Source organism: Paenibacillus sp. J14 (assembly GCF_000518465.1).
GTDB lineage: Bacteria > Bacillota > Bacilli > Paenibacillales > Paenibacillaceae > Fontibacillus > Fontibacillus barengoltzii.
Map to the genome: position 1 here is coordinate 1 of NZ_JADQ01000017.1, position 89,704 is coordinate 89,704.

General features: G+C 53.2%; 84 protein-coding genes, 1 pseudogene and 4 riboswitches. Of the genes and pseudogenes, 40 read left to right on the forward strand and 45 right to left on the reverse strand.

Features of this window, described 5'->3' with window-relative positions; genetic code table 11:
- Positions 1–349 precede the first annotated feature (349 nt).
- On the reverse strand, positions 350–1,591 hold the full coding sequence (locus tag M891_RS0108430) for a glycosyltransferase family 2 protein (protein WP_016312993.1): 1,242 nt from the start codon (positions 1,589–1,591) through the stop codon (positions 350–352).
- Between the two features lie 619 nt (positions 1,592–2,210).
- Between M891_RS0108430 and M891_RS0108435 the strand changes: the two genes are divergently transcribed.
- The 3 genes from M891_RS0108435 (at position 2,211) to M891_RS0108445 (ending at position 4,482) form a co-directional block, all read left to right on the forward strand.
- A complete protein-coding gene (locus M891_RS0108435) occupies positions 2,211–2,738 on the forward strand; it encodes a phosphatase PAP2 family protein (protein ID WP_028538508.1) in 528 nt (175 codons plus the stop codon).
- 50 nt (positions 2,739–2,788) lie between these two features.
- Complete coding sequence (locus M891_RS0108440; RefSeq protein WP_009226116.1) at positions 2,789–3,928, forward strand: MGDG synthase family glycosyltransferase; 1,140 nt, start codon at positions 2,789–2,791, stop codon at positions 3,926–3,928.
- A gap of 131 nt (positions 3,929–4,059) precedes the next feature.
- On the forward strand, positions 4,060–4,482 hold the full coding sequence (locus tag M891_RS0108445; protein ID WP_157268782.1) for a hypothetical protein: 423 nt from the start codon (positions 4,060–4,062) through the stop codon (positions 4,480–4,482).
- Between the two features lie 76 nt (positions 4,483–4,558).
- On the opposite strand, the gene trmB is transcribed toward M891_RS0108445, so the two are convergent.
- Entirely contained in the window at positions 4,559–5,269 is a 711-nt protein-coding gene (trmB, locus tag M891_RS0108450) for a tRNA (guanosine(46)-N7)-methyltransferase TrmB (RefSeq protein ID WP_028538510.1), read from the reverse strand.
- A gap of 334 nt (positions 5,270–5,603) precedes the next feature.
- Here trmB and M891_RS0108455 point away from each other — a divergent pair, with 334 nt between their 5' ends.
- From M891_RS0108455 to M891_RS0108470, 4 genes are read left to right on the forward strand one after another with little or no spacing between them, the layout of a single operon-like run.
- Positions 5,604–6,557: a TIGR01212 family radical SAM protein gene (locus tag M891_RS0108455; protein WP_028538511.1), complete on the forward strand. Its 954-nt coding sequence runs from the start codon at positions 5,604–5,606 to the stop codon at positions 6,555–6,557.
- 6 nt (positions 6,558–6,563) lie between these two features.
- On the forward strand, positions 6,564–7,160 hold the full coding sequence (locus M891_RS0108460; RefSeq protein WP_028538512.1) for a tRNA (mnm(5)s(2)U34)-methyltransferase: 597 nt from the start codon (positions 6,564–6,566) through the stop codon (positions 7,158–7,160).
- Between the two features lie 16 nt (positions 7,161–7,176).
- Positions 7,177–7,575 (forward strand): VOC family protein, encoded by a 399-nt coding sequence (locus M891_RS0108465; protein WP_009226111.1) that lies wholly within the window; start codon positions 7,177–7,179, stop codon positions 7,573–7,575.
- A 36-nt stretch (positions 7,576–7,611) separates the two neighbouring features.
- Complete coding sequence (locus M891_RS0108470; RefSeq protein WP_028538513.1) at positions 7,612–8,559, forward strand: alpha/beta hydrolase; 948 nt, start codon at positions 7,612–7,614, stop codon at positions 8,557–8,559.
- 269 nt (positions 8,560–8,828) lie between these two features.
- Here M891_RS0108470 and M891_RS0108475 read toward each other — a convergent pair whose 3' ends face one another.
- Together M891_RS0108475 and recQ are read right to left on the reverse strand one after the other, a co-directional pair.
- Positions 8,829–10,640, reverse strand: a complete 1,812-nt coding sequence (locus M891_RS0108475) for a B12-binding domain-containing radical SAM protein (protein WP_028538514.1) — start codon at positions 10,638–10,640, stop codon at positions 8,829–8,831.
- A 12-nt stretch (positions 10,641–10,652) separates the two neighbouring features.
- Positions 10,653–12,485 carry a DNA helicase RecQ gene (recQ, locus tag M891_RS0108480; protein WP_028538515.1) on the reverse strand — a complete coding sequence of 611 codons (1,833 nt, stop codon included), beginning with the start codon at positions 12,483–12,485 and terminating at the stop codon, positions 10,653–10,655.
- 185 nt (positions 12,486–12,670) lie between these two features.
- Here recQ and M891_RS23585 point away from each other — a divergent pair, with 185 nt between their 5' ends.
- The 12 genes from M891_RS23585 to M891_RS0108535 all read left to right on the forward strand — a co-directional run bounded on the left by M891_RS23585 (position 12,671) and on the right by M891_RS0108535 (position 24,464).
- On the forward strand, positions 12,671–14,353 hold the full coding sequence (locus M891_RS23585) for a spore germination protein (RefSeq protein WP_232228316.1): 1,683 nt from the start codon (positions 12,671–12,673) through the stop codon (positions 14,351–14,353).
- On the forward strand, positions 14,301–14,531 hold the full coding sequence (locus M891_RS25285; RefSeq protein WP_016313009.1) for a GerAB/ArcD/ProY family transporter: 231 nt from the start codon (positions 14,301–14,303) through the stop codon (positions 14,529–14,531). The genes M891_RS23585 and M891_RS25285 overlap by 53 nt, the downstream gene beginning before the upstream one ends.
- A 32-nt stretch (positions 14,532–14,563) precedes the next feature.
- Complete coding sequence (locus M891_RS0108490) at positions 14,564–15,397, forward strand: GerAB/ArcD/ProY family transporter (protein ID WP_028538516.1); 834 nt, start codon at positions 14,564–14,566, stop codon at positions 15,395–15,397.
- Positions 15,390–16,616, forward strand: coding sequence for a Ger(x)C family spore germination protein (locus M891_RS0108495; RefSeq protein WP_028538517.1), 1,227 nt, complete (start codon positions 15,390–15,392; stop codon positions 16,614–16,616). Before M891_RS0108490 ends, M891_RS0108495 begins: the two co-directional genes overlap by 8 nt.
- A 12-nt stretch (positions 16,617–16,628) precedes the next feature.
- Entirely contained in the window at positions 16,629–16,838 is a 210-nt protein-coding gene (locus M891_RS0108500) for a CLC_0170 family protein (protein ID WP_028538518.1), read from the forward strand.
- An 89-nt stretch (positions 16,839–16,927) separates the two neighbouring features.
- The gene (gene rlmD, locus M891_RS0108505; protein WP_028538519.1) at positions 16,928–18,379 is read left to right on the forward strand and encodes a 23S rRNA (uracil(1939)-C(5))-methyltransferase RlmD; all 1,452 of its coding nucleotides are present in this window, start codon (positions 16,928–16,930) and stop codon (positions 18,377–18,379) included.
- Positions 18,380–18,617: 238 nt separating this feature from the next.
- Positions 18,618–19,502 (forward strand): fructosamine kinase family protein, encoded by an 885-nt coding sequence (locus M891_RS0108510; RefSeq protein WP_028538520.1) that lies wholly within the window; start codon positions 18,618–18,620, stop codon positions 19,500–19,502.
- Positions 19,503–19,744: 242 nt separating this feature from the next.
- On the forward strand, positions 19,745–20,524 hold the full coding sequence (locus tag M891_RS0108515; protein ID WP_016313015.1) for an arginase family protein: 780 nt from the start codon (positions 19,745–19,747) through the stop codon (positions 20,522–20,524).
- Between the two features lie 225 nt (positions 20,525–20,749).
- Positions 20,750–21,370 (forward strand): DUF6273 domain-containing protein, encoded by a 621-nt coding sequence (locus M891_RS0108520; RefSeq protein ID WP_028538521.1) that lies wholly within the window; start codon positions 20,750–20,752, stop codon positions 21,368–21,370.
- Between the two features lie 452 nt (positions 21,371–21,822).
- A complete protein-coding gene (locus M891_RS0108525) occupies positions 21,823–22,992 on the forward strand; it encodes a DUF4317 domain-containing protein (RefSeq protein ID WP_016313017.1) in 1,170 nt (389 codons plus the stop codon).
- A gap of 36 nt (positions 22,993–23,028) precedes the next feature.
- Positions 23,029–23,595, forward strand: a complete 567-nt coding sequence (locus M891_RS0108530; RefSeq protein ID WP_028538522.1) for a DUF4256 domain-containing protein — start codon at positions 23,029–23,031, stop codon at positions 23,593–23,595.
- Positions 23,596–23,597: 2 nt separating this feature from the next.
- Positions 23,598–24,464, forward strand: a complete 867-nt coding sequence (locus tag M891_RS0108535) for a hypothetical protein (RefSeq protein ID WP_028538523.1) — start codon at positions 23,598–23,600, stop codon at positions 24,462–24,464.
- A gap of 67 nt (positions 24,465–24,531) precedes the next feature.
- Here M891_RS0108535 and M891_RS0108540 read toward each other — a convergent pair whose 3' ends face one another.
- Entirely contained in the window at positions 24,532–25,032 is a 501-nt protein-coding gene (locus M891_RS0108540) for a CarD family transcriptional regulator (protein WP_028538524.1), read from the reverse strand.
- Between the two features lie 151 nt (positions 25,033–25,183).
- On the opposite strand from M891_RS0108540, the gene M891_RS0108545 reads away from it, so the two are divergent.
- Positions 25,184–25,654, forward strand: a complete 471-nt coding sequence (locus M891_RS0108545; RefSeq protein ID WP_016313021.1) for a MarR family winged helix-turn-helix transcriptional regulator — start codon at positions 25,184–25,186, stop codon at positions 25,652–25,654.
- A 122-nt stretch (positions 25,655–25,776) separates the two neighbouring features.
- Here M891_RS0108545 and M891_RS0108550 read toward each other — a convergent pair whose 3' ends face one another.
- A complete protein-coding gene (locus tag M891_RS0108550; protein ID WP_016313022.1) occupies positions 25,777–26,658 on the reverse strand; it encodes a LysR family transcriptional regulator in 882 nt (293 codons plus the stop codon).
- 190 nt (positions 26,659–26,848) lie between these two features.
- Here M891_RS0108550 and zwf point away from each other — a divergent pair, with 190 nt between their 5' ends.
- The 4 genes from zwf to M891_RS0108570 all read left to right on the forward strand — a co-directional run bounded on the left by zwf (position 26,849) and on the right by M891_RS0108570 (position 31,424).
- The gene (gene zwf / locus M891_RS0108555) at positions 26,849–28,381 is read left to right on the forward strand and encodes a glucose-6-phosphate dehydrogenase (RefSeq protein ID WP_028538525.1); all 1,533 of its coding nucleotides are present in this window, start codon (positions 26,849–26,851) and stop codon (positions 28,379–28,381) included.
- A 67-nt stretch (positions 28,382–28,448) separates the two neighbouring features.
- On the forward strand, positions 28,449–29,114 hold the full coding sequence (gene fsa, locus M891_RS0108560) for a fructose-6-phosphate aldolase (protein ID WP_028538526.1): 666 nt from the start codon (positions 28,449–28,451) through the stop codon (positions 29,112–29,114).
- 48 nt (positions 29,115–29,162) lie between these two features.
- Entirely contained in the window at positions 29,163–30,575 is a 1,413-nt protein-coding gene (gene gndA / locus M891_RS0108565; protein ID WP_028538527.1) for an NADP-dependent phosphogluconate dehydrogenase, read from the forward strand.
- Positions 30,576–30,749: 174 nt separating this feature from the next.
- The gene (locus M891_RS0108570; protein WP_016313026.1) at positions 30,750–31,424 is read left to right on the forward strand and encodes a uracil-DNA glycosylase; all 675 of its coding nucleotides are present in this window, start codon (positions 30,750–30,752) and stop codon (positions 31,422–31,424) included.
- A gap of 6 nt (positions 31,425–31,430) precedes the next feature.
- On the opposite strand, the pseudogene M891_RS25290 reads toward M891_RS0108570, so the two are convergent.
- Positions 31,431–31,520, reverse strand: a pseudogene (locus M891_RS25290) (SDR family NAD(P)-dependent oxidoreductase); the annotation flags it as partial.
- A 96-nt stretch (positions 31,521–31,616) separates the two neighbouring features.
- On the opposite strand from M891_RS25290, the gene M891_RS0108575 reads away from it, so the two are divergent.
- The gene (locus M891_RS0108575; RefSeq protein WP_028538528.1) at positions 31,617–32,294 is read left to right on the forward strand and encodes a LysM peptidoglycan-binding domain-containing protein; all 678 of its coding nucleotides are present in this window, start codon (positions 31,617–31,619) and stop codon (positions 32,292–32,294) included.
- A 79-nt stretch (positions 32,295–32,373) separates the two neighbouring features.
- Here the strand turns inward: M891_RS0108575 and M891_RS0108580 are convergent, their stop codons facing one another.
- The 3 genes from M891_RS0108580 to M891_RS0108590 all read right to left on the reverse strand — a co-directional run bounded on the left by M891_RS0108580 (position 32,374) and on the right by M891_RS0108590 (position 34,741).
- Complete coding sequence (locus M891_RS0108580; RefSeq protein WP_009226089.1) at positions 32,374–33,117, reverse strand: amino acid ABC transporter ATP-binding protein; 744 nt, start codon at positions 33,115–33,117, stop codon at positions 32,374–32,376.
- Positions 33,118–33,135: 18 nt separating this feature from the next.
- Complete coding sequence (locus M891_RS0108585) at positions 33,136–33,849, reverse strand: amino acid ABC transporter permease (protein ID WP_028538529.1); 714 nt, start codon at positions 33,847–33,849, stop codon at positions 33,136–33,138.
- Between the two features lie 70 nt (positions 33,850–33,919).
- Positions 33,920–34,741: a transporter substrate-binding domain-containing protein gene (locus tag M891_RS0108590; RefSeq protein WP_028538530.1), complete on the reverse strand. Its 822-nt coding sequence runs from the start codon at positions 34,739–34,741 to the stop codon at positions 33,920–33,922.
- Positions 34,742–34,860: 119 nt separating this feature from the next.
- Positions 34,861–35,044: riboswitch (Lysine riboswitch) on the reverse strand.
- Between the two features lie 238 nt (positions 35,045–35,282).
- On the opposite strand from M891_RS0108590, the gene speD reads away from it, so the two are divergent.
- Positions 35,283–36,089 carry an adenosylmethionine decarboxylase gene (gene speD / locus M891_RS0108595; RefSeq protein ID WP_016313030.1) on the forward strand — a complete coding sequence of 269 codons (807 nt, stop codon included), beginning with the start codon at positions 35,283–35,285 and terminating at the stop codon, positions 36,087–36,089.
- Positions 36,090–36,158: 69 nt separating this feature from the next.
- Here the strand turns inward: speD and M891_RS0108600 are convergent, their stop codons facing one another.
- The 5 genes from M891_RS0108600 to M891_RS0108615 all read right to left on the reverse strand — a co-directional run bounded on the left by M891_RS0108600 (position 36,159) and on the right by M891_RS0108615 (position 40,339).
- On the reverse strand, positions 36,159–37,289 hold the full coding sequence (locus tag M891_RS0108600) for a metal ABC transporter substrate-binding protein (RefSeq protein WP_028538531.1): 1,131 nt from the start codon (positions 37,287–37,289) through the stop codon (positions 36,159–36,161).
- A gap of 13 nt (positions 37,290–37,302) precedes the next feature.
- A complete protein-coding gene (locus tag M891_RS0108605; RefSeq protein ID WP_028538532.1) occupies positions 37,303–38,205 on the reverse strand; it encodes a metal ABC transporter permease in 903 nt (300 codons plus the stop codon).
- Positions 38,151–38,858, reverse strand: coding sequence for a metal ABC transporter ATP-binding protein (locus M891_RS0108610; RefSeq protein WP_028538533.1), 708 nt, complete (start codon positions 38,856–38,858; stop codon positions 38,151–38,153). The genes M891_RS0108605 and M891_RS0108610 overlap by 55 nt, the downstream gene beginning before the upstream one ends.
- 85 nt (positions 38,859–38,943) lie before the next feature.
- On the reverse strand, positions 38,944–39,093 hold the full coding sequence (rpmG, locus tag M891_RS24900; protein WP_009226082.1) for a 50S ribosomal protein L33: 150 nt from the start codon (positions 39,091–39,093) through the stop codon (positions 38,944–38,946).
- A 25-nt stretch (positions 39,094–39,118) separates the two neighbouring features.
- Positions 39,119–40,339, reverse strand: coding sequence for a GTP-binding protein (locus M891_RS0108615; RefSeq protein ID WP_028538534.1), 1,221 nt, complete (start codon positions 40,337–40,339; stop codon positions 39,119–39,121).
- 216 nt (positions 40,340–40,555) lie between these two features.
- Here M891_RS0108615 and M891_RS0108620 point away from each other — a divergent pair, with 216 nt between their 5' ends.
- Positions 40,556–40,783, forward strand: coding sequence for a hypothetical protein (locus tag M891_RS0108620; protein WP_009226080.1), 228 nt, complete (start codon positions 40,556–40,558; stop codon positions 40,781–40,783).
- Between the two features lie 176 nt (positions 40,784–40,959).
- On the opposite strand, the gene M891_RS0108625 is transcribed toward M891_RS0108620, so the two are convergent.
- The 3 genes from M891_RS0108625 to M891_RS0108635 form a co-directional block, all read right to left on the reverse strand.
- Entirely contained in the window at positions 40,960–41,367 is a 408-nt protein-coding gene (locus tag M891_RS0108625; protein ID WP_028538535.1) for a NusG domain II-containing protein, read from the reverse strand.
- Between the two features lie 260 nt (positions 41,368–41,627).
- On the reverse strand, positions 41,628–42,656 hold the full coding sequence (locus tag M891_RS0108630; protein WP_028538536.1) for an ABC transporter substrate-binding protein: 1,029 nt from the start codon (positions 42,654–42,656) through the stop codon (positions 41,628–41,630).
- 134 nt (positions 42,657–42,790) lie between these two features.
- Positions 42,791–44,299, reverse strand: coding sequence for a copper amine oxidase N-terminal domain-containing protein (locus tag M891_RS0108635; RefSeq protein ID WP_036699802.1), 1,509 nt, complete (start codon positions 44,297–44,299; stop codon positions 42,791–42,793).
- Between the two features lie 214 nt (positions 44,300–44,513).
- Positions 44,514–44,557: riboswitch (PreQ1 riboswitch) on the forward strand.
- Positions 44,558–44,754: 197 nt separating this feature from the next.
- Here M891_RS0108635 and queC point away from each other — a divergent pair.
- The 5 genes from queC to M891_RS0108660 all read left to right on the forward strand — a co-directional run bounded on the left by queC (position 44,755) and on the right by M891_RS0108660 (position 48,499).
- A complete protein-coding gene (gene queC, locus M891_RS0108640) occupies positions 44,755–45,423 on the forward strand; it encodes a 7-cyano-7-deazaguanine synthase QueC (protein WP_016313037.1) in 669 nt (222 codons plus the stop codon).
- Positions 45,420–45,914 (forward strand): 6-carboxytetrahydropterin synthase QueD, encoded by a 495-nt coding sequence (gene queD / locus M891_RS0108645; protein ID WP_028538538.1) that lies wholly within the window; start codon positions 45,420–45,422, stop codon positions 45,912–45,914. Before queC ends, queD begins: the two co-directional genes overlap by 4 nt.
- Entirely contained in the window at positions 45,907–46,668 is a 762-nt protein-coding gene (gene queE / locus M891_RS0108650) for a 7-carboxy-7-deazaguanine synthase QueE (protein ID WP_016313039.1), read from the forward strand. The genes queD and queE overlap by 8 nt, the downstream gene beginning before the upstream one ends.
- Positions 46,669–46,964: 296 nt before the next feature.
- Positions 46,965–47,462: a preQ(1) synthase gene (gene queF, locus M891_RS0108655; protein ID WP_009226069.1), complete on the forward strand. Its 498-nt coding sequence runs from the start codon at positions 46,965–46,967 to the stop codon at positions 47,460–47,462.
- A gap of 59 nt (positions 47,463–47,521) precedes the next feature.
- Positions 47,522–48,499, forward strand: coding sequence for a 2-hydroxyacid dehydrogenase (locus tag M891_RS0108660; protein WP_028538539.1), 978 nt, complete (start codon positions 47,522–47,524; stop codon positions 48,497–48,499).
- A 58-nt stretch (positions 48,500–48,557) separates the two neighbouring features.
- Here the strand turns inward: M891_RS0108660 and M891_RS0108665 are convergent, their stop codons facing one another.
- Positions 48,558–49,139 (reverse strand): PadR family transcriptional regulator, encoded by a 582-nt coding sequence (locus M891_RS0108665; RefSeq protein WP_028538540.1) that lies wholly within the window; start codon positions 49,137–49,139, stop codon positions 48,558–48,560.
- 6 nt (positions 49,140–49,145) lie between these two features.
- Positions 49,146–50,669, reverse strand: coding sequence for an MDR family MFS transporter (locus M891_RS0108670; RefSeq protein WP_255315383.1), 1,524 nt, complete (start codon positions 50,667–50,669; stop codon positions 49,146–49,148).
- Between the two features lie 201 nt (positions 50,670–50,870).
- Between M891_RS0108670 and M891_RS0108675 the strand changes: the two genes are divergently transcribed.
- Together M891_RS0108675 and M891_RS0108680 are read left to right on the forward strand one after the other, a co-directional pair.
- A complete protein-coding gene (locus M891_RS0108675; protein ID WP_028538542.1) occupies positions 50,871–51,956 on the forward strand; it encodes a M24 family metallopeptidase in 1,086 nt (361 codons plus the stop codon).
- Between the two features lie 259 nt (positions 51,957–52,215).
- Positions 52,216–53,907 (forward strand): methyl-accepting chemotaxis protein, encoded by a 1,692-nt coding sequence (locus M891_RS0108680; RefSeq protein WP_028538543.1) that lies wholly within the window; start codon positions 52,216–52,218, stop codon positions 53,905–53,907.
- Between the two features lie 72 nt (positions 53,908–53,979).
- On the opposite strand, the gene M891_RS0108685 is transcribed toward M891_RS0108680, so the two are convergent.
- The 21 genes from M891_RS0108685 to M891_RS0108790 all read right to left on the reverse strand — a co-directional run bounded on the left by M891_RS0108685 (position 53,980) and on the right by M891_RS0108790 (position 78,980).
- Positions 53,980–55,161: a KamA family radical SAM protein gene (locus tag M891_RS0108685; RefSeq protein ID WP_028538544.1), complete on the reverse strand. Its 1,182-nt coding sequence runs from the start codon at positions 55,159–55,161 to the stop codon at positions 53,980–53,982.
- A gap of 162 nt (positions 55,162–55,323) precedes the next feature.
- A riboswitch (cyclic di-AMP (ydaO/yuaA leader) is annotated at positions 55,324–55,465 on the reverse strand.
- Positions 55,466–55,488: 23 nt separating this feature from the next.
- Entirely contained in the window at positions 55,489–57,147 is a 1,659-nt protein-coding gene (locus M891_RS0108690; RefSeq protein ID WP_028538545.1) for a cobyric acid synthase, read from the reverse strand.
- Positions 57,148–57,854: 707 nt separating this feature from the next.
- Entirely contained in the window at positions 57,855–58,715 is an 861-nt protein-coding gene (cobS, locus tag M891_RS0108695) for an adenosylcobinamide-GDP ribazoletransferase (protein ID WP_051416881.1), read from the reverse strand.
- Positions 58,712–59,302: a bifunctional adenosylcobinamide kinase/adenosylcobinamide-phosphate guanylyltransferase gene (gene cobU, locus M891_RS0108700; protein ID WP_028538547.1), complete on the reverse strand. Its 591-nt coding sequence runs from the start codon at positions 59,300–59,302 to the stop codon at positions 58,712–58,714. Before cobU ends, cobS begins: the two co-directional genes overlap by 4 nt.
- Positions 59,302–60,381, reverse strand: a complete 1,080-nt coding sequence (gene cobT / locus M891_RS0108705) for a nicotinate-nucleotide--dimethylbenzimidazole phosphoribosyltransferase (protein WP_028538548.1) — start codon at positions 60,379–60,381, stop codon at positions 59,302–59,304. Before cobT ends, cobU begins: the two co-directional genes overlap by 1 nt.
- A 38-nt stretch (positions 60,382–60,419) precedes the next feature.
- Complete coding sequence (locus tag M891_RS23590; RefSeq protein WP_036645964.1) at positions 60,420–61,211, reverse strand: ABC transporter ATP-binding protein; 792 nt, start codon at positions 61,209–61,211, stop codon at positions 60,420–60,422.
- The gene (locus M891_RS0108715) at positions 61,208–62,257 is read right to left on the reverse strand and encodes a FecCD family ABC transporter permease (protein WP_028538549.1); all 1,050 of its coding nucleotides are present in this window, start codon (positions 62,255–62,257) and stop codon (positions 61,208–61,210) included. The genes M891_RS23590 and M891_RS0108715 overlap by 4 nt, the downstream gene beginning before the upstream one ends.
- Positions 62,254–63,264: an ABC transporter substrate-binding protein gene (locus M891_RS0108720; protein WP_028538550.1), complete on the reverse strand. Its 1,011-nt coding sequence runs from the start codon at positions 63,262–63,264 to the stop codon at positions 62,254–62,256. Before M891_RS0108720 ends, M891_RS0108715 begins: the two co-directional genes overlap by 4 nt.
- Positions 63,265–63,510: 246 nt before the next feature.
- Positions 63,511–63,721: riboswitch (cobalamin riboswitch) on the reverse strand.
- A gap of 80 nt (positions 63,722–63,801) precedes the next feature.
- Positions 63,802–65,382 carry a methyl-accepting chemotaxis protein gene (locus M891_RS0108730; RefSeq protein WP_028538552.1) on the reverse strand — a complete coding sequence of 527 codons (1,581 nt, stop codon included), beginning with the start codon at positions 65,380–65,382 and terminating at the stop codon, positions 63,802–63,804.
- Between the two features lie 258 nt (positions 65,383–65,640).
- Positions 65,641–66,852 carry a response regulator gene (locus M891_RS0108735; protein ID WP_028538553.1) on the reverse strand — a complete coding sequence of 404 codons (1,212 nt, stop codon included), beginning with the start codon at positions 66,850–66,852 and terminating at the stop codon, positions 65,641–65,643.
- On the reverse strand, positions 66,849–68,621 hold the full coding sequence (locus tag M891_RS0108740; RefSeq protein ID WP_028538554.1) for a cache domain-containing sensor histidine kinase: 1,773 nt from the start codon (positions 68,619–68,621) through the stop codon (positions 66,849–66,851). Before M891_RS0108740 ends, M891_RS0108735 begins: the two co-directional genes overlap by 4 nt.
- Before the next feature lie 77 nt (positions 68,622–68,698).
- The gene (locus M891_RS0108745; RefSeq protein ID WP_016313055.1) at positions 68,699–69,523 is read right to left on the reverse strand and encodes a carbohydrate ABC transporter permease; all 825 of its coding nucleotides are present in this window, start codon (positions 69,521–69,523) and stop codon (positions 68,699–68,701) included.
- 17 nt (positions 69,524–69,540) lie between these two features.
- The gene (locus tag M891_RS0108750; RefSeq protein WP_016313056.1) at positions 69,541–70,431 is read right to left on the reverse strand and encodes a carbohydrate ABC transporter permease; all 891 of its coding nucleotides are present in this window, start codon (positions 70,429–70,431) and stop codon (positions 69,541–69,543) included.
- A 128-nt stretch (positions 70,432–70,559) separates the two neighbouring features.
- Positions 70,560–71,915: an extracellular solute-binding protein gene (locus M891_RS0108755; RefSeq protein ID WP_016313057.1), complete on the reverse strand. Its 1,356-nt coding sequence runs from the start codon at positions 71,913–71,915 to the stop codon at positions 70,560–70,562.
- A gap of 232 nt (positions 71,916–72,147) precedes the next feature.
- Positions 72,148–73,332 (reverse strand): MFS transporter, encoded by a 1,185-nt coding sequence (locus tag M891_RS0108760; RefSeq protein WP_028538556.1) that lies wholly within the window; start codon positions 73,330–73,332, stop codon positions 72,148–72,150.
- Between the two features lie 135 nt (positions 73,333–73,467).
- Positions 73,468–73,770, reverse strand: coding sequence for an ArsR/SmtB family transcription factor (locus tag M891_RS0108765; protein ID WP_028538557.1), 303 nt, complete (start codon positions 73,768–73,770; stop codon positions 73,468–73,470).
- Between the two features lie 585 nt (positions 73,771–74,355).
- The gene (locus tag M891_RS0108770) at positions 74,356–75,303 is read right to left on the reverse strand and encodes an MsnO8 family LLM class oxidoreductase (RefSeq protein ID WP_028538558.1); all 948 of its coding nucleotides are present in this window, start codon (positions 75,301–75,303) and stop codon (positions 74,356–74,358) included.
- Positions 75,293–76,021 (reverse strand): histidine phosphatase family protein, encoded by a 729-nt coding sequence (locus M891_RS0108775; protein WP_028538559.1) that lies wholly within the window; start codon positions 76,019–76,021, stop codon positions 75,293–75,295. The genes M891_RS0108770 and M891_RS0108775 overlap by 11 nt, the downstream gene beginning before the upstream one ends.
- Positions 76,022–76,095: 74 nt before the next feature.
- Entirely contained in the window at positions 76,096–77,064 is a 969-nt protein-coding gene (cbiB, locus tag M891_RS0108780; RefSeq protein ID WP_028538560.1) for an adenosylcobinamide-phosphate synthase CbiB, read from the reverse strand.
- The gene (locus tag M891_RS0108785; RefSeq protein WP_307719284.1) at positions 77,064–77,801 is read right to left on the reverse strand and encodes an adenosylcobinamide amidohydrolase; all 738 of its coding nucleotides are present in this window, start codon (positions 77,799–77,801) and stop codon (positions 77,064–77,066) included. The genes cbiB and M891_RS0108785 overlap by 1 nt, the downstream gene beginning before the upstream one ends.
- 90 nt (positions 77,802–77,891) lie before the next feature.
- Entirely contained in the window at positions 77,892–78,980 is a 1,089-nt protein-coding gene (locus tag M891_RS0108790) for a pyridoxal phosphate-dependent aminotransferase (RefSeq protein ID WP_028538562.1), read from the reverse strand.
- Positions 78,981–79,205: 225 nt separating this feature from the next.
- Here M891_RS0108790 and M891_RS0108795 point away from each other — a divergent pair, with 225 nt between their 5' ends.
- Genes M891_RS0108795 through M891_RS0108805 form a run of 3 tightly spaced genes read left to right on the forward strand, consistent with a single transcriptional unit; the run spans position 79,206 to position 82,002 of the window.
- Entirely contained in the window at positions 79,206–80,210 is a 1,005-nt protein-coding gene (locus M891_RS0108795) for a lipoate--protein ligase (RefSeq protein WP_009226044.1), read from the forward strand.
- A complete protein-coding gene (locus M891_RS0108800) occupies positions 80,200–81,171 on the forward strand; it encodes a DMT family transporter (protein ID WP_084628857.1) in 972 nt (323 codons plus the stop codon). Before M891_RS0108795 ends, M891_RS0108800 begins: the two co-directional genes overlap by 11 nt.
- Before the next feature lie 27 nt (positions 81,172–81,198).
- Positions 81,199–82,002, forward strand: coding sequence for a Cof-type HAD-IIB family hydrolase (locus tag M891_RS0108805; protein WP_009226042.1), 804 nt, complete (start codon positions 81,199–81,201; stop codon positions 82,000–82,002).
- A 410-nt stretch (positions 82,003–82,412) separates the two neighbouring features.
- Here M891_RS0108805 and M891_RS0108810 read toward each other — a convergent pair whose 3' ends face one another.
- The 3 genes from M891_RS0108810 to M891_RS0108820 form a co-directional block, all read right to left on the reverse strand.
- Positions 82,413–83,195 (reverse strand): MBL fold metallo-hydrolase, encoded by a 783-nt coding sequence (locus M891_RS0108810; protein WP_009226041.1) that lies wholly within the window; start codon positions 83,193–83,195, stop codon positions 82,413–82,415.
- 130 nt (positions 83,196–83,325) lie between these two features.
- Entirely contained in the window at positions 83,326–84,330 is a 1,005-nt protein-coding gene (locus M891_RS0108815) for an anti-sigma factor (protein WP_028538564.1), read from the reverse strand.
- On the reverse strand, positions 84,308–84,916 hold the full coding sequence (locus M891_RS0108820) for an RNA polymerase sigma factor (RefSeq protein WP_028538565.1): 609 nt from the start codon (positions 84,914–84,916) through the stop codon (positions 84,308–84,310). The genes M891_RS0108815 and M891_RS0108820 overlap by 23 nt, the downstream gene beginning before the upstream one ends.
- 162 nt (positions 84,917–85,078) lie before the next feature.
- Between M891_RS0108820 and M891_RS0108825 the strand changes: the two genes are divergently transcribed.
- The 3 genes from M891_RS0108825 to M891_RS0108835 are packed head-to-tail and all read left to right on the forward strand — an operon-like array spanning position 85,079 to position 88,347.
- Positions 85,079–86,236, forward strand: coding sequence for a COG1470 family protein (locus tag M891_RS0108825; RefSeq protein WP_016313069.1), 1,158 nt, complete (start codon positions 85,079–85,081; stop codon positions 86,234–86,236).
- Positions 86,237–86,239: 3 nt separating this feature from the next.
- The gene (locus M891_RS0108830) at positions 86,240–87,253 is read left to right on the forward strand and encodes an ABC transporter ATP-binding protein (protein WP_051416882.1); all 1,014 of its coding nucleotides are present in this window, start codon (positions 86,240–86,242) and stop codon (positions 87,251–87,253) included.
- The gene (locus M891_RS0108835) at positions 87,250–88,347 is read left to right on the forward strand and encodes an ABC transporter permease (protein ID WP_084628859.1); all 1,098 of its coding nucleotides are present in this window, start codon (positions 87,250–87,252) and stop codon (positions 88,345–88,347) included. The genes M891_RS0108830 and M891_RS0108835 overlap by 4 nt, the downstream gene beginning before the upstream one ends.
- 277 nt (positions 88,348–88,624) lie before the next feature.
- Here M891_RS0108835 and M891_RS0108840 read toward each other — a convergent pair whose 3' ends face one another.
- Positions 88,625–89,590: a LacI family DNA-binding transcriptional regulator gene (locus M891_RS0108840; protein WP_028538568.1), complete on the reverse strand. Its 966-nt coding sequence runs from the start codon at positions 89,588–89,590 to the stop codon at positions 88,625–88,627.
- Between the last annotated feature and the right edge of the window lie 114 nt (positions 89,591–89,704).

Sequence of the window (89,704 nt, forward strand, 5' to 3'; positions counted from 1 at the left end):
CGGTACTTCAATTGCTGCTTGCCCACTCGCAAGCTGATCGGCAAGGAGCGTCGCGGGGCTCGTGTAAAGAAAACATTCGACACGGCCAAAACACCCGTTGCCCGGTTAATCGAATTGGGCGTGCTACGACCAGAACAAACCCAACGGTTACAGGCGTATCAGACTTCCCAAGATCCGCTTGCATTACACAATCAGTTGGAAGCGCTGCTTTCCCANCCCGTGACGCCTGCCTCCGCTACGCGCCCAGTGGAGGCTATGTAACAGCCTCCACTGGGTAACAAAATTACGTGAGTGAACCATTATCCTTCGGTAACATTTTTATATGAGTTGACACGGATCCGTTCGCAAATTAACTCACCTTGTTGCTTTGGACTTCTTCGAGGCGAACCACCCGTGTATGCTGCGTATGGCTCCATTGCTTGTTGTTCTGGGTGAAGAACGCATAGAACGTGATTGGCCACCAGGAAATCAGGTAAATCGGGAACAGAACCAAGTAAGCGTAGACCTTCTTCGATTTAACCTTCTCCAGGAACATCGCCATCAAGAAAATAAACACGTTCGCGACAATCGCCACATACGACACCCACATCGGCAGGTAGCCATACAACGTTTTAACATGCGGTTCTTGCATTAACGATTGGTCAACCCAAATAAACGCCGTAAGCAGGAACGTCAATAACACGATGTACACGTTGGCCCCGTAAAGCGCCATGTCCAGCTTCACCATGTTCCGCTCCTTGATACTCTTCCACAACAGCGGGAAGAAATAGCGGCGAGCGACAGTGAAGTGACCTTGCATCCAACGCAGACGTTGGCGTGCCGACGCTTTGAACGTCAATGGCTTCTCATCGAACAGCTTCGCGTCGTAGTTAAACACCGGATACACTCCGCGTTCAACGCAACGCATCGTAAATTCAAGGTCTTCTACCAAGCTTGTAGCGCCCCAGCCGATTTCTTTCAACAGCTCGGTTTCAAAGCACATTCCTGTGCCGCCAAGGAAGTTCGCCATCTTCAGGTTCGTCCGGGACAACTGCCACAGGCGGTTACAATACCAGTACGAAATCCCGTAAGAAGCGGTAATCCAGGAATCCTCTGGATTCTTCGTATCGATATAGCCTTGGATGACCCGCGCGCCGGCGCATAGATCGTTGTTCATTTCCCGCAGGAAATCCGGATGCACCAAATTGTCGGCATCGAACATCACAACGGCGTCGTATTGACGCGGCATCTTCCACAGCTGTTTCAGCATCCATTCGATCGCATAACCTTTCCCTCGCAAGTTCGGGTTGGTCCGAACGCAAGCGTTCATCCCGTGGCTGCGAACGATATTTGCGGTATTATCGCTGCAGTTATCACAAATGACAAACACGTCGTACAATTCTTTTGGGTAGTTCATTTGTTTCAAATTTTCCATCAACGCCCCGACCACTTTTTCCTCGTTATGCGCTGCGACCAGCACCGCAAAGGATTTGTTCGGTTCGTATTGCACTTTGTTCTTCTTTCTGTACATGCCAAATAAAGCCAAACCAAATTGATACACCCCAACCACTGCCAGGACGACCTGCAGTGAAATCAAGATGACATCCAACATGATTTCTTGCCCCCTTTTTACCCCGATGTCTTTTTTTATCTTTCGGAGCTTTTGATTGTAATGACCCTTTCTTTCTTGTCTTGCTCTTTCTTTCTAGATCTTTCTTTGAACTTGTCGCCGGCTCTTTTTTCAAACCAAATACGATTTTCCACAACTTGACGTCGTTTGTCAAAGTAACTGTAGCCCCCATGCTGCGCAAAAAACTGGAAGACTGGTGGATTTTGGCATACAGGGGCCCCCGCAACCTGCTTTCAGGTACGGTTACATCCTATTTTCATCACTTTTGGCAATTTTTATTTCTTTTTTTAATTTTTTTATTGCACGGCTGGACAACTTATTGGCGTTACATTTACATAAACGAACTTGCTTGGCAAAAAGTTAACAAATCTGCACCCTTTTTTTAAACAGATCTGTTATGATTTGAATCATTGTAAAGGTGCGAAGAACGAAATGTCAAAAAAGAGCACGGCTACAGCGCAAAAAAACGTCCTTGAAAAGGCCATGGATTAAAAATATGATAAGTCTAACTTCAAAATGCCATGCTATTTGAAAAGAGCAGCCACGGGACAGGCAGTTTCCGAGGGCTAGAACGCGGCCAACCATCATGCGGAGGGATATTATGACTCGTTTATTCCATAAGCTTCAACAACTCGACCGACAGCTCTTTGTAGGAATCAACGGCCGCCTGCACCGCAGTTTTCTGAATTTTTGGCTGTATCATATAACTCATTTAGGGGGAGCTTGGTTCACCATCCTTTCGTCCTTGTTCATCTGGCTTGCGGCTCCGCAGCCATGGAGCAAAATCGGCTTGCAATCCTGCGTCGCGCTCGCGATCAGTCATCTTCCCGTCGCACTCGTCAAAAAAACCTACCCGCGTCTTCGGCCCTACTTAACGCTGCCGGGAACCAATACGTTCCGGAATCCGCTGACGGACCACTCGTTTCCGTCCGGGCATACGACGGCCATTTTTTCCATTACGGTTCCGTTTATGGCCGCGGTTCCAAGCTTGATTCTGGTGCTGCTCCCCATCGCGTTGATCGTGGCAGTTTCGCGTATTTATTTAGGCCTGCATTACCCTTCAGACACTCTTGCCGGAGCGGTCATCGGCTCCTCTGTAGCGCTTGGAACGGTTGCATTATGGGCTTAAAGGGGATATTGTAGACAATAGGAAAACCTTGCAGGAATAAGGTGAAACCAGTGCAAAAACAGAGAGTCTTACTTTTATCCGAGGGGTTTGGAGCCGGTCACACGCAAGCGGCCTACGCGCTCTCCAGCAGTTTACGAAAGATTGCGCCAAACATACAGACGAAAGTCCTAGAGCTGGGCAGTTTTTTGAACCCTAGGGTGGCGCCGATCATCATCACCGCTTACAAGAAAACGGTGTCCTCGCAGCCTCGGCTTGTCCGTATGATGTATCGCAGCAACTACAAGAAATCTTTAAACCGATTGACGACGATGGCTCTTCATCGGATTTTTTATACGCGTACAATTCAAATTATCCGTCAGCTTCATCCCGACGTGATCGTCTGCACCCATCCGATCCCCAGCGCGGTGATTTCCCGCCTGAAACGGCTGGGTATGTTGGACGTGCCGCTCTGTACCGTCATTACCGATTATGATGTGCACGGAGCTTGGGTGAGCCGGGAAGTGAATTGTTATCTCGTGTCCACCGACCAGGTGCAGAAGAAACTGATGGAACGGGGCGTAGACAAAAGCAAAATCCTGATTACCGGCATCCCGATCCATCCGAATTTCTGGGAGCGCCATCGGAAGGAAGATATCCGCCTGCAATTCCATCTGAAGGATATGCCTACCGTACTGGTCATGGGCGGAGGTTGGGGCTTCATGAAGGACGAGGCGGTCAATGCCCTGCTCGCCTCTTACCGGGAGCAAATTCAAGTCATTTTCTGTCTGGGCAGCAACGAGAAGTCGTTGGAGAAAATGCAAAAGGATCCCCGATTCATTCATCCCAACATCCATCTGCTCGGGTTCACGAAGGAAATTGACAAGCTGATGGAAGTGTCCGATTTGCTGATCACCAAGCCGGGCGGCATGACCTGCTCGGAGGGGCTGGCCAAAGGCATCCCGATGCTGTTCCACCAGCCGCTTCCCGGCCAGGAGGAGGAAAATTCGCATTATTTTGCCCAGCAAGGTTGGGGAACCCCGATGAAATCGCTGGACGATATTACCGATTGGATCAAACGGTTGACCGAGCAATACGACGAAGTCGTGCGCAAACGGGAAGAGGTCTTGAACCATATCGCCAAATTCCGGCCGATGCAAAGTGCTCAAGCTATCATTGATTTACTTGGGAATACGAATTTCATCCGAAAATAAACCGAAACCTAGGTGGCTCGACAACAAGATCCCCCTAGGTTTCTTTTTGATTTTTTGTTTTTACTTATTTTTCCTTGTGTGTTAATATTAACTCGTCATCTTGATAAGAGGCTAAAGGGGTGTCCGGCAGGATGTATGGCAAATTCATTTCTTTTTGTATTGCACTATTGACATTGAGTATTGCATTTACTCCCGCTGTTATTGCAAGCTCAACCACTCCTGTACAATCCACGGAAGAAGCAAATCGTGATATTCTTTCCGAAGCACGAATCACTTTTCGTGATGGCCAAGGCACTCACAGTTTTGATTACGAGGAGAAGGATCACTCGAAAATCACCCATGTGTATGTCAAGAACACCGGCACTAAAAATGTATATTATCAACTCATTTCCCCCACCGGATGGGTTTGGATAAAGACTACTATCCCCCCTGGCAGTGCTTTTACTTCTGATCATGCCTTTGGTCCCCAATTAGAAGGGAAATGGTCCCTTAAATTTGATACGGATGACGGGTCACCCGCTTCCTTGGAGATTAGCGTACTGGTCAAGCCGTAAAGAAAACGTCTATCCATCTAAAAAAACAGCCAACTCTCGATTCGAGCTGGCTGTTTTTGAACTTCATAAGCAGCGGTTATTTAAACATATCCATCTTCCGCTCATGATAACGCTGCAAGGCCGCTTCGCCAACCATCACCTCGCAGCGGTAGATCGGCATGCCTTGTCCCACAAATTTGCTTTCGTATTCGGTCATGACATGAGCTTCATTAATTCCGCCTTCATGCAGGCTCAGCGAAATGTCGCTCATCTGCAGGCCAACCGCGGCAAAGGCATTCAGCGAAAATTCAAACAGTACGCGGGAGTCGGTCTTGAAGTGAATCTCGCCATTTTCGTTCAGGAGCTGACGATATTTCTCCAAAAACCGCGGGTGCGTCAAGCGCCGGCGCCAATGCTTCTTCTTCGGCCACGGATCGCTGAAATTCAAATAAATGCGCTCCACTTCCCCCGGTGCAAAAAAGTCCTCGATCATTTCAATGTTACCCAGCGCCAGACGAACGGTTTTCGGCTGCAGTCCACCCTGTTCGTCCCATTTCGCGCGAACCTTCTCGCTCGCCCGGCGAATCAACTCATCATACATGTCCATGCCGATGAAGTTTACGTCCGGATATTTTACACTCATGCCGCTAATAAACTGCCCCTTGCCCATGCCTAGCTCGATGTGGATCGGACGGCCGTTGCCGAACACCTCCGCCCAACGTCCTTTATATTCCCGGGGATTCAGCACAACCAGATCCTGCTGCTGTTCCAAATGCTCCCGTATTCCTTTTCTGCCGCGTAAACGCATGTTATTCCTCCGCTTTCTTGGTATCCATTCCTTGCAATATTGTGCCGAAGTTTGTTGCAAATGTAAAGCATGCAATGAAAAAGGAACCAACCGTTCGCCGGGGAGACGAGACGAGTGATTCCCTTTTCGATATATTTTGGAATTGGGGTCCAACGAAATTGATATTCTCAAAATAACATATTTCACTACTCTGCCGCAAGGAAACAGGCAAGCAGCATTCCCCTTTTCGCGTGAAATTTGATACAATAAATCCAGTGGAAGCGGCGTACGGACGGGGCTTTCGCCGTTGTATAAATATGCAAAAAATTTTTTGTGACAAAATGAAGGAGCCGCAATGAGTACACTGATGACGGACACCCCTGCTTTGTGGGGAGACAAAAGATTTCATACCTGGAATTTCGAGATGCGCCAAGAGTTTGGGGACAAGGTTTTTAAAGTGATGCTGGATGCCGGATTCACTTGCCCCAACCGCGATGGCACGATTGCCAAGGGCGGTTGCACGTTCTGCAGCGCCCGGGGATCGGGCGATTTTGCCGGAAGCCGCCGGGACGATCTGGTGACGCAATTTGCCACGATCCGCGACCGGCAGCATCTGAAGTGGCCGCATGCGAAATATATTGGATATTTTCAGGCTTATACGAATACTTATGCGCCGGTGGAGGTGCTTCGTGAATATTACGAGGCGATCCTGGAGCAGCCGGGCGTCGTCGGGTTATCTATCGCCACGAGACCGGATTGCCTGCCAGACGATGTCGTGGATTATTTGGGTGAGCTCAATGAGCGTACCTACCTCTGGGTTGAAATGGGATTGCAAACGATCCATGAGTCGACGTCCACGCTGATCAACCGGGCGCACGATACGCAATGCTACCTCGATGCGGTAGAGAAGCTGCGCGCACGCGGCATCCGGGTGTGCACGCATATTATTTACGGCCTGCCGCAGGAAACGCATGAAATGATGCTGGAGACCGGCCGCGCTGTAGCCAACATGGATGTGCAGGGCATCAAGATCCACCTGCTCCATCTGATGCGCAAGACGCCGATGGTGAAGCAGTACGAGGCAGGGTTGCTGCGTTTCCTGGAACAGGACGAATACGTCAAACTGATCGTGGACACGCTGGAATTTCTGCCTCCAGAGATGATCGTGCATCGGCTGACCGGCGACGCGCCGCGCGACCTGCTGATCGGACCGATGTGGAGCCTCAAAAAATGGGAAGTGCTTAATGCCATCGACGCGGAGCTGAAGCGCCGCGATTCCTGGCAGGGCAAATACTGGAGAGGACGTTGAGAACGTATGGGCTTCCTCTCTGTATTAAGCTTCGCGCATAAACTCGCCGGTGAACGGCTGAGGCTTGGCGACGCGGCCGTCGATGCCACTGCGGGGACCGGCGCGGACACGCTGTTTCTGGCCAAGGCCTGCGGTCCGAAGGGGCGAGTGTTCGCCTTCGATATCCAGCCGCAGGCGCTGGCGCTCACGCAGGCTCGACTGGACAAGGAGTCAGCGGATACCCTCGCCGACGTTACCCTGCTCCAGGCGAGCCACGCGGACATGGCGGCCGTGCTGCCAACGGACGTGCACGGGCGGCTCGGCGCCGTGATGTTCAACCTCGGCTATTTACCAGCCGAGGGCGCCGACCCGGCGCTGATCACACAGCCGGACAGCACGCTGCCCGCCTTGGCGGCCGCACTAGGCCTGCTGCGGCCTCGCGGGATCTTGACGGCCGTCCTCTACCCCGGCCATCCCGGCGGCGACGCCGAAGCGGCGGCGGTAGAAGCCTGGGCAGCCGCACTGCCCGCCTCTGCCGGGCAAGCGATCCTGTACCGGCAGCCGCAAAGGCCGGCTGCTCCGTATTTGATCGCTATTGAGAAGAAATCAACCAATTCCATTTAAACTGGGGGTCATCGGTATGGGCATTCGCAAAATCGAGCATGTCGGAATTCGCGTCTCGGCGCTGGAGGATTCCATCGAGTTTTATGAACGGGTCATCGGCATGAAGCTGTTATCTACGATCGGTGAGGTGGGAGATCCGCTGCGCCTGGCTTTCCTCACCTTCCCGGGTCAGGAATCCGTTGAGGTCGAGTTGATTAATCTCCCTGAAGGAGAAGAGCTGCCAAATGAGGGCAAAGTACATCATATCGCCTTTACCGCCAGTGATATCGAAGAGGAATATAGCCGGATTTCCAAATTAGGCTTGTCCGGCCTTGATCCGGAAATCCGCAGTCTGCCAAACGGCAGTCGTTTCTTCTTCTTTAACGGACCGGACGGCGAACGGATCGAATTTTTCCAGCCTGCGTTTCTCGCTTGAGGTCTTCCCATAAATTCATGGAAAGAAGGGCTGCGCTTGAAAGAGCATACGTTTACGTTCGACAATGACACAGGTCACGGCGTCTTCGTGTATCGCTGGACCGCCAAAGATACCGCTGCTCCGCCGCGCGGGGTGTTGCAAATCGCCCATGGAATGGCAGAAACGGCCAAGCGCTATGAGCGCCTGGCCCGATTGCTGACTGCCCACGGCTTTGTTGTCTACGCGAACGATCACCGCGGGCACGGGCGCACGGCTGGAAGTCCCGAGGAATTAGGCTGGCCGGGCAAACAGGGGTTTACCGGCATGGCAGAAGATATGATCCAGCTTACGAAGATCATCCGTCAGGAGCATCCCGAACTCCCCTTGTTTCTGCTCGGCCATAGCATGGGCTCCTTTCTAACGCAGAAGGTTATGTACCTAGCCCCGGAGCCTTATTCCGGATTTATTCTCTCAGGAACAAATGGCCCCCGGGGACTGCTGGGCTTGGGACGAAGCCTCGCACGCCTGCAAAGCCTGCTGCAAGGCGAGATGCATCCCAGCCTGCTGATGAACGCCGTGACCTTCGGGAGCTTTAACCGTAACTTCCTCCCGGCGCGGACGCCTTTTGACTGGCTTTCTCGGGACGAGGCCGAGGTGGACAAATACATCGCTGACCCGCACTGCGGCTTCTTGTGCAGTGCCGGCTTCTTTTACGGATTCTTTGGCCTGCTGCAGGAGATTCATCGCCCGGAGAAGATGCGTTCCATCCCGAAGGATAAGCCGGTTTATATCTTCGGCGGCGATCTCGATCCGGTCGGCCTCAACGGCGCTGGTGTCCGACGTCTCGCCGGACTGTACCATCAGCTGGGCCTCGAAGACGTTGAGGTGCGGCTGTATCCCGGCGGCCGTCATGAAATGCTGAACGAAATCAACCGCGACGAAGTAATGTCGCATCTGTTGAATTGGATCGAAAGGCATATGCCGCCCGTATCAGCGGATGCCTAGTAATAAATGAAGCGAGCCTGCGGAATCGGCACCTTCAGAAGAAGGGGCTGGTTAGCAGGCTCGCCTTTTTCGTAATGGACTTAGACCATCACGCGCTTTAACTGTACGACATAACGTGAACGCACAATCGCAAAATAGAGCAGTTGTGCCGCCAAGAAGGCACCAGAGGCGGTCAGCACCGGGACGGTGATGTCTACTAACAGGAGCCTTCCTCCATTTTGGCATCATCCTCGACGATCAGGATCGTAAACATCCTTAAAGTCAGCTCCTCACTTGAGCAGGGTGCGATGCTCCGGGGACCAAGCGCTTAAATTGGCGTAAAAATACACCGGACGCTCGTCCGCTTCTTGCTGGTACACAACAACGAGCAGCGTCCCTTGCGACGCATCGCCTGCGCTTGCTGATGCCGCAGGTGATTCCGCTCCTTCCGCTGGCAACACATCACCCAGCGCAAACGGCAATTCTTCGAGGCAAGCATACTTCTGCAGCTCGCGTTCGTCCAGGCCGTATGCCGCAAATTGCTCCGACAAGGCGGACGGCTGTTCAGCCAGCGCCCGGAAATACGCGCTGCGCCGGTCTTTGTCTACCCGGTCTTCCCACCAGATTTTCCGCGGCTTATATTTGTGTCCAAGCAGATAGTCGAGCTTCATCAACCCCAGCACAACCTCCGGCTCTTTCAACGTACGGCCGCTAAGGAACGCATGAAGCCGAGTGAACAGGTCCTCTAACTGATGGCCGATCCGCTGCCACCCTTGTTCTTCCCAATAGTCGCCAAACTCTTGGAAGAAGTCAAACGGCGAATCGAACTCGTGAGTCACCAGATACTCCACGGTGTGATCCATGCGATGCGCATTCCAATACTTCTCCAGCACGTCCTCCAGCCGCTTCAACCGAATGACGTCCTCAAACGGCAGCACGTTATTGCTCAGGATTTCATAAGGCGCATGATCCATGAACACGTAGTTGTATTTCTCCGCGTCGTTCCGCAGCCCGGTTCCGCGCAGCATCTTCAGGAAGCCAAGCTGCAGCTCCTCGGGGCGCAACGCGAACACGTCATTAAACGTTTTGCGGAACGTGGCATAATCCTCTTCCGGCAGTCCGGCGATCAAATCCAGATGCTGGGCGATTTTGCCGCTTTCCTTGATTTTGGTGACGGTCCGAGTCAGCTTCGTAAAGTTCTGGCGGCGTTTCACCAGTTCATTAGTTGGATCGTTTGTGGACTGCACGCCAATCTCGAAGCGGAAGATTCCTGGCGGCGCGTTCTCCGCTAAATAGTCCAGCACCTCTGGCCGCATGATGTCCGCCGTAATTTCGAACTGGAAGACACAACCTTGATGGTTGTTGATCAGAAATTCGAACATTTCCATCGCGTAATTGCGGTTAATGTTAAACGTACGGTCCAGAAATTTAATGATCTTCGCGCCGTTCTCGATCAGGTACAGAATGTCAGACTTCACCCGTTCGATATCGTAATACCGCACGCCCACCTCAATACTTGAGAGGCAAAACTGGCAGCTGAACGGACAACCGCGGCTGGTCTCGAAATAGACGATCCGTTTGCCGAGATTCGGAATATCCTCGGGAAAACGATGCGGCGACGGCAGCGTGTTCAGATCGGATTTTGGCCGAGGCGGATTTAGCACAACCTCTTCCCCTTTGCGGTAAGCTGCGCCAAACACGAAGTGGAACTTCTGCTCCCCGGACAGCTCCTGCAGCAAATGGTGGAACGTTTCCTCTCCGTCCCCCATGACGATAAAATCCACCTCCGGGACCCGCTCCATCCAGTATTTCGTATCGTAGCTGACCTCGGGGCCGCCCAGTACAATCTTCACTTCCGGCAGCACTTTCTTCAGCAAGGCCACCACTCGAATCGTCTCTTCGATATTCCAGATATAACAAGAGAATCCGATGACATCCGGCTTACGCTTAAACAGATCCGATACGATGTTCATCACCGGGTCCTTGATCGTATATTCGGCCAGATCAATGTCAAACTCGTTGCCGCTGTAAGCTTTGAGCAGCCGGATCGCCAGCGAGGTATGAATAAATTTTGCGTTCAGCGTTGCCAATATGACTTTCACATGCTCACAACCCTACTCCATATTTTGAAAAAACTCCAGAAACGGCTTTCCGTATTTACGGTACTTCACTTCGCCGACGCCCTTGATTCTCAGCATATCCGCTTCGCTGGTCGGACAGACCACACTCATCTCGCGCAGCGTCGCATCGTTGAAAATAATATAGGAAGGAACCCGCTCCTTCTCGGCCAAATCGCGGCGGATCAAGCGCAGTTGCTCAAACACCGTCTCATTGACAGCAGACGGCCCCTCATCATACTTCCGGCGTCGCGAGCTAGACGACGATGAGGCCGCACTCGCAGGCTCCGGCGCACGCAGCATCACCTGATGGCGGCTCTTCAGCACCTCAACCGCCAGCGGTTGCAGCCTTACGACCGGATATTGCCCTTCAGACAAGGCTAAATACCCTTCCGCTATAAACACATTGATCAGTTCAGAAATTTCCTTCTCAGTACGAGTCCGCAGCATACCGTAAGTAGGCAACTGGTCAAAGCCGTATTGCAGCACCTTTTTGTTCTGCGAGCCCTTGAGCACCGAAGCGACGAGCGAGACGCCAAACCGCTCCCGCATCCGATGGATGCAGGAGAAGACGATTTGCGCATCCCGCGTCATGTCGAGGAGCTCCCGTTCGTCTCGGCAGGAGCTGCAAATGCCGCAAGGCGTGCGGTCATGAGCTTCGCCGAAATAATCCAGCATCGCCCAGCGCAAGCAGCTGGTCTGGTAGCAATATTCAACCATCTGCTGCAGCTTGCGGTATTCGTTACGTTTGCGCTCCCCATCCTGCGGGTTTTGCTCGATCAGGAATTTCTGCGTCATAATGTCCTGCGGGCTAAACAGCAGAATGCATTCGCTGGGCTCGCCGTCCCGTCCAGCCCGGCCTGCTTCCTGAACATAAGCCTCCATGTTCTTCGGCATATTGTAGTGGATGACATAACGGACATTCGATTTGTCGATCCCCATCCCAAAGGCATTGGTCGCGACCATCACGCGAATGTCGTCATAGAGAAAAGCCTCCTGGCTCTCCTCCCGCTCCTTGTCGGACAAGCCGGCATGGTAGCGGCCGGCAGGGATGCCGGCACGGCACAGGCGCTCGTACAGGTCGTCGACCTCCTTGCGAGTGGCGGCGTAGACGATGCCGGGCTGATGCGCATGGGTCGTCGCGTAATTCAGGACGAATTCGCGCTTGTTCTCCCCACGCAGCACCGACATCGCCAGGTTGTCCCGGCCCAGGCCGGTGACGAACACCGCCGGATTCGCTAGACGCAGCAAGCGGACCATGTCGTCCATGACCTCCGGCGTTGCTGTGGCGGTAAAGGCTGCCAGGATCGGCCGTTGCGGCAGCGACTCCACAAACGGGGAGACCGCCAGATAGCTCGTCCGGAAGTCGTGTCCCCACTGGGACACGCAGTGTGCTTCGTCGACGGCGACACAGGAGATAGCGAGCTCACTCATTTCCTCGCGGAACCAGTCCAGCTCCAGCCGCTCCGGCGCCACGTAGAGCAACTTCAGTTCACCGCGGCGTGCTGCCCGAATGCGGTCGTTGACTTCCTTGCCCGACAGCGTGCTGTTGATGTAGGCAGCGGAGATGCCCATCGCGGTGAGCGCATCCACCTGGTCCTTCATCAACGAGATCAACGGGGACACCACCAGCGTCAGACCCGGCAGCATTAGAGCCGGAATCTGATAACAGATCGATTTCCCACCGCCTGTCGGCATAATGCCCAGTGTATCCGCACCGGACAATACACTCTCGACGATCCTCCGCTGGCCTTCGCGGAAATCGGGGTATCCGTAATATTTCTGCAGCAGTTGCTGCGCATGTTCCATCGTAAGTGCTTCCGTGCTCATTCGCTTGATTTCACCTAACTTCCCATCAGGCCGTTGCCTTCCCGAGTTCCGGGACAGACCGGCTTTATGCACTTTTTTAGTTTACCGGGGTTTGAACAATTGGGCAACCGCTGCTAATGCTACATAAACTTTACCAAAAAGACCAACACTCTCTAATAACTGAAATTCGTCCGGAGGCGGCAGTTATGATGGAGTGGAAATCCAAATACGAAGCGTATATGAAAAAGATTCATTCATCATCTTCCTCGAACAATTCCTCCCTCGAAGGAAACCAGCCAAGGCAGCTTGAGGCGAGTCTGGAAAATAACTTGAACATGATTCATCAACATATGAATCATTACGCAGATCTGGTTGTTCGCCAGGTGAGGTTGGACAAACGAGACGCGGCTTTGCTCTTCCTCACCTCCATCACGGATCAAAAGTTGATTCAGGAGGGGATCGTAGCCCCGATGCAGTCTCCTTTCCTTTCCCATGAGTTGGATCTGGAGATGGGAAAGGATTCGTCAAAGAACTTGGATCCGTTTGAACAGGTGTACCGGGAGCGAGTGCATGCGAACTTCGGTCAGCGAAGCTCCGATTGGAGCGTCCTGCTGGACCTGATGATGAAGGGACATACTGTGCTGCTCATCGACGGTTACGCCGAAGGGGTGACCTTCAATACACGGAGTATTGAGAAGCGATCCATCGAACAACCTCAGACCGAGCAGGTCATCCGCGGCTCGCGGGACGGGTTTATTGAGCAGTTGGAGACGAACCTGTCGCTGATCCGTTACCGGCTGCAAACGGCCGATTTGGTTGTAGAAACCGCCGATCTAGGTACCCGCTCCAAATCGAAAACCGCGGTCTGCTACATCAGCGGAATCGCCAATCCCGACTTGGTTAGCGAGGTGATGCGGCGGTTGTCCAAAATTGACATCGGCGGCATCATCGACGCCGGGTACATCGAACAGTTCATTGAAGACCAGCCGATCTCACCGTTTCCACAGATTCAGAACACGGAACGGGCAGATAAAACCGCTGCCGCTTTGCTGGAAGGGCGAATAGCGATTCTGGTGGAAGGCTCCTCCTTTGCTTTGATCGTCCCGGCACTGTTTGACCAGTTTTTTCAAACGATTGACGACTATTCCGAACGCTTCCTGATCGCCAGCATGTTGCGATTTGTCCGGCTAATGGCCTTGATATTCTCCGTATTCTTTCCATCGCTATATGTATCTGTCATCTCCTATAACCCGGAGCTGATGCCTACCGATTTTGCGGTGGCGATCGCCGGGGGGCGCGCCGGAGTCCCCTTCCCCGCCATGCTGGAGGTGCTGATTATGGAGGCTTCGATGGAGGTGCTGAGGGAAGCCACGATCCGGTTGCCGCAAATGATTGGCGGGGCGCTGTCGATTGTTGGCGTACTGGTCATCGGACAAGCCGCTGTATCCGCTGGCCTGTCGAGCCCGATTACGGTGGTTATCGTCGCCCTGACAACGATTGGCTCCTTTGCCACTCCGGCTTATAATGCAGCCATTGCGATGCGGATGCTCCGCTTTCCGCTGATCGTGTTAGCCGGCTTATTCGGATTGTACGGGGTGATGATCGGGAGCATTTTTATCGTAAATCACTTATTGTATCTGGAGTCGTTTGGCATTCCGTACCTGCAGTCCATCCTGACCAAGAAACGCGCAGGGATTGTGGACACGATCATTCGGGCTCCCTTGTGGTGGATGGGTAAGCGCCCAAGTTATCTGTACACCATCGATGACACACGGCGCGGTGCCAACACGTTCCAAGCCAATTTCAATAAGATTTTTCGACCGGAGGAGACAGCCGATGCAGAAAATAGAGAAACTCAGCACGATTCAGCTGGCCATTGTGATCAGTAGTACCATTTTTGGGCCTTACGTTTTAAGCTTTCCGCAATTGATCGCTCAGACGGCCGATAATGCCGCGCCGCTGATGACGGTAGTTGGCTCTTGCTGCGCCGCCTTCAGCCTTTTTGTGTTCACCCGCCTTAGCCAGCGATTTAGTGATCAGACATTACTGGTTACAGCCAGACCGTAATTGGAAAACTTCCTGCCCTCTTTGCCAATTGTATGGTGTTCGCCTGCTTCTTCATCACAACAGCGCTATTGTTCCGTCAGTTTGGGGAAGTGTTGTCCACCGTCGTCTTCCGGAAAACTCCGATTGAAATGAGTATCCTGATGATGCTCATCCTTGTCGCCTTATCCTGCCGGAGGAATTCCATTCAATTTGCCTATGTTCATTTGTTTTATTGGCCGTTTGTCATTTTCCCATTCCTGTTTCTCATCTTCATGTCGATGAAATCGGTCCATTTCTTAAATTGGTTGCCCGTGCTCGGGAATGAAGCTCCCGATTGGCCGCTCGCCATTCTATCTACGGCTTCGCTGTACCTGGGCTCCTTCATCATCACGATGCTGCTTCCAATTACAGAGAAGCCGGCTCGTGCCATGAAGTCGGTTATGCTGGGCATCGCGGTCAGCGCCAGTTTGTACCTGTTGCTCGCGCTTTCCACGATTGGGATATACGGAGTTCGGGAAACCCTTCTTCTGATATATCCTACGCTGGAAATGGCGCGCTCGATCGCTGTTGGCGACGATGTCATCGAGCGGATGGATGCGCTTTTCATTATCATGTGGGTGATTAACGTGTACACGACCATGTTTTCCACCTACTACATCACTTCAATCACCTTCAGCAAACTGCTTAAGTTCCAGGACCACCGTCTCGTGACGACGTTACTGATCCCATTCCTGTTTGGGGTCTCTTTGCTTCCTCAAGATCAATTTCAATTGTATCGATTTTCTCGGATTGCCGATGAGTCCGGTTATTTGTTCCTGACAGGCTACGCCTTGCTGCTATGGATCGTTTCGGTGATCCGACGCAAGGGAGGGCACTCTCATGGGTAACGCCCTAGGGAAGCGATGGATACAGATTTTGTTATGCTTCGTACTAACGCTTAATTTGACAGGCTGCTGGGATCAGGTGGAAGTCGAAGAACGCGCCCTCGTGCTCGGCTTGGCTATCGATGAGGCACCTCCAGATGCCTTGGAGAAGGAACCGCAAGTCACCCATATGAAAAACATACCGTTACCTAAAAAGATGATTCGAGTGACGGCCCAAATTGCCGTTCCCGGTCGGGTTCCCCTTGGCCCCGGCACCGGCGGTATGGGAGGTGGCGGCGATGGAGAAAGCCCGGTATGGATCGTTCAAGTGTACGGGCATAGTCTGGACGAAGCTTTAAACAATATGCAGCAGGAAATTGCCGATCCTCGTTATCTCATTCATTTACGGGTGATCGTCATCAGTAAGGAAATTGCCCGAGGAGGTCTGGACGAACTAAACGATTATCTCCGCCGAAATCCAGAGGTTCGCCGGCGAACTTGGCTGCTCGTCTCCGAGACAGAAGCCGCCGAGTTGATGAAGGTGGCCCCTCCGCTCGAACGCGTGCCTACCTTGTATCTTCAGGCCATGGTTGAAAAAGCCATCGGCATGGGGAAATTTCCAGCCAATTACTTAGGCACCTTTTGGATCGAGGAATCGAACTGGGGACAGAACGGGTTTCTCCCTTACATCGCCGTTCAAGGTAAGGAACATATTTTGTTGAAAGGCATGGCTTCCTTCAGCGACGGTCGCCTGGCCGGAGTCACCTCTGCGATGGATATCGGAGTCTATATGGGGATTAAGGGGACGGATCCCGGGGGGTATTCCGCCTTATTAGAAGTTCCCGATCTTGGCTATACCATGATTAAAATAACGGAGCGTCGTGCCAAAACGAATGTCCGCATCGAAGAAGGAAAGCCCCATGTATATCTGAATCTCCACCTCGAAGGAGTTCTTGATGAGCATTTCGATGCTGGCCAGGGTGCTGACTCGGAAGCTGCTCTCGAAAAAATTGAAGACGCTCTAGAGCGGAGTGCAACGAAGCTGATGCATAACTTCTGCCGTCGGACACAACAAGATCACTCAGACATTTTTGGATTTGGCGAATATGTGAGGGCGCATCATCCCGGCTTCTGGAAACAGCACATTCACCAAAAAAGCGATTGGGAACAGATGTATGCGAACATCCCAATCTCCATAAAACTTAGCGTGTCGATCCGTCGAACCGGATTAAAGGCGAAATAGGAGATGTTTGTGATGAATCAGTTACATGTGATGACTAGCGTATTTTCTTATACGGCTTCTCTCTCCCTCTTCTCCGCTCTTGTCTTGCTGCTCGTGGATCAGACGGTTTATAAGGTTCAGCAAAAGCAAAAGGAACAGAAATACGCCAAAATCTTTGGATGGATCAACCTTTCACTGGCAGCTACCGGTTATTTGGTGTTTCTGCTATTGCGGTTGCTGTAGCCCTTCGTTATATCGGGTCATGGTATCCCTCGGATTCCCATGGTATATTGAGTCTAGTACAAACCTAATAGGATGGAGAATCAGGATTCATGAAAGATTGCAACTATGCGGGCAACCGCCCAGGGAACAAAACGCAATCGCGGCCCAAGCCGCCCATCACCAAGCGGGAACAGGCCGATGAGGTACGGACGGGCGACCGGATCGTCGTGACGATCAAGCGGCTGGGGATTAACGGTGAAGGCGTCGGCTATTACCGGCGGAAAGCCGTGTTCGTCGAAGGCGGTATTCCCGGTGAGGTCATTCACGCAGAGGTGACCCGCGTTGAACCTAAATATATCACTGCTTCGATACGAAAGATCGAGAAGCGTTCCCCGCATCGGGTGGATGCGCCGTGCCCGGTGTTTGGCATCTGCGGCGGCTGCCAAATCCAGCATCTGTCCTACGAGGGGCAGTTAGCCGGTAAAGAAGAGATCATTCGCGAAGCGTTTGCGCGTTACACCGGTCTTGAGGATGTACGGATGAAGCCGATGCTGGGCATGGACCACCCTTGGGGCTACCGCAACAAGGCGCAGCTGCAATTAGGCATGTCTCAAGAAGGAATGATCGCCGGCTTATATGCAGCCGACTCCCATAAGCTGATTGATATTACCGGTTGCCCGATCCAACACCCGAAGGTGAACGAGGTGGTGGACAAGACCCGAAACGTGCTGCAGCGTCTAGGCATTCCGGTATATAAGGAAAAAAGCAATCAAGGGCTGGTTCGTACCATTGTCGTCCGCGTTGGGTTTCAATCCGGTCAAATTCAAGTGACTCTAGTGACGGCTAACGACAAACTGCCAAATCGCCGTGAGCTGATCAAAGAACTGCGGCTGGAAATTCCCGAGTTAACCAGCATTGCGATGAACGTAAACCCCAAGAACACCTCGCTGGTGTTTGGGAACCGCACGGAAATCTTGTGGGGAGCGGACGGGATCGAAGAATCCCTCGGTGATCTGGAATTCACCTTGTCCCCCCGCGCCTTCTTCCAGCTGAACCCGCTGCAAACCGTCAAGCTGTATGAATCAGTACGGGCGGCTGCAGGCCTGACGGGCAAAGAAACTGTCGTTGACGCCTACTGCGGCACCGGCACGATTGGCTTGTGGCTAGCGCCTTACGCGAAGGAAGTCCGCGGCATCGAATCGATCCCTGAAGCTGTCGAGGACGCCAAGGCCAATGCGGCCCGCAACGGGCGGGATAACGCTCAGTTTTACGCCGGATACGCCGAGGAGCTGCTCCCTCGCTGGGTCAAGTCCGGGTTCGCCCCGGACGTCATTGTGGCGGACCCGCCGCGCACCGGGCTGGATCCCCGCTTCCTTGAAGCAGTGCTGAAGACGAAACCGAAGCGCTTCGTCTACGTCTCCTGCAATCCGTCCACCCTGGCGAAGGATTGCAAAGCGCTGCTGGACGGCGGTTACAAGCTGGAATGGGTGCAGCCGGTGGATATGTTTCCGCAGACGAGCCATGTGGAGTGTTGCTCACTATTGGTGAGGAAAGATGACTGATTTGAGTCGCACTGTTGAAAATGAAAAAAGAGGGGCAACAACTCCTCTTTTTAGCTCTACCTGTAAGGCCGGGGATTTTCGTCCCCGGCTTTTCGTTTTTACGTGGACATTGTCCACGTTTTGTCCACCTTACTGTAAATAGCCTAACTGTAGTCTTCAATTAATGATATTTTGCCTTCTTAGAGAATGATTTACGTCAAACCAATTCAAAAAATTTAATCGTTGGGATGAGGGATTTATGGAATGGATGAAATCAACGTTGAAACAGATTCTTCCACTGCATCCGCAGGAAGACATTATATCTATTAAGGAAGTACGCGGCGGAGATATCGGCCGTTCGTATTCGGTTGCGACCCAGGAACGCCAATGGTTCATCAAATACCGGACCGATCTGCCCGGCATCGTATTTGAACGTGAAGCTGAAGGGCTGCAACTTCTCAGAGAAACCTGTGCGGTGGCCGTTCCTGAAACGTATTATGCTGGCGAGATCCCCGGAAGGGACGGCGGCATGATCGTATTAGAGTGGATCAAGACCGGCCTTCCCCGCCAAACAACAGAAGAAGCGCTCGGAAGAGGTATTGCAGAGCTGCACCGTACGCAATCCCTTGGCGGACGCTTCGGACTTCATAACGATAATTATATTGGCTTACTTCCGCAGCCGAATAGCTGGTGCGAAACGTGGAGGGCATTTTATGCAGAGCGGCGCCTCTTCCCTATGATCCAGCTGGCAGAGAAACGCGGGCGGTTGTCTACCAAGCGAAAAAAACAACTGATGCGGCTGACGGAATCGCTGGATCGATGGATTCCAGACAAAACCGAACCGTCCTTGCTTCACGGCGATCTCTGGCATGGGAACTGGATGGCAAGCGAGGATGGACAACCCTACCTCATCGATCCGGCCGTCTTCTATGGCGACCGGGAATACGAAATGGCGTTTACGGAATTGTTCGGCGGGTTTTCCTCTTTGTTTTACGCCGCATATAAAGAAGCGCACCCGCTATCCCCCGATTATGCGGATCGGCGACCTTTGTACCAACTTTATTATTTACTCGTCCACTTGATCCTGTTTGGCGAATCGTATGGCTCATCCGTTGACCGGGTGTTGGTTCGTTATGTTGGATAAGCATTAAGCCTATGTGCATCTACTTGCGAAAAACAATCAAAAGTGCCATTCTATTTTTAGGAGCCATTTTGTGAGATTTCTTGCTTTGATGCCCGGCATCACTGTAACAAATTTCGCACAATGGCTTCGTTGTGTAGCAATGAAACGATTCTTAATAAGAGAACATTCTTGCTGAGACTGACAGAATCATTGTGAAGTTCCTGTACATTAAGCCCTGCTTAAAGAATTAGGAGTGTGAAACAATGGATAGCAGAACGAAAACAAGCGGAATTTCCTTGTTAAACTTCGATGGAACTTTGAAACAACAACCATGGCTTCGGGGATACCCCGGCGAGTGGATCGATTTTTCCGATCTACACAGTTGCCAAGGTTACTGCAGCGATGAATCCTTGCGTCAAATTCAATTTCGGTTAAAATCGCGAAAGTATAAAAACATTACTTTGATCGGGGGCGGGAATTATCACTACGTTACCTATTTGTTGCTGTCCGAAATCCAGCATCCGTTCTCGCTGATCCTGTTCGATCACCATACCGACCTTGCATTTAACGACGATGTTCCGCTTATTTCTTGCGGCTCTTGGGTCAGTATGGCACTGCAAACTTTACCACTGCTAAACCGCGTGGTCATCATCGGTGCGAATACGTTAAATCTCTTCCAAGCCTCTGGCATCCCCGATAAGGTCACCGTCATCTCGGAGCAAGAGGTTCGTCGTTTGTCCCCTGTTGATATTGTCAGGGCCATACGCTCCGTATTACCAGACGGACCGGTTTATATCAGTGTAGACAAAGATGTCCTTGATCCGGATAATGCGGTCACCAATTGGGATCAGGGGAGCATGACATTGCGACAATTGCTGGATGTGATCCGAGAGTTGAAACGACTTCGACCGATCGTCGGAGAGGATATTTGCGGAGAATTGCCTCTATCCCCCGTCGATGTTCTGTGCGACGAGCGGGTGCCGCAGCTAAAGAAGAACGAGATCGCGAACAAGGCGATTGTTGATATTTTGCTAGCTGGCTGACATAATTCGAATGCGCGCGTATTACACATGACTTCGATCTCATACAATCATATTTATACATTAAAGGGTTTCCGGAGACGACGAAGTCAGGAATCCCTATTTTTTTGCGCGTTAACCATTAGTAACGAAATATACAGAAAAATCGTCCTTTGAGTTATACAATGGATCTGATAACAAAGAGAGGTAAATGCCAAGATATACTTTCTGCGGACGAGGAGGAAGAAGATGAGTGAGTTTCATATCGGCTCGGTGGTAACCTTCGGCGGCTATCTCTGGCGCATTCTTGATCTACAGCGGGGTGCGGCCTTGATGATTACAGAACATATCATTGAACAACACTCCTATCATAATTGCGCTGGTGATGTGACTTGGGCGGACTGCTCGCTGAGAAAATATCTGAACGGTGAGTTTTACAACAATTTCACTCCAGCCGAGCAATTAAGAATCGTTCCGGTATTGAACAATAACCCCGACAACCCGTGGTACGGTTCAAGAGGTGGAGAAGATACTCAGGATTTTATTTTTCTTCTAAGCATTGAGGAAGCCGTGTGTAAATATTTCGGAGACAGCCGTCAGAACCTGGAAAACCGCAGCGCCAAACAACGATACTGGTTTCAAAAGAAAGATGAAAACAACGACAAGCGAAAATCAACACTCGATGGGCATGGATGGTGGTGGTGGCTTCGCTCGCCCGGGCGTGACAATCGAAGAGCCGTATATATCCATGGCGACGGCAACGTAGGTATTCAGGGAAATGGCACCTTCCGCTATAACAGCATTAACGTTCACCCTTCAACAGGTAATAACAAAGGCGGGGTTCGTCCCGCCCTGTGGCTGAGTTTATAAGCTAGATGAACTGGAGGTGAACGAAGTTGACAAATCAAGAAATTATACGAATTCATCCGCCCCTGCATCACCGGTAACATTCGATACCCAGAGTGTAAATCTTTCTGTTGTACGAAAGTGTCCATAGTGACATTATCACAGAAGAATAACAGAGGTCACTGTTTCGTTGACGTTATTACAAAAGGTAACAGTTCCCACCACGCCTCTTTACAATGCGTACCAAGGTGGGCCTTTTTTTATCTGGGGTGGATCTATGGAATCTAGTTCTGTTCTTCGCGCTTGGGGTCATCTTTCTGATTGTTGGGTTCATGAAATAAAACGTACGCATCTACAACTCCCCCGCTTAGGCCCAAACTTAACGGTTTGGGTCTTTTTCATTTTTTACGTATCATGACAGGTGACGAGCATTATAGTACAATGCAAATATTGAATTTTTGCAAAGGGGAATTATCTTGATCAAGAAGGAAATCGCTTATATCCGCAAGCAATTCAAGCTGGATCATGAAAGACTAAGTATCTACGACATCCTGAACGTCTATATTATGAAGGAAACCAACGAAATCTATCATTTTGAGCGTACGCCATTTGAGCTGTTAGAGAGAGAGAAGCAGGAATTGCACATGGGCAATTTCAAAAGACTGCTGTCCGGTGAATTGGATCAGAAGCTGTTCGAGGTCAAGTTCCAGGAGCACCCGGAAACGGACAAGCCAGCACAGGAACTGCTGCATCAAGCTCTCGTAACCGGAGATGCCGACGAGTGGCATGATTTGATGCTTCTGCTGGTGGAGAAAATGCTGGAGGATACGACGTATGAACGGGATACGGTGATCACCTTCGTACGCGGCCAATACTACAAGCCCACCAAGGAGCGCAATGAAGAAGCCGAGGAGAGCGAAACCGATGAAATGTTTGCCAATCCGTTTATTTTGTGCAGCATCAATTCGACCGAACCCCAACGCAAAACGCTGATGTTCGATTATGTCGAACGCGAGTTTAAGTACAACGTGATCGTTGATCCGATCATCAAGCTGCGCTCGCCGGAGCAAGGCTTCTTCTACCCCAGCATCACCGACGGCTTCTCGGATGTGAATCGGGTGCTCTATTGCGCGGGGAAGGCTAATGATCCCAATCAACATTTTATCGATCAGGTCCTGAACGCTGAGAAGACGGTAACCGCGCTGGAAGAGAGAGCGATCTTCGAGGAAATCGTCAAAGAAGTTGCCGGTGATCAGCTCGACGCCTCCACGATTGCGAGCGTGTATGAGGAAATTCAGCAGGTGATTGAAACCCATGAGGAGGAAGAACCGCCCAAGCTGGATTATCGAGATGTGGAACGCGTGCTGACCGCCAGCGGAGTGGAGAACGTGACGACAGAAAAAGTCGAGCTGGCCTACCAAACCGTAATTGATGACAAAAACTATGAAATCAAAGCAAGCAGCGTAGTTCCGAAGTTTACGTCCAAATCAATCAAGATCGAAACGAAGGTGGCCACGATCTCGGTCAGCCCTCAAGATTTAAAGTACCTGAAGCAAGTCAATTATCATGGAAAACGCTGCATTCTAATCGAAGTCGATGAGGATGCGGTGATTGAAGGGTTTACCCTAAGCACAGAAGAACTATAGTGGTGAAATCGATCACTTTATGAAGGAGGCTTCATGATGAGTAATGAACCAAAGGACTTGTTGCCAGAACAACGTGAACAGTTGCTCCAAACTTTGCAAGCCCGCTTTGAGAAAAACATGAATCGCCATTCCGAGTTGACATGGGCCGAGGTCCAAGTGAAGCTGGAGGCACAGCCCGATAAGCTGTGGTCGCTCCACGAAATGGAACAGACCGGCGGCGAGCCGGACGTGATTGGATACGATGAGCAAACCAACCAATTCTTGTTCGTAGATTGTTCGGCGGAATCGCCTAAGGGCCGTAGAAGCGTCTGTTACGACCATGAAGCCCTGGAATCGAGAAAGCAGCATAAGCCCGAAGACAGCGCGATGAATATGGCGGCTGCTATGGGGATTGAGCTGTTAACGGAAGAGCAGTACCGAGAACTGCAGAAGCTGGGGAAATTTGATCTGAAAACCTCCAGTTGGGTGCAAACCCCTGCTTCCATTCGGAAGCTTGGCGGTGCCCTTTTCTGCGACCGTCGTTACGACACCGTCTTTGTGTACCATAATGGTGCAGAATCCTATTATGGCGCCAGAGGGTTCCGCGGGATGCTGAAGGTTTAGAGATGGAACATAACCATGAGGACAATCACAAGCTTTTTGCTTTACTTAGCAGTTATCTTAACCATGCCCCCGATTTGATCGATGAGGCGGAGATTAACGAGCTCGTGCAGAGCGGCGTCTCAGCCGAGTACGCCTTCAAGCTGCTGCTCGCCGCCAAGTTTGGGCTGGATATCCTGGAGACCCCTCACGATCGGGAGATGTTTCATCAGTATTTTGACCCAATGGTTCATCAGTTGGATCCTGCTGAGTATGAGCATAACCCGTATTATCGGAATATCCGCCTCCCCAATGCCCAGATTGGCGATTGCGAATTGAAATACGAAAGGTACAAGCCGTTTGAGGGATTCGTATGCAACGATATTGTGCAAACGACGGATGGACGGCAGATCCCGCAGATCGGGTTCTTCCCGGTTGAATTCAAGTATCCGGCATTGCTGGAACAGGGACGAATCTGGATGACGGTGACGCCAAACGAGATCGCCACGATGAAGGAACCCATCGCTGATGCTTTTGGACGAGTTCTAACCTTTGGACTTGGTCTGGGATACTACGCGTATATGGTTTCGGAGAAGGACAATGTGGACTGCGTGACGATTGTTGAGATCAACGAAGATGTGATTCAATTGTTCCAGCAACACCTTCTTCCCCAATTCCCGCATGCTGAGAAAATTCAGATCATCCAGGCGGATGCTTTCGAGTTTGCCCGCACTCGTCTGGCCCAGAAGGCTTATGACTATGTGTTCACTGATCTATGGCATGACGTATCCGATGGGATCGACCTGTATCTTCGAATGAAGCAAATCGAACGACAGCATCCTAAGACTCATTTTTCGTATTGGATTGAAAAGTCGATTCAATGTTATCTATAAAGACATAAAAAAGAGAGGTGCGTCTGCATCTCTCTTCTTCTATATATTAATTAATGAACACTGCTGATCACTGTTTCACAGCAACCTTCTCCTCGACGGCCTGCAAGACATCATCGATGGAGATGTTCAACGAGATGGCCATCTCTTGAAATAAAGTATTCTCTATGCTCAACAACAGCTGGTTGTCTTGGTTGCCGAGCTTCTTATGATTTTCCTCGGACCATTGTTTCTTGCGCATCAACGTATTAGCTACCTTCGCGACTTCCTCTCGTTCTCCTGTCTTCACCATCGCGCTGTATTTGTGATGCCGTTCATGATTGTTATCGATCCATGGAATGCCTTGCTCCATAAACGAGTCAATTAAGGTCATCGCTTCCTCCGGCCCCATCAATTTCTGCAATTGCAAGGGCGCCTTATCAACCGGAATGCTGATCTTCAAGGTCTCATTGCTTAGTGGATGCAATTCATAATAAGTCTTGGAAACCCCGGCCAGCGATTTCACGCAAACCTCGTCGATGCGGCAAACTCCATGCACCGAATAACTGATCAAATCCCCCTCATGAAACATGGTCGTGATCCCGCCTCTCTATTTTGTCAACTAAGTTGACTATCATCAGTATACTCTTTTTTTGCAAAATTGTCAACTAAATTGACAATATACAACCGTTTTTTGTATAGTGTAGGAGAACTAGCAACCGGCACGGAAATGGAGGGATCCCATGCATCCCAGATTTGAAACTCTGGATCTCATCGACCTGATCAGCGAACGTCATGTTCAGCTTCGCTCCATTCGCGAACAAGTGTGGAACGAACGGAACGAGATGTATATCTCCAACTCAGAATGGTTTATCATGGCCAGGATTTATCAGCAAAATCCCACGATATCTCAAGTGACCAGGCAAGTCGATATTTCCCGGCAGGCGACACATAAATTCATCAAGAGCTTGGAAGCCAAAGGGCTGGTAGAGGTTATGCCCGCCCAGCATAATAAGAAGGAAAAAAGCTTGAGATTAACGCCTTTGGGCGAAAGCTGTTATGAGAAGAACACCACCATCAAGGCAGCGCTGGAACAGATCATTGCGGAAGCGCTGGGAGCCGAGCAGGTCGAAATGTTAAAGAAGCTGCTAAAGGCGGATTGGGGAAAGTTAAACGATCTTCACGACATGAAAAAAGGAAGGGAATCCTTTTAGAATCCCCTTCCTTTTTTTCAATTACATCCCGACAAATACGTTGTGGCTGAGTGGACCCCATTTCGAGCCGCCGTAGCCATTCATTCCTTGCAGGCTGACGAAACAAGGGAGCACAATATGGGTTAGAGGCTAAATTCCTCCATAAACTTCTGGGCTGCGGTAGTGAGCGGCACGTTCCGCATATTCATAATGCCTACCTGAGACGGCGGCAGCTCTACGTCCAGCTTGATTTCAAACAGAGACCCCTCTTCCAGTTCCTTCGACACGAACTCCCGAGCCACATAAGAAATTCCGAGTCCTTTGCGCGCCAATTCAATCAGCAGGTCGACGCTGCCCACCTCGATTTCCGGCTTCAACTCGAAGCCGTACTCATGAAACAGCTCCGTGATCGCCATCCGGGCACGGCTGTTACGGGAAAACAAGATAAGCGGGTGCTCCAGCAGCGTCTCCAGTGAAATCACCTTGTCCTTGAGATTGGCATAGGCACAGCCAGCCACGAAGCAGTCTTGCAGCTGAATGCCCTCCCGCACCTCGATATGCGGATCGACGATCGGCATCCGAGCTACGCCTAGGTCGATTTTCCCTTCCTTCAAATACCCCATGATTTCCGGAGTGGTTCCGTGCAGCAGTTGAATCCCCACTTCCGGATAACGTCGATGAAAATCCTCCAAATACGGAAGCAAGTAATGCTTAAACAACGAGTCGCTGCCGCCGATCCGAAGTACGCCGGTCTCAAGGTTTTTGAGCTCGGCCATCTTCTTCTCCGCCAGGGAGATCAAAATTTGCGATTGCTCGATATACGAGTACAAGATCGCCCCTTCCTGCGTCAATGATACTCCCTTGGAGTTGCGGTAAAACAACGTGAGGCCGAAGCTTTCTTCCAGCTGTTTAATCGCATGGCTGACGCTGGGCTGAGTCAGGAATAATGCATTCGCTGCTTGCGTCAAACTGCCGGTTTTGGCTGCCCAATAAAACACTTTGTATAGCTCATAATTGTTTGTCATAAACCTGGTCTATAGCTCCTGTCAAATATATTAATTTCACCTATGGTCATATTCGTATTATATTGGAGTCATTCCAAATAATCCATAGCTTCGAGGTGGGAATGGGCGAAGTCCTATCTTCCACGAACACAGATAACCTGTATTCAACGAATAGATAAATGGAAAGCTATGCTGAGAGGAGAGAAACTGGATGGATGCCAATACGTTTGTATTGTTTGGGGCAACTGGGGATCTGGCAAAACGTAAAATTTACCCTGCCCTGTTTAACTTGTTTTTGGATGGAAAGCTGCCTGAGGTGTTTAGCGTCATCGGCTTGGGCCGCAGAGAATGGTCGGATGAGACCTTTAAGGCAAACATCGAACGATCTCTGCACAGCTTTTCCCGACGGGAAGCTAGCGATGCTGAGGCTGTGACTAAATTTCTCAGCTTCTTCCGCTATCATGTCTTGGACGTCGATCGCAAGGAAGACTACCAAAGCTTGCTGAAGCTCATTGAAGAACGCGAACAGGCCCTAGGGGCGGAGCCCAATCGGTTATTTTATCTGTCGGTTGGTCCAGAGCTGTTTGAGACGATTGCCAATCATATTCAAGACAGCGGACTCGGCGACACGAAAGGCTGGAAACGGCTTGTCATTGAAAAACCGTTTGGCCGCGACCTGCAATCCGCTCGTGATTTCAATGCACAGTTAAGCAAAGCTTTCACTGAAGATGAAATTTTCCGCATCGACCACTACCTCGGCAAACCGATGGTACAGAAGCTTCATCTGCTGCAGCAAACGAATCCGGTGCTCCAGGCTTCCTGGAACAACCGCTATATCGCAAACGTGCAAATTACGGCCAGCGAAACCGTTGGCGTTGAGGAAAGAGCCGGGTATTACGACCATTCCGGTGCCTTGCGCGATATGTTCCAGAATCATATGCTGCAGCTGCTGATGATGCTTGCCGCCCATCTGCCGAAAGGCGACGATTCGGAGCAAGTGCGCTCGAAGAAGAAGCATGTGATGCAATCGCTGGAGCCGCTGCTGCGTCAAGACGTCCCAACCCAAGTGGTCCGCGGTCAATATACAAGCGGGACCATTCAAGGGAAACCGGTTGTCGGTTATAAAGACGAAGCCGGGATCCCGCAGGAATCCCAAAACGATACCTTCATCGCAGCCAAACTGCAAATCGAAGATGACTTCTGGCGCGGGATTCCGATTTACATCCGTACCGGCAAACGCATGAAGGAGAAAGCAACTCGGATCGTCATTGAGTTCCGTGAACCGGTGAAGCAAGTCTCCAACACGAACAACGGCGGCAAACCGAATTTGCTTGTGTTCGAAATCAGTCCAAACGAGGGCATTTACCTGCGCCTGAATACGGAAGGCGAAGCGCAGCAACAAGATCTCACGAAGGTGCTGATCGGCTCCCATAAGAGCGGCAGCGAAGTGCCTGAAGCCTATGAGAACCTGATTTATGACGCGCTCCGCGGCGACTCTTCCTTCTTCGCGCATTGGGATGAAGTCGAGTTGTCCTGGAAATGGGTGCAACCCATCCTGGATGCATATGCCGCAAATGAGGTACCGTTATACCAATACCCTGCAGGCAGCTTCGGCCCGCAAGCGGCGCACGATCTGCTGGCCAAAGACGGGTTCGAGTGGTGGTTCGACCGTGAAAGCGAAGCGGCAACCTCCGCCAAAAATACCGGGAACACATCGTCTCAAGCGTCCTTATCCATTAAGTAACAGGGAATATGGAATTTCTTGTCCCTGATCGTTCAAATCTAAAATTTATAAATTTGGAGGGATCACGATGAAATTTTTTGTTGACACAGCCAATCTGGAAGACATTCAAAAAGCCTATAAAATCGGCGTCTTATCCGGGGTGACAACCAATCCTTCCCTCGTTGCCAAAGAAGGCGTTAAGTTCGAAGACCGCATCGAGGAAATTTTGAAAGCCGTCCCTGACGTGGAGTCCGTCTCTGCGGAAGTCACGCCGGACGCAGTGACGGCTGAAGAGATGATTGCCCAAGCGGAAGAACTGATCAAAATCAACAACAATGATCCGCGGATCACGATTAAACTGCCAATGACGCTGGCTGGTCTTGAAGCCACCAAATATTTGGCGCAAAAGGGCGTCAAGACCAACGTCACCTTGATCTTTACGGTCAACCAAGCTTTGCTGGCCGCTCGTGCAGGGGCAACTTATGTATCGCCGTTCCTCGGCCGCCTGGATGATATCTCCGAAGACGGCGTGCAGCTGGTATCGAAAGTGGCAGAGCTGTTCCGGGTCCATAACCTGGATACGCAAATCATCGCCGCTTCTGTCCGCCATCCGGACCATGTGACCCGCGTGGCTCTGGCCGGAGCGCATATCGCAACTATTCCGTTCGCTGTCATTGCGCAACTGGCTAAACACCCGCTGACCGATCAAGGGCTGGAGAAGTTTGCAGCTGACTGGAAGAAATCCGTAAAATAAGTGCTTTTCCCTATAGACTAGAGAGGATAGGTTTGGAGGTAAATAGATATGAAAAAACAACAAATCGGCGTGATTGGTCTCGCCGTCATGGGCAAGAATCTCGCGCTGAACATTGAAAGCAAAGGCTTCTCCGTTGCATTGTACAACCGCTCGCCGGAGAAAACCAAAGAACTGCTGGAAGAAGCGCCGGGCAAAAATTTCGTTGGCACCTACAGCATTGAGGAATTTGTGCAATCGCTGGAAACGCCGCGCAAAATTTTGATTATGGTTAAAGCCGGCAAGCCAACCGACGACACGATTAACCAACTGGTTCCTTACCTGGATAAAGGGGACATCCTAATCGACGGCGGGAACGCCCACTTCCCGGACACCCAACGCCGCAACAAGCTGCTGGAAGCGCAAGGTATCCGCTTTATCGGTGCCGGTGTCTCCGGCGGTGAGGAAGGTGCGCTGAAAGGCCCGGCGATCATGCCAGGCGGACAACGGGATGCCTACGAGCTGGTTGAACCGATCTTGACGGCGATTTCGGCCAAAGTGAACGGCGATCCTTGCTCCACCTACATCGGTCCAGATGGTGCCGGTCACTACGTGAAGATGGTTCACAACGGGATTGAATACGGGGATATGCAGCTGATCGGCGAAGCCTACCATCTGTTGAAGGATGTTCTCGGGCTGAGCGTTGATGAACTGCACAAGATTTTTACAGAATGGAACAACGGCGAGCTGGACAGCTACCTGATCGAAATCACCGCCGACATCTTTGGCAAGAAAGATCCAGCTACCGGCAAACCGATGGTAGACGTGATCCTGGACTCCGCCGGTCAGAAAGGCACTGGGAAATGGACGAGCCAAAGCGCCCTCGATCTGGGCGTACCGCTGTCGATCATCACCGAGTCGGTGTTTGCCCGCTTTATTTCTGCGATGAAGAGCGAACGCGTGGCCGCCAGCAAACGGCTGAACGGTCCGGCTACGCAGCCGTATGACGGCGATAAAGAAGCATTCATTGAAGCGGTACGCAAAGCGCTGTATGCCAGCAAGATCGCATCGTACGCCCAAGGCTTCGCGCAAATGCGCCTCGCTTCCGAAGAATATGGCTGGGATTTGGATTATGGCGCCATCGCGATGATTTTCCGCGGCGGTTGTATCATCCGGGCCCGCTTCCTGCAAAATATTAAAGATGCGTACGACCGTGACCCGAATCTGAAAAACCTGTTGCTCGACGATTACTTCAAAAATGTTGTAGAGAACTACCAAGACGCTTGGAGACAAGTCGTTGCCACTGCCGTCACCCGCGGTATTCCGGTACCGGCCTTCTCCTCCGCTCTCGCTTACTACGACAGCTACCGTTCTGAACGGTTGCCAGCGAATCTGCTGCAAGCCCAACGCGATTACTTCGGCGCCCATACGTTCGAACGCGTGGACCAAGAAGGTACCTTCCATTTCCAATGGTTGGATAAATAAAATATACGAAAGCCGCGAGGTTCTTCTCGCGGCTTTTTTACTACGTTTTTGCACGGTCTAGCACAATGTTCCAAATCCAACCAATCGAGCACCTGCGCATGCGTTAAGGAGGAACTGTACCCGCTGATGTCGAAGCCTACATAAGCATTCTAGAACTTGCGAGGTGACGAAAGCTTGACGATTCTTCACAACGATTGGGCCCCCTTCCTGGAGCCCGAATTCAAGAAACCGTACTATCTACAGCTGCGCCAGTTTCTGGCGAATGAATACCGCACTCGTACGATTTATCCCGATATGTATGATATTTTTAACGCGCTTCATTATACGTCCTTCGCCGACACCAAAGTCGTGATTCTTGGCCAGGATCCATATCACGGCCCAGGACAAGCACATGGGCTCAGCTTCTCCGTCAAACCGGGAGTCAAAGCCCCGCCTTCCCTGCAAAACATGTTCAAGGAGCTGCGGGACGATCTGGGCTGCCAAATCCCTAATAACGGCTATTTGGTCCCATGGGCCAAGCAAGGCGTGCTGTTGCTCAACACCGTCCTGACCGTGCGGGCCGACACCCCGAATTCCCATAAGGATATCGGTTGGGAGACGTTCACCGACAAGGTGATTGAAACGCTGAATGAGAAGCAGGAGCCGGTCGTGTTCCTGCTGTGGGGCAGCCATGCCCAGAAAAAAGCAGCCCTGATCACCAACCGCGAGCATCATTTGATCAAGTCGCCGCACCCCAGCCCTTTATCGGCCCATCGGGGATTTCTGGGCAGTCGGCCGTTTTCGCGGGCCAATCAATTTTTGCGCTCCAAAGGCTTGGCTGAAATCGATTGGCAGATTCCTGATTTGTAAGGCACTTTAGACGATGCTTCGCACCAAGCCTCCATCGATCCGCAATGCCGCCCCATTGATCGCCGATGACAGCGGGCTGCTGAGGAAAGTGTCGAAGCAACGGATTAACGGCTTCCCCGTGAGATTCCAGTAACCGACGCCCAGGCCTCGCATACGGTATAGGAAGAAGCCTAAACGAAAGGGGAAGTTCCATTGTTTAACTATTATTATCGGCAGTGCCCCGCAGAGCACTACCCCTACACCGTACAGCCTGGGGACACGCTGAACATCATCGCATTCCGGCTGGAATCCAGCGTCACGCGCATTTTAGCCGCGAACCCAGGCCTTGACCCAAACAATCTGCAAATCGGCCAGGTGATCTGCATCCCCTCCTGCCCGCCAAATCATGTGTCCCGTATCATCCAGCCCGGCGACACACTGTATCAGATTGCGCAGGAATACGGCGTGACCATCGCCAGCATCCTGGAGGCGAACCCAGGCGTGGATCCGAACTCGCTGCGGGTCGGACAACGACTCTGTATCCCGCAGATTGGCGGCGCTCCCGATGTGTCCGGTCTGCGGGAAACGATTACCGCCATGCAAAGCGACATCAATACGCTCAAAGCGGATAGCAGCGTTCAGCAAACGCATGAGAGCAACTACGGCAACTCCACGCAGACGACCCGCGTGCTGAGCGTAACCCCTCGTGAGATCCGGTTCGAGGCGGTTCCGGTCACGTTCGCCGGCGCATTCCGCGGTCATTTTACCGCCGGCCGCCGTTACCCCTATTATGTGGATGCCTCCATGGGCGGCAGACGTACGCTGAACGTCAAGGATAACTTCGGGGTATGGCATTCCTTGAACTACAGGGAACAAACACCGCAATCCTGATTGATGTCCACACACACGAAAAAAAAGGCGGGACCCAGATCTACATCCAGGTTCCGCCGTATCCTCATTTAACCTCGTCTTACCCTTCCCGGTTTAACGTCCGCTTCAGGAACTCTCTTGTCCGTTCTTGCTTCGGAGCATTAAAGATCTGCTCCGGCGTTCCCTCTTCGGCGATGACCCCTTGGTCCATAAATACGACCCGGTCCGATACCTCCCGAGCGAACTCCATCTCATGGGTCACGACGATCATCGTGAGCCCTGAGTAGGCCAGCTCCTTCATGACCTTCAGCACCTCGCCCACCATCTCGGGATCCAGCGCCGAGGTTGGCTCGTCGAACAGCAGGACGTCCGGGTCCATCGATAAGGCGCGGGCGATGGCGACCCGCTGCTTTTGTCCGCCGGAGAGCTGCTTCGGTTTGGCATGAATATATTGCTCCATCCCGACATCTCGCAAATATTTCATCGCGATTTCCGTCGCTTCTTCCTTGGAGCGCTTCAGCACCTTGACTTGTCCCACGACGCAGTTGCTTAGCGCGTCATGATTGTTGAACAGGTTAAACTGCTGAAACACCATCCCCAAATGCCGGCGGTACAACGAGGCCTTCTGCAAATCCTCCAAAATATTGTTGCCATTGTAGATAATTTCCCCGCCGCTTGGCTTCTCCAACAGATTGATGCAGCGGAGCAATGTGGATTTGCCGGAGCCGGAGGAGCCGATGATGCTGACAACCTCACCTTTGCTGACCGACAGATTGATATCCTTAAGTACCTCGTGGGTACCAAAAAATTTGCTCAAATGCCGAATTTCGATTACCTTGTCCATCCTCACTCCTGCTTTCTGCTAGCGCTGCAGCGTATAGCTTTCGGGGCCGTCCAGCCTTTTTTCGATACGCTGTAATATTTTCGTTACGGTTAACGTCATGATCAAGTACAACACGCTGGCCACAAAGAACGATTCAAAATACCGGAAGTTGTTCCCGGCAATCGACTTGGTCATAAAGTACAGTTCCGATACGGAAATCACGTTCAGCACCGAGGTATCCTTGATGTTAATAATAAATTGATTGCCCGTCGCCGGTAAAATGTGGCGAATGACTTGCGGCAGCACCACATTGCGCATCGTCTGCCAATGGGTCATCCCAATGGCGTGGGCGGCCTCGAATTGTCCTTTGTCCACTGAATAGATGCCCCCGCGCACGATCTCAGCCATATAAGCTCCCGTGTTGATGGAGACGATGAAGATTGCCGCAAACGTCCGGTCCATATCGTAATTGAACAGCAGAGACGATCCGTAAAAAATCGCCATCGCTTGAACGATCATCGGCGTTCCCCGGAAGCATTCAATGTAAACGGTCAGCAGGGCGTTAACGATCTTCAGCAGCCAGCGTTTGAGCCCGCGTTCCGGCACCGGAATGGTTCGGATTACGCCAGCCAGCAGACCAATCGCCGCACCGATGATCGTGCCGATGAGCGAAATATATAACGTTATCCCGGCTCCACGCAAAAACATGGGCCAGTTATCGGTAATGATTTGGATGATCCACTCGTAAGTCATTTTAATTCCTCCCGCACCGTATAAAACCGACTGCAATCCCATTGCAGCCGGCTTATGTCCCGTGCTTTATTTAGTTCGCTGCAGGTTGATTCTTAATCGCATCGTTCATAATCTGGGCCCGTTCGTCTTCGGAAATGCCCGCAAGAATTTCGTTGATTTTCGCCGTCAAGTCGCTGCCCTTCTCAAGACCAACCGCGATGGCGGTATCATCATCGGAGGTGTTGAAGCCGTCCTGGAACTCCACGTAAGCGAAATTCTCATTTGCGGTTGCGGCGCTGACACCTTCCGGAAGCTCAGACACATAACCGTCAATCGTACCGGATTCCAAGGCTACACGCATTGCCGGGAAGTTGTCCATCGCCGGTTGCTTGTTCACCCCGTTGATTTGGTCGATGACAGAGTAGTGGAACGTATTCAGTTGGGCCGTAACTTTCGCGCCGCTGAAATCTTGGATCGAGGTTGCACCTTCATAAGGGCTTCCTTTTTTCACCACCATAATCAGGTTCGATTTATAGTAGTTATCCGAGAAATCAATCGTCTTCTTACGCTCTTCGGTTGGGGACATCCCGGCAATAATCGCATCGATCTTCCCAGAGGTCAACGCCGGAACCAGACCGTCCCATTCCGTCTTGACAATAACAAGCTTCTTGCCGAGGCCGTCGGCAATTTTCTTGGCGATTTCCACATCGTAGCCGCCTGCGAATTCGGAGCTCCCGTCAATTGGAACCGCGCCGTTGGAGTCATCGTTTTGCGTCCAGTTGAACGGGGCATATCCCGCTTCAAGTCCGACTTTAAACGTATTATCGTCTTTGCCGCCGGAGGAGCCGCACCCTGAAAGGACCAGCACGACCGACAATAACATGAGGATGGATAAAGACCAGGTTTTTCTCATTTTTCTTCACTCTCCATACGAATTAATGAATCAATAAAAACAGAAACAAAAAAACGACTTCGGATATACACCGAGGCCGTTTGATGGGTTCATTTCCGTCCTGACACCCACTTTCCCCTCGACGAGATAGCGCAACTTGATAGATCGGGTTCATCTATCAAGACAGTCCTGCAGCTATTAACTGCAGGCCCAGCAGCATATAGCGAGCCTATATACCGCTTCGGCGACATTTCCTTCTCCCCGGGCTCATCGCCTGCTCAAGCTCCTCCGAAGACTGTTAAATATCGCGCCTCTACCTCACCATTGCTAGAAAGTGAGGTCTAATTCAATTTGTTTGTAGGATACAATATGAACACTATTTCTGTCAAACTAACATAGGGTGGAAATGATAGGGAAAGAAGAGAACGACAGCAGTTTTGATCCAGGTGCCTAACCCTAGACCTCGGTTCACCTGATCAAGATGCTGGAGCGGCGGAACGTTTTTTTTCCAGAAGAAAAGGGAATAACCAATAGGGTACACCTATGCTAAGGGGGATCTCTCATGAAGTTGACGCCGGAGCAGCGCATTCAGCTGCATGAGTTCAACAACCTGACCAAAACATTAAGCTTTAATATGTACGATGTCTGTTACACCCGAACCAGACAGGAGCGCGAAGCTTATATCGCCTATATCGACGACCAGTATAATTCCGATCGCCTGACGAAAATCCTCAGCACGGTCTCTGAAATTATCGGTGCTCATATTTTGAATATCGCGAATCAGGACTACGTTCCGCAGGGAGCCAGTGTCACGATGTTGATTTCCGAAGGCCCCGTGGTGGAGGTGCCCACTGAGTCGTTTGACGAATCGCCCGGGCCGCTGCCGGAATCTGTAGTGATGCAGCTCGACAAGAGCCATATCACCGTCCACACGTATCCCGAATACGATCCGAAAGAGAGCATCAGCACGTTCCGCGCCGACATCGACGTATCGACTTGCGGGGAAATCTCGCCGCTGAAGGCGTTAAACTACTTGATCCACTCCTTCGAAGCGGACATCATGACCATCGATTATCGCGTACGCGGCTTCACCCGCGACATTAACGGCCACAAGCTGTTCATCGACCACGATATCAGCTCGATCCAGAACTATATTCCCGACGAAGTGATTGAGAAATATCAGATGATTGATGTGAATGTCTATCCGGAGCATATTTTCCATACGAAATGCAAGCTGAAGCAGTTTGATCTCAACAATTACCTGTTCGGGTATACGAAGGACGAACTGTCTGCCGAAGAGCAAAAGCAGATTACCGAGATGCTGGTCACTGAAATGGATGAAATCTTCTATGGTAAAAACATTCGTTAAACAAAGCAGCCCTTGCCAATTATGGCCTAGGGCTGCTTTGTTGTTGGAGCATATGTCGTATCCAATCAGTTACTCGTTTAATGCTGCTTTTAAAGCTTCGAGGTTTTGACGCATCAGCGACAGGTAATCTCGGCCCGCTGCTTCATCTTCGGCCGTCAGTCCTTCGATCGGGTTCAAGACCGCTGTCTTCGCTCCAATTTCCCGGGCAATCGTCTCGGCTACTTTGGAAGAGACCAATGTCTCGAAGAATATCGTCTTCACCTGATGCTCCTCGGCGAACTTTACGATCTCCGTCATCTGTGCCGCTGACGGCTCCTGGTCAGGAGATAATCCGGCGATCGGTACTTGGATCAGCCCATACTCCTGGGCCAAGTAACCAAAGGCAGCGTGTTGTGTGATAAAGTCCTTACGTTTTGCATTATTCAACGCGCTAGAGAAGTCTTGGTCCAATTGCTCTAACTGGGCAACGTAGGCGTCAGCGTTTTGCTTGTAGTTGGCCGCGTGCTCTGGGTCCGCTTTCGCCAAAGCGGCCTCAATGTTGCGAACCTCTTGGACTGCTAACGCCGGTGACAACCAGACATGCGGGTCCAGTCCGCCGTGATCGTGACCATGGTCATGATCGGAATCGTGCGCCGCTTCCTCAGCGTCGGATTCATGATGGGCGTCGTGGTCTGCATCACGATCGACATCATGCCCATCCCCGTCGGCATGTTCCTCTTCGCCTGCGTGCTCCTCGCCATGCTCGTGCTCCTCTTCTTCTCCGCCTTCCATCAGCGCGATCCCTTCGCTGGCCTCAACAATTTCCGGCTTACCGCCGGATGCGGAAGCCTCCACCTGTTCCAGCCAACTTTCCATCCCGGCGCCGTTCACGATAAGCAGGTCGGATTCTGTCAGCTTCCGAATATCCTGGGGACTCGGCTCCCAATCATGAGGTTCTACACCGCCGGGAACGAGCAGCTCAACTGTCGCCAGATCGCCAGCGACTTGCTTCGTAAATTCATACATCGGGTAAAAGCTTGTTTGAATCCGCAACGGCGGTTTGGCAGCCATCTCTTCATTGCTGCCTGCCGCATTCGTAGCAGCATTCGCCGAATTGGCTGCATTTCCTCCACCTTGTCCGCCTCCGCCACAACCGGCAATCACCAGCACTAAGCTCAGAATAGCCGTAGTGGCAAAGCTTTTTACATAGCGTAATTTCATTCTCTTCTCTCCCTTATTCCAACGATAATGACTCGCCGTCTTTCGCCGACATACTTATAAATTCTCCGTTGTCCCGTTCCGACCGGGTTGCACGGCGGCCGTTCTTCCGGGCCAACCAGCCCCGTACCTTCTGCCCTGCAATGCCGGCTAATAAAAACAACAGCAAAACTAACGCAATCGTCCCGCCGGGAGGCATATCCAAGTAATACGAGGCGGTTAGCCCGCTGAAGATCCCCGTTTGGCCGGAGGCAACTGCGATGACAATCGCTGCCGCAAACCCGCGGGCCAACCGCAGCGCCAGCGAGGCTGGCAACACGATCAGCGAGGACACCAACAGCACGCCAACAATTGGGATCGCCGCCGCCACCGCCATGCCGGTAAACACCGCGAAGGAGAACGACAGCCACTTCACCGGGATCCCGCTGATTCGAGCGGTTTCTTCGTCAAAAGTCAGGCTGTACAGCGGTCTTCGCAGCACGATGAAATACGCGGCGCCTAGCAAAGCGACGCCAGCCATCAACACCAGTTGTGTGTCGCTCACCGCGACGATCGAGCCAAACAGGTACGCGCTGAAGCTTTGGCTCAGGTTGCTTCGTAAGCTCATCAGCACGACGGCGAGTGCCAGGCCTGAAGTCATCACAATCGCAACCGGCATCTCGCTGTATGCCCGGTAGCTGCGGCGCAGTTGCTCAATCAACAACCCGCCAATGATGGCAGCGACAAAGCCAGCTATTGCCGGGTTCCAGCCCAGCACCGCTCCGAGGGCTACACCTGCCAGCGAGACGTGCGACAACGTATCAGCCATCAACGCTTGGCGCCGCAGCATCAGGAAGACGCCGATGATCGGGGCGATGCTGCCGATCAAAGCGCCGGCCCAAAACGCACGCTGCATGAACGCGTAGTCAAGCATTGCCATTCCTCACTTTCTTGCTGCTCTAGGGAGATGATGCGGTCCAGATATGTCTCCGCTTCCTCCGGGCCATGGGTTACCATGATCACCGTCAACCCGTGTTGGTCTGTCATGTGCCGCAGCAACTGGTAAAATCCTTGCCGACTTTGCCGATCCATGCCTGTCGTGGGTTCATCCAGAACCAGTACCCGGGGCTGCCCAACTAAAGCCCGGGCAATACAGATCCGTTGCTTCTGCCCGCCGGACAGCTCGCCGATTTTCCGATCACGATGCTCCCACATCCCGACCTGCTTCAGACTGCGTTCGACGATCTGCCGTTCCTCCGCACCAAATCGTCGAAACAGGCCCAGCCGGGGATAGGAGCCTGACTTCACCAGCTCCAGCACTCGACTGGGAAATCCACTGTTAAATGCGGCAACCTGCTGCGGGACATATCCGACGTTCAATCGGCCATCCACCAGCACTTCCTCGTTGATCCTCACGCTTCCGCTCCACGGCTTCAGCAAACCGAGCAGCAGCTTCAGCAGTGTCGTCTTTGCTGCACCGTTTGGTCCGGTAATGCCAACGAACTCGCCAGCATGGATTTCGAGGGATACCCCGTCAATAACCGGTTTGTCACCATACCCAAACACGACATTTTCCATCGAGGATAAAATCATGTTACCCCTTCTTTTCTAGAGCGTAATTATTACGATTAACAAAGACGACAATTCGCCCTTTACGCTAGCCATCCTCCACTATTGATTAACGTGTCTCCCGATGAATCGTGTATTTACGCAGCCGAGGTGAGTATTTCCGCAGTTCCAGACGCTCGGGATGAGTCTTTTTATTTTTCGTGGTCGTGTAGTTTCGATCCCCGCACTCCGTACAAGCTAATGTGATAACCACTCGCATGTTCATTCCTCCTTAAGAATAAATCTTAATTGGCGTTCGCCAGCTCTTCCGCTGAAATCCAGGGCAGCGGATTAGGGAAGTCCGCCCAGTTCATCTGCATCTCTTCGTCGGTTAACAGGCATGCATCAAGCTCCCGTTCGATCCCGCTGCGATCCATTCCAATGCCGATAAACACCAGTTCAGTGATCCGGTCACCCGTCACATCGTCCCATTTACGCCGCAGCTCCGGCTCTTCGTTAAACAGCTCCTCCCGCTCACGATCAGACAGTGAGGCTAGCCAATAACCAGCCGCACCAAATTGAATCGACGGCCCGGCCTGACTCAAATTCGCCGCCATATCGGACTCCGTTGCGATCCAAACGAGCCCTTTCGCCCGCACCACTTCCTCTGGCCACTGGCTCATAAACTGCGCCAATCGCTCTGGATGAAACGGCCGTCTCCGCCGGTACACAAACGAACCGATACCGTATTCCTCCGTTTCCGGCGTATGGTTTTCCAACTCCAGTTCCCGGATCCATCCGGCCGATTGGCTGGCTTTCTCGAAATCGAACAAGCCTGTGTTCAAAATTTCCTGCGGATCCACGCAGCCCATCGTGGAGCGGATAAACTTGGCGGTTGGCTGCAGTTTACGCAGGACACCCTCCAGTTCCTTCAACTCCTCCTCGTCTACCAGGTCGCATTTATTCAAAATTAAAATGTCGCAGGTCTCGATTTGATCGATCAACAAATCAACCACATCGCGATTGTCGCCTTCTCCTGCTTGCTGCCCGCGTTCCAGAAGTGTCTCTCCGGAGGAGAAATCATGCCAGAACCGGTAGGCGTCCACTACGGTAACCAGGCAGTCCAGCTTGGCGATCCCCGTCAAATCAATCCCTGTCTCGGCATCCGCATAAGTAAACGTTTGGGCGATCGGTACCGGTTCACTGATCCCTGTTGACTCGATTAATATGTAATCGAACCGCCCCTCCGCTGCCAGCTTCTGCACCTCTCTGAGCAAATCCTCGCGCAGCGTACAGCAAATGCAGCCGTTCGACAACTCCACCAGCTTCTCCTCCGTGCGTGACAAACTCCCGCCGGCGCTGATCAGCTCCGCATCGACGTTAATCTCGCTCATATCATTGACGATCACCGCCACCTTCAGCCCCTGGCGATTGCTCAAGACGTGGTTCAGCAGCGTTGTTTTGCCCGAACCCAAATATCCACACAGCACCGTAACGGGAATCGGGCGCGCAATATGTTCATTCATTTCGTTTCATCCCCTTTCGTATGCAAGACCAGATGCCCGCTCTGGTTTATTCGTAATTATTACGATTAACAATCAATACTATATCTTCCTTCCCTGGGCTTTGTCAACTATCGATACGAATCTGCGAATTAATCTATCAACTTCGTTCTGAAACGCCTTGGAAAATAATAGTATAATACTGCACTAGATCCTGATTTTGTCTAAAAGGAGTACGCCATGAATAAACAAGCCATCACCCGAATGCTGCCGATTCTTGTGCCGGCCGCTTTCGCGCTCGCCTGCCTGACGGTCCTATACCCGTCGCTGATTCGACAGGTCCCGCTTGACGAGCTGCAAACGTTCAAAACCAGCTTTCTCAGCATCTTGCTGGAAGCGCTGCCTTTCGTGCTGATCGGAGCGCGTTTGGGCTCGTGGTCACCTCCGACCAGCCGCTTGTTGAGCTGACTAAAGACAGCTGGCTTGAGGTGGAAGGAACCATTGAGCCGCAAACGCGGGAGGGCAAGGCGATCCTTACCGTTAACGCGGAGCGCATCCGAGAAATTCCAAGATCACAAACGACCCTACGTCTATCCTAGCGAGGATTCGGTGAAAGCGTGGGAGGAGTGGTCGGGGACAGAAAACTAGCGGATATAGGCGTCTATGCCGTCCTCATCCGGCCCAGAAGCGCCCCTACGCGCGATCTCCACATACACACGGTTGGGCACACAGAGGATCGTCTCACCGGGCCGAGAGATGAAGCCCATCTGCATCGAGATTTTTTTCGGGCAGTCGGCATAGACCATTTGGATTCCCCCGTCAAAAACTTTAAGCGTATTGTTCCCGTACTTCGTGTGAATTTCGATGGTCTCCTCCTCGCCACTTAAAGGTACACTTTGGTAGGGTTGGCCGTCGACCTGGATTACAGCTTGAAGCGCTGCCGGCTCCACTGTCTCCCGGCTTTCCAGCACTTGGCGCAGGAGAAGCCATGCTGAACCCAACACCACCAGAACAATGATCAGCAGGATGTCTCCCCGTTTTATTTTTAGCATATTTATCCACCCTATCATTATGTATTAATCGTAATTATTACGAATACACATATCTTAGAAACTAGCAGCTTCGTTGTCAATGATCCTATTATCTCGTGCGGATTGGCTAACCGTTTCCTAAGCGTATGATCTGCGGAACCCGAGAGATAGGAGGTGATGACCAGCATGCCCTGTAAACCAACACGACGGTTGTCGTTAAACATGAAAAAGCCGTTCTCCGCATCGGCAAACGACGCGAGGAACGGCCCTCTTAGTTTGGTTTATTTTTGATTTTGGCTGACGATCAGATCCACCAGAATATCCAGCTGTTTCTCCAGATTTAGTCCATCGACCATCCAGAACTCTTTGTAGTTCAGCAGGTACACATGGTTATTTTTCACGGCAGGGATGTTTTTCCACACCGGTCCATTCATGACTTCCTCTGCACGTTCCTTCCCGCCGTCCGGTTCATACACTGTCACAAACATATGGTCCGCAGCATATTCCGGAACGACCTCCAACGAAATATCTGCGCCAGTAGTCGGGAATACCTCTTTCTCGATCTTCTCCTGCGGCTTCAAGCCAAACATTTCGTACAGGTTATAGCCGGCATCCCGAGTTTTCGGCCATACCCAGAAGTTCTTCGCCCAGATTGAATACGTCCCAACGGTTTCGTCAGGTCCAATGACCTCGCTGAGTTTGGCTTTGGCCTCCTCGGCTTTTTGTTTATATCGGGTAATAAATTCCTCTGCTTGTTGCTCACGGCCCAGCATTTCGCCCACCGTCTTCACTTCCTCCAACGGGTCAATGCCTTCCCAGCCCGTGGTGGCGAGAGTGATAACCGGACCGATTTTCTTCAATTGCTCAACGATATCGGCTGGCGTATAGGTTGGAACAATAATCAGATCCGGCTGAAGCTCCAGCACTTTCTCTACGGAGATATCGCCGACGCTTTCCACGCCTTCCAGTTCCTTGTTCAGCAGAACCGAATTTTCCAAAGCAAGTGAGCCTGCCCCAACCGGCTTCACGCCGAGAGCCAACAGGTCACCCAGATGTGTAATCGATACAATCCGCTGTGGATGGGTTGGAATCTCAACCTCTTGCCCGGTGTAGTCCTTGTAAACCTTCGTTGCCGCTTGTCCTTCGGCAGAATCATTGGATCCGTTGCCGGATTGCGCGTTTCCTGCTGCATTATTGTTCGATGCCGCATCGTTTGCCGTATTGCCGCTGTTTTGGCCGCAAGCCGCAAGCACGAACGTCAGCAACAGCACCGTCGCCACCGCAAGAAAGCGATGTTTGAAAACCTTCATGTTGTACTGCCCCCATTTTCTATTGATAATGATTATCATTATACCTGGGCAGGGGCAATTAATCAATCTCCAGCCAAAAATATAGGACCTTCCCTAAGCCATCCTCAGGATAGCTCGGAAAGGTCCATTTTTGCTTACTCTCTAATGATCGTAATCCAGCCGTCAACGTCGAAATCCACAGATGCGCCAAGCGCCTCTGCCAGGAAGCGGAGCGGCACGTAAGTCATCCCATCCTCATGCACAAAAGCTGGCTGGTTCAGCGTAACCGCCTCGCCACCTACCGTTGCTTGCTTCGAGCCAACTTTGAGGACGATCTCCTTGCCAGTCAGGTCATCGATTACAATAATCTGTTTGGTCTCCGGTGCCCATTTCACTTCGGCGTCTAATTGTTCAGACAAGTAACGCAACTGCACAAAGGAGGTGCCGTTCTTCGTGATCAATCCATAGTAGTCGCTTTGGGTATCAAGTACAAGCTGTTTATGGGTCAAATCCAGGTCTTCTTTGAGCAATTTGTACAACGGAGCAGAACCTTGGAAATTGCGCAAAATTTGCCCTGGAGTCAACTCTGCTTCCGTCACGTCAATCACACCGGCACTTGTATCCACTTGGTCCGCGGTGACCGTCCCGCCGATGTTCCACATTTCGCTGTCGCTGCGCACTTTAATCGCAGAAATCGGCAGATCCTCGGAAGCCGGCAGCGCGATGTTCAATTCCATAGCTTGTTTGCGGATGTTCAGCTTGCCATCAAAATAGAGATCCAGTTTCAGCACCGTATCCTTGCCAAATACCGTTGCCAGCTCCGGCATCTCTGCGAACAATTCGGCTACCTTTTGGTCGTAAGAAGACAGCAGCTCTTCAATGCCTTGCTGAAGTTCTTTGTACAGCTCATCCACGGCTTCCTTCTTCGCTTCCTGCGCCTGCTCCGGCGTGATTTCGGCATCCTCCTCAACACCCGACAGGTTCAGAATTGGCATCAACAGATCGTAGTAACCACCGATCAGATCTTTCAGCCCCTGCTCATCCTTCACCGCGCTGGCGAGGAACGGCTTAATCAGCTCAAACAGCTCGTCACCGCGCACTTCGGCATGCAGGTTCGTCAAGCTCAGCGTCTCCCCATTCACCTGCGAGGACGTTTGCTTCACGGTCAACACCGAAGGATTCGGGAAATGCTTCAGTACGAATTCAGCCAACTTGACGCTAAGCTCCTGCGCCCCGGATTCCAAGCCGCTCATGTCAGGCAGGTCCACGCCCTCAATCGTCTGAGGTATGTACAACGGCTGCTTCGCGCCTTCAACCTGCAGCGCAATCCCCTTGTCGTCCATGGAGAAGAGGAACGGAATCTTCTCACCCTTCAAGCCAACGGAGCCTTTCATCGAGATATGTTTGGTATCTTGCACCTTAGCACTATCGATATTCAGAGAGAAAGAATTAATGAGATCAATGGCTTTTTGGTCTTCTGCCGTCAACTTAGCCGATTCAGCCGGTACAACTTCGACGGTCACCGTCTGTTTCGACTCACTGCTCATCGTCTTGGTGCTGTTGGCTAGCGCTTTGGCCACATCAAATCCGCCAACCGCCTGGCATCCCGTGAGCGCTACCAGGAGCAGCGACAGTAGAATGGCCAACCCTTTGATTTTTCGCATGATATCCCTCCTAGAGTTAATCTCTTCCATTATCGGTGAGATTCGCTCGTTTGTGAACCAAATTTACGTAATTTCATTAAAAAAAGTACACCACCCCCTCCCTTCACTTCCCCTGCGCGCAAAATATGTTATAATGGGGTTTGTGCCTAGGGGCCTGAACCCCAGCGCATCACGAAATTGAAGAAGAAATCCGTGCGAATCCTCATGGAAATGCACGGGAGAGGTTCGAGAACTCCCTCTATAAAAAACTATAAATGCCCTGCCTTGATTCGGCGGGTTCTTCGCGCTCGCATGCCATTTGCTGTACGGCAACGGAGTCGCAGCGCTAAGGACAGCCTGCCGGTCGAAATGGGCTTGTTTTTTTGTGATCAGTTCAAGAACTCTCTTTCTTCTATCACAATGGGCCGGGGACGAACGATTCCCGCTTCACTATTAAAGAAGACGGAGGGTTTTTTATGCTTAAAAAGGAAAAAGCAGTTGTGGTGTTCAGCGGCGGTCAAGATAGTACGACCTGTCTGTTCTGGGCGATCCAGCAATTCGGCGAGGTTGAGGCTGTGACATTTGATTATGGCCAACGCCATAAGCTGGAGATCGAATGCGCCAAATCGATTACCGCTGAGCTTGGGATCAAGCACACCGTACTGGATATGAGCCTGCTTGGGCAATTAACGGCCAATGCTTTGACGCGCAGCGACATTGCGATTGAGCATCAGGAGGGAGAACTGCCAAGCACGTTTGTGGACGGCCGGAACCATCTCTTCCTCAGCTTTGCTGCCGTTCTTGCCAAAGGCGTCGGTGCCAAGCATATCGTCACCGGCGTGTGCGAAACCGACTTCAGCGGTTATCCCGACTGCCGCGACGTATTCGTGAAGTCGCTGAACGTAACTTTGAATTTGGCGATGGATTACGAGTTTGTGATCCATACGCCGCTGATGTGGATTGACAAGGCGGAGACCTGGAAGCTGGCCGATGAGCTTGGAGCGTTTGATTTCGTCCGTGAACGGACGCTCACCTGCTACAACGGCATCATCGGCGACGGTTGCGGTGAATGTCCGGCCTGCAAGCTGAGAAAAGCCGGGCTCGATAAATACTTGCAGGAACGCCAGGAGGCGAATTCACGATGAACCGGACACCGGGAGAATTTCGCATCGTTGAAGCACTGCAGAAGCTGGACCAGGACATCCGCCGGGACCAGCTGCGTTATCACCGTCGCCGGGTGCTGGTGAGCAAGGAGTTCACTTTTGATGCCGCACACCACCTGCACGCGTACGACGGCAAGTGCAAAAACCTGCACGGCCACACGTACAAAGTGGTATTTGGCATCAGCGGCCGGCCGGATGAGATCGGCATGACCGTTGATTTTGGCACGATCAAGGAGATTTGGAAGAACGAAATTGAAACTTATCTGGACCATCGTTATATTAATGAAACGCTGCCGCCGATGAATACCACCGCCGAAAATATGGTGGTGTGGCTGTTCGAGAAAATGGAAGAGGCGTTGCAATCGGAAGCTTATCGCAATCCGGTGCTGGAGGCTCGGACGGAGTTCGTCCGCCTCTATGAAACGCCTACCAGCTATGCGGAAGCAAGACGGGAGTGGATGCGGGATGAATAAGGATGCAACCTTGCAAGAGCATCGCGAACTGCCGATCCCTGTTATGGAGATTTTTGGCCCCACTGTCCAAGGTGAAGGGATGGTGATCGGGCAAAAAACGATGTTCGTTCGCACCGCCGGCTGTGACTATCGCTGCTCTTGGTGCGACTCCGCCTTCACCTGGGACGGCAGCGGGAAGGATATGATCCGCCGCCTCACTCCAGCGGAGATCCTTGGCGAGCTGCGTGACATCGGAGGCGACCGTTTCTCCCATGTCACCTTGTCCGGCGGCAACCCTGCCCTCCTGCCGCAGCTGGCTGGCTTGGTGGAGCTGCTTCACGCCGAAGGGATCGCCGTCGCGGTCGAGACTCAAGGCTCGCGCTGGCAGGATTGGCTGGCCGAGATCGACCAGGTGACCTTGTCGCCGAAGCCGCCAAGCTCGGGCATGGACACCAACTGGGACGTGCTGGACGATATCGTCACCAGGTTGGCTGCCCGGCCGCACCCGCTGGCCGTCAGCTTGAAGGTCGTCGTGTTCGATGACGACGATCTCGCCTATGCCAAGCGAGTGCACGCCCGCTACCCCAACGTGCCGATGTATGTGCAGGTAGGGAACCCGGACGTGAAGCGGATGGACATCCAGGAGCATGCGTCCGACCTGCTGCGCCGCTACGAAGCGCTCATCGACAAGGTGATGGCCACGCCGGATTTGAACAACGTCCGGGTGTTGCCGCAGCTGCATGCCCTCGTCTGGGGCAACAAACGAGGCGTGTAGCGGGGCCCCCGCGGCTAACGGACACCAGAGACGTTATTTGCGGCTCCAAGGGGGCTTCCCCGTTCTAGCGGACTCAGAAGACCTTATTTCGCAGAGAAGAGCACATCGGCTGCGAATGAACCCCAATAAGGGCGTTGGAGTCCGTTACAGCGGGAAATAGCCGGGAAATCAGCAAATAAAGGCTGTACGGTCCGTTAGAGCTTTTGCCCTAACCTTTCCCCCCGTACACCGTTTCACGCAATCCCTTACGCACAGCCCATACGGCAACGCGAATATATCTATAAGGAGGGCTTCATATGGCCGGAAGAAAACCCGAAGAAATGCAAGACGTAACCCTGCTGGGCAACCAGGGCGTCAAATATCCTTTTGACTACGCGCCTGAGGTATTAGAGACCTTTGACAATAAACATCCGTACCGTGATTATTTTGTAAAATTCAACTGCCCGGAGTTTACCAGCCTTTGTCCGATCACGGGACAGCCTGACTTCGCCACCATCTACATCAGCTATATTCCCGATATCAAAATGGTGGAAAGCAAGTCGCTCAAGCTCTACCTGTTCAGCTTCCGCAACCATGGCGATTTCCATGAGGACTGTGTGAACATCATCATGAACGATTTGATCAAGCTCATGGATCCGAAATACATCGAAGTCTGGGGCAAATTTACGCCGCGCGGCGGCATCTCCATCGATCCTTACTGCAACTATGGCCGTCCCGGCACCAAGTACGAAGCGATGGCGGAACATCGCCTGCTTAATCATGATATGTATCCGGAAAAAGTCGATAATCGCTAAATCCTTGTCTACGTGGTGTGCGTAACAATGGATCTATCCCCCTGAGAGAGGAGAACCTCATGAAACCAAAAGTGTTTATCTCCCGGCCGATCCCCCCGGAAGTCGAACATTATCTGGCAGAGCATTGTGAAATCCGCAAATGGGAAGGCGACGAACCGATCACCCGCGCCCAACTTCTAGCCAGCTTAAGCGACGTCGAGGGATTGTTGACCGCGGACCGCAGCATCAATCAGGAGCTGTTGGATCATGCTCCCAAATTAAAAGTTGTCAGCAATATCAGCGTTGGCTACAACAACTTTGATCTCGAAGCAATGAAAGCCCGCGGCGTGCTGGGGACCAACACCTCCGCCGTTCTGAATGACACCGTCGCCGACTTGATTTTCGCCTTGATGCTGGACGTCGCCCGCCGGGTATCGGAACTGGACCGATATGTGAAAGCAGGGAAATGGAAACGCGGGGACGGCCAAAACTTGTTTGGTCTTGACGTCCACCATAAGAAGCTTGGCATCATCGGAATGGGCGAAATTGGCGAAGCCGTGGCCCACCGCGGGCAATTCGGCTTTGGGATGCAGGTGTTGTATCACAACCGAAGCCGGAAACCGGAGGCCGAAGCTAGACTGGGTGCGACCTATTGCACCTTGGATGAGCTGCTGAAGGAAGCTGATTTTATCGTGCTAATCACGCCGCTCACACCGGAAACGCGCAAGCTGATCGGCGCTCGGGAATTTGCTTTGATGAAGCCGACGGCCGTGTTCGTCAACGCCTCCAGAGGGGCTACCGTTGATGAGCAAGCGCTGACCGCCGCCTTGCAGAACCGCCAAATCTACGGTGCAGGATTGGATGTGTTCGAGAAGGAACCGATCGATCCGGACCATCCGCTGTTGAAGCTGCCGAACGTAGTAACCTTGCCGCATATCGGCTCAGCGACGGACCAAACTCGCCGGCAAATGGCGATGCGAGCCGCAGAAAACCTGGTGGCTGCCCTCGAAGGCCGAACACCGCCAAGCTTGGTCAAAGAATTGCGACCGGATGCATAAAAAAACTCCCCGGTTACCGTCAGCGCAAGCCGCGCACGGTACCCGGGGAGTTTCTTTTTTATTCCTCTTCATTGAGTAAATCAACCGGCTCGCGGTTCCCTAGTTGTCCGGCCTCAGCGTCTTTGAGCAGCCGCCGCAGCCAATTAAGCTCTGTCCGGGCATGCTCGTAACGTCCCACCATCAAGTGCAGTACGCTCCTTGGCACGATCCCCTGATGTTCTTCGTAAACCTGGTAGCTCAAATTGACCTCATGCTCCGCATTACGAATTCGGTCTTGCAGCATGGCGATCAGCTTCTCCCGATCCCCATGTCTGGCAAATGCCAACGCAACATGCAGCGGATGATAGGCGGACACTTCCTCCTGGAACCGTTCGATCAGCAGTTTCTGAAAATACTCCCGGCCCTTGTCCGTGATCCGGTAGACCGTCTTGTCCGGACGGCCCTCGCCGTAAATCGTCTCCACCGCTTCAATATCTCCCGATTTGGCCAACTGGTCGACGGCGTAATACAGCGAGCCGATTTTGAAATTGCCGTGCTGATCGAGGAACCGATCCCGGATGCGGATGAGCATCTCATAAGGATGCTGATCCTCCTCAAGCAGCAAACCCAAAATACAAAGACGGATCGCTACACCTTTCATTCCCGATTACCCCCGCTGTTCCGACGGCTTTAACGCCTTGCGCTCGATCCGGTCCTTCGGCATGGCGAGTACGACGAGCACGGCGCCAACGGTAGGAACGAGGGCCCACATAAACGTATGCGCAATCGAAGTGGACAACGCCTCTGTAATCTTGTCCAAAATCTCAGGCGGAATCAGCGCTCTTTTCTCGGGGCTTAATGCTTCCTGAGTATCGCCAAAGTTCCCGCCGCCTTGTCCCATTCCAGCAAATGCATCGGCCATCGCCCCCGACATCAGGTTGCGCTGCACGATGCCAAAGATCGTAATCCCCAGCGTCATCCCTAACGATCGAAGGAACGAGTTGGTTGAGGTCGCCGCTCCGCGCTGCCGCATGTCAAAGTGATGCACAGATGCCATGCTGAGCACCGAGAAGGAGAAGCCAACGCCAAATCCGGTCAAGATGCTGTAAAGCGTAAGCAACAAGCGAGACGAATCATTCGTTAACGTACTAAGCGCAAAAATACCGCCAACGAAGCAAATCACCGACAAGCCCATCACCGTGCGATAGGGGATCCGGGAAGCGAGCATCCCGCCCAGCATACTGCCAACCACCGAGCCGATCATCATGGGCATCAGAATAATGCCGGAATTGGTCGCTGAGCCGCCATAGACGCCCTGCACGAAGATTGGAATATATACCGTCGCAACGATAAATACACTCCCGTAAAATAACGCCAACAAACAACTTGTCGCGTAAAGCCGGTTTTTGAACATTTCAAATGAAATGATCGGCTCTTGCGCTTTCGTTTCGTACAGCAGGAACGCGACAAACAGCACGGCAAAACCCGCAAACAATCCCAAAATCACGGCAGAATTCCATGCATATTTCTCGCCGCCCAGTTCCAAGGCAAACATCAGACACACCACGGCGCCAACCAAGGTAAACGCCCCGCCCCAGTCGATCTGCTGCTTCGCATGCGTCAGCGACTCCTTGTAGTAGAGGATAATCAACACCAAAGACACGATGCCGATCGGTACATTAATATAGAAAACCCAATGCCAACTCAGCGAGTCCGTGATAAATGCACCCAGCAACGGGCCAAAAATACTCGACGTGCCAAATACGGCACCCATTAGCCCGGTCATTTTCCCGCGTTGCTCCACCGGGAAGATATCGTAAATGATCGTAAACGCAATCGGCATCAGCGCTCCCCCGCCGATCCCCTGGATCGCCCGGAATATACTCAGCTGCACGATGCTTCCGGCGAGCCCGCATAACACAGAGCCAAGCAAGAACATGGCGATGCCAAATAAGAAGAAGCGTTTCCGGCCATACATATCTGACAGCTTGCCAAAAATCGGCGTCCCCGCCATCACCGTCACCATATAGGCCGAAGTCACCCAAACGAACTGCTCTATCCCACCTAAATCGGCAACGATCGTTCCCATCGCCGTTGTTACGATCGTGTTGTCCATCGCCGACATCAGAATCCCCAGCATCAATCCGAACAAGATGAGCCGGGTCGATTTTTTCGTTGCGGTAGCCAATATCTTCTCTCCTTTGTTTATATTCAAATTTGAATATGATAACCTCTTTCTATTTTATTGAAAATATTTAAAAAGTAAACCTTTTGCCTATAATAGTCATCCGCCTCACCCCTGCCCGCCCGGTGCAACGACTCTAACTATCGTTCCTCCCTGCTTTGGCCTATAATGGAACAAGAGACTGAACGAAAGGAAGTTTTTTGCCAAATGAATAATAAATGGACTGCATTAGAACGCAAAATGCGTGATTCCGGCGTCAATACGCTGCTAATTACGGATCCGAAGCATGTGTATTACCTGACCGGCTTTCTCAGCAATCCGCATGAACGCTTCCTCGGCGCCGTCCTTCAGGCGGGAAGCGAGCCTTTTTTGGTTGTCCCTGCACTGGATGAAGAGGCTGCCCGTAAAGCGGCGAACGTAACGGAGATCCTTACCCATGGCGACACAGATGATCCTTACGCGATCTTGAAGCAACGACTTGGGGGCTCGCTAGGGACGCTGGGCTTTGAGAAGGAGCAAGTCTCGGTGGCAAATTTTGAGCGGATGCAGGAGAAGCTCTCCTTCTCCGAATCAGTTGACATTGGACCTTGGCTTCGGGACATGCGGGTGCGGAAAAGCCCGGAAGAGGTTGGAAAAATCAAACATGCCGTAGATCTGATCGAACAGGTGCTCAGCGAATCGCTGAAAAAAGTAAAGGAAGGCGTAACCGAAAATGAGCTGGTTGCAGAAGTCGAGTACCAAATCCGCAAGCTTGGTGCAGACGGACCTTCCTTCGATTCCATGGTGCTGTCCGGCGAGAAAACCGCCCTGCCGCATGGCGTCCCCGGTGATCGGCAAATCCGGCGCGGCGACCTGCTGATGTTTGACATCGGCGTTTATGCGGATGGCTACGCCTCCGACATTACGCGTACCTTTGCGGTGGGCGAGCTATCTGAGGAACTGGTCCGGATTTATGAAACGGTGCTGGCAGCTAACGAAGCTGCGATTGCCGCCATTCGGCCAGGTGTCACCTTCGCCTCTATTGACCGCGCCGCCCGCGAAGTAATCGAAGCTGCCGGCTATGGACCTTATTTTATCCATCGCCTTGGCCATGGGCTGGGGATCGACGTACACGAGTTCCCATCGGTTCATGGGGAGAACGATTTTCTTCTCGCAGAAGGCCACGTCTTTACGGTTGAACCTGGCATTTATGTGCCTGGCGTCGGAGGAGTTCGTATCGAAGACGACGTTCTAGTCACCGCAACCGGCGTTGAAGTTCTCACTTCTTATCCCAAACAATTAACCCATATCTAACATGATACGTTACTTTTCTACTCAAAGAGCTCTGGTGATCTGCAAAAAGGGTCGCAGGGCTCTCTTTTTATCCATTTTCCGATAGATTTAGACGTTTTTTTTGAAACTTTTTACGAAAACCAAAAAAAGTAGTATTTTTTTCATTTTCAAAGGACCTTTTTTCCTATAAAATGATACTTATGAACCGCTGGTTAAAAAGAATAGAGAGACAGCCAAGCGTATACATCACATTTTTAAAGGGGAAACGGAGAGGATTCTCGTGTTCAATGTCATTAATCGCTCCATCAGCCGCAGATTGATGAGTACCTATGCGGTGATTATTGTCGTATCTTCACTTTTATTTAGCGTCAGCTTTTATAACATCTCTATGGGGATCATTGAGCAAAATGTGCTGCCACAGTTCGATAAAGTGCTGCAAACTAGTACTCAAGACATCTTCAAAAGGTTAGATACGACCCAATCCCTGCAATTGCTCAGCGGTAAAGATAACTCCCGTTTTGCGGTGGAATCGTATTTGACGAAGAGCACTAAGGACTACAACTTGAGCACTGCTTATTTACTACATATTCAAGATGACGGCGCTACAGTTCTGGCGACGAATGAGAACTCGGAGATGACCCCCGGCGACAAGCTGGAGCTTCAGCCGGCCATGACCGCTGCGGCCAATGGCGGGGTACAAATCAGTGAGTTGTATACCGACAAATTCGGCTCGCACAAAACAGCTTTCATCGCGATTCCCGGCAGCAAAGCGATGCTCGCCGTGGGCCTTGACGCTACCTTCATCGATAAGAAGAAAGACCAAATTTTATACATCTGTATCGGCATCACCTTACTTGTCATTGTGGTGGGCATGGCCGCAGCGTATTTTGCAAGTACGCGAATCACGAAGCCAATTCGCAAGCTGGTGAAGGTCACGGAGCAAATGGCTGGCGGAGACTTCCGTCATACCATCGAAGTGAAAGGACATGACGAAATTGCCCAACTCGCCGGAAGCTTCCAAACGATGACGCTTCAGCTCAAAAACATGTTCGCTGCAGTGATGCAAACGTCCCAAGTGGTCGTAGACGGATCTGAGAACTTATCCCGATCGGTGACAACGTTTGAAGATTTGATTGCCCGTTCCAATGCAGCTACGAAGGAAATCGAAGCGGGCAGCATGACGATTGCTTCCGCAGCAGCCGAAAACGCCCGTGCGATGGAAGAAATTTCGCAAGGTGTACAGCATATTGCGTCTTCGTCTGCCGAAGTCACGGAACGGATTGGACAAGCTGCAGAGGAGGCTGACGCCGGAAATCATTTGGCGCAAACAGCGGTTACGCAAATGCAGCATGTCGAAGATGCGGCTAATCGCACGTTGGAGCATATCCGCACGCTGAATGATCGTTCCGAGTCCATTTCGAACGTGGTAGGTACCATTACAGAAATTACGAAGCAAATTAATATTTTGGCGCTGAACGCGGCGATTGAAGCTGCACGTGCCGGCGAACACGGCAAAGGCTTTGCTGTCGTGGCCGAGGAAGTTCGTAAGCTGGCTGAACAGTCCCGCCGAGCGATGGAGGAAATCGGCGAGAACCTGCTCAGTATCCGAGAAGAATCGGAAAATTCGGTCAACGCCATGCAGCGGGCCAGCGAGGAAATCGTCTCCGGAACCGAACGGGTGAAGCAAGCGGGTCAAGCGTTTGAACAATTAACGAAGCTGATTCAGAACGTGAACTTGACGATTCAATCGGTTTCAGCCTCCACCCAAGAGGTATCTGCCGGTACCGAGGAAGTCACCGCATCGGTAGAGGAATCGGCCAATATTACCGCCAAATCGCTGGAGAACATGGAGCAAATCAGCAGCTACTCGCAGCAACAGCTGGACGAAATGGAAGCGCACGCGCGTACAGTTCGCTCACTGTATGAGCAGGCGTTGTCGTTGCAGGAATCGATTGCAAAATTCCGGATCTGACTCTAAAAATAAAACGTACCCTTCACGTTCCCCTGATCGGGGAAACGGAAAGGGTACGTTTTGTTTTATCCCTTAAATCGTCACTGGGCTTGCAGAAGCCGCATCTTCTGTTGTCTGATCCGATTGCGTATCCGCCTTCGAATCCAGCTTCTTTTCCGGCTTCTTCCAGTACGCTTCACTGCCTGGCAAATCGTCAAACCAGGTCGCATCATCCGGGCAAGGCAAAATCATAAACTTGCCGTATTCACCGTCCCGGGACTGATGATACTTGAGATAGGCCTGCCCGTTTTCGATAGCCAGGATTTCGATTTTTCCTGAAGAATGACTCATCGATAATCGCACGCGCTTTCCAAGCCCTGAAGTACGGGCTTTCGCTTCCTCTACTAGCTCATACGCTCGTTTCAATGGGATGACAAAGTCAGCATTTCCGGCTACGGGACGATTAATAAAGAAATAGTACGGAGTGACGCCAGCCCAAGATAAGCGATCTAGCAATTCACCAAGCACGGCCGCATCATCGTTGATGCCTTTGAGAATCGGCGTTTGATTGACCACGATAGCCCCGGCGTCGTGCAGCGCCTGGAACCCTCTTTTGGCCTCAGGGGTAATTTCGCGCGGATGATTGATATGCGCCATAACATAAATCCGTTGATCAACGGTGGAGAACTCCCGAATCAGATCCAGCAACTCCGGATCTTCATAAATACGCATAGGATTAAACACAGGAATTTTGGAACCGAGGCGGATGATTTTTACATGCTCAATAGCTCTTAGCCGCTCGAGAATCGAACGCAGCTTTCTGGTCGCTAAGATCAAGCTGTCACCGCCGGTTAACAGGACGTTATTAATCTCCGGATGCTGTGCGATGTACTCAATGCCAGGTGTGACATCCGCCATCGCTTCCTTCACATCGTTGCGGAATAACCGTTTACGGAAGCAGTATCGGCAATAGGAGCCGCAAACCTCGGACACAATCAGCAGCGCGGTCGTTCGATATTTGTGCTGGCAGCCAGGCACCACGTAGTTCGCCGCTTCGTCAGAAGCGTCCCAGCGCCCATATTCCTTCAGTTCTCCCGTATTGGGGATCACCAACTTGCGGATCGGGTCCTCCGGATCATTCCAGTCGATCAAACTCAAATAGTAGTCGTTCACCCGAAAAACAAATTTGTCGGTAATCGGTTTCAAGTCCTGCCGCTCCTGCTCGGACAACTGGCTCACCTTGGCAATATCGGTGATGTACTTCGGACTAGCCATAAATCCTCTCCTCCTTTATTAGTACGATGCGTAAAGAAGAAGCTCGAAACTTGCAGTGAATGCGAGTACTCCGCCGAATGCTCGGGTCAAAGGTCTTGCAGAACGCAAAAAGACCCCGCTTCAAAGAACAGGGTCATTAAATGATGACTGAAATAATATTAAAAATGACCCATCCACTGCAAACGAGGTTAGCTGACGGGCTCGGGAAGATGGTTCCCTACGTTAAACTTGCAACGATTCGCCCCAAAAGATTGGTTCCCCCGCTTTTCGACTTTACCCATCGAAAATTAAGCGTACTTTTATCCTACCTTATCCTTACCCAATTTGTCAAAGCTTACCTTGGATCCCAATAATGTCGTAAATGAGATTCATGCGCAAATGCCTGCGAACCTGCTCCGCTAACCGATCGAAGGCTTCCTCCTTCCGTGAGGAAGAAACAAAGGTGACGTTCAAAGGTTCCAGCCCTTTGCTCGTACGCAGTCCGTCCAGCCAAGCACGTCGCCAGGCATCATTATGGAACACTCCGTGCAGATACGTCCCAAACACCCTGCCATCGGCGCGGGCTGCGCCTTCCGGATGTGTTTGCGTCTCAGCCTGTTCTAACTCCGGGGCTGTCCCTGACCCTTGTACTGGCTCCTCATTGACCCGAAGCATAAATAAGGGACGAGTGTCCCGCAACTGCTGGGTTGATCCGGCATGAATCTCATAGCCTGAGATCGGCAGCTCCTGGTTCTGAGGATGCAATGCGATCGGATGGTCCTCGCACGTATATCCGTGCACGCGCACCGTTTTTTTACCTGGGAGAAAGGTTGTAGCCAAGGGGAGCAGGCCCAGACCCAATGCCGACCTCGGTTCATTGGACTCTACGCCTTCAGGGTCATGCAGTTGTTCGCCCAGCATTTGATATCCGCCGCAAATTCCGACCAGCTGGGTGTGCGTCCCCTCATCGATCAGGTTGCAAACTGCCCCTGCCAGCCCTTGCCCGCGCAAAAATTCCAGATCGCTGATCGTATCCTTGGTCCCCGGCAAAATCACCACATCGGGATGTCCAAGTTCTGACAGCTTGCTTACATAACGTAACGATACGTCCGGTTCGGCTGCCAACGGGTCAAAATCCGTGAAGTTAGAAATATGCGGATAACGGATAACGGCGATATCCAGCTCCTGCGTTGCGGATGGCGCTGAACGAGCTGGATAGGTATCCAGGACAACGGAATCCTCCGCTTCGATCTCCAGATTATTTAGGTAGGGGAGAACTCCAAGTACGGGGATTCCGGTCCGCTGCTCCAGCCAATCCAGGCCAGGCTGCAGCAGAGACAGATCGCCGCGAAACTTATTGATAATGAACCCTTTTACGCGAGCGCGTTCGTGCGGTTCAAGCAGCTCCAGGGTACCAACAAGAAAGGCAAACACCCCGCCACGGTCGATATCCCCCACCAAAATCACGGGAGCATCCGCCCATTCGGCCAAGTTCATGTTAACGATATCCCGTTGCTTCAGGTTGATCTCCGCTGGGCTTCCAGCCCCCTCGATCACCACAATGCCATGCCTATCGCGGAGCCGACCGAGCGCTTCCATGACCAGCGGCTTGGCGTGGGGCAGAAACTCCTCACGATAATCAGATGCGCTAAGGTGACGGTAAGGACGCCCATGTACAACAATCTGCGAGTGCATGTTCCCAGTTGGCTTGATCAGTACCGGGTTCATTTCGGTGGTGGCAGTGATGCCGCAAGCCTCTGCCTGAATGCCTTGGGCCCGTCCAATCTCTTGACCGTCCGCCGTAACATACGAGTTCAAGGCCATATTTTGTGACTTGAACGGAGCCGGTCGAAGCCCATCCTGCGCAAAAATACGACACAGTGCCGTCACGATCACACTCTTCCCCACGTCAGACGCTGTCCCTTGAACCATGAGCACAGCCCCTGATGCTGTTGGTTCGCTTTTTGCCCAATCCTGATCCCAAAGCTTCTTATGCTTTTCGCCCATCGCGCGTTCCCTCCTTCCCAATCCGTACGTGTAGTACCATGTCTCGTCAGGCCCTTTTGCACCTTTATCCCTTTTGTTCAGGGGAGTGGTAATTCCGCACGCTTTTTCACCATTATCCCCTTCGTTCAGCCAGTGGTAATTCCGCACGCTTTTTCACCATTATCCCTTTCACTCAGCCGGTGGTGCTTGCCCAACATGTTTCTCCGCTTCCAGCTGTCCGTCTTTATCTCTTAGGTACCTTATTTCGCCTTCCCAACTCTAACCTTCTTGATTCTGATTCAAGGGGATAATGGTGCAAAGAAGCCCGCAGCAACATAAATTATCCCTTTCGCCCAGNTAGCTTGCAGAGACGTGCTCGATTGCCGCTATGCTACCTACTGCCGNCCTATACTCACTTTGGAATACCGATGGATCTCTCGATCTAGTTCTACCTTTCTCTTCTCCTTGGTTCTGATCCAAGGGGATAATGGTGCAAAAGCGCTCGCAGCAACATAATTATCCCTTTCATCCAGCTAGCTTGCAGAGACGTGCTCGATTGCCGCTATGCTACCTACTGCCGTCCTATACTCACTTTGGAATACCGATGGATCTCTCGATCTAGTTCTACCTTTCTCTTCTCCTTGGTTCTGATCCAAGGGGATAATGGTGCAAAAGCGCCCAAAGCCAAAGGTCTCCCTTCCGCCTAAAGCGCCTCTGACCTTGAAATATCAATTTGAAAAGATCAGCACCGCAAGCAGCAACAGGACAGCTTCCAACCCTTCGCCCAGCGCCCCGTAGGTATCGCCGGTCAAACCGCCGAGCTTGGCATTGATTCGTCGAGCGGCCCAAGTTCCCGCCGCCCAGGCGATAAAGGGAGACAGGCCGATAAACAGCAGCGATCGCAGCAAAGCCGATTCCTCCATTCCTCCCAGCAACACGAGCAAAGTGAGCAGCAACACTACAACGGATATCGTCACCGCCATGATGGTGCTCCCCCAGGCATCCCGTTCACTGAAGCCGTGGAATTGCGCAGCCAATCCCTCACCTTGCCGGGCCATGGGCCAGCGGTGCATCGCCCGGGTCATAAACCACCGGCTCCACAGAGGTGCCAGCCATATCGCCAGCCCTGACGTCAGCAGGCCCCCTTGGAAGAGCGAGGTCAGCAGCGAGGCTTTGAGCATCAGCAATAGGACGCAGGCCAGCACGCCCATGGCGCCTACCCGGCTGTCTTTCATGATCTCAAGCATCTTGTCGCGTGACCGGTAGCTCAGCAGTCCGTCGGCCGTATCCATCCAACCGTCCAAATGCAAACCTCCAGTTAATCCAACCCAAATCAATAAGGAAAGGATGGCTGCCGGGTACGAAGGAAGCAGCCAGTCGGCAAGCAAGCCGCCTGCCCAGACGACAGCGCCGATTGCTGCTCCGACAAGCGGATAATAGGGGATACTGCGCCGCAGCAAGTCCGTTGTAAAATCCAGTTCAGCCCGTACCGGAAAGCGTGACAGAAACTGGAAGGCCGCCAAGATCGGCTGCAGAGCTCCATGCTTACCCGCCCCGGAGGGCGCTTTGTGCTCTGGTCCGTTCGTCATAAGCGATACTCCCTGCTTTTCAACTCGATGGGGATGCCGGCGGTAACCAGAAACACCTGATCCGCGATTGACGCTATTTTTCGGTTCAACTGCCCGGCCCAATCCCGATATTGTCGGCCAAGCGGATACTCCGGCACGATTCCGCTGCCAACCTCGTTTGTAACCATCACCAAAGTGCCGACAAAAGCCTCGACCGCAGCGATCAACCGCTCAATTTCCCGCGTCATAACGGCGTCCACAGCATCGGCCCCTTCTCCTGCCCCAAGCAGCACGTTCGACAACCACAACGTCAGGCAGTCGATCAACACCACGGGACCGGCGACTTCGGCAGCCGTGCTCTCCTTCGCAACCGGCCGTTCACCCAACTTATGCAGCAGCTCTGCAAGTTCGAGCGGCGCTTCATGCGTCGTCCAGTTGAACCCGCTTTGCTCCCGCTGGAGCTGATGCAGACGGATGCGTTCTTTCATCTCGTCGTCAAAAGCTTGCGCCGTTGCGACGTAATCCGCGGATGTTGCCTGTTTCATGACCCAACGTTCAGCAAACGTGCTTTTGCCGCTGCGGGCTCCGCCGGTCACCAGGATCTTCATCACTTGATCCCCCCGCCATTTTCTTCACCGGACGCGACACCCGCGCTTTCGAACGTCGCCATTTCGGCAACGATCCGGCATGCTGCATCAACGAGGTGAAGCGCCAGTACGCCGCCTGTGCCTTCCCCAAGCCGCATGTCCAGCTCCAGCATTGGGTTCAGGCCTAGCGCCTGCAGAAGCGCACGATGTCCCTGCTCGTGGGAGACGTGGGATGCGATGAGATAGTCGGCGGCTTTCGGCTCAAGGCGCACCGCTAGCAGCGCGGACACAGTAGAAATAAAGCCGTCGATCACGACGGGACAGCGATGAGCCGCAGCTCCCAGAATAACGCCGGTCATTCCGGCAATCTCCAGGCCGCCGACCTTAGCCAGCACGTCCAGCGGATCGTTGGCATCTGGACGGTTTACCTCCAGTGCCCGCTCCACGACGGAAATTTTGTGCCGAAGCCGTTCATCGTTGACCCCGGTTCCACGACCAACGCTCTGCTGCGGTGCGATCCCCGTCAGGCTGCTCATAATTGCGGCGCTAGCTGTAGTATTACCGATGCCCATCTCCCCTGTGACAAACAGTCGAACGCCTTGAGACACTGCATCAGCGACCACCTCAGCCCCAACGCGAATGGCAGCTTCAGCTTCCTCCCGGCTCATCGCCGGTCCCTTAGCCATATTTCCTGTCCCGTAACGCAGCTTACGTTGCAGCAACCCCGGGTGCGACATTTCTGCATTTACCCCGATATCGACGCAAACGACATCGGCTGAAGCTTGACGTGCCAGCACATTTACGGCAGCGCCTCCGGCCAAAAAGTTATGTACCATCTGGGGTGTCACTTCCGCCGGAAACGCGCTGACCCCTTCCTCACAGACCCCGTGATCCGCTGCCATCACGATCACCGACCGTTTGTCAAACACAGGACGGACTTTCCCCGTGATCCCTGCCAGCTTCACTGCCAATCCTTCCAACTTCCCGAGACTTCCCGGCGGCTTCGTCAACTGGTCCAAATGGACCTGCGCCGCTTTCATCGCTGCTTCGTCCAAAGGAGTAATTGCTTGCGCAAGCTGTTCGACTGAATTGTATGCCATAACCATATTCCCCTTTTCTGTATTACTGACTCGTACCCTTAACCTAAACTTGCCCGGCGCAGCAATAGCTGCGGAACGTCCGAATCCGGATGAACCACTTGATGGGCCTGAACTCCAAATACGGTTTCAACCAGCTCCGGTGACAAAATGCCGTCCGGCGCGCCTTGCGCCACAATTTGCCCGCCGCTCATCACTAAGAGATGGCTGCAAAACAAGGCAGCCAAATTCAAATCATGCATCACTGAAACGACGGTAAGTCCGGCATCGCGCTGCCATTCGGCCACCAGCTCCATAAATTGCATCTGGTAACGCAAATCCAAATAGGTTGTTGGTTCATCGAGCAGCACCAGCTCGGGCTGCTGAGCCATCACCTTCCCAAGTGCTACCCGCTGGCGTTGCCCCCCGCTAAGCGCACTCAGCGGACGATGCTCCAGCTCCTTCAGGTCGAGACGTTCCATAATTCCATCAATGAGGCGTTCGCCTGCCTTCGCCCCGCCGATCTCCTTGCCGCGCCAATCCTGATGGGCGAACCGCCCCATTTCCACCACTTCACGCACCGTAAAAGCCACAGCCGGAAGCCCGTCCTGCTGAAGGACGGCGACCTTGCGCGACAGCTCCTTGCGCGAATACGACGAAAGCGGTCGTCCGCTCAACGCAATCTCGCCGGCATCCGGCTTCTCCACGCCGGAGATCAAGTTGAGCAAGGTTGTTTTGCCGCTGCCGTTGGGTCCAATCAAGCCCCAAAACTCACCGGAGCCAACCTGCCAGTCCACACCGTGAAGCACCTCCAGCCGGCCAAACGCCTTGGCAACCCCAGACACCTTGATCAACGCAGCTCCTCCTCCCTCTGTTTCTTCTTCCGATACAACAGATACCCAAAGAAAGGCGCCCCCACAAAGGCGGTGACGATGCCCAGCGGGACCTCCGTTGGAGCCAGCAGCGAGCGAGCCGCCAAGTCGCTCCACATCATAAATATCCCGCCGCCCAGCGCCGACAAAGGAATGATCAGCCGATAATCCGGGCCGGTGATCAGACGGATCATATGCGGAACGACCAGGCCTACGAATCCGATTACCCCTGACACGGATACCGCAGCCGCCGTCATCAGTGTAGCAACGAGCAACACAGCTAGTTTGGTTCGTTCTACGGCCATCCCGGAATGGGAGGCTTGACGTTCACCTAAAGTCAGCAGGTTCAAATGTTTAGCCCGGCTCCAAAGGAATAAGGCTCCCAGCAGCAAATACGGCAAAAGGATGGCCGTATACGACCATCCGCGCAAGCTTAAACTGCCCATCGTCCAATAGTAAATTTCATTAATGGTTTTCTTCGACATTGCCGTTAAAAAGGAGACAACAGCCCCTAGGAACGATTGCATCACGACGCCGGACAAAACCAGACTTTCAATCGGCAGCCGTCCGTTCTCTCTAGCCAGCCAAATCACGATCCATAACGTAACCGCCCCCGCCAGGAACGCAACCATCGGAAGCGTAAAGATCCCAAACAGGGAAAACTGCCATCCGAAAAAGATCAGCACCGCCGCACCGATTGCCGAACCTGACGATACGCCCAGTGTAAACGGATCCGCCAGCGGGTTGCGCAGCACCCCTTGGAAGCCGGCGCCCGCTACGGCGAGCGAAGCGCCGACCAGCATCCCGAGCAGCACGCGAGGCAACCGGACCTGGACGACGATTTGCTCGGCTGCCGTCGTCCAATCCGGCGTGATCAGGCGGTCTAACCCCGGGAGCCTGTGCAGCAAGATCGCCGCGATTTCTCCAGCAGGCACATAAACGGAGCCGATGCCGATGCAGAGCAGCAGCGTCACAACCAGGAGCAAGAGCCCGATGACTCCGTATCCGGCGAATTTGCCGCGCTTCATGGCTGGATCAAATCCGGGTGAACCGCCTTGGCCACTTCAATCAGCCCTTGCGTGACGCGAGGGCCCGTACGGCTCAGCAGGTTATCGTCCAGAGCGATAATGCGGTTCTCCTTCACGGCCGTAATTTGGTCCCAGCCTGAACGGCCTTTGATGATGTCCGCTAACGTCTTGTTATTTTCGTCAACAACGCTTTTCGCGTATAAAATGACGTCCGGGTTCGCTTGGATAATTTGTTCCTCATTGATCTCGGACCATCCCTTGACATCGGAAGCAACGTTGATGCCGCCAGCTAACGTGATCATCTCATCCATGAATTCGCCTTTGCCAACCGTCCATCCCGGAGAAAACTCGATGTAGACCTTCTTCTTCTGGTCTTCACTTAGCGAAGCTACCGCATCAGTTACCGTTTGGACCTCTTCCTTCATCTTGCCGACCACTTCAGCAGCTTCAGCCTGATGGTTGGTAATTTCGCCGATCGTCCGAATATGCTCCATTACTTCGTTGATCGTCTTCGGATTGGACTGGAACACTTTATATCCCATATCCGTCAAGTTTTTGACCGTTGCTTCATCGATCAGGCTCGCCGCAAGAATTAGGTCCGGCTGCGCCGCCACGATTGCCTCGACATTCACCTGGAACCCGCCCATCCGCGGTTTGTCCTTCACCGCTTCAGGATAATCATCCAGGTCGGATACGCCAGCGACTTGCTCGTCCAGTCCCAGTGCAAACAGCGTTTCCGTCTCCGAAGGCGCCAGCGAGACGATACGTTCCGGCGCGGCTTCAAACGTAAACTCTTTACCGGTAGAATCAGTGACGGTATAAGGGTAAGTCGTCTCTTGTGCCGCCGAATTGTCCGCCGCCGCGTTCGTTCCAGCGTTTTGCGTCGGTTGTGCAGCGTCCGCTGTGTTCCCTGTCCCCGGGGTGACGGCGTTATTGTTACCGCAGGCCGCAAGCACCAGCAGCAACGCCAGCAGCCACAGGCTTCCTAGTCTTCTCCAGTTTTTCATCTCCAGATCTCCCCTTGCTTTATTTTTCAGTAAATAAAGAAACGCCTTGTGTTCCAGCGGTACGTTGTGCAGCCGGCGGCGAAGAAGTCCGGCTAACCCTCTACCGGCACAAAGAAAAAACCCCAATCCTAGCGGATGGGGTTACGTCTACAAAGTCATGCTGTGCGCACGCAAAGCGGAGAGACTCCACGATGGCAGCGCCAAGCCATGATGCTCTTGGCAGAACGTTATCCTTTCCTCGAAGGACCGTCTTGAATTCCCGTGGCAGGTCTCCTGACTTCCAGGTCTCGACGAAAACTCGCCTTCCCATCTCCCTTCGCGGGCGACAGTGGCATCATGAGCTCGTCCCTGTTTACAGTGGCGGGACCGTGCCGGATTTGCACCGGCTTCCCTTTTAACCCGAAGCGGTACGGCATGCTTCACCGTTGCTCCAGGACCTACGGGCACAAATTGTACGCTTGTCTTAAGGCTTTCTTCTCTATTGGATTATAGGGGAAAAGCGGAGGACTGACAATAACTAATCCGTTATTCCTTTGTTTAGCCCCGTTCTAAAGACAAATCGGCTCCCAGGACACCAATGACTTCACCTTCCCGGACAATCGGCACGGCCAGCGTCATGCAACGCCGCTTGGTGATCGCGGAGATATACACTTCGGAGACAACCGTCTCTCCGGCAATCGCCTGGCGGAACCAGTCCCGTCCTTTGGCGTTAAGCAAGCCGGCTTCCGGAATGGATACGATAAAAGAGCCGTCCTTGCGGTTCGACCAGGCCGCTTCTAGACCAGGCTCTGCGGCTAACAGCTGCTCCAGTGCAGCCCGGTGACTAGCCGGCTCCAGCATGCGGAAACCTGGCTGTTCGGCTGCCTCCAGCAGCTTCCGGGCATAGGCTTGACCAAGGGCCACCGCGTCTTCGCCACCGGCAGCCGGATCCGCCCCGGAATGGACGGAGTTCAATGATACCATCAGTTCGCCCTGGGCCCGATCCAAGCCCACGACCACCGTCTGCAGCTTGGAAATATGCTCTCGCTCCGATTCCATCCGAGCCAGCGCTCCCTCCACATGGGTGATGCTCCGATTGAGAGCCTCATGCACCTCGCTTAGCATCGCCTCCATATTCCGCGTCAGCTCGGCTTGTTCCCGGCTTCGCTGTCCCGCCTCGGCAACCAGCCCGTTCACCTCTGCCACTTCATTCGCAATGAACCGGATGTCCTCCCCCATTCGCTTCATCAGCGAAATTCCTTCCAGGGCCGAGTCACGTCCCTCTATCAGCGTGGACTTCACACGCTCGACATCCGCCGAGATTTGCTGGAACAACGGGGCGGAGGAGTTGATCGCCCTGGTGCTTTGATCCGCCAACTGGCGCATGCGCACGGCGACGACATCGAAACCTTTCCCCTGCTCGCCCAAACGAGCCGCCTCGATCGACGCATTCAGCGCAAGCAACGCGACCTCTGCCGCGATCTCCTCCAAGCTCCGATACAATGCGCCCAGCTTCCGGGTGTTCCCCTCCAGATCCTCCATCGGCCCCACGATCGACTCTTGGGATTGCGCCAAAGAACGAATGGTGCCGTCTACGGTTTCGAGCGCTCCCGCCATACGCATGGCCTCGGCTCGAGTGTTTTCGCTGCGGGTAAGCAAATGCCCCGCTGCGTCATGGATTTGGGAGGCCGAGGCCGCCACCTCTTCCATTGCCGCCAGGCTCTCCTGCACCTGTTCCAGCGAACGTTCGCTGCTTTGCTTGAGCTTCAGATCCTCGGCCGCTGCAGTATCGGCTAATCGTTGCAGCTGCTCGAGGCTCTCGCTCACTTCGCCAACCGCCGCCTGCAGTCGATCCGCCGCCACTAGCGACTCATTGAATACTGCCGTCCAATCAGTTTCCTCCCGCTGGGATTCACCTGTCCCCGAAGGAGAACGCTTGCCCGCCAGCGCCCCGCCTCCCAGTGCTGCCCGCAGGCCGGTTCCAAAGAACAACGAAGACCCCAAGCTGAGCAAAGTAAATAGCACAAGGCAGGGGATATACCATGGCGTCTTTGCCCATAACGCACAAACAGCCAGGACCGCCGTGAAGCCGACACTAAGCCAAGCAGCGATTCTTCCCAACCTTTCGTTCCGATTCATACTCCCACCCCTGATATGTAAATTTTGCTAACATTATAGAATAGGACTAAAGGTATAGAAAGGAAAAATTTAGGCATTCCGAAGTTGGGTGCAAATAATCGACGGAATTTTGTAAATAAAAAAGAGGAATGTAACACAACACGTCACATTCCTCTTTGAACAACCCATACCATCCTATATCTTGGGTGCAATCTTGCGGCATCCTCTCTCGTCTATTCGTTCATTCTCCCATTGTACACCAGAACAGAACGCTCTTCCCTACTTACTCCGCTTGCCGCTGCTGGCCAGCAAGATGTTAATATTCTGCTGCTGCCGGTATTCATTCGGCGTGACATGATACTTCTTACGGAACATCTGCGCGAAATGACGAATGTCCTGATAGCCGAGGTACTCCGCAATCTCCCCGACCTTCAGCTTCGGGTTTAACAACAGCTGCTTGGCTTGCTCCAGACGGAGCGAGGTCACATATTCCTTGTAGCCAAGTCCGACCTTCTGCTTAAACAACTGGCTGAAATACGCCGGGTTCAGGAAGACGATGGAAGCGACCTTCTCCAAAGAAAGCTCCTCGTTGTAGTGCTCCTTGATATATTGAAGGGCGACTTCGATCGCTTTCTCCCCGCTACCCTTCGGCGGATCCAGCAAAGCAACCGGCGAGTCGGAAGCCTGCTTCATCCGCATGACCACCTGCGGCACAGATTGAAAATCGTTGTTTAAGCCGGAATGCACAATTTGAAAAGGCACCTTCAAATAGTGCTGCAAATGCGCCTTCACTTCCTCCTGAAACCGTTCGATCCGCTCCGGCTCCCGCGGCGTGATCAGACCCAGCAGGCTTTGGCGGTCATAGCTCACGACAAACCCTCGGCCGTGGCGCTCAATCAGTTCGGACAACACATTTTCGACGATAAAATGCTCCAGCCGCACGTTTTTGTCCCCAGCATCCATCTGAACCATCATCAAATAAAAGCTTTGATAGTCCTCCATAAACGGCGTCAAATCCAGGTTCCCGATATCTAACCCCGAGGCTAATCGCTGAAATACGCCCTCGCGCAAATATTTCAGATTGGCTTTTAAGAGCTCCTCTTCCTTCGTCTGCTCGCTTTCCTCGCGAACCTCTGCGGCCAGGGTGCTGATAATTTCCTGCAGGCGCGTTTTCCCAATCGGCTTCAGCAAGTAATCGCGGGCCCCCAGCCGCACCGCCTCCTGGGCATAGGCGAATTCGCTGTGCGCAGAGATCACCACCCACTTCACCCGAGGAAATCGGCGTTTCGAAATCCGCATAAATTCCAGTCCGTTCATACCCGGCATCAAAATATCAGTGAGCACAATGTCGAATCGCTTCTCGCCCATCAGCTTCGCGGCTTCCTCTGCCCCTTCAGCCAGTTCAACCCCATACTCCGGATAAATCCGGTTGATCGTTCGCTTAATGCCTTCGCGAATCGCCCGTTCGTCATCCGCAATCAAAATATTCATGTTGCAACGTCCCCCTCCATCGGAAGCGGCAGCACGACGGCTACCCTGGTTCCTTGATCAGGAATGCTCTCGATCTCCAAACCGTAACGTTCACCGAACATATGTTGAAGACGGCGGTGCAAATTTTGCAGCCCAATGCCGCTGCTGCCCGTACCGGATTCCTTCGGACCGGGGCCGTTGATCGACTGCTTCAACCAGGCAAGCCGTTCGGCCGTCATCCCGTTGCCGTTGTCCTCCACCACGATTTTCAGCACATCTCCAACCTCTTGGGTATATAACTTAAGCACACCTTGGCGTTTAAGCGATTCTAACCCATACTTCACTGCGTTTTCGATAATCGGCTGAACGGTCATCTTGGGCAGCCGAATGTCCAGCCAACGTTCATCGATGGTCTTCTCCACCCGAAGCCGGCCCTCCAGCCGGATCAAAATAATCGTCAAATAATGGTTAATCTGCTCCAGCTCTTCGCGCAGCGTAACCTTGGCTCCATCCTTCCACTCACTGCTGTAGCGAAACATCGAAGACAGCGACAAGACGAGCTCGCCTAGCCGGTCGTTCTCCTTCTCATCCAGCATCCAGTAGATCATATCCAGCGTGTTATACAAAAAATGCGGATTCACCTGCGACTGCAGCGCTTGCAGCTCGGCGTTTTTTTCGCTGACCGAGGAAATTTTCACCCGTTCGATCAGCTCCTCGATGCGGCTGACCATTCGGTTAAAGGACGCGACGAGAATGTTGATCTCCTGGTAGGAGGAGACGTTCACCATCCCGCGGAAATTCCCTATTTCCACCTGTCGCATCTCGCGGATCAGCTTCTTCAGCGGATTGGCAATTGTCCGCGACACAATGCTGGCGACGACGGCGGAGACGATGATCAGGATCGAAATGACGATCAGCAAATACCGCTTCGTTTCCAATAACTCTACATTCAAATCCTGCCGGGGAGTCACGCTGACCACCGACCAGTCGGAAAAAGGCAGACGGGACGCCACCGTGATCCCCGAACCCTCCTGCTCTACAACCAAGTTGCGGGCTGCATCCAGCTTCGGGAGGTCGTCCAGCATCGGTGCCGGTTCGGTCAACGAGGAGACAACTTGGCCTTGCTGATTGACGAGATAGACCTCGCTATGCTCGCCCAGCTTGAGATTATCCAAAGCATCCAGCACCGGCCCCGGGTTCACCTCGTAAAGCACAATGCCTATCGGTTTATGCTCGTTTAAATCGTAAATTTGCCGGCCAAAGGCAAACACCGGGCTGTCCTCGGCCAAATCGATCAGCGAATGGGAATAGACGCCCAACCATACCAGTTTCCCGGATGAATTGCGGAGCTGGTGATACCAATCCTCCTCGGGATAAGAAGGATCCAGCACATTCATCGAGTTGCCGTAGTTGTATATCTTCCCTCGGTTGGTAATGACGTGAATGCCCACCAAATCGTCACGGGAATAAAAGATCGCTCCAATAATGTTCGTAATCGATTGTTCGTTAATATAGGCTACCGCCGGCTCGTCGGTTTTTTCGTTCAGCAGGCGGATCATCTCAAAATTGTTCGTAATCGACTTCGACAAGCTGTCGTATCCTTCATAAAGCAGGCTAAACAACCCAACGGTCTGAGCGACGTTCTTCTGCGACAGGTCGCTGATTTTCTCGTGATACTGCTCCGTCGTCCGGCTGTAGTAGAGCACGCTGACGATCAGCAAAATGCCCGACATACAAAAAAGAAACAGCAAAAACAACCGATGGTTTATGGAATGAAAGCTGTTTCGCAACTGTTTTCTCCCTCCCAACCCCGTGTCCTGCTGCTCCTTCATTATAAGATGGCGTCCTTATTTTGCAAGCGCAATCTTTACCCTTTTACTGCTCCGGCTACCATTCCTTTCGTAATTTGGTTCGACAGGAAGAAATAGATCAAAATGACCGGTAGCGCCCCCATCACAAGGAAAGCGCCGATGGCTCCGTAGTTTACAGAATATTGGCTGACGAATGTATATACCCCAAACGGCAGCGTCTTCAGTCTCTCCGACGAAATGAACGTGGCGGCCAAGATGTATTCGTTCCAAATCGTGATAAAGGTTAAAATACAAACCGTCATCATTGGCGGGACGGACACCGGCAAAATAATGCTGCGGAAAATCCGATAAATGCTCGCTCCGTCGATAAACGCCGATTCCTCGATTTCCGCCGGGATGCTCTTCATAAACCCGCTGAGGATAAAGACGGAGATCGGGGTGGAAAAAGCGATATACGGCAAAATCAGCGACAGATGCGTATTTAGAATATCGACATTTTTAAAAATCACCATCAACGGCAGCAGCGTAGCCTGCATCGGAATCATCATCCCCATCAAAAAGATGGTCATGACCATGTTCCCATACCGCCAGCGGAACCGCGAAATCGCATACGCCACCATCGAGCTGAGCAGAATGACGCAGATCATGGTGATCCCGGTAACGATCACGCTGTTGGATAAATATTTCAAATAGCTCCCCGACTCGTAGGCGTCTTGATAGTTGTGCCACTGCAGCTCTTTCGGCAAGGCGAAGAAGCTCCCGCCCATAATCTCCTCATTCGTCTTCAAGGAATACAGCAGCAACCATAACAGCGGGTACAGCTGGGTAACGACCGGAATCGCAAACAGCACGTAGACGATTCCTTTTTTGACTTTTCGCATGAACCTCGCCTCCTTTGCTAGCTGTATTTGCGCTCAAGCTTGTTGAAGATGGAATTGATGATCGCCGTGCATGTGAGGCACAACAGAACCAGGAACGTAGCGATCGCGCTGCCGTACCCGTATTTCAAAGACAGAAACGAGCTGTTGTACATATGCGTGGAGATGACGTCGGTGGCATGCGCCGGTCCGCCTGCGGTCATCACCATGACGAGGTCGAACGCCTGCAACGAGCCGATAAACGCCAGGACGATCGATATTTTGAAGATCGGGACGATCAGCGGCATCGTGATGTAACGGTCTGCTTTGAACCCTTCCGCCCCGTCGATTTTTGCAGCTTCATAGATTTCATCCGGAATGTTCTGCACCCCGGTATATTGAATGAGCAAATGATAGCCGAAATACTGCCACAGTGACACGAAATACAGACTGTACATTGCGATTTTCGGCTCAGTCAGCCAATTATGCGTCCAACTGTCCAGACCTAAGGCGATCAGCACGCCGTTCAGCATGCCGCCCATCGAGGTCGGGTTATAGATCGTTTTCCAGAGTTGTCCGATAATAACAACCGATAAAATGACCGGCGTAAAATAGATCGACGCCAGCGTATTCCCCTTTTTCAAATAACGGCTAAGCAATATAGCAAAAAACAAGCAAAGCGGAATCTCCAGCATGGAGGCTACCGCATAAAGCAGCGTTCTCCGGACCGACGGCCAGAAGACCGGGTCGTTCCAGAACATATCCCGGAAATTGGACAGCCCCGTAAACTTCGGGGTGGTGATCCCGTCCCAGTTCAACAGGCTGGTCCCAAACGACACGAGTATCGGAACAAACACCAAGCACACATACAACAACAGACAAGGCAATACGAAGACGGCTATTGTGCGTGCGGGCACCTTCAGTACTTTCATCTCTCCGCCCCCCAATAGAAATGCGATGCGAAGAAGCGCTCTAGCACGAATGCTGTTAAGGGCTACTTCGCATCGATGGAAAGGTAACTTTTTGTAAAAAGATCAGGTAGGGTTATTGGCTCAAGGAATTACTGCTTGTTGGCTTCATAGGCGGTTTGATGCTCTTTGGCCACTTGAGCGGAATCCACTTGCTGCACGAACAAGTTTTGGATGCTGCTGAGGTGGACTTGCGCCGTTGCCGGGTTCATCGTATTGTCGAACGCCAGGTCGCCGCCCTTCACTTTGTTGAACAATTCAGCAACTTCGATCGCCAGATCAGAGTAGCCTGCGGCTTTCAGGTCACCGTCAACTTTTTGACCAAGGCCAACCGCGTTTTTGTTCTCAAATTGCTTCTTCGGGAAGTTCAGCGCAAAGAAGTTCAAGAAATCCTTCGTTTCTTGCAAATGCTCGCTGTTCGCCGATACCGCGAACGCACTGCCCGGCGCTAGCATAAACTCATTGGGGTCTCCTTTGCCGTTAACCGTCGGGAACGGGAACGCTCCCACTTTACCTGCAACGGACGAAGCGTCGATGGCCCCGGTTTCCCAAGAACCGATGACCCACATAGCCGCTTGACCGGATTTGAAGATGTTACCGCCTGCCGTAGCGTCAATCGAAGTTGCGCCGTCCGGGAAGGCACCGGCTTGCACCAGCTCTTGGAACTTGTCAACAGCTTCGATGAAGGCCGGATCTTCGAACGTTTTCTTTCCGTCCATGACGTCCTGCAGGAAGCCTGGGCCGCCGTTTGTACGAAGCAGAATGTTCATGAACAGGAACGAACCGGTCCAGGAATCCTTCTCCCCGATCGCCAGCGGCGTGATGCCTTTTTCTTTGAAAATCTTCACGTCAGCCAGGAATTCGTCGAACGTTTCCGGGACTTTCGTGATGCCGGCTTGCTCGAACAGTTCTTTGTTATAGTAAACGACCTCGATGTTGTTGCCGTCTGGCAGCGCATAAACGTTGCCGTCGAAGCTGTAATAATCAAGCAGCCCCTCTTGGTACGTGTCTTTCAGCCCGTTTTGATCCAACATGTCGTTCAGCGGCGCCAGCAGGCCGGCGTCCACGAACGGTTTCATTTGCGCCGCCGGATTCACGATCGTAATATCCGGAACCTCTTTGGAGGCTGCTTGCGTTTTTAGCTTGATTTTCTGCTGGTCGGTATTCAGCGTGTCGAGCTCGATATGGATGTTGGGATGCGCCGCTTCATACTCTTCGACCAGCGCATGGATCGTTTTATAGGACGGGGTTGCCGGGTCCGGGTAAATATTTTGGAACGTGATGGTGATTTTCTCGCCGCCGCTCCCGCTCGTTGCCCCGTTGCCGGCCGGCTCGTTCGCCGCCGCGTCGTTCTTCGCCCCGCCGCCTCCGCACGCCGACAAACTCAGCGCCAACGCGGCGGTTAAAGCGATGGCGGATGTTCTCTTCCAATGCTTCTTATTGAACATTAAATCATGCCCCCTGTGTTTAGGATAAAACCATTATTATGCCTTTAAGCGCTTTCAACAAGGCGCGAACTTCAGGGATCCGGTTGGTTTTTTTTAGGTATGTAGAATTTCCCCTGTTTCCTTGGATTTGGGAATGAAGGGGGCGGGGCTCCTCGTGTCGTTTAGTTGTCATGCATCATCTTCCGAAAACCGGAAGATGATGCATGACAGTCGTTTGCAATCAGGTACAACTTCAATTCATTTCTCCGATACCTTCCCTGCCGGCACTCATTCGCATTCTCAAGAGCGACGCCACCACGATCGCAATAGCGACACCAACCATCCCGACCCAGGTAATGGATGGCAGAGACACCCGTTCGATCATGACGCCGCCGATTGCAGCCCCCGCAGCCATGGACAACTGCATCATGGATTGGTTCAGGCTCAGCATGATTCCAGAATAATTCGGTTCAATCCGAACCAAATTGACTTGTTGCGTTGGACCGGAGGACCAAGCCGCAAACGACCACAAGATCAGGAGGATGACAATCAGCTGCCACGAGTGCGTATAGGCAACGGATAGAGAGAGGAGAAGCAGCGCGATGACGTGCAAGAGCAATCCCCCTGACAGTGTCGGGAACACCCCCCATTTATCCGCGCTGAAACCGCCGAATTTGGATCCGAGCAGGCTGGCGATGCCGAAAGCCAACAGCACTCCGCTCAATATCCCTTCCTTCAATCCGGCAACATCCAGCAGATACGGTGAAATGTAGGTGTAGGCGATCGAGTATCCGCCGAGCCAGAAAAAGGTAATCGCAAGCCCCAGCGCTACGTTGCCGTTTTTCAAGAAGGCAAGCTGCTTGGACAACGGCATCGGTTTATCCCCTTGAACTCGGGGGATGATGGCGTACAGAACGAACATAACCACCAGACCGGCCAGTGCCAATATACCAAAAACCGATTTCCATCCGAGTTGTGATGCAACGATACGTCCAAGAGGCACGCCGATAATCAAGGAGGCCGTAAAGCCCATCACCACGGTAGCAATCGCGCTGGCTTGTTTGCCGGGGGCGGCAATTTTCGCAGCGATGTCCAATGCGGTTACCACAACCATTCCCGCGCCCAGAGCCATGATGACGCGAGCTGCGAGAAACGAGGCATAGCCAGGTAAAACGAAAGACAGGATATTCCCGATCACGAAGATCCCCAGCGCCCAAACCAGCAGTTTTTGTCTTTCCACCTTGGCAGTCAAAGCCATCAGAATCGGGGTGCCAATGGCGTACACAAAAGAAAAAAACGTGACCAACTGCCCCGCGGAAGTAACGGAAATCCCCAGGGTATCCGAGATCTTATCCAAGATGCCGGAAATAACGTACTCGGAAGTACCCACCAAAAAAGTAACTAATGCCAATAAATAGACTTTCCACGTGCTAGACAATACGTTCACTTCTCCTTCTTTTTGTTGTATGAATCGTTACCGACATGAGGATCCTTTTGATAAATTCATATATCGCAATATGTCGATCTGTTGGGCCGAAAAAAAACTGAATACGTTTGAGGTATTCAGTTCAGATTAGAGTTTCTGATTTAAGAAATCAGCTAATTCGCTTATTTTCTCTTCGTTGCGTTTGTAGTACGTATATTTGCCGATTCGCTCGGTTCGAATCAGTCCGGCCCGTTGCAGAATGGACAAATACTGCGACGCTGTCGACTGTGTCATGTTCAACTTATCCGTCACTTGACTGACACACACCCCGATTTCCCTCATATCCACTCCTTCATGGGGCACAAAATGTTTTTCGGGCTCCTTCAGCCACTGCAAAATCTGTAACCTCGACTCGTTAGACAACGCCTTGAACACTTCAATTGGATCCATGTCTTGTATTATATCTACATTTTGCGATATGTCAATCTAATCTTTAATGCCCCATAAACCAAGTTCTAAGCCTATTTTAAAACCTCATTCAATGAAACGCTGCGGTGATAAAATCCATAAGCCGAAGCTCATTCGCGGACGCCGCTGCAGTTTGCGGCAGGAGGGCTGCGGGAAGTGATGTATTTCGGAGGACTGGACGCGGTCGGCTCGAACGCCTTCGTTTGTGGGGCGTCGCCGTGGGATTTTTGGTCCTGCTGCTCGCTTCCGGATTGAAGGCCGGTCGAGCGACAGATGCGCCCCCTACTTCTGTTACAGGGGATTAAAATAGTGTGGTGGCATAATCAGCAATAAGCGCTTTAGAGTAGGTGCTTCTTTCGTGAGACCGTTTGGTGCGTTTGATGTTTTGGTGCCGAACTCATATTGTATTTTATACAACATTTTGGGCCCATGGGGGAGCTGCCAACCGCAAAATGCTGTATTTCGTACAGCAATTCACAGTATTATGGGCCCTCCCCCGCAAAAATGCTGCACTTTCTGCAACATTATGGCCAGAACCCCTGAAGACCAGGGAAAATGTTGTACAATCTACAACTTTTCAACACGGGACGCTTCGGCCAGAAGTTGATAGGAGAGCAACCGTTCCTCGTAATCGGGGATCAGCGATACGATCAGGAACTCGTCGTTGCGGCACTTCTGTTGCAGGTTTCCCAATTGTTCTAGGACTTGCTTGGCTGTCCCGGAAAACCCTTGAAAAGGCGCCCCTCCGCGGGCGCGGAATCCCTCCGCCGCCTGCGCCGCCAAAACCTCCGCCCGGGCTTCGGTCTCCGCGCAAATCACGCTGACGGCAAGCATGGCGGAGGGCTCGGCTCGGTGGACGGAGGGGCGGAAGGTATCGCGGTAGGCCCGCAGGACTTCGGCTCCGTCACTGTCGCTCATAAATTGGCCGAAGACATATCCCGTTCCGAGTTCGGCCGCATACCCCGCGCTTTTGACATTCGTGCCGAGCATCCAGAGTTCAGGCGGAAGCTGGGGGACCGGCCTTGCGGTTACGGGATGGTCCTCGTAGCGATAACGATCCGCAAGCAGGTCGGAAAGCTCCTTGGCCAGTTGCGGATAACGCCCGACCCGTTCCAGAAAATTGCCGCTTAAAGCCATCGACGCGTGCGCCTCCCCGCCGGGGGCTCTCCCGATCCCGAGATCGATGCGCCCCGGATACAGGGCCGCCAGCAGCCGGAAGTTTTCCGCGACCTTCAGCGGACTGTAATGCGGGAGCAATACGGCGCCCGACCCCAGACGGATCCGGCGGGTAGCCGCTCCAATCGCCGACAGCAGCACCTCCGGCGCCGCGCTGGCCAATGCCTCCATATCGTGATGCTCCGCCGTCCAATAGCGCAGATATCCCCTTTCTTCCGCTTGCCGCGCCAACCGGATCGCTTGTTCGAGCGCCGCCTCTGCCGTTGTCTCCGGGAGCTTCGGCACCAAATCCAGCACGCCAAGCTTTAGCTTCATCTTCATCTCAGACTCATTCATCATGCCCCTCCTTCTCCATATCAGGTTCGCCTTCCCCATGAAAGAACAAACGTTGAACGCCGCCCGGCCCAACCCGGGTGTCCCAGAAACCCAGACCCGGCTGCAGCAGCGAGCAAAGCATCGAGATCACGCCGCCGTGGGTCACGATGAGCAGACGTACGGACTCAGCGGGTTGTGAAGCGGGTTGCGGCGAAGGCGGATGCAATCGCAAGGTTGGCGGCAGGAACGCCGGCTTGCGCAACGGGTCGATTGCCAAGCTGCCGGAGCCAAAGTTGGAGTTAGGGGCCTCTCCCGCTAACGCCATCGTCTGCATCAGAAGCTCCTCGCCTACTTCAGATACCCGTGCTTGAAAAGCCTGCCAGGATTCGCCCCCGGGGGGTGTTCCAGCCTGCGGATCATCGATCCAGGCGCGGTATCGCTTGTCATCCTTCAGCATCTCATACGTTTGGCCTTCCCACCGGCCGAAATTCATTTCCCGCAAACGGGGGTCCAGTTGCGCGCCGTCCAGCAGATCCGGACGGGCCCAAGCCAACGTTTCCCGGCAGCGCCGTAAATCGCTGGCATATACCGCGGCGAAGTTCACCCCCGCCAGTTCCCGGCGCAGCTCTGCCAAACTCGACGCCTCGTCCGGCAGCAGCGGCGGATCGCTGTGGCCCTGATATCGGCGTTCGGCGTTCCAGGCCGTGAGACCATGACGAACCAGCCACCATTCCGCGTTCATTTTCGTTCACCTCCCGGTCAATGCCTCGAGCCAAAATTCAAGCCCCGCTTGTTGACACAGCGGACCGAATCCGACTAAATCAAACTCCAGCTGCCGACGATCGCGATCCATGCCGCCGTTCCTGCAATGACGGTTGCATTCGCTGCCCAAAACATCAGCTTCGCCGTCTTCGCCACGTCCCCGGGCGCCAGCTCCCGGGTTTTGTCGCCCATATAGGCGCGGAACGAAACGACGCCGTGGTAGGAATTTTCCCCGCCTAACCTTACCCCGAGCGCCCCGGCTACCGCCGCCTCCGGGTAGCCGCTGTTCGGGCTCGGATGCTTGGCGGCATCGCGGCGCACCATTCGCCACGCGCCGCGGGCATCCAGCCGCAAGGCCCATGCTGCGACGTAGAGCAGCAGCGCCGTCAGCCGGGCGGGGAGGTAATTGGCGATATCGTCCAACCGGGCGGAAGCCCAGCCGAGATCGATGTATTTGTCGTTCTTGTAGCCGACCATCGAATCGAGGGTGTTCACCGCCCGATACGCCATCGCCAGCGGGGCGCCGCCCAGCAGCGCAAAAACGAGCGGCGACACGACGGCGTCGACGATGTTCTCGGCGACGGTCTCGACGGCGCCGCGCGTGATCTCCGGCGCATCCAGGTGCGCCGTGTCGCGTCCGACGATCATGCCGAGCGCGCGGCGGGCGGCGGGCAGGTCACCGCGCAGCAGGTGGCCGGCCACGTCCATCCCCGCCTCGCGCAAGCCTTTGGCGGCGATCGTCGTCCAGATGAGGGCGGCCTCCGCCGCGGCCGCCAGCCACGGGCTGACCTGGGCCAGCAGGCGCAGCAGCGCCCAGGTCACGGCAAAGCTGCCGCCGGCGACGACCAGCGGCAGCAGCACCCCCGCCGCCCGGTAGCGGCGGGGCGGGACGAGGCGGCGGACGGCCGCCTCGAGCGCGGCGATCGCCTTGCCCATCCCCACCACCGGGTGGGGAAGCCAGCGCGGATCGCCGAGCAGCCGGTCGAGCGCATACGCGACCGGCACCACCCACCACGCCGCCATCACCCGCGCGCCCCCGCTGCCGCAGCGCGCAGCGACGCGCCTACGGCGGCGTACACCAGGCGGCCCACCGTGCCGCCCAGGTCCGTCGCGGTGCCCGCGTAAGCGTGCAGAAGCGGCCAGTCGGCCCGCTGACTCACGCCAAGCGCGACCGCGTCGGTCGTGGTGCCGGTGGCCGCAAGCCCGTTCTCGGCGTCCTGCACGCCGAGATCGCCCAGCGCGGCCGTCTTGGCCTCCGTCGCCGTCATTACGGCGTTGACCATCGCCGCCGGCGTCAGCCGCCCATCCACGGCCAGCAGCACATTAATCGTTCCCGGCGTCCATGAGGCCGGGAACGTCGTCCGCCGAACGCCCGCCCGCGCGGCGTTCGACGCCCCCGCCGTCGCGCAGCAGAAGACGGCGAAATCCTCGCCACATTCCTCCGCCACCGCGGCGTAGCGCATCGGGACCGCCGTCAGCAGCCCCGCTGTCCCCTCGGCCGGGTATCCCCATTGCTCCAGCAACTCCGCAATGTCCCGCGCCGGATCGTCGCAGCGGTATTGGCGGTCTACGTAGATGTTGACCATCCGGCGCAGCCGGCCAGATCCACCGCCATAGACTGCGCTGCTCAGTCCGTCCATCTCCTCCGGCGCCTCCAGCAGCAAATGCCGCTCCCCATATTCCAGCTTTAAGCCGGGCCATACCTTGGATTCATACACTTCGCCCGGACGGGCCGCCATAAAAGGCATTCCCATCGTCATCCTTCCCTTCCTCCCAACATGAAAGTCTACCAACAACAACTTTTAATACACCTAAGTTCAATAGCACAACATCGAACGCTTACCCGTCCTTTAGCCGCGCATGATTGCTTCCAGCTCCCGCAGCAGCTTGCTGCAGGCCGGCTCATCCTTCACCGCCAGCCGGATATCCCGCTCCGTCAGCCCCGGATACATCGCGCAGCTGCGCACCAGCACCCCGCGCCGCCCAAGCGCCGTTTGCATCGTTTCGGCCGTCCACGGCTCCGGCAGCCGTACGAGCAGGAAGTTCGCTTCGCCCGGCCAGGTTTGACACCCGAGACGCGTCAGCTCACCCATCAGAAGGTCACGCTGTCGCTTCACCAACTCGATTGTCGCCTGCTCATACGAAGCATCCGCCCTCAAGCAATACTCCCCCGCCAGCAGTGCCAACGAGTTGACGCTCCAGGTCACCTGCTTGTCCCGCATGCGCTGGGCCGTCTCCGGATGCGTGATCGCGTAACCGAGCCTGAGGCCCGGAATCGCATAAAACTTCGTCATCGACCGGATCAAGATGAGATGCGGATAATCCCGAAGCTCCGGCAGCAACGTGCGGCGTTTCGGTTCCGGAATAAAGTCGATAAACGCTTCGTCGACAACCACATACGTGCCGTACCGCTCTCCGGCCGCCGCAAACCGCCGCAGTTCGTCCAAGCTGTATTGCACTCCATTGGGATTGTTGGGCTGACCGATAAACGCCAAATCCGTCTCTCGAATCAGGTCCTCCACCACCTCCGGCGCGGTCTTAAACGCCCGCGCTTCCGTTCCAAATACCAACTGCACCTGGGCACCAAACTGCTCCGAAAGCGTACGGTATTCGGAAAAGCAAGGCTCCACCACCCCAACCTTCTCCGGAGTAAGTCCCAGCAGCGCCAGTGCCATATTTTCCGCCGCCCCGTTGCCAATGACCAGCATTTCCTCCTCGACTTGAAGGTGCTCAGCCAACTGCTTGACCAGCCCGCGGTGCCCGGGATCCGGATACCGCACGATGCCGGGCAACGCCTCGCGCAGCGCATCCAGCAGTCCAGGAGGTGGCCCCAGCGGATTGATGTTCGCGCTAAAATCCGTCCATTCCCCTGCCGCCACGCCGTACCGGGCCGAAGCCGTCACCAGATCGCCGCCGTGGCCAAAAATCTCTAACTCCATCGAGCGATTCCTCTTTTCTTTCCAAAAAGTTCAGGTGTCCCCATTATCGGTGTCCCGTCTTTTTCCGTCAACAAGGAAGAACTTTGCGTTCTTTTCCGGCAAAAAACGCTGCTCCCCCTTTGGTTTCGACACCAATTGGTTTACAATAAAATCGTATGCGTGTATGACTACATCCCGGGGCCTGAGAATCAGGCGGCCGGCCGCAAAATAGGAGGATGGAGAACCATGCTGTTTATCGATAACGAAGGCATTACCGATGCGTCCGTCAATTTGGCCATCGAAGAATATGCCTTAAGACATTTGCCGCTGGAGGACGACAGCTATTTGCTGTTTTATATCAACGCACCTTCCATCATTATCGGCAAGCATCAGAACACCATCGAGGAGATCAATCAGGAATACGTTAAGGAGAACGGCGTACAAGTCGTCCGTCGGCTTTCCGGCGGCGGTGCGGTGTACCACGACCTGGGGAACCTGAATTTCAGCTTCATCACCAAGGATGACGGCGAGTCGTTCCATAACTTCCGCAAGTTTACCGAGCCGGTGGTCGCTGCGCTCAAATCCCTTGGCGTGAATGCGGAGATGACCGGACGCAACGATCTTCAGGTTGGGGAGAAGAAGATTTCGGGCAACGCCCAATTTGCTACGCGGGGCCGCATGTTTAGCCACGGTACGCTGATGTTTAATCTGAACCTCGACAACGTACAGGCCGCGCTGAACGCCAATCCGGAAAAATTCAAATCGAAGAGCACCAAATCCGTGCGCAGCCGGGTGGCCAACATCATCGACTTCCTGGATCGCAAAATGACGATCGAGGAGTTCCGCGCTGAGCTGCTGCGGCATATTTTTGGCATGGAACCGCACGAAGTGCCTCAATATAAGCTGACGGAAGCGGATTGGGCAAAAATCCATGAAATTTCCGAGCAACGCTACAAGAACTGGGATTGGAACTATGGTTTGTCGCCGGAGAGCAATGTGAAGCACGCGAAAAAATTCCCCGTCGGCATTATCGATCTGCGCATGAACATCAAGGACGGACATATTCAGAACATTAAGATTTACGGCGATTTCTTTGGTGTCGGCGACGTCGCCGATATCGAGGACAAGCTGAGAGGCGTAAAATATGAGGATTCGGCTGTACGGGATGCGCTCGCCGGCGTTGACGTGAAGCACTATTTCGGCAACATTGAGCTGGACGAATTCATCGGGCTGATTTTCCTTGAAGATTGACGAGCATCCGGCTTCTACTTTTATGAAAAAGCCTGCCGCGAACCGCACGCGCCTGGCGGATTTGGCGCTGTTGTTCGTGGCGTTCATGTGGGGCTGCACCTTTCTGATCGTTCAGCATGCGGTCCGGGTGCTCCCGCCCCTGGCTTTTAACGGCATCCGTTTTATCGGGGCAGCGCTGCTGCTCGCTTTGATCATTAGCGTGTTCTACCGGCAAGAATGGAAGCAATTGTCCTGGCGCATGATGGGGCATGCTGCGCTGCTAGGGTTATTCCTGTTTTTAGGCTATACGTTTCAAACGGTTGGCTTGCTGTATACTTCAACCTCCAACGCCGGTTTTATCACCGGATTGTCCGTTGTGATCGTGCCTTTTTTGTCCTATTGGATGTTAAAACATCAAATCTCGCGATTCACCTGGATCAGCGCCTTTCTCGCTGCCGCGGGGCTTTATCTGCTGGCGTTTGCCGGCAGTTCCGGCTTCGTGTTGAACCTGGGAGATGGGCTCGTGTTTTTGTGCGCAGTAGGCTTTGGTCTGCACGTTGCTTATACCGGCGTCTTTGCTCCCCATTATCCGGCATTGCCCTTAGCTTCGTTGCAGATGGCGGTAGTGGGCGTTCTCAGCGCAGCGGGTTCGCTCTTGTTCGAGCGCAGCGCTTCCTGGAGCGAAACAGCCGGGCAGCTGATGCAGCCGGAAGTCTGGCTGGCATTGCTCGTTTCCATTGGGCCTACCAGCGCATTTGCGTTTTGGATCCAGACTGTATGCCAGAAATTCACCAGTCCTTCTCGGGTCGCGGTCATCTTCGCCATGGAACCGGTGTTTGCTGCGGCGACCGGGGTGCTTTTTGGCGGTGAACAGTTCGGCTGGGCCACCGGGCTTGGTTGTTTATGTATTCTGGGCGGCATGTTGCTCGCGGAATTGAAATCGGGGGGAGTTGAATCGGAATCCCCCGAAACGGTTGGCTAGAGAGATCTTCCCTAAAGGAGAGAAACCATGTATAAACTGATTGCCATCGATATTGATGATACTTTAATTAATGATGACAAAGAGGTCACCCCTGCAACACAGCAGGCGTTGGAGCAAGCGGTGGCCAAGGGCGTCGTCGTCACGCTGGCTACCGGCCGCGCTTACGCATCTGCTCAAGCGATCGCCCGTCAAACGGGACTTAACGTACCGATTATTACGTACCAAGGCGCACTGGTCAAAAACCTGATGGACGAAAAGGTGCTCTACGAGCGTTACGTCCCCATGGAAGCAGCGCGCAAGCTGTTCGAATACTGCATCGAGCGCAACCTGCACCTGCAAACGTACATTGACGATAAGCTGTACGCCCGCGAGGAGAACCAGAAGCTGATCGACTACACCAAGCTGAACCGGACGCAATATTATGTGGAGCCGGATTTTGCCAAGCTGGTCGCCCAGCCAACGCCAAAAATGCTGATCATCGACGAACCCGATTACCTGGACCAAATCGCGCCGGAGCTGCGCGAGCTGCTCGGGGACGGCGTTCATATCACCAAGTCGAAGCCGAACTTCCTGGAAATCATGCATGAGGAAGGCACCAAGGGCCATGCTCTGCGCTTCCTGGCCGCCCATTTTGGTTGCGACTTATCAGAAACGATCGCTATCGGCGACTCCTGGAACGACCATGAGATGCTCGAAGCCGCCGGCCTAGGCGTGGCGATGGGTAATGCCATCCCAGCGCTGAAGGAAATCGCCGACTATGTCACGTTAAGCAACAATGAAGACGGCGTGAAGCATGTCATCGAGAAGTTTGTGCTGAATGCAAAAAACTAACTGGATCCTTCCAGTTAGTTTTTTTAATATAGCTGAAATTTCGAATATAATTTGCTGTTAAACGCCCAAAACTCGAAATCTATTCGGTTTTTCATATAGATTCAGGGCATTTGCGTCAAAATGGGGTGAATAAGCATGAAATTTCATATACATTTGGTCAAAATGACCCCACGTGGGTGAAATGTATTCGAATTTTCGCATACATTATCATGCCCACTGGAAACGGAGCTCAGACATCTGCTTGGACAACGGTTGGCAACGAAGTTCAGACATCCGCTAGGACATTCGCTGGGAAACGAAGCCGTACATCCGCCGGTGCATCCGTTGGAACACAGCTGTACATCTGCTCGTAAATCCCTCGGACATCTCCTTGAAAATCCTTTGGAAATCCCCTCGGAGCCCCTTAGCCTTTACTTCCCCTTCTGCAGCGACATTTGCATTCCCGTCACTGCAAACTCCACTCCCTCTGGCAGTCCATAATCGCGTCGCAGATCGATGTCATGCGACAGATGCGTGAATACCGTCCGCGTCGGCCGAATCTCGTTCAACAGCTCCAGCGCCTCCTTCACGTCATACACCGACCGGGTCGTAAATTCGGCGGTTTCGTGATAAAAGCTTGTGCCCAGCACCAGCAGATCAAGGCCAAACAACGGCTGCTTTTGATCCTCTGGCAAGGCGATGGAATCCGAGCAGTAAGCCCAGGTGAAGCCATCTTTCTCTAATCGATAGGCGTACGAAAAGCCGTTTTTGCCGTGGAAGACCTTCCACGCGGAAATCTGCCACCGGGCTAGGCGAGTGCCCTCCGCGCCAACGGCATGCAGATCTAAATGGCTGCCCAGCCAAGGGAACTGGCGAAGGATCGTGTCCAACACCTCCTGCGGCGCATACAATTGTCCCCGTCTACCCAGCCAGCGGCAGGCATCGGCCCATTCGGGCAGTCCGCCAATATGGTCGAAATGGGCGTGCGTGATCAGAATTTGCTCCGCAAAACGCTGCCCTCGCCGCTCCATCCCGGACCGCCAATCCGGTCCGCAATCGATTAGGAAGCCGCCCTCTTCACCTTCCACCGCCACCAGAGCGCGATACCTCCGGTTCACACCGGAGCTGCGCGCTTCCCCGCACACCTCGCAATCACAATACACTCTAGGAACGCCCATCGCATCCCCGGTGCCGATAAACTCAAGCCGATCCATATCGAAATGTCTCCCTCCTGCCGAGCCGCTCGCCTTAGTTTTACGAGTCGTGCCCCGCTCGCCATATCCTGCAACTCTCGCGTAAAAAAGCGAAATTTAGGAAACCTCCCAAATCTCGCTTTGCTTGGCACTACCGCCCCAACAAATCCAACGAGATCGAATTAGAAAACCCGTTCATCTCCGGCGCCCCGTAAGCCGGTTCAATCGTCAGCTCCAGGCTGTCGCCGTAACCCAGCGTCTTATCCTTGACGTACAGATGCGCCCGGTTGTTGTGATATTGCAGCAACCCTAGGCTGTCGCGCGCTCCTTCTTTCACGATCCAGACGCGAACCATCTGTCCTTTATCCGGAACGAGCCCGCCGACCAGCATCAGCATCTCTCGCGTACCTGCATTGTACCACACCATACCGTTCTCCGGCTCCATGCGGCCCATGGCGATGGGATAAGAGATGGTATCCGGCTTGGACAGGACCGGCAGCGCGTCGGGCTCATAGGTTTGCACATAGCGATCCCAGCTAGCGGCCGGCTGGTTTAAGTGATCGATGACCCCCCCCATGCCGACCAGGACGATCAGCGCGGCTGCCAGCGACACCGTCCACTTCCAACGAACCGTAAGCAGCTTTAACGCTCTGCGACGCCAGCCAATCCATCTGACCCGGTTCCGCAGACGGCGCCGGATTCGTTCCGAAGGGGTGATGTCTGCCCATCGGTCCAAACGCGGCGCGGAAGGAGGAACGAATGGCTGAACCCGTTGTGATTGCGATTGTTCCGGATCTGCCGCCGGATATGGAGGTAACAACCGGTTGCCTGAGGCCGATCCGCCCACTAGCTTCGACATGTCCTGCAGCTTCAGTTGATCTGCCATCACCGAAGTCGCCGAATGCTCAGGTTGCTTCCGTTGCTCTGGCATTGAACCGTCCTTGCCGTCAAGGCCTAGGACGCTTTCCCAATACGTTTTCTGCTTCAGGCAAGTCTTACATTGGTTCAGGTGCATCGCCATTTCAGCGTGCCGTGGTTCCTCCAGCGTTCCTAGCAACCAATCAATCCACTCTTGCTCGGTGTACATCCGAATGCAGACCTTCTCATTGCCTGGGCCGCCGATGTTGCCTACCTTATCGCTGTTTTGCCCGTTCATGCTCGTTCCCTCCTTCCAGCGGTTCTCCCCAACCCTGCTTCTCCAGCTGCTTGCGCAAATTGTTCAGTCCGTATCGTACCCAAGACTTTACCGTGCCGATCGGAACGCTCCAAGCTTCGGCCATTTCGCGTTGAGTTTGCAAGGCGAAGTAAGAGCCCATAATCGCCTTCTTCTGCGTCTCCGGCAGCGTATAGATCGCTGTGCGGAGCGCTTCCCGTTCCAACCGGGACAAGACTTGATTCTCGCCGGAGCTGTCTTCGTCCACCGCATCCCGGCGCAGCGCCTCATCGCCCGGATACTTCAGCCGCGCCTTGCGCCGCAATCGGTCGAGACTGCGGCTGCGCGTCATCACCGCCAGCCAGGCTTTGATGGACCCGCGCGACGGATCATAATCTTGCCCCCGCCGCAGCACCTCCAAAAACACCTCATGGCAAATATCCTCGGCCTCCATCCTCTCCCCTACCAGACGGCAGGCTACCTGCATGACAAAAGGAGAATAACAGGCATAGAACGCATCAAATGCACGGACCGAACCGTTGCACATCTCTCGAAGCTGCCTGGTCATCTCTTCATTTTGCAGGTCCATACTTGTCCCTCCCGCAAAATTTCTCCTCTTCTTACCTCCCGTTTTATCAAAAATGAATTCGCTTGAAAACCCCAAAAAAATTTCTAAAAATCCATAAATCCAAAACGAGGTTTCGTGCGTACCCTTGATGAACATCATTATTTTTCTTAGGGGGTACAAAAGATGCTTCAAACCTATCGAAAAGCAGCCTTGATGCTGCTCATTCTGGTCACGACCCTAAGCGGTGCCTTAACCGGGGTCGGCAAAGCCTCGGCGGCGGGCTCGTTGGAGCTCTTTACGCCATATTTGGAATGGTCCGCTGCACCGGGCGAATCTGTGTCGTATTCGATTGACCTTATCAACCATGGCGGCAGTACGGCTTCGGCCAATCTATCGCTGGAGACGCAAAGCAAGGATTGGAAATATGAGCTCACCGCCGGCGGACGCGAGATTTCCAAGTTGGCTGTAAAAGCCGGTGAAACGCAATCCTTCACCCTGGATCTTGAGGTTCCGCTGCAAATTAACAAAGGCCGGTACGTGTTTAATCTGAAAGCAGATGATGCAACGCTGCCGCTGGTCGTGAACGTCTCCGAGCAAGGGACCTTCAAAACCGAACTGACCTTGGATCAAGCGAACATGGAGGGCCATTCGGACTCCACGTTTACGTACAGTGCAGTACTGCGCAACCGAACAACGCAGAAGCAGACCTACGCCTTCAGCGCGCAAGCCGATCAAGGCTGGGATGTTCGCTTCAAAGCGGACGGCAACAGCGTCACTTCGGTTGAAGTAGAACCTAACACCGAGAAGTCGATTACGATTGAGGTGAAGCCGCCGGAGCAAATCAAAGCCGGCACGTATGAAATTCCGATTTCGGCTACAAGCGGGGACACCACAGCTAACGCCAAAATCGAAGCGGTCGTGACGGGAACGTACGACATGAAATTTTCGACGGTAGATGACCGGCTGAGCGCAGATGTTGGAGCAGGCTCCGAACGCAAACTGACCTTCGTCGTCCAAAATACCGGCTCTGCTGAGCTGCAGGATCTCTCCTTCTCTTCGGCCGCTCCGACGGATTGGGAGGTGTCCTTCGAGCCTTCCTCGATCACCTCGATCGCGCCGGGTGAAAGCAAGCAGGTTCAAGCTACCATTAAATCCAGCAAAAAATCGCTCCCAGGGGACTACGTCGTCAGTCTGACTGCCTCCTCCGCGAACAAAAGCGCGAACGCTGATCTGCGGGTTACCGTCAAATCGTCCGTATTATGGGGATGGGTGGGGGTTCTCATCATACTGGCCGTTTGCGGAGGCATCTATTACCTGTTCCGGAAATATGGGAGAAGATAATCCATGGTTACGGAAACCGGCATGACACCTACCCCATCGGCTGCTGGTGAACGTCCGGTCATTGAACTCGTGCAGCTGACGAAGAAATACGGAGAAGCCACCGCTGTTGACCATCTGAACTTAAGCATCGCTCGCGGAGAAATCTTTGGACTGCTTGGCCCCAATGGCGCGGGAAAAACAACAACCATCCTGATGATGCTGGGGCTGACCGAGCCCACCTCGGGACAGGCGCGGATTTGCGGCTTTGACCCGACGCGCGAGGCGCTGAAGGTGAAGCGGAAGGTTGGCTATCTGCCTGATGATGTCGGGTTCTACGAGGATCGGACAGCGCTGGATAATCTCGTGTATACCGCAAGGCTGAACGGCGTATCGGAGCAAGAAGCCTTGCAGCGCGCCAAAGCCCTGTTGGAGAAAACCGGGCTTGCGGACAACGCCGGCAAGAAAGTCGGCGCGTTCTCCCGCGGGATGCGGCAACGGTTAGGTCTGGCGGACGTCCTCATCAAAAATCCGGAGGTCATCATCCTCGACGAACCGACGCTGGGGATTGACCCGGAAGGGGTGCGGGAGCTGCTCGCCCTCATCTCTTCGCTCAGCCGCGACGAGAAGCTGACGGTGCTGCTGTCCTCGCACCATCTGCATCAAGTGCAGCAAATTTGCGACCGGGTTGGCCTTTTCGTCCAAGGCAAGTTAATTGCCTGCGGTGACATCCGCACCTTGTCCAAGCAGTTGGATGCGGACGGTAACGTCTATATAGAGGTTGGCGCCAAAGGCTGGACGGAGGAGTTAGCTCGCAACATCTCTGGCATTGAGGGGGTCCGTGACATCCGTTACCCGCAGCAAGGAGACGACGAGCTCGAACGCGGCGTAACTGCAACGGTCGTATGCGAACGGGACCTGACCGCCCAAATTGCTGATGCCGTAATTCAGAAGGACGCAGAGCTGGTGTACATCCGTCGTAAGGAATACGGACTTGACGATATTTACCATCGCTATTTTGAAAAAAGGGGTGAGTCATGATGCAGCCAAACAAAACTGCAGCCAGCCGTTCTTTCAAAGAGCAACTGCGCCTGGATGAGTGGCGGGAACGGGCACGCAAGCTATGGGCAGAGCTCCGTCCCGGCGGAGAAGCGAATCCGCCGCAGGAGCGCTCGTCTTCCTCTTTTTGGGTGATGGTCCAGAAGGAGATTGGTGACCACTTGAGCAGCTGGCGCTTTGGGATCCTAATGGGCATTATCGTACTGGCCTGCATCGGCTCGATCTATTCCGCTGTCTCGGCGATTCGTTCGGGCAGCAGTTCAGCTAGCGGCGGGGCGGGCGATACGTTCCTGTTCCTGAAAATGTATACCTTAACCAGTTCTGCACTGGCGGTTCCCTCTTTTTCTACCTTCCTCTCCTGGTTAGGACCGCTGATTGGAATCACGTTAGGGTTCGACGCCGTCAATTCCGAACGGAATAAAGGAACGTTGGGCCGCCTGCTGTCGCAACCGATCTACCGCGATGACTTCATCAAGGCTAAATTCGTTTCTGCTTTGGTGATCATTGCGGTCGTGGTCTTTTCGCTGGGGCTGCTGGTGATGGGGCTTGGGTTGTTTACCATCGGATATCCGCCAACTCCAGAGGAGTTCGCCCGCATCCTCATCTTCCTGCTGATTGCGGTGGTCTACATCGGCTTCTGGCTCTGCTTGTCGATTCTGTTCTCCATCCGCTTCCGGCAGGCAGCAACGTCGGCACTGTCGTCCATCGCCATCTGGCTGTTCTTTACGATCTTCTATGGCATGATCATCAACATGATCGACAGCGCGACGGCCGTCTCGCAAATGGCGGCGCCGGAGGCGCAGCTGCGGCAGATGAACCTCGTGCTGACGCTGAACCGCCTGTCCCCGACAGAGCTGTTCTCGGAGACGATCTCGACGATGCTCTCCCCCGGCGTCCGCGCCTTGGGACCGCTAACGATGGACCAGCTCGTCGGGGCGATCGCAAGCCCATTGTCGCTGGGCCAAAGCCTATTGCTCATCTGGCCGCAATTGACCGGTTTGCTGGCCGCCACCATGATCTGCTTTGGCCTGTCCTACGTCCTGTTCATGCGTCAGGAAGTACGGTCAAGAGCATAAAATATGAAGAAGCCGCTGATTGGTTGGATCAGCGGCTTCTTTGTGTTTTTGTCGCGCCAAAATAGTGGTAATTTTTGGCCTTATTTCAGCCTTAACCCCTTGTTTCTGGAAAATAAGGCCATTTTAGGGTCTTATTTTCGCCAAATGGTGCTCAGAAGGGGGATTTCAAGCTCGTTTTCGCAGAATAAGGCCATTTTTTACCGTTATTCGTCCCGGTTATTCGCTCAACGTGAAAATAAGGGTAATTTGTACCCTTATTCTTCTCTTTTTGTCCGAATTAAACTTGGCCCACGGAATTGCCCTGCACCAGCGTTACGTATACCCGCTCATGCTCAACCGGCTCCCCGGCCAACACCTTCAACAACTGCTCGGATGCCAACGCTCCCCACTTCCGTTTGGAATAGTCAATCGTCGCCAGACGCGGCACCGTATATTCGGCTAACTCGATGTTATCGAAGCCAATAATATGGATGTCTTTGCCGATCACATAATCGGTCTGTTTCACCGCATTGTAGAGGCCTATCGCCATTTCGTCGTTCAGGCAAAATACGCCCACCGGTGAGGTCGCGTCCCGAAGGATCTGCTCAGCCGCCCGTTCGCCGGCGTCCTTGTTGAAGTTCCCCTCAATTTCGGTCAGCTCCACCCCGTCGAAACGAGCAACCGTCTGCTTTACTGCTTTTAGCCGCTGCTTCGAGTCGTAGGAACCTTTGGGCCCTGTAACGACATAAAGCTTGCGGTGCCCCAACTCGATCAAGTGCTCGACCGCCAAGGTCGCTCCCGCCTTGTTATCCAGCAGAACTTGATTAATGTTCGGATGGTTAAGCTCACGGTCGAGCACTACGATTTTATGCCCAATGTCAGCGTATTTGAGCAGCTCCTGACTGGAGAACGTGGCATCCAAAATAATCGCCCCGTCGACCATCCGTTCAGGCAGCAATCGATGGGACTGCTTGCCGCTGCATACGACCATGTCGTACCCTTTTTGATTCAGCACTTCTTTGACGCCTTGCAACAAGTCGCCGTAGAAAGCGCCGCTGAAATCGGTCAAATACACGCCGATGATTTTCGATTCACGGGTTTTCAAGGAACGTGCGGCAGCATTGGGCACATAATTCAGTTCTTCAGCGATCGCCAAAATTCTTGCGGTCGTCTCGTCGGTAATTTTCGGGCTTCCATTTAGAGCATAGGATACCGTGGAGATGGAGACTCCGGCTTTTTTGGCTATGTCCTTAATGCTTACCACAACATTACTCCCCTTAATTGGTAGTTCAAAAAGTGTTCTTCCCATCACGATGAGTTTCTTAGATGCAAACTCGACGTCGAATCTTGAATTCAGCCGGCCCTTCCGTTGCTCACG

Excerpts from the sequence above, each read along its gene's own strand:
- M891_RS0108430 (WP_016312993.1), bottom strand. The coding sequence starts at position 1,591 with ATGTTGGATGTCATCTTGATTTCACTGCAGGTCGTCCTGGCAGTGGTT.
- M891_RS0108435 (WP_028538508.1), top strand. The coding sequence starts at position 2,211 with ATGACTCGTTTATTCCATAAGCTTCAACAACTCGACCGACAGCTCTTT.
- M891_RS0108445 (WP_157268782.1), top strand. The coding sequence starts at position 4,060 with ATGTATGGCAAATTCATTTCTTTTTGTATTGCACTATTGACATTGAGT.
- trmB (WP_028538510.1), bottom strand. The coding sequence starts at position 5,269 with ATGCGTTTACGCGGCAGAAAAGGAATACGGGAGCATTTGGAACAGCAG.
- M891_RS0108455 (WP_028538511.1), top strand. The coding sequence starts at position 5,604 with ATGAGTACACTGATGACGGACACCCCTGCTTTGTGGGGAGACAAAAGA.
- M891_RS0108460 (WP_028538512.1), top strand. The coding sequence starts at position 6,564 with ATGGGCTTCCTCTCTGTATTAAGCTTCGCGCATAAACTCGCCGGTGAA.
- M891_RS0108465 (WP_009226111.1), top strand. The coding sequence starts at position 7,177 with ATGGGCATTCGCAAAATCGAGCATGTCGGAATTCGCGTCTCGGCGCTG.
- recQ (WP_028538515.1), bottom strand. The coding sequence starts at position 12,485 with ATGAGCACGGAAGCACTTACGATGGAACATGCGCAGCAACTGCTGCAG.
- M891_RS23585 (WP_232228316.1), top strand. The coding sequence starts at position 12,671 with ATGATGGAGTGGAAATCCAAATACGAAGCGTATATGAAAAAGATTCAT.
- M891_RS25285 (WP_016313009.1), top strand. The coding sequence starts at position 14,301 with ATGCAGAAAATAGAGAAACTCAGCACGATTCAGCTGGCCATTGTGATC.
- M891_RS0108490 (WP_028538516.1), top strand. The coding sequence starts at position 14,564 with ATGGTGTTCGCCTGCTTCTTCATCACAACAGCGCTATTGTTCCGTCAG.
- M891_RS0108495 (WP_028538517.1), top strand. The coding sequence starts at position 15,390 with ATGGGTAACGCCCTAGGGAAGCGATGGATACAGATTTTGTTATGCTTC.
- M891_RS0108500 (WP_028538518.1), top strand. The coding sequence starts at position 16,629 with ATGAATCAGTTACATGTGATGACTAGCGTATTTTCTTATACGGCTTCT.
- rlmD (WP_028538519.1), top strand. The coding sequence starts at position 16,928 with ATGAAAGATTGCAACTATGCGGGCAACCGCCCAGGGAACAAAACGCAA.
- M891_RS0108510 (WP_028538520.1), top strand. The coding sequence starts at position 18,618 with ATGGAATGGATGAAATCAACGTTGAAACAGATTCTTCCACTGCATCCG.
- M891_RS0108515 (WP_016313015.1), top strand. The coding sequence starts at position 19,745 with ATGGATAGCAGAACGAAAACAAGCGGAATTTCCTTGTTAAACTTCGAT.
- M891_RS0108520 (WP_028538521.1), top strand. The coding sequence starts at position 20,750 with ATGAGTGAGTTTCATATCGGCTCGGTGGTAACCTTCGGCGGCTATCTC.
- M891_RS0108530 (WP_028538522.1), top strand. The coding sequence starts at position 23,029 with ATGAGTAATGAACCAAAGGACTTGTTGCCAGAACAACGTGAACAGTTG.
- M891_RS0108535 (WP_028538523.1), top strand. The coding sequence starts at position 23,598 with ATGGAACATAACCATGAGGACAATCACAAGCTTTTTGCTTTACTTAGC.
- M891_RS0108540 (WP_028538524.1), bottom strand. The coding sequence starts at position 25,032 with ATGTTTCATGAGGGGGATTTGATCAGTTATTCGGTGCATGGAGTTTGC.
- M891_RS0108545 (WP_016313021.1), top strand. The coding sequence starts at position 25,184 with ATGCATCCCAGATTTGAAACTCTGGATCTCATCGACCTGATCAGCGAA.
- M891_RS0108550 (WP_016313022.1), bottom strand. The coding sequence starts at position 26,658 with ATGACAAACAATTATGAGCTATACAAAGTGTTTTATTGGGCAGCCAAA.
- zwf (WP_028538525.1), top strand. The coding sequence starts at position 26,849 with ATGGATGCCAATACGTTTGTATTGTTTGGGGCAACTGGGGATCTGGCA.
- fsa (WP_028538526.1), top strand. The coding sequence starts at position 28,449 with ATGAAATTTTTTGTTGACACAGCCAATCTGGAAGACATTCAAAAAGCC.
- gndA (WP_028538527.1), top strand. The coding sequence starts at position 29,163 with ATGAAAAAACAACAAATCGGCGTGATTGGTCTCGCCGTCATGGGCAAG.
- M891_RS0108580 (WP_009226089.1), bottom strand. The coding sequence starts at position 33,117 with ATGGACAAGGTAATCGAAATTCGGCATTTGAGCAAATTTTTTGGTACC.
- M891_RS0108585 (WP_028538529.1), bottom strand. The coding sequence starts at position 33,849 with ATGACTTACGAGTGGATCATCCAAATCATTACCGATAACTGGCCCATG.
- M891_RS0108590 (WP_028538530.1), bottom strand. The coding sequence starts at position 34,741 with ATGAGAAAAACCTGGTCTTTATCCATCCTCATGTTATTGTCGGTCGTG.
- speD (WP_016313030.1), top strand. The coding sequence starts at position 35,283 with ATGAAGTTGACGCCGGAGCAGCGCATTCAGCTGCATGAGTTCAACAAC.
- M891_RS0108600 (WP_028538531.1), bottom strand. The coding sequence starts at position 37,289 with ATGAAATTACGCTATGTAAAAAGCTTTGCCACTACGGCTATTCTGAGC.
- M891_RS0108605 (WP_028538532.1), bottom strand. The coding sequence starts at position 38,205 with ATGGCAATGCTTGACTACGCGTTCATGCAGCGTGCGTTTTGGGCCGGC.
- M891_RS0108610 (WP_028538533.1), bottom strand. The coding sequence starts at position 38,858 with ATGATTTTATCCTCGATGGAAAATGTCGTGTTTGGGTATGGTGACAAA.
- rpmG (WP_009226082.1), bottom strand. The coding sequence starts at position 39,093 with ATGCGAGTGGTTATCACATTAGCTTGTACGGAGTGCGGGGATCGAAAC.
- M891_RS0108615 (WP_028538534.1), bottom strand. The coding sequence starts at position 40,339 with ATGAATGAACATATTGCGCGCCCGATTCCCGTTACGGTGCTGTGTGGA.
- M891_RS0108620 (WP_009226080.1), top strand. The coding sequence starts at position 40,556 with ATGAATAAACAAGCCATCACCCGAATGCTGCCGATTCTTGTGCCGGCC.
- M891_RS0108625 (WP_028538535.1), bottom strand. The coding sequence starts at position 41,367 with ATGCTAAAAATAAAACGGGGAGACATCCTGCTGATCATTGTTCTGGTG.
- M891_RS0108630 (WP_028538536.1), bottom strand. The coding sequence starts at position 42,656 with ATGAAGGTTTTCAAACATCGCTTTCTTGCGGTGGCGACGGTGCTGTTG.
- M891_RS0108635 (WP_036699802.1), bottom strand. The coding sequence starts at position 44,299 with ATGCGAAAAATCAAAGGGTTGGCCATTCTACTGTCGCTGCTCCTGGTA.
- queC (WP_016313037.1), top strand. The coding sequence starts at position 44,755 with ATGCTTAAAAAGGAAAAAGCAGTTGTGGTGTTCAGCGGCGGTCAAGAT.
- queD (WP_028538538.1), top strand. The coding sequence starts at position 45,420 with ATGAACCGGACACCGGGAGAATTTCGCATCGTTGAAGCACTGCAGAAG.
- queE (WP_016313039.1), top strand. The coding sequence starts at position 45,907 with ATGAATAAGGATGCAACCTTGCAAGAGCATCGCGAACTGCCGATCCCT.
- queF (WP_009226069.1), top strand. The coding sequence starts at position 46,965 with ATGGCCGGAAGAAAACCCGAAGAAATGCAAGACGTAACCCTGCTGGGC.
- M891_RS0108660 (WP_028538539.1), top strand. The coding sequence starts at position 47,522 with ATGAAACCAAAAGTGTTTATCTCCCGGCCGATCCCCCCGGAAGTCGAA.
- M891_RS0108665 (WP_028538540.1), bottom strand. The coding sequence starts at position 49,139 with ATGAAAGGTGTAGCGATCCGTCTTTGTATTTTGGGTTTGCTGCTTGAG.
- M891_RS0108675 (WP_028538542.1), top strand. The coding sequence starts at position 50,871 with ATGAATAATAAATGGACTGCATTAGAACGCAAAATGCGTGATTCCGGC.
- M891_RS0108685 (WP_028538544.1), bottom strand. The coding sequence starts at position 55,161 with ATGGCTAGTCCGAAGTACATCACCGATATTGCCAAGGTGAGCCAGTTG.
- M891_RS0108690 (WP_028538545.1), bottom strand. The coding sequence starts at position 57,147 with ATGGGCGAAAAGCATAAGAAGCTTTGGGATCAGGATTGGGCAAAAAGC.
- cobS (WP_051416881.1), bottom strand. The coding sequence starts at position 58,715 with ATGACGAACGGACCAGAGCACAAAGCGCCCTCCGGGGCGGGTAAGCAT.
- cobU (WP_028538547.1), bottom strand. The coding sequence starts at position 59,302 with ATGAAGATCCTGGTGACCGGCGGAGCCCGCAGCGGCAAAAGCACGTTT.
- cobT (WP_028538548.1), bottom strand. The coding sequence starts at position 60,381 with ATGGCATACAATTCAGTCGAACAGCTTGCGCAAGCAATTACTCCTTTG.
- M891_RS0108715 (WP_028538549.1), bottom strand. The coding sequence starts at position 62,257 with ATGAAGCGCGGCAAATTCGCCGGATACGGAGTCATCGGGCTCTTGCTC.
- M891_RS0108720 (WP_028538550.1), bottom strand. The coding sequence starts at position 63,264 with ATGAAAAACTGGAGAAGACTAGGAAGCCTGTGGCTGCTGGCGTTGCTG.
- M891_RS0108730 (WP_028538552.1), bottom strand. The coding sequence starts at position 65,382 with ATGAATCGGAACGAAAGGTTGGGAAGAATCGCTGCTTGGCTTAGTGTC.
- M891_RS0108735 (WP_028538553.1), bottom strand. The coding sequence starts at position 66,852 with ATGAATATTTTGATTGCGGATGACGAACGGGCGATTCGCGAAGGCATT.
- M891_RS0108745 (WP_016313055.1), bottom strand. The coding sequence starts at position 69,523 with ATGCGAAAAGTCAAAAAAGGAATCGTCTACGTGCTGTTTGCGATTCCG.
- M891_RS0108750 (WP_016313056.1), bottom strand. The coding sequence starts at position 70,431 with ATGAAAGTACTGAAGGTGCCCGCACGCACAATAGCCGTCTTCGTATTG.
- M891_RS0108755 (WP_016313057.1), bottom strand. The coding sequence starts at position 71,915 with ATGTTCAATAAGAAGCATTGGAAGAGAACATCCGCCATCGCTTTAACC.
- M891_RS0108765 (WP_028538557.1), bottom strand. The coding sequence starts at position 73,770 with ATGGATCCAATTGAAGTGTTCAAGGCGTTGTCTAACGAGTCGAGGTTA.
- M891_RS0108770 (WP_028538558.1), bottom strand. The coding sequence starts at position 75,303 with ATGATGAATGAGTCTGAGATGAAGATGAAGCTAAAGCTTGGCGTGCTG.
- M891_RS0108775 (WP_028538559.1), bottom strand. The coding sequence starts at position 76,021 with ATGAACGCGGAATGGTGGCTGGTTCGTCATGGTCTCACGGCCTGGAAC.
- cbiB (WP_028538560.1), bottom strand. The coding sequence starts at position 77,064 with ATGGCGGCGTGGTGGGTGGTGCCGGTCGCGTATGCGCTCGACCGGCTG.
- M891_RS0108785 (WP_307719284.1), bottom strand. The coding sequence starts at position 77,801 with ATGACGATGGGAATGCCTTTTATGGCGGCCCGTCCGGGCGAAGTGTAT.
- M891_RS0108790 (WP_028538562.1), bottom strand. The coding sequence starts at position 78,980 with ATGGAGTTAGAGATTTTTGGCCACGGCGGCGATCTGGTGACGGCTTCG.
- M891_RS0108795 (WP_009226044.1), top strand. The coding sequence starts at position 79,206 with ATGCTGTTTATCGATAACGAAGGCATTACCGATGCGTCCGTCAATTTG.
- M891_RS0108805 (WP_009226042.1), top strand. The coding sequence starts at position 81,199 with ATGTATAAACTGATTGCCATCGATATTGATGATACTTTAATTAATGAT.
- M891_RS0108810 (WP_009226041.1), bottom strand. The coding sequence starts at position 83,195 with ATGGATCGGCTTGAGTTTATCGGCACCGGGGATGCGATGGGCGTTCCT.
- M891_RS0108815 (WP_028538564.1), bottom strand. The coding sequence starts at position 84,330 with ATGAACGGGCAAAACAGCGATAAGGTAGGCAACATCGGCGGCCCAGGC.
- M891_RS0108820 (WP_028538565.1), bottom strand. The coding sequence starts at position 84,916 with ATGGACCTGCAAAATGAAGAGATGACCAGGCAGCTTCGAGAGATGTGC.
- M891_RS0108825 (WP_016313069.1), top strand. The coding sequence starts at position 85,079 with ATGCTTCAAACCTATCGAAAAGCAGCCTTGATGCTGCTCATTCTGGTC.
- M891_RS0108830 (WP_051416882.1), top strand. The coding sequence starts at position 86,240 with ATGGTTACGGAAACCGGCATGACACCTACCCCATCGGCTGCTGGTGAA.
- M891_RS0108835 (WP_084628859.1), top strand. The coding sequence starts at position 87,250 with ATGATGCAGCCAAACAAAACTGCAGCCAGCCGTTCTTTCAAAGAGCAA.